The sequence below is a fragment of the Nocardia flavorosea genome (genome assembly GCF_015477805.1).
Taxonomy (GTDB): domain Bacteria; phylum Actinomycetota; class Actinomycetes; order Mycobacteriales; family Mycobacteriaceae; genus Nocardia; species Nocardia flavorosea_A.
Genome location: NZ_JADLQL010000002.1, coordinates 1149269 through 1264611 on the forward strand (window position 1 = coordinate 1149269; position 115343 = coordinate 1264611).

Below are 115343 nucleotides of genomic sequence, written 5' to 3' on the forward strand. Positions count from 1 at the left end.
ACACCAGGTGTTCTTCTTCCTGCGGTCCGTCGGCTCCATGCCGCTGGCTTTCAAGCAGTACCCGAAGGAAGTATGGCGGCTGCTGTCCGACGTCACCTGGGGTAACGGGAACCTCATCGTCGGTGGTGGAACCATCGGCGTGGTACTCATCCTGAGTGCCTTCGGCGGTATCACGGTCGGTCTGCAGGGTTACACCTCACTCGACCTGCTCGGCTTGAGCCCGCTGACCGGCGCGATCTCCGCATTCGGCACCACCCGCGAATTGGGACCGCTGCTCGCCGCACTGGCTTTCGCCGCCCAAGCCGGCTGCCGATTCACCGCGCAACTCGGTGCGATGCGTATCTCCGAGGAGATCGACGCGCTCGAATCGATCGCGATCCGGCCGCTCCCCTACCTGGTGAGTACGCGGATGATCGCCGCGATGATCACCATTCTCCCGCTGTACTGCCTCGGTCTCGCGATGGCCTACATCTCGTGCAGGCTCACGGTGCAGGTGATCGGCGATACCGCCAGCGGAACCTATCAGCACTATTTCTATCAGTTCCTGATTCCGACCGACGTCCTGTATTCGCTGCTCAAAGCGATACTCTTCGTCGCGATCACCACGTTCATCCAGTGCTACTACGGCTTTTTCGCCTCCGGCGGCCCGGAGGGCGTAGGCGTGGCGGCCGGTCGCGCAATCAAGATGTGCATCATCGTGGTCGTTTTCGTCGACCTCTTCATGACCTTGGCCATCTGGGGTGTCGACCCCGGCATCAGGATCTCGGGGTAGCGCAATGATCATCGATCCCAGTGGGCGCGGGCCCACGATGAAGCAGTTGCTCATCGCAGGGGCGTGCGGCCTGGTCGTCTTCGTCGTGGTGCTCGGTTTCCTGATGGCCCGCTACCAGGGCTATTTCGTGGAAAAGGTGCGGGTGACGGCGAACCTGACCACCACCGGCGACGGCCTGCCGCAGAAAGCGGATGTGAAGTTCCGCGGCGTGCTGGTGGGGGCGGTCGAAACGGTGTCGGTGGCCGCACAAGGCGAACTGCAGCAGGTGAACATCGAGCTGAAGCCCGAATTCGTCGAGCAGATCCCGGCCAACGTCACCGCCCGGGTCGTGCCCAGCAACCTGTTCGCGGTCACGTCCGTGGAGTTGCTCTACAACGGTCCCACCGAAGCCCACCTCGAGGAGGGCTCGGAGATCCCGGAGGACAAGAGCCAGGGCACCATCGCCCTGCAGGACACATTGACCACGGTCCAGAACATTCTCGACCGGATCGATCCGATGCAGTTCGGCCGGGTCCTGGGCACTCTCTCCTACGCCCTCGACGGCAGTGGCCGGGCGCCCGGATCGACCATCGAACGGATCGACCACTGGCTGACCTCGGTGGACGAATCGATACCGGACCTCGGCGTCTTCCTCCAGGATTTCGCGGATTCGGCGCACGCGCTCAACGAGTCGGCGCCGGAACTGATGGACGTCCTCGCCTCGTCGGTGCAGACGGCGAGCACCATCGCCGACCGGCGCGAGCAGTTGGTCGACCTGATCAGTGGTGCAGGTAGCACGGTCGACGAGGTCAACGAGCTGTTCGCGCGGAACCCGAATACCGGTAAAGAGCTCACCGTCGGACTGAACCAGACCTTCGGTGCGCTGGCCGCCAACCCGGCCTCGATCACCAATGCGATCAGCAATCTGAATACTTCGGCGCGTAACCTGCGCACGACGTTCACCTGGGGTCCGCAGCAGCAGATGGTCTGGAACGCCGGGGTTTCGTTCACTCCGTTCAATCCGAACACCGTTGCGGACTGCCCCCGGTACGGCGACCTGGCCGGACCGAGCTGTTTCACCGCGCCGGCCGTGGCCGATCCCGGCTACCTGCCCGAGCAGATGAAACCGCGCCGGCTCGCCGCCGCCGACGGCCTGCCGGTACTGCCGCCGATCCCCGGCCTGCCGCCGATTCCCGGCGTCACCACCGAGGTCGGAGCCCCGGCCCCGGCCGCGCCGCCGGTGAACAACCCGTTCGCCGGTACGCCGCTGGAGGGTTTGTTCCCGGAGGGGCTGCCGCAGCTTCCCGGGCTGCCCGGTGCGCCGGCTCCCGCGCCGGCCGCCCAGCCCGGTGACCAGCCGCCGGCCCCGCCGGCCGAACCGGGTGCGGCCGCACCGGCGGCGGACAGCGGCAACGGCGACGCCCCGGCCGCCCGGCCGATCGCCGCCTATGAGGGCGATGCGGCGGTGGCGGCCCTGCTCGGCCGGAAGCCGACCTCGATGGAGTACCTGATGTTGAGTTCGATTCTCGAAGGCGGAACCTTGCGAGTAACCGAGGAGGCGTCCGCGTGAAGGGGGTCCGGAAACCGCTGATCGGCTTCGGCCTGTTCGCGCTGGTATCCGTGCTGGTCACTGTGCTGGTGTGGAATACCTTGTCCCGCACTGTGGACGGTGGGACGAAATCGTATTCCGCGGTCTTCACCGATGTGCTGGGTTTGCGCGAGGGCGACGATGTCCGGATGGCGGGTGTGCGCGTCGGCAAGGTCGAGAAGATCGAGCTGACCGGGGAGTCGAATGCGAAGGTCAGCTTCATCGTTCAGGACGATCAGACCTTGTTCGGCAACACCAAAGCGCTGGTGCGGTACCAGAACCTGATCGGCCAGCGCTATGTGGCGCTGGCCCCGGGTTCCGGCGGCGATGCGACCCAGTTGCCGGAGGACGCCACCATCCCCGTCGAGCGCACCGAGCCGTCCTTCGATATCTCGGCACTGCTCAACGGTTTCCAGCCGCTGTTCGAGGTGCTCGAACCCGAGCAGGTGAATCGGCTCTCGGAAACCTTCATCCTCGCCCTGCAAGGCGACCGGGTCTCGTTGAGTTCTTTCATCACTCAGGCCGCCACCATGGCCACCGATTTCCAGCGGCGCGATGCCATTCTCAGCGATGTGATCACCAACCTCAGCGGCGTGATGGCAGGTCTGGCCAAACGAGGGGGCGAATTGGAGACGCTGATAACCCAGACGCGGGCGCTGATCGGCGGCCTGTACGAGCAGGGCCAGTCGCTGCTCACCTCGACCGAGCAGATCGCCGGCGCCACCACCGCACTCGTGGGGATGGTGGGCAATATCCAGCCCAAGCTGGCGGCCGTCCAGAATTCGACACGTGACGCTTTGACCTTGTTCCTGGCCAACGGCGCCAAACTGGATCAGGCCGCTATCGACCTGCCCGCAATTCTCGCCGACGCGGGACGTTTCACCTCCGAAGGCGCCTACGCGAACGCGTATATCTGCCGGTTGGATGTCTCGCTGTACGGAGTCCTGTTCCCCCGCGGTCTGTTCTCGCAGATCGGCGGCAATTCGCAATCGGCGGTGTGCCGGCCATGATGACCAAATTCAAGACCTGGTTCAACAACAATCGCTACTTCGGGCTCGGCATCATCGGCGTCATCGTCGTCGCCGCGCTGGTCCTGGTGTCGAGCGGCTTCCGGAACCTCGGTATCGGCGAACAGTCGATCAAGGCCGAATTCGTCCAGTCCGCGGGTATATCCGTCGGCGACCGGGTCAATGTGGCCGGCGTGCCGATGGGCCGGGTGGCGGCCGCCGAACTCGAAGGCGACCACGTCCTGCTCACCCTGCAGGTATCCAACGATGTGGAACTCGGCCCCGACGCCCGGGCGGCCATCAAGATGGCCACCCTGCTCGGCGCCCGCTACGTCGATCTCGACCCCGGTGACGGTACGGGCCTGCCCGACAACCGTATCCCGAAGACCAACACCGCGGTCCCCTACGATCTCGCCGACGTGGTGGACAAGGGCACCCCGGAATTCCAGGAACTCGACCCCGGCAAACTCGCCGAATCGCTGAATCTGTTCAACGAGCAGTTGCAGGGCTCCCCGGAACTGGTCGCCCAGTCGCTCGACAGCATCGGCGCCCTGGCCAAGGTGATCGACAGCCGCAAGGACGATGTCGAGCAGCTGCTCAAGGACCTGGACCGGGTGACCACCATCCTGGCAGAGAACCGCAACAGTGCTCTGCTGATCATCACCCAGGGCGAGGCCATCGCCTCGCGAGTGGTGGAACGCCAGCAGCTGCTGCGGACCCTGCTCGACAATGTCGCGACCTTGACCGCGCAGCTACAGGCGATCGGCGCGCAGAACAACAATCAGTTCAGCACCACACTCGATCAGCTGAACACCATGGCCGCGGGCCTGCAGAAGAACAAGGACAACCTCGATCGGTTGCTGTCGATCATGCCGCCGTCGGTTCGCTACCTGGCCAACGCCTGGGGTAACGGCAACTACGCCGAGGTCGGTATCCCGTGGCTGTTCCCGGACAACTGGTTGTGCTTCGCCCAAGTCGTCGAGGGGTGCCAGGGATGAATCCGTTGAACATCGACCGCGTGAAGAACACCGCGAAGGCACTGGTCATCGGTGCGTCCGCGTTGGCGCTGGGCAGCTGTTCGATGGTGAACAGCGTGGTCGGCGGAGATATGAAGATCACCGCCGATTTCGAGAACATCGCCGGCATGTACGAGGGCAACCCGATCACGGTGCTCGGGCTCGAGGTCGGCAAGGTCGACAAGATCATTCCGCACGGTGATCTGGTGGAAGTCCATATGAGCATCGACGGCGATGTGGAGATCCCGAAATCCGCCATGGCCGTGGTGGTCTCCCCGTCGATCGTCACCAACCGCCATATCGAGTTCACCCCCCGCTATACCGAGGGCGAAACGCTCGAAGACGGTGATCACCTGCCGCTGGAGAAGACCGATGTGCCGGTGGAGCTGGACACGATGCTCAAAACCATCGACCAGTTCGCCGAGGCGCTGAAACCGCAGGAGGGTCAGGAGGGGGTCGGTCCGCTGTCGGGCCGGGTGCTCTACCCGATGCTCAACGGGCAGGGCGAGAAGATGCGCGACACCCTCAACGCGCTGTCCAGCGCCCTGAAGCTCGGCGTCGACAACAAGGGCGCCATCGCCAACATCATCACCAGGCTCAACGAGCTGACCACGATGCTGGCCGAGAACGACCAGGCCGTCCGCGATTTCAGCAACCAGGCCACCCAGATGACGACCATGCTGGCCGAGCAGGCGCCCGGCCTGCAGGCCACGCTGCAGCAGCTCTACGACTTCCTGAACAACACCAGTTCGGTATTCGGACAGCATCAGGATCAGCTGGTGGACACGCTGACCCGGATGAATACGGTGATCGACCAGTTGCGGCAGAACGCGCACGGCGTCACCGAGGTAGTGGACGTCGCCCCGATGCTGCTGCAGAACATCCACCGCTCGATGAACTACGAGCAGGGCTACGTCCGGTTGCACGCGCTGATCGGCACCAACCTCGCCGGCGGTGAACTCGTGAGCCTGTTCTGCGAACGGATTCAGATGCGATCCGACGGCTGCCGGACCGGCCGGCCCGAAGATTTCGGACCGGACTTCGGACTCACCGCCGCACTGCTGGGACTGACGAAATGATGCGAACAATCCGACGTGCCCGCCGCACCGTAACCGCCCTGGTAGCGGCGGGTACGGTGGCGCTGGCCTCCGGTTGCGGGCTGACGGTGGAGGATATTCCGCTGCCGAAACCGGGCGCCAGCGGTGAAACCATCAGCCTGCGCGCGATTTTCGACAATGCGCTGAACCTGCCCGATCAGGCCAAGGTGAAGGTCGGCGGGTCCGATGTCGGTGTGGTCACCAACATCGATACAAAGAATTTCCAGGCCATCGTGGACATGGAGATTCGCAAGGACATCGAACTCCCGGTCGGGACCACCGCCGAACTGCGCCAGGCGACCCCACTCGGCGATGTCTTCATCGCCGTATCCAAACCGCAGACCGAACCCGGGACGGCCCTGCTCGAGGACGGCGCCACCTTGCCGATCGAGCAGACCTCCGCCGGCGCCACGGTGGAGGAACTGCTGCTGTCGGTATCGCTGATGTTCAACGGCGGCGGAATCGCCCACCTCACCCGGTTGGGCACCGAACTCGATTCCATCGTCGGCGGGCGCAGCGATCAGGTGGTGCATCTGGTCAACGAGATCACCGGCGTGGTCTCCAGTATCAATGCCAACTCCGCGCGGATCGACAGTGTGCTCGGCGAATTCAGTGTGCTGGCCGGCACGCTCGAAAGCCGGCGAACCGAACTGGGCCAGGTCGCCGATACGCTGCCGGATATGATCGGCGCGGTCGCCGAGAACAATCGGGCGCTGGGTGATCTGCTGAGCAAGATCTCCACCACGAGCGCCGCACTCGGGGACTACGCGAATACCACCGGTGGCGATCTGGCCGGCACTCTCGACAATCTGAACAACCTGATGGCGGCACTCGCGGCCACCGGGGACAAGTTCGGTGCGCTGCTGGACATCCTGCACGAACTGCGCGGCCCCGTCGATGCCACCTTCCGCGGCAGCAGCCTCGCCGCCCAGGTGAATGTGACCAATCTCGATATCGCGATGCTCACCGCACCCGGTACCAGCCACTTCTACGACGTGCGCGACCTACAGGATTTCGCGGGCAGTCTGATCCAGATCCTGCAGGTCGTCCAGCAGCGCGTGGGAGGCCAGTGATGTTGAAGAACAAGATTCTGTGGTCGAACCTCGGTATCGTCCTGGCACTGCTGGTCGGCGGAACCTATCTGATGGTCAACGTCATGCGGGTGAACCCGCTGCGCAGCACCTACACCGTCACCGTGAACCTGGACCGCTCCGGCGGCCTGCAAGAAGGTAACGATGTCACGTTGCGGGGTTACCGCATCGGCGAGGTGAGCAGCCTCGAACTCGTCGACAACGGCGCCGGAGTCCAGGCCGAGGCCGAGATCGAATCCAAATGGGATATCCCGGTCGATACCCAGGTCGCCGTGCAGGCTCTGTCCGGTGCCGGCGAGCAGTACATCGATTTCCGGCCCGCCGGGAACCAGGGGCCGTTCCTGACCGACGGTTCGGAGATCACCTTCGATCCCGAGCGGGTCAGCACCCCGGTCCCGATCTCCGCGGTTTTGGAGAATTCCAGCGATCTGATCGCGCAGGTGAATCCGGAGCATTTCGCGGTGATCCTGAACGAACTCGATATCGCGCTCAGCGGTGGGCCCGATCAGCTGCGTTCGCTGATCGAAGGCGTCAGCCTGGTCTCGGCCGGCCTGGAGAATCTGCTGCCGCAGACCACGAACCTGATCGCGAATCTGCGCACCATCGCCGCGACCACCGCCCAGGCCCAGCCGGACCTGGGCACGCTGACCGCGAATTCGCAGGTGCTGTTCGACCAGTTCAACAAGGCGAATGCCGAACTGGTGAAGGTGCTGGATCAGGCGCCCGGACAGTTCGCGAGCGTTACCGCCACGCTGGACGCCACCAACGATCCGATCACCGCGCTGGTGAACAATTTCGTCGCCGTCACCCGTGCGGCGCAATTGCGGCAGCCGGCGCTGGCGGCGCTGTTCCCCGCGCTCGAACTCGGCGGCGCGGCGCTGGGTGTACCCGCCCACGACAACGAGTTCCACGCCATGCTCGATATCTGGTTCCGGCCCTACTGCCAGTACCAGTCCACTCCGGTGAAAACCCAGATCGTCCAGGACGGCACCCTGCCGAAGTGGAACTACTGCGACAACCCGCCGCCCGGCCAGCAGATCCGCGGCGCGGTCAACGCTCCACGCCCGAACGTGCCGAACAACGGCGCGCATATCCCACCGGGTGTGGACCCGAACGAACGTACGCTGCCGCCGGTGCGGTAGCAGGAGACCGGTCGTCCGGTGCCGGGTGCGACGGTGCATACTCTCGCAGAGATGCCCGCCACACCCGGCGGTCGTTTTCCGGCCGGAAGATTACGGCGCGTCCGCCGATGCGCCGGGAAGGTGTGAACAGTACTGATGTCCTCGAAAAATCCCAGCTCCGACCCCGTGGAGCCGGAAGGCACCGGTGTGCCCGCGGACGACGCGGCTGAGCACACCACCGCCGGAAGTTCGTCGGCCGACAGCGCCGCGGGGACCGCGGAGCCGACCGGTGCGGGCGAATCCGCGGACAAGGCGTCCGGGGCGTCCGCCGAGTCGGATACCACGGCGAAAGTCGAAAAATCCGATTCCGATGCGACGGCGAAGGCCGGGCTATCCGCCGCGTCCGACGCCGCGGGGAAGTCCGGCGACCTCGACGCTACGGCGAAGTCCGAAGCACCCGCCGACCCCGATGCCACGGTGAAGGTCGAGAAACCGACCGATCCCGACGCTACGGTGAAGGTCGACAAAACCGCCGACGCGGATGCCACGGTGAAGGTCGAGAGACCGACCGATCCCGATGCCACGGTGAAGGTCGACAAAACCGCCGACGCGGATGCCACGGCGAAGAACGACCGTCCCGACTCGGCGGGCAGCGGAGAGAAAGAACCGGCCGACCCCGACGAGACGGTGGTGCTGGGCAAGGAGTCGCCCGCCGGGGAAGCAACGGTCGCGCTCGGAAAATCCGGGTCCGGAAAGCCGGCCGGGCCGGGGAGCGACGACACGGAAAAACTGGAGCGATCCGGTGCCTCGGGAACCGGTGCCGCGGCGAAGAAATCCTGCGGTCGCCGTTCGCGGTTCCCGCTGCCCGTCCTGGCTGCGGCGGCCGTATTGCTGATCGCGGCGGTGGTCGCGGTCGGTGTGTTCTTCTATCTCGCCAACGATCGCCAGGGCGAACTGGACCGGCGTGCCGCGGCCACCAAGGCTGCCTGCGATTTCGGGAACAGTTTCGCCACCTATACCGGCGACAAGGCCGATGACTACGTATCACGGCTGGATCAGAACGCGACCGGCGAATGGAAGAAACTGGTTTCGCAGATCGGCCCCGATCTGAAGGCGCGTTTCGCCGAGACCCAGGTCAACTCCACCGCCGCCGAGGTGCAATGCGGGTACGAGTCCGGTGATGGTGACAAGGCGCGCGTGGTGCTGGTGATCGACCAGCAGTTCACCACGGCCGGCGGTCCGCAGCAGCAGGCGCCGGGCCGGGTCAAGGTAGCGGCCAATGTCGATATGGAGAAGGTCGACGGTCGCTGGATGGTGGCGAATTTCGATACGCCGATGATGCAGCAGTAGCTCCCGGCCGCGTGACGAACCAGAAGTTAGGACTCGAAGCTATGGCGAAGAACGAGACCGCGGCAGCGCAGGATATCGACGGTAAATCCGGGCTGCTCCCGGTGGTGATCGCATTCGTCACCGGCGTGGTGTTGGTGGCGCTGATCGCCGCCGGTGTGGTGTATTTCCGTGCTTATCAGCAGAACAACGGCGAACTGGCCGCGCAGGACGAATCCACGCGCGCAGCATGCGATTTCGCCCGCTCCACCAACACCTACGATTTCGAGGGCGATCTCGACGGTTTCCTGCAGGCTATGAAGGACGGCGCCACCGACGATGTGGTGGGTTCGTTGGAGCAGAACTGGGATGTGCTGCGCCAGTTGCTCACCGAATCCAAGGTGAAATCCTGGGTGGACGAGGCGACCTGCGGTTTCCAGTCCGGCGACGAGGAGAACGCCAAGGTCCTGGTCAATATCGGCCTGATGAAGACCAACGCCGTGACACCCGAACCGAAGCGGCAGGATATTGCGGTCGTCGCGGGCCTGGAGAAGGACGGCGACCGCTGGATCGTCAACCAGTGGGATCTGGCCATGCTGGCGGGCGCGGGCGGCGCTCCGGCCCAGCCGGCCGACCCGGGCGCTCCGGCACCGGCGGCACCGGAAGGACAGCCGGCTCCGGGTAACTGATCCGGGCGCCCCGGCAGTGGGTCGAGCCACCACCGGGGCTGCTGGTCAGAACGATTTTTAGGCCTTGCTGGTGGTCGAGGCCCGCGATTGGTGCCGGAGCAGTTAGCCCGGTTCCGCGAAGGTTTGCCGGTGACGGTGCCGGCGTGGTGGTTGGATGGTCACAGCGCGCACGGAGCCGGGTTCGTCGGGGTGGTGACGGCCGACCGGAAGCGCCGAACGCCGGTGTACACGGTGACGCCCAAGCGATACCGTGACCGCGGCGACGGACCGCTGGCGGACGTAGTAGCACCCGATATGCCCTGGTCCAAGGACTGATTCGGTTACCGTCACCCTGTGCCCAAGAACCGTTGGCTGACCGACAACGAAATCGACCGGTCGAAGTCGCTCACCCGAAACAATCCCCAGCGCACACGCTGCCACCACTACGTTCCCCAGATGTATCTACGGCGTTGGGCCGGGGATGATGGTGTCCGGTTCGTCGAGGTCGCGACCGGTGAGAGCGATATCAAGGACCCGGAAGAGATCGCGAACGACGAGTTTTTCTACCAGATCGAAGCGCCGGATATCGACCCGGATGAGATTCCAGACCTGTGGTTCGAAACCCATATGAGCCGGATTGAGGATGGCGCCGCGCGGTGGCTACGGGCTCTCGACGGAGCCCCCGACGGGCGGCTGAAGAACACGAATCTGTGCGAGAATCTCGCGGTTTTTGTGGCTCTACAGAGCCAACGTACGCCCCGAGCGCGTGCTGCCGAGCTCGACATTGAGGCCGGGATAGCGCGTTTCGGTGCCAGGAATGTCATCGACGACCGTCGTATTCTCCCAATCCTCTGCTGGGTGCAAAACATTCCGTACCACCCTTTGCTTCACAACCAGATCGTGAATCGGTTTCTTCGTCAGCCGCTAATCAGCGCGAGTGCCAAGCCGAAGGCGATCGAGAGCGCCATTGGGGTATGGCGGAACACCATCGCACCCCACCTGGAGGGCCGTTCGTGGTGGCTGGTTAGCACTCCGGAGCCGATTATGACCAGTGATGAGCCAGTGGTTCTCATCGGTCCGGGACAACCGCGGGAAAACCGCCCGCGGCTCTTCAACTCGCCACTTGTGCTGTTCCCTTTCAGTCCGCACAGGCTCCTGGTGCTGGCGTACCCCGATAACCGGCTGTTCCCGCCTTTCACGCTCGACACGGATGAGACGCGCGCGGTCAATCTGGAAATCATGGCAAGCTGCCACGAGTATGTCTATGAGCACCCGGACAGCGACATCGCCGCGCACATTTCGGTGCCGGAGCTCCCCTCATTCGATCCGGCAGCCGCGGCTACATTCTGGGAATCAATGATGGTCCCGACCCGCTGGCACGGAGTTGCAGACCCTCCGGATTGGCCATTGCAGCGCTGGATGGCTGCCGAATAATGCCATTCTGTCGTCATAGTGACGTGCCGAGCCAGGAGGCGAATCCGACCAAACCTTCGCTCTGCCGCCGCTGTGCCGCCGCGATCCCGTGAACCGTCTCCCGTACCGAAGGATGCAGTCGGGTTTGCTGCGGTGCCGCCAACCGCGCCTTGTTCAACGCGACCAGTGCCTTATCCGGCTTTCCGGACATCAGCCAGGCTCGCGCGTTGTCCTGCCAGTGATGCGCGATCCGGGTCGGCGGTGCATCCGCCGGGTAGGTGAGTTTCGCGCCGTCGACCGCGGCCCGGTTCGGGTCGCCGGCTTCCATCTCGATTGCATGCTGATGGATGTCGACGTTCAGCGGACCGAACGCCGTCATGTAATCGTCTGTCTCACCGGTCCTGCCGGCCATCTCCCGAGCGGCCTCGATGTGGTCGGCAGCTCCGGAGTAGTTCAGTTTCCGGGCCTCATTCACGGCACCAGCGAGATGGGAATATCCGCCGAGGATCAACCCGCGGCGCGATTCATCGGCCAACGATATCGCTGACTCGATGAGCTGGCCAGCCACCTCGGATTCCCCGTAGTGCGTGAGCACTCGGGCGCGAGCGAGGATGGAGAACGCGGCCCAGTTCGTATCATCGGCCATGGGCGCGTAGGTGTCGGCCAGGTCCAGCGCGGGCAGCGTCAGTAGTAGATGGCCGGTCCGGCGGGCCGACCATTCCGCAAGCACGTAGGCCGCACTCAACAGCGTGTAGGCGTGCGCCTTGTTGTCCCCGGACAGTTCCCGTGTGGCGCCGTGCAATCGGCGGATGATTCCCGGCAATACCTCGATGGTCTGGCGTGTCCGATCGCGGCGGTACAGCTGCTGCGCGGCGTAAAGGTCGGCCTTGAGCTGTGCCAGCGTCCCCGGCTCCTCGGGGCGGGCGTAGCGGCCCTCGGTCAACAGCACAGAGAGTTCGTTCACGGCATCCGACAGCGGGCGGCCGTCGTCGTACGGCGCGCCGGTCAGCTGCTCCGGAGTAATTCGCAGGACCCGCGCAACTGCGGAGATGAAGCCGGGGGAGGCCGGCTCTCGTCCTTGCTCCACGGCCTTGACCATGGACAGGCTGTAGGACGCCCGCGCGGCGAGTGCCCGCTGGCTGAGTCCGGCCAGTTTGCGTTCCGATGCGACCCGTTGGCCCACGTTCTCGCCCATGCCCCGAGGGTAGATCGATACGGTGCCGCTGTCCCCCTCATCCGGCGTTGCTGTCCCCTCGCTGACCCTCCGCGCCCTTGCCGAACGCGAATCTGTCTGGCATGCCTCGCCGCCGGGTTGACTCCCCGACTGCCCCGGCGGCGAGTGCATTCCACACTGCGGCAGTTCGGGGGCACAAGGGGTGTGCAGTGGTCGGGGAATGGCTGACAGATTCGCGGACATTACGTCGCGTAGCAGCGGGATTGCGACGTCTGGAGATCTATCCGGCGGCATGCAGGTGGAAAGACCCGCTGCGCGGCTGTTCTCACGCCCATCACGTCATGGCGACTCACGCGGGCCACAATTGTCCGCGGTACTCCTTGGCCGCCGAATACCTCGAGGTGGTGAAGTGGTCATGACCGAGCTGCAGCGAGCGGTCGCGTTGATCCGCCGGGGCGTCCAGGAGGACGGGGTAGATGTTCACCAAGTCGCTGAGCATCACGGATTCCGGATAGTGCACACGATCTACCTGGATACCGGACCGGTGGTGTCGGCAATGATCGTTGCCGGTGCGGTCGCGGAGCATGATGCGGAGGCCGTCGTAGTTCCGTCGTTCGAACACGCCGATTCGGTCCGGCACTCAATCACCGAGCGTGCCGCGCTCGCTACGCCAATGTGCCTCTACCCGAAGGGGCACCTGTGGCCGGTGGTTGGGCTGTGATCGCGAATATCGCCCTGGTCGCGCTCGCCCTCGGGCTGGCCGGTCTCACGTTCGCGCTGTTCCGGGAGTGAGTCGCGGTCCTCATGACCGCCGATCATTTTGTCAGCGCCAGCAAAATGACCCCGCTCGGCTTCCTCGCAGATCGCCGAAACTGCCGGGTGCGCGCGGTTTGGTCGTCTGCCGTGGGGCACATTTTGGGCGCAACCTGCGGTGAGATCGGCTGATTTCGGGTGATATATGGTGATGTAATTTCAAGCATAACCACTGGTAGATGCCTATAAATCTAGGTCCGGGCGCCTCCGGCGGTGGGTCGAGCCACCACCGCCGGAGGCTATTCGGGTGGTATCCGAATATCCGTGCTACTACGACGACAACAGCGCGGGTGCCGCACCTGATTCAGAACAGGCGCAGTGCCTGCGCTGTTGTCGCGTAGTCGGCGGCCGGGCCGGCCGCCGGTTCCGCAGCCTTCCCTGCTGCCGCGGAGGTCTCGAGTGCCGGGCGCGCAACGGCCGGGTCGCCGGCGGTTGTGCTCACGGTGGTTTTCTCGGTGATGGCCGGGCGCGCGCCGGTTGCGGTGCGGTGGTCGCGTGGGGCGGTGGCCGCTGCCTTGCGGGCGGCAGCGCCGGCCAGTGCGTCGGCCTGTTCGTTGAAGTAGTTGCCGACATGGCCGCGGACCCAGCGGAACCGGACCGGGCCGGGCCGGGCGGCGATGGCGTGGTCGATATCGCGGATGAGTTCGACATTTTTCACCGCGCCGCCGGTGGAGGTGCGCCAGCCGTTGTTACGCCAGTTGGGCAGCCATTCGGAGGCGCATTTGATCGCGTAGAGCGAATCGCTCTCGATCAGCAGCGGGTCGGCGCCGGGGTGGGAGCGGATGGCTTCGAGGACGGCGCGTAACTCGGCGATCTGATTGGTACCCGTTGCGGCGCCGCCACTTTCTGCGCCGCCCGCATGATCTACCCATGCCCAGCCGATGGCCCCGCCGGGGTTTCGCAGGCATGAACCGTCGGTACTCACGATGATCATGGCAGTACCCTACGCAAGTCGGCCGACAAGATCTGTACCGTGCAATTCTTCGATGGCTGCGCGCAATCGCGATTCGCTGCGGCGCAGTGCGCTGCGCAACAGCGCCTTGCGTGGCCGGTCGCGCAAGGCGGCGACGAAACCGCGCGAACCGGTGTAGTCGAGCTCGGAGGTGAGTACGGATCTGCCGCGGCCGAGTGGATCGAAACGCAGTGTCAGACAGGCGGTCAGCAGTCCGCCGGCCAGCGTGTAGCCGATCACCGCGTCCTGGCGATGCTCGGTGACCTCGCAGTTCAGCACCGGCCGCCACAGCCCGAATCGGAGCCGGATGCGATACCGGGCCCCGAGCCCGCGGTCGGTTTCGCCGTGCGGCGAAACGTGTTCGGCCCCTGACAGCCACTCCGTCATGGACCGCGGATTGTCTGCATAAGCGAACGCCACGGTGATCGGCGCCGTCACATCGCTTGCGTACTTGATGAAGCCCACGGGCCCTCCCTCCACGGCTGCCCGACAAAAATACTATAGCCTTCCTCTTTATTTCCGGCAGTCCCGGGAATCGATAGCCGTGCGGCGCATATGTGATGTACGGCCGAATAGTGCCGAAATCGTATCAGAGCAGTTGGACATCGAAGCTGCTGTGACGAGGGAGCGATAGCCGGAGACCGGCATCACAGTGGCATGCCGGTCGTCCGGTTCGGCGGCCGGCCCCGGCGCAGGTTTTCGCGGACGGTGTCGGGGGTACATAACAGCAGCCGGCGAGCGCCGTACTCGACTGCCGCGCGCAGGCACCCGGCCAACGATGTCCGGCTGCGCCCGACCCTGGTCCGGCGCTCGCCGGCCCCGGTCAAGCGAACATGCCGGCCTTCCGGCCCTCGCCCGGCGGCCCGGCGAAGGCTTGGGCGATGGGCAGCCACCTTCCGGCCTCGCTGCCTGTGGTCTGCAGCGCCAGATCGTCCGGATGGCGCCGTTGGGTAACCAGCAGGCAGAAATCGAGTGCCGGTCCGGTGACCCGTTGCTGCGCGTCCGGTGGGCCCCAGGACCACAGTGCGCCCGACGGTGCGGTGAGCTCGACCCGGAATTCCGCCGCCGGAACCGGCAGCTCCCGTACGGCGTAGGCGAAATCCCGGGTGCGCACACCGATATGTGCCACTGCGTGTAGTCGATCGGTCGGTGTGCGGTGGACACCGAGAGCGTCGGCGATATCTTGACCGTGCGCCCACGTTTCCATGAGTCGTGCCGTGGCCATCGACCCCGGTCGCATGGGCGGCCCGAACCAGGCGACCTTGGCTTCGCCGGGGACGTCGCGTAACGCCGCGGCGAGGGCCTTCCGGCCGTTTCGCCAGCGTTCCAGCAGGTCAGGGACCGGCATACCGGCGGCTTCGGCCGCGGCGTCGTCGACGAAGGTCGTAATCCGCGCGGCGGCCTCGGTCAGCAGTTCGGTGAAGTGCGTGTCTCCGGTGCGGGCATCCCTGGCAGACAGGCCGGCGACCTCGTCGGTCCAGGCGAGATGGCCGATCTGATGGGCGATGGTCCAGCCGGCGGCCGGGGTGGGCCGTGCCCACTGCGCAGGTGGCAGCGGTGCGACCAGGGTTTCCAGTTCGGCGCTCTCGGCGGCCAGGTCGTCGAGCAGGGTGTTCAGATCGGCCATCGGTTGGTTCGCTTTCCTACGGCACCGGCGGGTGCGTCGCTCGACCGGCGTGGTGGTGCGTCCGTCGAGCCGGGTCGGTATGGCTTGCCCGGCCGGTCCCGTGTGCGGTCCGGTGGCGGTGCCGTCTCGGTACGCCGGTGCCGGGGTGTGTTCGGTGCGGGCGCTGCTGTCCGGCCCCAGCATTCCAGTGGACTGCGCCAGATACAAGCAAGCGTGCTTGTTTTCTGTCGGCGCTACCAGCCGAAGATCAGCAGATGGGTGGCGCCCACGAACAACCCGAGTACCGCACCGTGCAGATACAGCAACCAGGCGTCCTGCTCTACGGAGGCATAGAACATCTCCATGAACTCGCCGGGAGTCAGCAGTTGGAGTTTGCGGGCGGCGAACTCATCGATCTTCTCGGCCTGCTCCCGGATGAAATCGGCATCCTCGACCAGCGCCGGCGCCAGCCCCACGGCCGCCCCGGCCGCACCCACCTTCAAATTGTCGAACTGCCGGCGGCCGAACGCGGCCCGCACCACCGAGGTCGTGCGCCCGAGTTGCCGGTGGATCTCATCGGAAATGAGTTGTTCGAGCAGGAGCCGAGTCTTGTCGCCGTTGGGTCCGTTCAGCAGTTCGTTGGACAGGTTCGGCAGGGTCAATACCTGATAGGCGAGAATATGCGCCAGATCCACGGCGGCCTGCGGTTGCCGTTTGGCCAGCAGGGCCTGTTTCCACAAATACTTGTAGCGCGGTTGCGGATCGCCCGGAGTGAACACCACCCGGACGGCGATGATATTCACCACCACACCGATGAGCGCAGTCACCAGCGCGACGATCACCCACGCCGGCACCCAGCCCCATACGGGGATGTCCTGGTGAATATGCAGGTACAACGCGAGCAGCAATCCGAACGGTGCGCCGAGCAAACCGATCCGGGTCATGAATTTCAGTTCGGGAGCCGCGATGGTGGTGGTGAGGTCCTTGAGGATATGCGGGTTGTCCTGCAGATAGCGAATGACGAAACCCTTGATATCGATCAGCTGATCGACATTGTCGCCGAGCGAGGTGAACGCCTTCGCGCACAACTCCGGCATCTGCCGCTGGACCCGCTGGTAGATGAGCTGGCGCATCGGCCGCGGCAGGTTCTGCCACAGGTCCGGGTTCTCCCGGTTCATCACCTCGTCGACGATGGGCTTCACCTGTTTACCGGCGAGAGCGGCGACATAGTCGGCGATACCGTCGAGGTCGAGTTCGTGAATGAAATCCCGCGGACTGCCGATTCGCATCAATGCTTTGTCGACGCAGATACTGGCCATTTTCTCGGCTCGCGCCGGAATGAAGCCCTGGAAGCCGAGCCGGGAACCGTCTTCGGAAAAGGTGGGCAGCACCTGCACCCGGCGCGGGAGATACGGATAGAGCACGGCGAGTCCCGGAATCCGGACCCCGCGGAACATCAGCGGCCAGAACAGCATCACCACACCGGTCCAGTTGGTGAACCAGCCGGCCGCCGCGCTGAATATCGGAAAACTGATCAGGTCGACCACGAATTTGGTCTGCCCGGTGAGTTCCTCCCAATCGATCAACACTCCGGACGAGAGTGTGATCATCGCGCGCTCCCCTTGGGCCGGATTGTGGATTCGATGCTCACATTGTCACCGGGCCGTCCCGGGTGTCAATCAGCGCCCCCGGCTCCGCCGGCGCTGGGCGTACGGACCCGGGGTGGGCATCCGCGGCCCCACCGCCGTGAAACGGAAATGGGTCCTTCGCCGGACACTGATCGCCGGTGGGCTCAGAGACCGGGACGCAGGCGGCCGGCCGGCTCGCACACCCATGGCTGCCGTCCCGCGGACAAGGGTGCTGTCAGTCGCAGCGACCGACAGCACCTCATCGCCGGGTCCCCGCGGACGAGCGACCACTGCCCCTGGCCGACCACCGCACCCGTGTCATGCTGGATCACCATGTCCGTCCGCGACAGAGTGTCGGATACTCATTTCACGCGCTGCCCCGCGGCGCGCAACATTCTCATCGAGCTCTCCGCGGCCAGCGGCCCATCACTCAGCAGAACCGTTTCCTGCGCCGTCGGGCTGCCGATCTCGGACCGCCCGAACCACTCGCGCAGCCATGCCTCGAAATTCGCGGAGGCACCTTCCTCCGTGAAGCTGTCCGGGGCGAGGAGTGCCGCACCCACCCCCCGGCCCGGCAAGGCGTGTGCGGTATATCCGGTACCGGAAATATCGGCCCCACCGCACAGCACTCCGGGTACGCCCAGCGTGCGCAGTTTCCGGACCAGTGGAGTGTGCGCCTCGGTGACCGCCTCGGCCGGCAGGCCGAGTGTCTCGGGTTCCCACACCACAACCCGGGTGGCACCTGCCGCAACGTACTGCGTGATCAGTTCGGCGAGCAGATCTCCGCAGTCCAGGACATCGGCCACGACTTCACCGGGCCCGCGTGTCAGAGCCTCGGCCATGCCCACCGGGCCGGTGAGCGATGCCGCGACCGCGCGGCCGGGGTACAAGGCCGTGAGCACCCGGGTCAGCTCCACGTAGTCACCGACGGGCGGGCCGGCAGCCAGCACGATATCGATCAGGTCGGTCTCGTTACCGGCCGCCCGTACCCGGTCGGCTTCGGCACCTGGGTGGTGATGGGTCACCACCCAGTCCGGCCGCACGAGTGCTACGGCGTCACGCAGCCGGTATGCCTGCCGGACCGGGTCGGCGCACTGGCCGGGCGGTACACCGGCCATCCGAGCGGCCACATCCTGCAAAACCGGCGCGAAGATCATCGCTGCTGCTCCTCCATGATCTTGTCGTCCCAGTCCCACGTACCGAGAAAGCGCAGGTGCTCGGGGGGCGAATCCGCGCGCCACGACGCGACGAACTCGTCGTAGGAACGACCCCTGCGCAGCCGGTCCGCACGTTCACGTTCTCTGGCTTCGCGTGTCGCGTCGTGGTCGGCAACCATTCGTTCGCTGTCCCACACCACCTTGTAGAGCGCACTGGCCACCTCGGGGCTGATGAGGTTACGGCGCAGGTCCACCATTACCGCTTCCGGGGCGCGTTCGAGCGGATCACCGTAACCACCGCCGCCACCGACTCGCTGTATCCAGATATCACCTTCCACGATGGGGTCCGCGGCAAGCATCGGGTTGGTGACCGTGTACTCGCCGGGGATCGACCGGGCGGCGACGGTGCTCGCACCGTCGTAGGTGAGGCCTTTCCCGCCCTCGGCCAGCCAGCGGCGCACAGCCTCCACGCCGCCCTCGGGACGGATCCGGGCCAATGGTGTGCACGGCCCGCCGTAACCGCCGAACATGCCGCCGGTTACGGGGAATCGGCCACCCATACTGGTGATGCCGAAGGCGAACATCTGACTTCCGTACAGCATGTACGACCATTCGACAGAAGACCCGCCGCGGAACCTGCCGAAACCGTGATTGTCGGGCGGGATGTGCCGCCACAGGCCGAGCACCGGTAGTTCTGCCTCACGCAGTTCCATTTCGCCCCAGTCGGAGACGGGCGCGAATACGGGGCCGGCGGCGTGCTCGCCGTCGCGATCGCACAGCGCCCCACCGCCGGCGGCGTTCATTTCCGTCGAGACGTTCGCGGTCACCTGCATATGCTGGTTCAGGCCGCCGTATTGCAGAGTGGGGACCATGGCGTACCAGGGTGCCATCGGCTTGGCCACCCCCGGCGCCGCAAACATTGCTTTCGTCACCGCCTGATGCAGCGCGGCGTTGAAGCTGAACATGGTCAGCAGCGACAGCGAACTCGGCTGTTCCGGGCCGGCGGTGACGATGGATCCCGGTTCCAGCTCGAAATCGAGCGCGGAGATGAACCCCGCGGTGCGTGGTAGATCGCCGTACAGGAAATTCATGAACAGGTTGCCCACCATGGCCCGGGTGAAATGCGCCTGGGTGTTCAGCGCGCGGTCGATGGAAGGCGCGCTGCCGCTGGTGCGCACGGTGAGCTGGTCGCCGCGCTTCTCCAGCTCTACGCACAGCTTGAACAGTCGCTCTTCGATGAGTGTGCTGTCGGCGAAGTGCACGCCGCGGTAGATGCCGTCGGGCCAGGACGCGATACGCCGGCGTACCTCGGCCTCGGTGGTCTCGAGCACGGAGCGCATGGTGGCGATGAGTAGTTCCGGGGAACGTTCGCCCATGAATTCGTGCATCCGGCGTTCCACCGTGCGGGCTGCAGCGAGTTTGGCGCGGATATCGGTGAGCCACAGCATCGGGTCGCGGACCTGGTTCTGGAACAGGTTCACCACATCGCGCCGAACGATGTAGTCCTCACCGATCTTCATCGGCGGAATACGGATGCCTTCGCCGTATTTAGTGGTCGCGCGGACACAGAAGCCGCCTTGATCGATCGCGGCGCCGTTCTCACCCTCGTGGATGATCGCGCCGATCCAGGCGACATGCTCGCCTTCCCAGAACAGCGGAATCAACAGGGTGTGATCCGGATTGTGGGTGCCGCCGTAGTTGGCGTCGTTGTGATAGAAGACGTCACCTTCGGCGACGCCCACCGTCGGCTCATCGGCCCAGTAGCGTGCGATGAACTTCGGCACCGAGGAAGTTGTTGCCGAGAAGATGTTCACCCCGCTGGAAGTGGCGATCGCGAAATCACCCTCCCGGGTGTATATTCCGACGATCAAGTCGCCCCATTTGGCCGCGGCCGACGCACTGATCTGCTGGAGCATCTCCATCGAGGATTCCAGTACGGCTTCCACCCGGCTGAGCCCGACCGCCAGATCGGTGGGATCGGTGATCGTACCCAGGGCCTCGTCTTCGCGCCTGGTGCGCGGACGCAGGCGGTACTCGCCGGTTATCTCCGGGTCCGGCCCGTACATCACGGGCTGATTGTTCAGCAGGTTCGCGAGGAACTCTTCCGCGCTTGCGTCGGTCGTGCTCATGAGCGGGCCTCCTGCCGCATGGTGAAGAATCCATAGCCGTCCATCTCGCCCCGCCAACCCGGTTCGATCAGGATGATGGTGTCGTCGGCCTCGACGATCGCGGGGCCGGCCAGCCGGTGTCCGGCGCTCAGCGCCGCGTAGTTGTAGACTTCGGTCTCCACCGGCCGGTCCGCGGTGCCCCACCAGCAGGCGCGGGTTCCTTTGTAGGCGGTGCTGACCGGATCACCCGTCGCGGGGCGCTCCACCTGCCGGGGTGCCGGTCTCGGGATCCAGGCGCGTACCCGGATCGCGTCGATGGAGATACCGATTTCCTTGGTCAGTGCCAGATCGCCGAAGCGATCGCTGTACTCGTCGAAGTACGCCTTGATGACGTCGGCGAGATCGCTGCGGGTCTCCAACCGGCGCACCGGACTGGCGATCGTGATGACGTAGAGCTGTCCGGTGGAGCGCATGTCGAGTTCTACGACGGTCTCGATCTCGTCGATCCCGAAGCCTTGCCCGTCGAAATCCGCGACCGCCCGGGCATGGAACTCGTCCACAATGGCATTGAATCCGGCGAAATCGTCGAAAAGCTGCTTGGTCAGCGGGTTGAACAACACCATCCAGACCGACCGCTCATAGATATGCAACCGTTCGAGCCCGGCCGCGCCGGACGCGGAGAACACCGAGCTGTGCGGAGGCACCACCACTTCGTTCACATCGAGCGCCCGTGCGTAGCCACAGGCGTGCATCGGGCCGCCGCCACCGAAGGAGAACACGGTGAACTCGCGGGGGTCGTATCCCTTGACGGTGATGCTTTTGAAGATTTCCGCGCCCATGGTCTCGTCCACCACCCTGCGGATCTGCCGCGCCGCCTCCGGAATCGAGATACCCAGCGGTTCGGCCACCCGGCGGGCGATCGCCCGCTCGGCGCGCCGAACCTCCAGCCGGAGTTTGCCACCGTGGTAGTTGTCGGGATCGAGATACCCGAGCACGAGATTGGCATCGGTGACAGTGGGCTCGGTACCGCCCTGGCCGTAACAGGCGGGGCCGGGGTCGGAGCCCGCCGACGCCGGCCCCACCGCGATGCCGGAGATGGGATCGACCCGTGCGATCGAGCCGCCACCCGCTCCGATCGCTGAGATGTCCATCATCGGGATCTGCACCCGCCACCGATCGATAACCGGGTTGAACTCGTAGAACCGGACCGATCCACGGACCACGATGCCGACATCGAAAGAGGTCCCGCCCATATCGGTGGTGACGACTTTGTCGTAACCTCGCGCGAGCGCCAGATGCCGAGACCCGTAGAGGCCGGATACCGGACCGGCGTGCACGGTTTGGATCGGCGTGGTGCCCGCGAGGCTGCCCATACCGCCACTGTTGTGCACCAGCAGCAGTTCGCCGCGGTAGCCGCGGGTGCGTAGTTCGTCGCGCAGCGCGGACAGCCGGTCCGCGGTGAACCGGTGCAGGTAAGCGTCGATCGTGGCTGTCATCGTCCGCGCGTACTCACCTGCTCGGCCGGACACTTCGTGGGACAGAATGGTTGGGAACCGGCCGAGATAGTAGTTCGGGTACTCCTGCTCGACGATCGTGCGCACCATCCGCTCGTGCGCCGGGTTGAGGTGACTGTTGAGCAAGCAGACGACGAACCCGCGAACTCCTCGGTCGACGAGGTCGAGGACGCGATCACGTACCTCGTCCGGGTCCAGCGGGAGCACCACCCGGCCGGAGGAATCCACGCGTTCGGTGAGTGCGGCGATCTGTTCGGATTCGATCAGCGGTATGGGACGCTGCGCGCGGGAGAGGTCCCGGGTAGCGGTGGCGGGCAATCCGTCCGCCCACTGCCGGCAGCGGCCGATCGGAACGGTGTCCTCGTGGCCCCGTGTGGTGAGCAGTCCCAGCCGCGGCCCGTTGCGTTCGATCAGGGCGTTGGTACCCAATGTGGTCGCGTAGCGGATGGTCGTGGTCTCGCGCAGCAGCGTGTCGGTGTCCGAACCGGATTCGGCGGCGATATCGGCTACCGCGCGCAGGAATCCCAGGGATAGATCGTGGTGGGTTGTCAGCGCCTTCGCTGTCGTGACCCGGCCGTCCGCGGCCGTGGCGAGACAGTCTGTGAAGGTTCCGCCGATATCGACGTTGATTTCCATCAGTTGGCCGGCCTTTCCGTGCGGTTTCCGGTGCCGCTCAGCAGGGCGTCGATATCGATCTGGATGTCGTGGGCGAGGGGGTGGCCCGGCGGAAGGTATTCGGTCTCCATCTGGACACCACAGCCCGGGCAGTAGTACTCCACGATGCGGCACCACGTGGGGTCGGGAGCGAAGCTGTGCGCGCCTTCGAAACGTGCCGGATAGATGGTCCGCGGATCGCGGTCGTACAGTTTCAGCCCGTGTTTGTAGTTCTCGTGCGCCGAACCGATGACGTGGCTGCAGCGTACGCAGTTCCAGGTCACGTTCGTCAGGTCCAGTTCGAGGTATTCGGTGATCCGAACAGTGTCAGTACTCATCGTTGTCACTCCTTGTCGATGCGCTGAGCCGGAGGGTGCCGAGTGCATCCATGACGACCGACCATCCCGGCGGCACGGCACAGGTGGTCTCCGGCGCGTCGACGAGCGCCGGGCCGGCCAGTGTTTCCTCCACCCGCAATCGCGCGCGCTCTACGACCACGGTGTCCAGCTCGCCGTGGCCCGGCCAGCGGACCGGCTCGGATACCTGTGCCGATATCGCGGCGGCGGCCGGGGGTTCGATCCGGGCAAGATCCAGATGCGGCAGTGTGTGATTTGCTTCCACGGCTATCCAGCCGACACCGTCGCGCTCGAACCGGTCGACGGTGAGTTCGACGTCCCCGGCATCGACGCCTTCCCCGCGCATATCCCGCAATGCTCTGGTCGAGAGGTCGTCCTCGGTAGCCGACTGCGCTCGGGCCTCGTGCCGGTAGCGAATGTCCACCGTGGACGCACCGAAAGCGGAGAACACCGGTGCAAACGGTAAGATCAGCAGATTATCGATACCCGCGGCCGCCGCGATCGCGGCGCCGTGGGTCGCCCCGTTACCACCGAATCCTAGGGCTGTGACCGTCTTCGGGTCGATTCCGCGAGCGCGCAGCTCCGCCGCGAGCCGCTCCCCGGAGTCCCGGTGGACCCTGGCGAGTACCTGCTCGGCGGCCTCGACCACTCCGACGCCCAACGCCTCGGCCAGCGGCTCGAATGCCTGTGCGGCGGCGGATACGCTGATCTCCATATTCCCGCCGAGAAACGCGTCGGGCCGCAGGACCCCGACCACCACATCGGCATCGGTGACGGTGGGCGCGTCACCCCCGAAACCGAAGCAGGCCGGTCCCGGGGTGGCGCCCGCACTGCGCGGCCCGACTCGCAGGTCGGCACCGTCGAGCCACGCGATCGATCCGCCGCCGACGCCCAGCGGGACCAGGTCGGGGAGAGAGAAGGCGATCTCGATGTCCTCGATCTGCCCGTGCCGGCGCATCGGCACCTCGCCGTTGCGTACGATGCCCACGTCCAGGCTGGTCCCGCCCATATCGAGAGTCACCAGATCACCCAGCCCGTAGTGCGCCGCTACGGCCCGGGCGCCGAGCAGCCCCGCCATCGGACCCGAGTTGTAGGTCTTTGCCGCGACGGTTCGGGCGACTCGTGCCGCGCCGCCGTCGTTGTGCACGATCCGTAACGGCCGGTGGTAGCCCTGCGCACGCAGATAGTCCTCGGCCCGGTACAGGAAGTCGGCGACCTCCGGATGGACGTAGGCGTTGAACAAGGCGGTCGCGATCCGCCGGTGCTGATCCGGATCGGCGCAGATCTCACCGGTACGCAACAGTGGCACGGAATCCAGGCAATGCTTGGGATAGTGCTCGGCGAACGTATCGGCGAGAGAATCTTCACCACTGGGGTCATTCGTCCCGGCGGCCTCGGAACACGCCACCACCAACCCTCGCGCGCCGTCGCGCAGCAGCGTCCGGACCGCGGACAGCGATTCCGTCCGGGCCTGCGCGTCGCCGCCCGCGGGGACGGTCGCCACCATCTCCGGGGCTACGAACAGCCCGATACCGCTGCGTACGCTCGCTGATACCGTTTCACGGTCGGTGAGCAGACCGAGGCGCGGCCCGCGGCGCTGCAGCACAGTATTGGTGCCTACGGTGGTGGCGTAGCGCACCGATACGGTGTCCCGCAGCATGTCCGCCACCGTGGTGCCCAGTTCGTCGGCCGCGCCCTCGATGACATTGCGGAAGCACACAGCGAGGTCATGGGGTGTGGTCAGTGTTTTGACCGTGCGCGCGACCCCATCGCGCACGACGAAGCTGTCGGTGAAAGTACCCCCGGTATCGATATCGATCGTGATGACCGCCATGTCTCTCCTCTCCGAACGCACCGCGCAGGTCCGTGGTGGACGTCACAACTACCCTGGCGGGCCCAAATACGGCACTCAATGGGCTCTGCGGACACCTTCCGGTGGCGTCCGCGGACAACGATGCGAAGCGTGCGCGACCGAAGAGATTCGCTGCGGGAACGAGCAGGTGCTGCCACCGGAACGCGGCTACGGTCCGGGGCATGGGCAGCGCAACAGCAACGACGATCGAGGATTCCGGCGTGGGCATCGTGCCGACGACTCCCTTGCACTGGCTCGTCCACTGGCTCGGCAACGAGCACGACGAGCTACTCGACGCCCTGGTGGAAAGCGCGATCAGTGCCGTCCCGGAGCTCGCTGTTGCGCGCGATGAACCGCTCACACAGGTCAGGAGTGCGATCCAGGTCCATCTGCAGGCATTGACCGAATGCGCCGGAGAGTCCCGGCAGGACGGCCGGATGGCCGTACCGACATTCGTCGACCGGTACACCAGAGCGATCGCCCGCCACGAGATGCTGCGGCTGCCCGTGCTGTTGCGGGCCTTCGAGGAGATCCACGCGACATTGTGGCGGCGGCTCGTCGCGGCCATGCGTGACGGGCGCTATGAGCTCCCGCCTGTGCAGCGGGCCGATGTGCTCGAACACGTATCGGCCCACCTGTTCTCCTATTTCCGGATAGCGAGCTCCGTGACAGCCACGGCGTACACCACCGAGCGGGCATTGCTGGCCCGGCGTTCGTCCACGCACCGTACAGAGGTGGTCACCGGACTGCTGGCCGGCACGGTGAGCCAGGCCGACGCCGAACGCGAATTGGGCTACGAAATGAACAGCACGCATATCGGCTATGTGGCCTGGGTGGAACAGCTTTCCGAACTGGACCGGCTCGAGGGTGTGCTGACCACGCTCACCGAACGGTTGCGCCCCCGCCGGCATCTCTGGGTGCCGACCGGGGAGAACAGCGTGTTCGGCTGGATCAGTAGTCGGGACGACAACTGGTGCCGACTCGTGCGGGAGACTGCATTGCCTCCGGGAACCCGCTGTGCGTGGGGATCTCTGCACGCCGGAATGGGCGGGTTCCGCGCCACCCATCTCGACGCGTTGGAGGCGCGTCGAGTGGGGGAAGCAACGGGCAGTGCCGGTGAAGGCACGCCCGTACTCTACGACGACGTCGCGGTGGCGGCGCTGGCCTCCCGCGATGTCGCCGCGGCAAGCATGTTCGTGCGCAGGCAACTGGGCCGACTCGCCGACGGCAGCGAGGCGACGGTCCGGTTACTGCAGACGCTGCGGATCTATCTCGACGAATTGGCGAGCCCGACCAGAACCGCGCGTCGCCTGCATGTGCATCCCAACACCGTGGTGAAACGACTCGAACGCATCGAGACGCTACTCGGACGGCGTGTCGATCCCGCCAGTCTCCCGCTTCGGGTAGCGGTGGAGTTGGCGCCCCTCGTCACCGACTCCACCCGGGCCGGCTGAGCGGGGACCGCTCAGGTGCAGTCCACGATCCCGCCGTCCAGCGGAATAACCGCCCCGGTCAGATAAGCACCCGCACGCGAGGACAAGAACTGCACAGCTCCGGCGATATCCGCGGCTTCTCCGGTGCGGCCGAGGGGAATCGACTCGTCGATTGCGCGTTTGGCCTCCGGATCGTCGAAGACGAAAGCACTCATGCGGCTCGCGAAATAGCCGGGGGCGATCGCATTGACATTCACCTGCTCGCCGGCAAGACGCCGGGCGAGATGCCGGGTGAGCATATGCACGGCGGCTTTCGTCGCACTGTACGGATAGTTCTCGAGTTCTGTCACCCGGATGCCGGCGATGGAGCCGATGGTGATCACGCGCGCGGGATCACCGGGAGCGGCCGCGGCCCGCAGCGCGTCCAGCAACGCAACGGTGAGCCGGAACACCCCGGTCAGGTTGAGGTTCACCAACTTGCCCCACGCCGCGTCCGGGAATTCCTCGAGCGGGGCGCCCCAGGTGGCGCCGGCATTGTTGACCAGGATGTCGAGTCGCCCATCGAACACCTCGGTAACCGCCTGTTTCACCGCGCCGACCCCGGCCGGGGTGGAGACGTCCGCGGGCGTGGCGTGGCAACGGCCGAACCGGGCCAGGTCGGCGGCGGCGGCCGCGCAGGTATCCGGCTTGCGCGAAACCACCATGACATGCGCGCCCGCCCGAACGAGTCCCGCGGCGATCATCGAACCGATACCGCTGGTTCCCCCCGTGACCACCGCCGTCTTACCCGCCACCCCGAACATGTCGGCGGTGAACTCGCTGCCCGAAGCGGTGGACGCCCCCCCGGCAACGGCGGTCACATCGTCACCGAGTAGCCACCGTTGACCGGGATGGTCTGCCCGGTGATCCATGCCCCCGCGGCGGACGCCAGGAATGTCACCATGCCGGAGGCATCGGCGGGATCACCGATACGCCGCACCATGTACTGCGACAGGATCCGTTTGCGTTGTTCGGGGTCGGCCAAAATGTCCTCGGTGGCAGGGGTGCGGGTGGCGCCGAGTGCGACGCTGTTGGCCGTCACCTGGTGCTTGCCGCCGAGCCGGGCCAAGGATCGCGTCAAGCCGGATGCTCCGGCTTTGGCAGCCGAATATGCTTCCAGGCCGCCGATTTCACCCACTCGGCCAGCATCGGATATCACGGTGACGATACGCCCGCCCGATCCATCGGCGACCATCTGCGCCAGGGCATGGCGTGAACAGTTGAAGACTCCGTTCAGATTCACTTCGAGGGAGGGCACCCACTGGGCTGGCCCCTGCTCCCAGAACGGGGCCGACGGTGGTGCCGCACCACTGCCACCTTGGTTGCCGGCATTGTTCACCAGCACACCGACCGGACCGAATGCCTCCCGCGCCTTCGCGAACATCGCTTCCACTCCGTCGAAGTCCACGACATCACATTGGACTCCTATCGCCGGTACCCCCCGGCGCCTGATCTCGTCCGCTACGGTGCCGGCACGCTCGGCGTCGAAGTCGTTGACCACCACTGCCGCGGCCCCGTGCAGGGCGAGGTCGAGGGCGATCCGGCGACCGACTCCACGGCCCGCCCCGGTGACCAGGGCCACGCGATTTTCCATGTCGAGAAGGCTTTTCGTCTCCGGCACGTCAGCGTCCTTTCCATACGGGCCGGCGCTTCTCGGCGAATGCGTTCAGCCCTTCGAGGTAATCGTCAGAGTTCAATACCTGGTCGACGAACGGTTGCTGGTTGACCCAGCTCTCCGCGTCCGTCCACGCACCGCTGTCGCGCACGACGGCTTTGCTCGCGCGTACCGCCACCGGGCCGGCCGCCGCGATCGTTGCCGCGAGTTCGCGGGCCTCGGCCAGGGCCGCCCCGGGTTCGGTGATGCGGTTGACCAGTCCCAGCTCGTAGAAGCGAGAGGCCGGCCACGTCGTCCCGGTGATCGCAATTTCCATCGCGATGGCGTACGGCACCCGCTTCGGCAGCCGGAACAACCCGCCGCCCATCGCGGGCAAGCCGCGTTTGGCTTCCGGCAGGCCGAGCTGTGCCGTCCGGGAGGCCACGATGAGATCGCAGGCCAAGCACACTTCCAGGCCCCCGCCCACCGCGAAACCTTCCACGGCGGCGATGATCGGCTTCTCCGGCGGCTGCTTCATGATCCCACCGCCGCCGCGCCGCTCGGTGGTACCGATTTCTCCGAGGCCCGCCGCGATGATGTCCTGCCCGGCGCAGAATACATCGCCGGTTCCGGTCAGCACCGCCACGCGGAGGTCGTCGTCGGCATCGAACCGGTCGATGGCCGCCTCCATCGCGTAGGCGGTGGCCCGATCGAACGCGTTCTTGCGTTTCGGCCTGTTGATCGTGATGATCGCTGTGTTGCCAGCGCGCTCGAACAACACCGGCCCGGCCGTCGATTCGGTCATGCCGCCGCCTTCCGGTACATGGTCACCACTGCGGCAGTGCCGAGTCCGACATTGTGTGCCAGGGCCACGCGTGCTCCGTCGACCTGCCGTCCGCCGGCGAGACCACGCAACTGCCAATTCAGTTCGGCGCACTGCGCCAGCCCGGTCGCGCCGAGCGGATGCCCCTTGGAAATCAGCCCACCGGACGGATTGACCACCCATTTGCCCCCGTAGGTGGTGTCCCCGGCATCGATCAGTGTCGCGCCCTCGCCCTCTCCGCAGAGCCCCAGCGCTTCGTAGGTGAGGATTTCGTTGATCGAGAAGCAGTCGTGCAACTCGATCACGTCGACATCCTCGGGGCCGAGTTGGGCCTGCTCGTAGGTGGCCCGCGCGGCGCGTGCACCGGTGCCTTGTCCGACGATGTCGAATGCGGTGTCGTAGGCGTCGGCGGTATCGCTGGTCATGGCCTGGCCGATGATCTCGATCGCTTGGTCCGCGAGACCGTGCCGGGCCACGAATTCCTCGGATACGACGATCGCCGCCGCTGAGCCGTCGGAGGTGGGCGAGCACTGCAGTTTGGTCAGCGGATCACAGACCAGGGTCGAGGACAAGATCTCGTCGAGCGAGTACACATCTCGGAACTGGGCGTTTGGGTTGGCCGCCGAATGCCGGTGGTTCTTCACGGCGACTCTGGCGAAGTGCTCGGCCGTAGTTCCGTAACGCCTCATATGCTCGAGCCCCGCGGCGCGGAACATCTCGAGCACGACCGGAGCGCCGGTGGGCTCGCGTAACCGGGCGGATGCCTCGATGAACTTCTCCACCGGGTTGGTCGATTGCGGATAGGTGGGCGTTCCGAGCGATCCGCGCTGCATCTTTTCGAAACCGAGCGCCAGCACGCAGTCGGCGAGACCGCCGGCCACGAGCTGGCGTGCATAGTAGAGAGCCGAAGACCCACTCGCGCAGTTGTTGTTCAGGTTCATCACCGGAATACCGGTCATACCCAGCTCGTAGACGGCCCGCTGCCCCGCGGTGGAATCGGCGTGCACGAACCCGACGCAGGCATGCTCGATCTCGGTGAAGCCGATGCCCGCATCGGCCAGCGCGGCTGTCGCGGCCTCCAGGGCCATTTCGGGATAGTTCGGGGTCGGCATGCCGGGCTTGACGAACTTGGTCATACCGACGCCGACAGTGAATACACGTTTCATGGCGATGATTCGCTCCTTACTGTGTAGTGCCGGGGCCGTACTGGTCCCGCACCACCCGGCGCAGCACCTTGCCCACCGGTGTTCTGGGTAGTTCCGCGTCGAACCGGACGTGCGTGACGCGTTTGACCGGCCCCAGACGGTCCCTGGTCCACGAAATGAGCTCGTCCTCGGACGCACTCGCCCCGGGGGCGAGCACAACCAACGCCATCGGGGTCTCGCCCCACTTGGGGTCCGGGATGCCGACAACCGAGGCTTCCTGCACCGCGGGATGGGCTACCAGGGCGTTCTCCAGTTCGGCCGGCCAGATATTGAAGCCTCCGGAGATGATCAGGTCTTCCTTGCGGTCAGTGAGGAAGAGATAACCTTCCTCGTCGAGGTAACCCATATCCCGAGTGAGTATCGAGCCGTCCGGCAACTTGCGCGCACAGGTGGCCTCGGGATCACCCCAGACTTCGGTGAAGGCACCTGGCGTGGCGGCGGCGACCTCCCCGATCTGCCCCTGCGGCAGTTCGGCGCCCGATTCATCGACGATCGTTATCCGGGTATTCGAGGTCGCCCGCCCCGCAGACCGCGCCCACCGGCCGTCCTGGGCGGTGTGCTCCTCGGGCAGCAGGACGCTCACCGGAGCCACCTCACTCTGCCCGTACATCTGCAGCATGATGTCGCCGAACACTTCACGCGCCTCGGCGAGCGCGGTCTCGGTCATCGGTGCGCCGCCGTAGACAAAGACCCGCAAGCTGCTGAGATCGGTGGTCAGCGCGGCCGGGTGCCTGGCCACCAGTTCGACCATCGTCGGCACACCGAAGGCCACCGTACAGCGATGACGTTGCACCGCCGCAAGGAATTGGCCGGGGTCGAAAGCGCGCAGCACCACCACCGCGCCACCGGCGGCCAGCACGGCGAATACCGGCATGATCGTCGCGTGTGAGAGTGGGCCGGCTGCGAGGTAGGAATCCTGACAGGTCAGCTCGGGCAGAACTGTCGCCATTTCGCTGCCCATCCCGGTCCAGGCACGCACCGAGTGAGTGATGCATTTCGGTTTGCCGGTGGTGCCTGCCGAAAACCGGATCGTTTGGGGTGTCTCTTCCGCCACCTCGACCCCTGGGTCGTCGGCCGAGGCACCGGCCAGTAACTCCTCGTAATCGAGGGCATCGGCCGGCGCAGGTCCTTCGAGCACCAGCACATGCCGCACGGTTCCCGCCGCTTTCAGCTGAGGCGCGATGATGTCGTAGTGCCGATGCTGAACGATCAGGACCGTCGCGCCGATGGTATCGAGCAGGTAGCGGTTGGTTTCCGCGCTGTTGTGGGTGTACAGCGAGGCGCGCACACAACCGGCCAGCGCAATGCCCAGTATCAACTCCAGCGCTTCCGGGCTGTTGTCGGTGAGGGTCGCTACCCGATCGCCGGGTTCGATTCCGAGCCCAGCCAGCGCGTTGCCCAACCGGCAGGAGCGCTTGTAGACCTCCGCGTAGCTGTAGACCGTATCCGCACAGATCAGCGCGGGGCGCTCGGCATAGCGCTCGGCTCCATGTCGGATCAAGTTCGCTATTTCCATAGCGGTCCTTCCGTGAAATGCCCGGTAGACCGATGTGTTCGGGCCGTTGCTCGGGCTCGGACTTCACGTTAGGAACGCTTCCGGCACCGAACAATGGACCCACCCCACACCGAGCGGTGGCAGCTCGGCACAGCGACGCAGCTGGGCGAATATGGCACCACCAGCGAACTGCTGGGTTAGGCTTCAATCACCTGCAGTCATGCGATACAGAGGGATCGACCCGTGTTCGAAACCGTGTTCGTCACCGAGAAGGCATCGACTCACGGGCTGTCGGCGCAGGAGTCACAGGAAGAGTGGCGCCGCATGACCACCAGGTACCAATGCGATATGCAGTGCGATTTTTCCGCGGACCAGCAACTGGTGGGTGCGCTGACAACCACACGGACCCGGATGCATCAGCTCCTGACCTGGCAGTCCTCCTCGGTCCGCTACCGGCGGACACCAAAGCATATACGGCGCGACGGTATCGACTCCTATATGTTGCTGCTGCCCGGCACGGGCACAGCGAATGTCGACCGCGGTGCCGTCGAATTCGAGGTGTCTCCGGGCCGCGCCGCTATGCTGAGCGCGACCGAGCCCTTCGAGGTCACCCATTCACCGGGGGCGGAGCTGCGAGTGCTCACCATCGATCGGCAGTCGATCGAGCATCGGATGAATCGGCGCTTCGATCTCGCGGCACCCCTTGATCTGGCCACCGGCCTCGGTCTCGTGGTGCAGGACCTCATACAGAGCATTCTGCGTTCCCTCGATCAGCTGTCTGCTGACCAGTTCGACGCTGCGGTCAGTCGACTGATCGAGCTGCTGTGCGTGCTGATCGGCGAGAACATCGTCCAAGCCGGTGATCACTTCGGCGAGATCGAAGCAGCGATTCGGCGGTACGTGCGTGACCACGCCCACGAGCCCGACCTGAATGCGGCGGTGATCGCCGGTGCGCTCGGATGGTCAGTGCGGCAGATCCAGCTGTCGATGCAGCGAGCGGGTACCACCGCACGAGATCTGATCCGCGAGGAGCGGCTCTCGCTTGCCCACGAGCGCCTGACCGGGCCCGCCTTCCGTGGCACTTCCATCACCGATGTTGCCCACCAATGTGGTTTCACCTCGGCGACGACCTTCAGTACGGCGTTCCGGCAACGGTTCGGGATCACCCCGCGAGAACTCCGTGGAATTCACCTCCATCCGCTCAGCCGGACGAGTGGATCTACCGAAAATTGAGCGGTGGGCTTTTCGGAAAGACGACGGGAAGCGATACCAGCGCCCGGTGGAACGGGCCCGGCCGCCATTCGAGCCGGTCGGCCGGCACCGCCAGCTCCATCTCGGGCAGCGCATCCAGTAGCTGGTCGATGGCGTCCTGCACTATCAGCAAGGCCACCGTCCGGGCGGGGCAACTGTGTGAGCCCGTGCTGAAAGCCAGATGTGACCGGTTGTTGTGCAGGGCATCGCCAGTGCGGACGGCAGGGTCGTTGTTGCATGCGGCCATGCTGATGAGCACCGGCTGATGCGCGGGCAACCAGGCCCCTTCGATCAGGATCGGCTGACGTGGGTAGCTGATGCAGTAATTGGCCAACGGCGGATCGTTGAACAGGACCTCGTCCAGCGCGTCGCGGGTGGAGAGGCTTCCGCCGAGCATATCGCCCGCGAACCGGTCGTCGGTGAGCATCAACCGCAGAGTATTGATTATCAGGTTCTGCTGCGTTTCGATACCTGCGGCGTAAAGAGTTGCCAGTTGATGCATCACGCCCTCGTCGTCCAGGTTCACCGGGTGCTGCACCAGCCGGCTCGTGATATCCGGACCGGGATCGGCCCGCTTGGTCCGCGCCAGTTCGAGCAGGGTCTCGGTCAGCGCCCGGTTTCCGGCAGCGGCGTCCACGGTGTCGAATATGGCGGCCATGCTGGTCGCCGCGCGCCGACTGATTTCGGGCGAGCAGCCGAACAACGTGTTCAGGGTTGAGAGAATCAGCGGATAGGCATACTGGCCGGCGACATCACAGGCCCCGTCTTCGCAGAAGGAGTTGATGAGCGGAATCGCGGCCTGCTCGACAGTAGCGTGCAGGAGGTGCATATCCACTCGGCCGAGCGCCGCCGCCGTAGCGGTCCGGTAGTGGATATGCTCGCTACCCGAACTGCGCAGCGAGTTGGGTCGCCACTCCATCATCGGCAGGACCGGGCAGTCCGCGGAGATATCGCGTTGCCACACTCGGGGGTCCGCCGGGAAATGTTCATGGTCGTTCAGGACCCGCAACGCGGTGTGGTAACCGATCACCAGGGTGGCGGGCACGCCCGGCGCCAGCTCGACCGGAGCCAGGGACCCGTACAGTTGCCGCATCTCCCGGTACATCCGATGCGGATCGACTGCAAACTCTTTCGAGTACAGGGGAAAGCGGGGGCCATCGAAATCCATCGGTGTCGTATGCGGCGGGGTCTCACTGTCGATATTCAACTCTGCTGATTCCTCGACTGTAGGCAGGGCGAGTTTCGGCTCGGACGGTAGCCGCTCGACCGAAAAGTGTAGGGGCACACCGCATCGGTCAGTCGACAACCTGCGTCATCGGTGCGACCGCCGGTAAGGGGTCCTGGACGAATCCCGAGTGTGGATCACATCCTGCCTCTCGATGGGGGTACAGGACGATCCGGACTCTGGTTCCGGACGATAAACCGCCACAAATTGGATGGGCGGGTCGGAACTCCTTGCCCGGAACCCCGGAGGCCGATGCCCTGCGGCGCATATGAGGCCGCAGGGCATAGCCGACAGGTCAGCGCGTACGCGGATCCTGCAGCGACGCCATCGCTTCCATGAGCGAGGAATGAATGGCGGTCAATTCCGGGGTGGCGAACGACTCCCAGGACTGCTCGTCCGCGCCGTTCTCGGTGGGATCGGCCTGCCCCCAGTCGCCTTCGCCGGTTCCGTCCGCCGATCCTTCATCCCAGGACGCGCTACCCGGATTGTGCTTGTACACCCACCACAGGTGGCCGAACGGGTCGGCGAACCGGGAGAGCACATCGCCCCAGAAATCCGTCGGCTCGGTGACGATCCGCGCACCACGCGCGGCGGCTCGTTTCAGCGTGGCGGCCGGATCGTCGACGTAGACGCGGACGAAGGACGGCATATACGGCCAGTCCGGTTTGCGGTCGGCGATCGTGAGCGTCGAGCGGAAGCCGCCATGAGCGCCATGGCCCAGATCGTCCAGGTCCTTCCCGTCCGGATCCGCCGCCGGATCGACAGTCTCCGGACCGTCGCGACCCCCTCCGGTGATGGATACAACCGGGCCGGGATCGACGATGTCACCGCATTGACCACTCTCGCTCTTGCCTGCCGGGACGCCGATACCGTCTCGTTCTCCTACCGCGGCAGCGACGCGGCCACGTCGCATCGCACCGCCCAACCGCATCAGATCGTCAATGTCGAAAGCCGCCTCTACCTGGTGGCCTGGGATCTCGATCGCACCGACTGGCGCACCTTCCGAATCGACCGGGTCGCGCAACCCCGCCGTACCGGCGCGCGATTCGCACCACGCCGCCTGCCCGGTGGCGATCCGGTGGAGTACGTCCACGACCGGATCGGGTCGATGCCCTCCAGGTACCGGGTACACGCCACCATCCAGGCTTCCGCCGAACGGGTCAGAGCCGAGATCGTCCACTACGGCACCGTCACCGCCGTCGACTCCGGCTCGTGCGAGGTCCAGATCGCCGCCGAGTCCCTGGGCTGGGCCGCCTTCTGCCTCGTCTCGATCGGAGCACCGTTCATCGTGCACGGGCCACCCGAAGCGACCGACCTCGTGAAGGACTGGGGAACCAGGCTTCTCGCCGCCACGCGAGCGACCGGGAGCGGACCCGGTTGCGATAGTTCGATCAGTCGTCTTCCTTCGCCCTCGGATCGCGGGCTGTGGCCAGGGTCGGCATCGCCACGCTGATCGCCGCCACTATTCGCGCCGGGCCGTCGAGATGTCATGGCAGAAACGATTCGTCACCCGTTTCGACTGACGTTGCGCTCGCCGCACCAACCTGCTTGGTGCTTCTTCTTCTTCTTCTTCGCTCTGGGCGAACACGGGCGTTGGTTGGAACAACCGGGACTCCGGTGAAGTTGAGTCGGGATAGCTCAACTATTGGAGGTTGTGTTCGTGACTACACCACTGAATCTTCCGGTGCTGTTCCTGACCGATCCCATCGTGCTGCCGGGCATGGTCGTCCCGATCGAGCTGGACGAATCCGCGCAGGCCGCGATCGATGCCGCGCAGGCCGCGAAGACCGGGACCGTACTGCTCGCCCCCCGCTTGACCGAGGGCTACGCCGCCTACGGTGTGCTCGCCACCATCGAGCAGATCGGGCGCATGCGCGGCGGAACCCCCGCCGCGGTGCTCAAGGCCGAACGCCGCGCGAAGATCGGCCACGGGGTCACCGGGCCGGGGGCCGCGCTGTGGGTGGAGGCCGAACCGGTCGAGACTCCCGCCGCCGACGGCCGCACGCGGGAACTGGCCGACGAGTACAAGAAGCTGGTGGTCTCGGTACTGCAGCGCCGAGAGGCGTGGCAGGTGATCGACGCCGTCAACCAGCTCACCGACCCCTCGGCCATCGCCGATACCGCCGGCTATGCCGCCTATCTCACCGCCGAACAGAAACGGGAACTGCTCGAAACCCCGGATGTCGCGGCCCGGCTGAACCGGCTCATCGAATGGACCCGGGCGCATATCGCCGAGGCCGAGGTCACCGAGAAGATCGGTGACGAGGTCCGCGAGAACATGGAGAAGAGCCAGCGCGAATTCCTGTTGCGCCAGCAACTCAACGCCATCCGCAAGGAACTCGGCGAGGACGAACCGGACGGCGCCGACGACTACCGCACCAGGGTCGAGCAGGCCGATCTGCCCGAATCCGTGCGGGAAGCCGCCTTGCGCGAGGTGTCCCGGCTGGAACGGTCCAGCGACCAGAGCCCGGAAACCGGCTGGATCCGCACCTGGCTCGACACCGTGCTGGAACTGCCGTGGCAGGTGAAGACCACCGACTCCACCGATGTGGCCGCCGCGCGGGCCGTGCTCGACGCCGACCATCACGGCCTCGACGAGGTGAAGGACCGGATGGTCGAGTACCTCGCGGTCCGGGCCCGGCGGGCCCAGCGTGGGCTCGAGGTCGTCGGCGGTCGCGGGTCCGGTGCGGTGCTGGTACTCGCCGGTCCGCCCGGAGTGGGTAAGACCTCGCTCGGCGAATCGGTGGCCCGGGCACTGGGCCGCAAGTTCGTTCGGGTCGCGCTCGGCGGTGTGCGCGACGAGGCCGAGATCCGTGGCCACCGGCGCACCTACGTCGGTGCGATGCCCGGCCGGATCGTGCGGGCGATCAAGGAAGCCGGTTCGATGAACCCGGTCGTCCTGCTCGACGAGGTGGACAAGCTGGGCGCCGATTTCCGCGGCGACCCCGCCTCGGCCCTGCTCGAGGTGCTCGACCCCGCCCAGAACCACACCTTCCGGGACCACTACCTGGATATGGACCTCGACCTCTCCGATGTGCTGTTCCTGGCGACCGCGAACGTGATGGAAACCATCCCCGGCCCGCTGCTGGACCGGATGGAAGTGATCACCGTTGACGGCTACACCGAGGACGACAAGGTGGCCATCGCCCGCGATTTCCTGCTGCCCCGCCAGCTGGAACGCAATGCGCTGACCGCCGAGGAAGTCCAGGTCACCGATGCGGCACTGCGGGAGATCGCGGCCGACTACACCCGGGAGGCCGGGGTCCGGCAGATGGAACGGCTCATCGCCAAGGTGCTGCGCAAGGCCGCTACCCGGTTGTCCGAAACGGCCGGACCCGGCTTCGACGCCGATGCATCGGGTGTCGACCACGCAGGTGTCGACGATGGCAACCGCGCCGACGCGGCGAGCAACGGGCAAGCCGACGTCGGCAGCGGTGAGCGGGTAACGCGGGAACTGGGCTACGACCCCGAACTGGGCTACGACCCCGCCGGTGAGCTCCGCGGCGACGTCGCGTCCGGCGCCGGCGGGTCCGGCGAAATCCTGCGCATCGACGTCGCCGATCTGAAGGACTATCTGGGCCGTCCCCGGTTCACCCCGGATTCGGCGGAACGTACGGCCGTGCCGGGCGTGGCGACCGGGCTCGCGGTCACCGGACTGGGCGGGGACGTCCTCTATATCGAGGCGAATACCGCCGAAGGCGAACGGTCGTTGACCTTGACCGGGCAGTTGGGCGATGTGATGAAGGAATCGGCGCAGATCGCGCTGACCTACGTGCGCTCGCACCTCGGCGAAATCGGTATCGAGCCCGGTGTCCTCGAACGCAGCCTGCACCTGCACGTCCCCGCCGGAGCCGTGCCCAAGGACGGCCCGTCCGCCGGGGTCACCATGGTGACCGCGCTGGTATCGCTGGCGCTCGGGCGGCCGGTGCGTTCGGATGTGGGTATGACCGGTGAGGTCACGCTGAACGGCCGGGTGCTGCCGATCGGCGGGGTGAAGCAGAAACTGCTCGCCGCGCAGCGTGCGGGGCTGAAGACGGTGTTCATCCCGGCGCGTAACGAGCCGGATCTGGACGACGTCCCCGCCGATGTGCTGGCCGAACTGGATGTCCGTCCGGTGGCCGATGTGGCCGAGATCCTGGCCCACGCCATCGAGCCGATCCAGGAACCGGCCTACGAGGATCGGCCGCTGGCGGCCTCCGCCTGACCTGTACCCGACCCTGCGGGCCGTGGTAGCCATCACCGGCTACCACGGCTCGCTGTCGTTTCCCGAAGTGGTTCCCATCCGCCCGGCCGGTCCACCCGAACCCCGTTCAGCAATGTTCGCGGTACGACCGGCAACGCGGTCGTCCTGGCCGAAAGCGATGGAAATTCATGAAAAGCAGGCAGCGCGTTGTGCTTCTGGCCGCGGTGGTTTCGGCCACCGCACTCTTGGGAGCGACAGCATGTTCCGGGGATGCGGAGTCCGGGGAAACCGCGGCTGCGGCGAGCAGCGCTCCCGCGTCGTCCACGGCGACCGCGGCCACCGGTGATCCCGCGGCCGCGCTCGTCGGCCCCGGCTGCGCCGACTACGCGGCGCAGGTGCCCGACGGCGCGGGATCGGTCGACGGGATGGCGCAGGACCCGGTCGCGGTCGCGGCCTCGAACAACCCGATGCTGAAGACCCTCACGCAGGCCGTATCGGGTGGCTTGAATCCCGAGGTGAACCTCGTCGATACGCTCAACGGCGGCGAATTCACCGTGTTCGCTCCGGTCGATTCGGCCTTCGCGAAGATCGATCCGGCAACGCTGGAAACCCTGAAGACGGATTCCGCCACGTTGACCGATATTCTCACCTACCACGTGATACCCGGACAGATCGTGCCCGAAGATATCGCCGGGGATCATGCGACCGTCCAGGGCGACACCGTCTCGGTGACCCGTGACGGCGAGACGATCGAGGCCGGGACAGCGTCGGTGATCTGCGGCGGTGTGCAGACCGCGAACGCGACCGTCTACATGATCGACGAGGTCCTCATGCCGCCCGCGTGACCGGTTTTCCCGCGCTGCGGGGCCGAGTGGCAGAGACTGGGGCCATGATGCTTCACGGCGCTGAGCGTGAACTGCGTTACAGCATCAGTACGATGTCCATCCTCGGTGTCGCGGGTGGCGAACACCTTCCCATGCAGTCGAGGGCACGATCATGACGAAGCGGCCGGATTCCGGTTCGGGCGCGGTCCGGCTCCGGGTCGTCGGTGCGCAGGACAGCGGTACCGAGGCCGGGGCGGCGTGCCCGGCCCGCCGCGCCGGCCAGGACGACAGCGCAACCCAGCGCCGGCTCGCCGATCTGCTACAGGCGGCCGGGAACGGTGATCGGGAATCGTTCACCCTTTTCTACCGGGAGACCAGTTCCCGGGTGTTCGGGCTGACGCGGCGGATCCTGCGCAGCCCGGCCGCGGCCGAGGAAGCCACCCAGGAGGTGTACCTGCAGGTCTGGTCGGCCGCCGCCCGCTACGACCCGGCGCGGGCAAGCGCGGTCGGCTGGTTGATGATGATCGCCCACCGGCGAGCTGTCGACCGGGTGCGCGCCGAGGAATCGGCCGCGGCCCGCGATATCGTCTACGGCCACACCCATCTGGGACGCGACCACGACATCGTCTCCGAAACGGTGCACCAGCAGTTCGACGAGCAGGCTGTGCGTGACTGCCTCGACGTGCTCACCGCCACGCAACGAGAAGCGGTCGCACTCGCCTATTACAGCGGGCGCACCTACCGCGAGGTCGCCGACCAGCTCGAATCCCCACTGCCCACCATCAAGAGCCGCATCCGTGACGGTCTGAAACGGCTCCAGAACTGCCTGTCAGGGGTTGTCTCCGATGCCTGATATCTCACCGCCCGACTCGCCGGCCAACCACGGTGACCTAGTGGACCTGGCGTTTCCCTACGCCCTCGACGCGGTCTCGGCCGCCGAGAGCGCCGATATCGAACAACGATTACGTGCCGCCGATCGAGAAACTGCCCGGGCCTTCGACAGTGTGGTACGCGACGTGCGGGAGGCGATGGGGGCCTTGTCCGTCCTCGACGCCCAGGAGCCGCCCGCCCGGGTGGAGGCGCGCATACTCGCCGCCCTCGGCTCCCGGCCCGGCGCACGTTCGGATGTGCACACCGGTGCCGGGAGATCCGATCCCGGTGCGCAGTCGCCATCTGTGGCCGGACCACCGGATCCACAGGCGGATACGCCGGTAGCCGGCACACCGGCCGATGAACTCGCCCGAGCCCGTCGGCGCCGGCGTCGGCTGTCAGGACTCGCTGCCGCGGCCGCGGTGGTGGTGGCCATCGGGATCGGTTACGGAGTCCTCGCCCGGCAGACCGGTCACGAACCGGGCGCAGCCGTTACCGCACAGCAGATTCTCGAGCACCCCGATGCCCGTACGGCCACCACCCCGATCGGTGCGGACGGAACCCTCACGGTGCACGTTTCCGCCGAACTCGGCGCGGCCACCGTCGCTTTCGACGCCGTACCCGCCCCGCCGGCCGGTAGCGACTACCAGCTGTGGTTGATCGATGCGTCCGGTGTTCCACAATCGGCCGGGGTGCTGGCCGAACTGCCGGCGGCGAACACGCCCTACATCACCGAGTTCACCGGTTCCGGACAACTCGCGGTAACGCTCGAACCCGACGGCGGATCGCCCGCGCCGACCAGCACGCCGCTCGGTGCGGTCGCGCTGGGGTGAGTCATACCGGCCTGCTCCGGGCGAGTCAGGGCAGCCGGCCGAGCTGTTCGTGATGGACCCGGCTCTCGCGGTGAGCAATCGCGTCCGCGTACGAACCACCGGATTCGCGGGGGGTGTATCGGCCGGGTCGGCACTCAGCCCGGGGAGCAGTGGGAGGCGTTTTCCCGGTCCGCCGCTCGGCTCCTTCCGGTGTCCGGCCGGTTACGGCATGGTCATCGTCGCTCGGGAAGTTCTGACATTTCGGTGACGCTGTGCCCGGACACCTTCCCGAAGCGTGCTCGTAATGACACCATCCGCAGCTGGGGAGTAGGACGAACACCGGGGCAGGCGGGCCCCGGCCCGATGGCGGAACGAGGGTGCTGATGCAGGACATACCGGACTCGCCCGGAATAGCGCGACGAACCCCGGAACCGGCGGGCGAACCCAATGCCGCCGCGGCGGGTCTGTGCGGACTCGTCGCCGCCGCACTGGTGCTCGGTATCGCCGAACTGTTCGCCGGGCTGATCGATCCGGACGCCTCACCCTTCGTATCGACCGGTGCCACAGTGGTCGACCACACGCCGAAAGCGTTACGCGAGTTCGCCATCGACCAGTTCGGCACTGCCGACAAGGCCGTGCTGTTCGTCTCCATGGGCGCGGTGATGACGGTGCTCGCCGTCGTGGTGGGTCTGCTCGAGCGGCGGCGGCCTTACGGCAGTGCGCTGCTGATCGCCCTCGGGCTGGTCGTTTGCGTGGCCGTTCTGGGCCGGCCCACCGCGACTCCCGTGTTCGCGATTCCGATCCTGCTCGGTATCGCGGCGGGCGTTGTGACGCTCCGCTTCCTGATAGCGCGCGCTCCGGGGCCGAAAGCCGCGGACGAGGTAGGGGAGACCGATCCGTCCCGCCGCCGGTTCCTGATGCTGGTGGCCGGTGCCGCCGCGGTGGCGGCCGGAAGCGCGGCCGCCGGACGCTGGGTCGGTGCGCGAATGCGGGCCGTAACCGCCGATCTGGAGCGTTTCGTGCTGCCGCGCCCCGTGACCGGGGCCGCTGCGCCGCCACCCGGCACCGATCCGCCGGTCCCCGGGATCACCGAATTCGTCACCCCCAACGATGCGTTCTACCGGATCGACACCGCCCTGCGAATCCCGGCGGTGACCAGCGAGGACTGGCGGCTACGCATCCACGGAATGGTGGATCGCGAAATCGAACTGACCATGGACGATCTGCGCCGCCGGCCCGCGGTGGAGAAAATGATCACCCTGACCTGCGTATCCAACGAGGTCGGCGGTGACCTGGCCGGCAACGCCCGCTGGATCGGATACCCGCTGGCAGACCTGCTCGCCGAGGCCGGCGTACGACCCGGCGCGGATATGGTCCTGTCCACCAGCGCCGACGGATTCACCGCGGGAACACCGGTGGCAGCCCTCACCGATGGGCGCGACGCGCTGCTTGCCGTCGGGATGAACGGCGACCCGCTACCGGTCGAGCACGGTTATCCGGCCCGGCTGGTGGTCCCCGGTCTCTACGGCTACGTGAGCGCGACCAAATGGGTCGTCGACCTGGAGCTCACCAGATTCGACAGGGCCCAGGCGTACTGGACCCGCCGCGGCTGGTCCGCGCGCGGCCCGATCAAGACCGCTTCCCGTATCGACGTCCCCGCCCCGTTCGCAAAGATCCCGCCCGGCCCGACCGTCGTCGCGGGCGTGGCCTGGGCACAGCGGCGCGGTATCACCGCCGTCGAAGTCCAGGTCGACGACGGCCCATGGCAGCCGGCCGAGCTCGCGCCGGAATACTCCTCGGACACCTGGCGGCAATGGACCTGGCGTTGGGACGCGGTCCCCGGCGACCACACCCTGCGAGTCCGCGCCACCGACGGCGAAGGCCGGGTACAAACCGAACAGCGAGCCGATCCGGTACCCGACGGCGCCACCGGTTGGCACACCCGGACCTTCCGCGTCGAGTGAGCATCGTGCCCTGGCCGATCCGACTCACGATCCAGCACAGCGGTGTTGCCGGGTTGTGGTGCAGACGCCCGAGTCTCCAGAGATCGGTCGCGGCGACCATTTCATCGCCGAAATGCGATAGGCCCCGCCGGTTTCGGGGGGCTATCGAACTGGCAGCAGGTGCTGTCGCTGCGAGGTCGGGCGGCGCGGTTCTACTCTTTGATCTTCTCGATCGGATACCCGGCGATGGAGAAGACGATGATCGAGTAGACGGCGATGCCGATCAAGACCGGCAGCGGTATACGACGTTCGGGGGCGAGGGCGATGTAGATCCCGTAGGCGATAGGTGGGAGGCAGAGGATCGCTGCCGCGGTTTCCCAATATGCGACCATATTGTTCGCCTTCTTCCGACGCCCGGGATCCGTCAGAGTTGTGTCCGGTATCTCATCGCCCCACCCTTCGCTGTGGCTGGTTGCGACTCCTCGATAACCCTTGGCAGCGGAGTACATGCAAAATAGCGATACGACCGAAAAAATCAGAGCAACAATAAACGCTTGCATTCCGGGCCCCTGACCGGTCGATATCGTATGGCTGACGCTGCTGTGGCCCTACCGTAGTTGTACCGGATATGGGGCCGGGTGGATCGGTCACCAGCCGCCGAGGGCCCGGCGTGGCGCCGGGCCCTCGGCGGCTGAGCGTGGTGCGACTTCAGGCGGCGGCCGGTTCGGGTTCGCCGGCGAATTGGGTGCGGTAGAGCTCGGCGTAGCGGCCGTTCGCCGCGAGTAGTTCCGGATGGGTTCCGCGCTCGACGATATGTCCGGCTTCCACCACCAGGATCTGGTCCGCGGCGCGTACGGTGGAGAGACGATGCGCGATCACCAGCGCGGTGCGATCCTGCAGTGCCTCGTTCAGAGCCGCTTGCACGGCCGCTTCGGAGGTGGAATCCAATGAGGCGGTGGCCTCGTCGAGGATTACCACGCGCGGCTGTTTGAGCAGCAGCCGGGCGATGGTGAGACGCTGGCGTTCGCCGCCGGAGAGCCGGTAGCCGCGTTCGCCGACCACGGTGTCCAGGCCGTCGGGCAGGGAGGCGATCAGGTCGCGTAACCGGGCTCGGCTCAGCGCATCCCACAGTTGCGCCTCGTCCGCTTCGGGCGCGGCCAGCAGCAGGTTGGCGCGGATGGTGTCGTGGAAGAGGTGCCCGTCCTGGGTTACCAGGCCCACCGTTTCCCGGATCGAGGCGGTGCTCAACTCGCGAACATCGGTGCCGCCGAGCCGGACCGAACCCGAATCGACATCGTAGAGCCGGGAAACCAGCTGGGCGACGGTGGATTTACCGGCGCCGGAGGAACCCACCAGGGCGATGAGTTCGCCGGGTTCGGCGCGCAGGCTGATTCCGTGCAGCACCTCCTCGCCGCCCCGCGTGTCCAGGGTCGCCACTTCCTCCAGCGATGCCAGCGAAACCTTGTCCGCCGCGGGATAGCCGAAGCGCACCTCGTCGAATTCCACCGCGACACCACCCGCCGGGACCGGCCGCGCGTCCGGTGCATCCTCGATCAGCGGTTTCAGGTCGAGAACCTCGAAGACGCGCTCGAAACTGACCAGTGCCGACATCACTTCCATCCGGGCGCTCGCGAGCGCGGTGAGCGGCGAGTACAGCCTGGTCAGCAGCAACGACAGCGCCACGACGGCCCCGGCGTCGAGTTGGCCGCGCAGCGCGTACCAGCCGCCCAGGCCGTACACCAGCGCCACGGCCAGTGCCGAGACCAGCGTCAACGCTGTGACGAACACGGTTTGCAGCATGGCGGTGCGGACCCCGATATCGCGGACCCGGCGGGCGCGCAGCGCGAATTCGCCGGACTCCTGGTCGGGCCGGCCGAACAGTTTCACCAGGGTCGCGCCCGGGGCCGAGAAACGCTCCGTCATCTGGGTGCTCATCGCCGCGTTCAGCCCGGCGGCTTCGCGCTGGATATCGGCCAGCCGATCGCCCATCCGGCGGGCCGGGATCACGAAGACCGGCAGCAACAGCAGAGCGAGCAGAGTGATCTGCCAGGACAGCTGGAGCATCACCACCAGGGTGAGCACGACGGTCACGAGATTGGCGACCACGCCGGACAGGGTGTCGCTGAAGGCTCGCTGCGCCCCGATCACATCATTGTTCAGGCGGCTGACCAGGGCGCCGGTCCGGGTTCGGGTGAAGAACGCGATCGGCATCCGCTGGACGTGATCGAACACGGCGGTGCGCAGATCCAGGATCAATCCCTCGCCGATCCGGGCCGACAGCCAGCGGATCGCCAACCCCAGCCCGGCGTCGAGAACAGCGAGACCCGCAATGGCGAGTGCCAGCATGATCACCGTCCGGGCAGCGGATCCGTCGATGATCTCGTCGACCACCCGGCCGGCCAGCAGCGGTGTAGCCACCGCGAGCACCGCCGCGACGACGCTGAGCGCCAGGAACGCGCCCATCCGGCGCCGGTGCGACCGCGCGAACCCCAGGATGCGCCGGGCCGTGGCGAGGCTGAACGCCCGCTGTTCCTCGGGGGCGTGCATTCGCCGATACATCTGGTCCCAGGCAACCGATTCCATGCTCATCCGACATGTCCTTCCGCTCCGGAGCCCGATTCAACTCCAGTGCACCGACACTAAAAGCTCAACCATCGTTCAGGTCAAGCTTTCGGGACAGGTGCCAGCTCGAGCCGTACACCGAGCAGCCGGGTCGGGCGGTCCAGTGGAAACCGGTCCAGAATGCGTAATGCGGTATCGACGATGGTGGGAACGTCCGTTGTCGGTTCGGCCAGTTTCGACTGTTTACTGCGCGTATAGAAGGTGCTGGTCCGCACCGTCACCGCCACCCGGACGGCGATCCGGCCCGCCGCGGCGATCTCCGCGGTGACCTCGGTTGCCAGCCGGGCGACCTGCTCGCGGATATCGTCGCGTTCGGTGAGATCGCGCGGGAAGGTCTCCGATTTGCTGCGCCCCACCGGCGGCGGTGGTCGGGTCACCACCTCGGTATCGCCGGCCCCGCGAGCCATCACCCACAGATACGGGCCGTTGGTGGGCCCGAACTCGGCAGCCAGCACGGCCCGGTCCGCCGCCATCAGATCGCCGATCGTGTGGATATCCAGCTCGGCCAGGCGGGCGGCGATCCGGTTACCGATTCCCCACAGCGCGTTCGTCGGCCGATGTGCCATCACCTGCGACCAATTCGCCGCCGTCAGCCGGAACATGCCGGTATGGGCGCCCGGCTGCTCGGCCGGCGTATCGGCGGACTTGCCGACCGATTTGGCGAAGCCGGTGGCCAGTTTGGCGGTGAGTTTGTTGTCCCCGATGCCGACCGCGCAGGTCAAACCGAGTTCGGCGACGCCCGAGCGGATGGCGGCCGCCAGGCTTTCCGGATCCTCGGTTTCGGCCGCCACGAACGCCTCGTCCCAGCCCCACACTTCCACCTGGTCGGTGAAGGTCCGTAGCAGCGCCATGACCTGCTCGGAAGCCTCGTCGTAGCTGAGTGGGTCCAGCGGCAGGAAAACCGCCTCGCGACATTTGCGCGCCGCCGTGCGCAGCGGCATCCCGGCTCGGACACCGTAGGCCCGAGCCGGGTAGGAAGCACAGGTCACGACCTTGCGGGGTTCCTCTGGGTCCCCGTTCCCGCCCACGATCACCGGCTGCCCGCGCAGTTCGGGGTGCCGCCGGAATTCCACCGCGGCCTGGAATTGGTCGAGGTCGACATGCAACAGCCATCTGGCCACATCTGCAGTCTTACTCCTCCGGGGTGACAATCAGGTTGATATCGGCCGGAGTGGGCGATGCCATTCCGCGGTCCTCCGGGGTGGTGCCGGCAGGCTCTGTATAACGGGCCGCAGATTCCCGAGTGATGTGCAGCCCGGCAGGGGACAACGTTGTCCACGAGTGGCGGGCGGGCAACCCGCACAGCGTGGTGAGGTGGATCGTGCCGAGCGGGGTCATGGGCAGGTCCGCCGGACGGCAGACTGGAGTCGCACCGCCCGGCTCGGGCGCGAACCTACCGGGTGGCGCGTTCGCAGACCTCCGCGGTGCGCTCGCTCACCGACCGAAAGGCGAAGATGTCCGATTCAGCCCCGCTCGATTCCGACCTGGCCGCAAAAGTGCTGGCCGCCCAGCCGTTCGCGAATCTGGTCGGCACCGAGCTCGTCGCCTTCGAAACCGGTTCCGCCACTCTGGTCGTGCCCATCCGTCCGGAACTAGCCCAGCAGTTCGGCTATGTCCACGGCGGGGTGCTGTCCTACCTGGCCGATAATGCGATCACTTTCGCCGCCGGCACCGTACTCGGCGCGAATGTGCTGACCGGTGGTTTCTCGGTCACCTACCTTCGTCCTGCCCGCGGCGAACGCCTGTGTGCCGTCGCCACGGTCACCGGGGCGACCCGGCGCCAGGCCGTGGTCAATTGTGTGATCACCGCCGAATCCGACGGCTCCGACCCCGTGCAGTGCGCACTCGCCCAGGGAACTGTCCGCTCGGTCGAACGAAACCTCGGCGACTCCTGATTCGCGCCGCGTCCGCTGTCGGGACCCGGCCGACCGAACTACCCCCGTTCCCGGGCGTTACTCCGAACGGCAGCCGCTGCCGGCGATCCGACAAAGCCCAGATCGCCTACGCAGAATCCCGGCGAGGCTCCGATGGGCTCGCACGTAGAACCGCGTCGCGGCGGCTCACGAGCTGATGGATCGGCCGGCGCCACGTGTGCTGCGCCGACGTGCCGATCGACGGCTCCCGACATTCCGGCGGGAACTGGGAAGTGCCCGGTGTAGGCACCTGCTACAGGTTTCGTTCCGGTCGCAACCCCGCGATGGGCTGCCGCGCCCGCGCGGCGCGCGCACGCACGCTGGTTCGGCTGGTGACGGCGTGTGCGCTGGGACGCGGTGATGCGCATCCGTCATCTCGGCGGCGCGCGTGGTCGCGAGCACGGCGTATACCGGCGTCGGCTGCGTGCGGCCTGTCCCGTCGCATTCCGGTGGCGACGAGCGGATTCCCCGAACCGGCCGCATCTCGGATGGGCGGGTACGAGGCGCCCGCGTATCGACGCGCACATCCGGAGCAGAGCCGGAGATGCGCCTAGGCTGGTCGGCGTGACCGACCACGACAGGCGGCGGGATGCGCTCGCGCGGGAGTTGCGTGCCCGGATCGGTGCGGACGCGGTGGATATCTCCCGGCGCCGCCGGATCGAGTATTCCTCCGATGCGTCGAACTACCGGGTGCTGCCGGAGATAGTCGTGTTTCCCCGGAGGGACAGCGATGTGGCGGCCGTGCTGGAACTCGCCCGTTCCGAAGGTGTACCCCTGACGCCGCGTGGCGGTGGCACTTCCGTAGCCGGTAATGCGGTGGGCCCCGGTATCGTCTGCGATTTCAGCAGGCATATGAACGGTATTGCCGATATCGATCCGCAACGCCGCACCGCGCGGGTGCAGCCCGGTGTCGTGCTGGCCGAGCTGCAGCGCCGGGCTCGTGCGCACGGGCTGCGGTTCGGCCCGGACCCGTCCACGCAGGATCGCTGCACCCTCGGCGGGATGATAGGCAACAACGCCTGCGGACCGCACGCCATCGCCTGGGGCCGCACCTCCGACCGGGTCCGGGAATTGCGGATTCTCGACGGCACCGGTACCGAACGCCGGCTTGCCGACGATCTGGCCGCGGTGCCCGGACTACCCGAATTCACCGGCGCCTCACTCGCGGTCCTGCGTACCGATTTGGGCCGGTTCGATCGCCAGGCCTCCGGCTACGGCCTGGAGTACCTGCTGCCGGAGCGGGGAAGTTCGGTCGCCGGCGCGTTCACCGGCACCGAGGGCACCTGCGGTGTGCTGCTGGAAGCCGAAGTGGAGCTGGTGCCGATCCCCGCGGCGACCTTGCTCGTCGTACTCGGTTACGCCGATCTGGCGGCCGCGGCCGACGATATCGCCGCGGTGGTCTCGGTGGCGCCGGTCGCGGTGGAGGGTATCGATGCGCGCCTGGTCGAAATGGTGCGCGCCCACGGCCGGCGGGTACCGGATCTGCCACGCGGCCACGGCTGGTTGTTCGTCGAACTGGCGGGTGAGAGCCCGGCGGCCGCCCGGGCGGCGGCCGACCGCTTGTGCCGGACGGCCGGTGCCCTCGACGCCCGAGTGATCGACGACCCCGGCGCGGCGGCGGCACTGTGGCGGATCCGCGCCGACGGCGCCGGGCTGGCCGGGCGTACCCGGGACGGGGAGCCTGCCTGGCCGGGCTGGGAGGATGCCGCCGTCCCGCCTGCTCGCCTCGGTGCCTACCTGCGGGATTTCGAAGAGCTGACCCGGGAACACAAGGTCGACGGGTTGCTCTACGGACATATCGGCGACGGCTGTATGCATGTGCGGCTGGACCTGCCGATCGCCGGCGCGCCCGGCCGTTTCCGCGCTTTCTTGACCGATGCGGCCCATCTGGTGGTGCGGCACGGTGGTTCGCTCAGCGGTGAGCACGGCGATGGGCGGGCCCGTTCGGAACTACTGGAGATCATGTACACGCCCGAGGTCCGCGCCGTTTTCGCCGGCTACAAGGCGCTGTTCGATCCGGCGGGTGTACTCAACCCGGGCGTATCGGTGCAGCCCCGGCCCCTGGATGCCGATCTCCGGTTGCGCGGGCTGGGCCCGCTGGCGCCGGCCGGTGGTTTCGCGCTCGACCGCGACGGCGGGGACTTGTCCACCGCGGTGCATCGCTGCGTGGGGGTGGGTAAATGCCGGGCCGATACGCGCGCGGCCGGTGGTTTCATGTGCCCGTCTTATCTCGCGACGGCCGATGAGAAGGACACCACCCGGGGCCGGGCGCGAGTACTACAGGAGGTGGTCCGGGGAGAACTCGACTGGTCCGACCCCGCGGTGGCCGAATCCCTGGATCTGTGCCTGTCCTGCCGGGCCTGCGGTACCGACTGCCCGGCCGGGGTCGATATGGCGACCTACAAATCCGAGACCCTGTACCGCCGCTATCGGCGGCGTATCCGGCCGCGCGACCACTACGCCCTGGGCATGCTTCCGCGCTGGCTGGCCGGCGCGACCCGCCTGCCCCGCGTGGTGAACGCCGCGGCGCGGGTGGCGCCGTTGCGCCGGTGGGGTATGCGCGCGGCGGGCGCCGATCCGCGGCGGGCGGTTCCGGAACTGGCGATTCGCCCGTTCCGGCGGATCTGGCGAACGGAATCGGCGAAACAGCAGGTGCGGACCCCGGAGGCGGGAACCGTGATGCTCTGGGTCGATACCTTCACCAATGCGTTCGACCCGGAGATCGCGCAGGCGGCGGTGACGTTGCTGAACTCGCTGGGGTACCGGATCGTACTGCCCGAGCGGCAGGTGTGCTGCGGGCTCACCTGGATCAGCACCGGGCAGCTGGACGGGGCGCGGGCCCGGCTCCGGCGAACCCTCGACCAGCTCGACGCCCATGTCCGCGCCGGTGGGCTCGTCATCGGCCTCGAACCGTCGTGTACGGCCGCGCTGCGCGCCGACCTTCCGGAGTTGCTCCCCGACGACGCCCGTGCCCGCCCGGTCGCCGCGGCGGTGCGGACGCTGGCCGAGTTCCTGCTTGCGCAACCCGATTGGAGTCCGCCCAGCCGCCCCGACCGCTCGATTGTGGTGCAACCGCACTGTCATCACCATTCCGTTCTGGGTTTCGAGTCCGATCGCCGGATATTTGCCCGAATGGGTATGAATGTGACAGAAATCGCAGGATGCTGTGGTCTTGCCGGTAACTTCGGAATGCAGCGGGGGCACTACGAAATATCGGTGTCGGTGGCCGGAAACGGACTGTTGCCGGCTCTGGCCGGCGCTGCCCCCGATGCAGTTTTCGTGGCCGACGGTTTCTCGTGCCGCACCCAGGCCGCGCAGCTGGCTGCCGGACGTGGCCGGCATCTGGCGCAGATCATCTTGGACAACTGGTGATTTCAGTGTACGGCGAAAGGCTGCCGAGCGGGTGAGCGGCCCCGCCCGATCACCCGCTGCCGGGAATCAGCTCCCGGACGGCAAAGTGCCCGGCTGGATTTCGTAACCGGAACTACCGGCGAAAACGCTGCCCCACAGATCGAGCAGCCAATTGAGCGCCTCGGTGATCATGAAACCCTCCAATCATGGCAACAACCACATATTTGCTGAACTCGGTCGATATCGTCCCGCAAACCGTCGTCGTTACCGGGTAAGGAAACGACCGCGTCGGGTCTTTGCGGGCACAATGGCGGGGTGCCCCTTCGCTCCACAGGTTCTCCGGCCGAGTACACCCGTGTGCTGACAGCCGGTGGTCCCGTCCAGCTCGCGCACACCCTGGCGCCACTACGCCGCGGGCCCGGCGACCCCTGTCACCGGATCGACCGTGATGGTGCGCACTGGGGCGTTTCGCGAATGCCGGCCGGACCCGTGACCTACCGGCTGCTGCAGACCGCAGCCGATACCGTCACCGCGGTCGCCTGGGGCCCGGGCGCCATGGAATTTCTCGACCAGCTCGGCTCCATGTTGTGCCTGGACGAGAATGTGGATGATTTCGTGCCCATCCATCCCACGATCGCCGCCGCACACCAGCGGAATCCGGGCCTGCGAATGCTGCGCACCGGACGAGTGTTGGAAGCGCTCGTCCCGGCGATTCTGGAGCAGAAGGTCACCATCGTGTCGGCGCATGCCGCGTGGCGGAACCTGGTGCATCGTTTCGGCGAGCCGGCGCCGGGCCCGGCTCCGGACGGTATGCGGGTTCCACCGGACGCCGCGACCTGGGCGCGCATCCCCTCGTGGAGCTATCACCGCGCCAACGTGGGTCCGCAGCGCTGGCAGACCATCGTGCGGGCCGCGCGGGTGGCCGATTCGCTGGAGCGCACGGCGGCACTCCCACCGGCGGAAGCGGCCCGGAGATTGCGGACCATCCCGGGTATAGGGGAGTGGACGGCCGCGGAAACCGCGCAACGCGCGTTCGGTGATGCCGACGCCCTGTCGGTCGGCGATTACCACCTGGCCTCGGTGGTGGGCTGGACCCTGCTGGGCCGGGATATCGACGATGCCGAGATGGTCGAGTTCCTCGAACCGGCGCGTCCGCACCGCTATCGGACGATCCGGTTGCTGGAGGTCAGCGGTCAGGCCCGTAAACCGCGGTTCGGTCCGCGTGCACCCATCACCGATCACAGCCGACGCTGAGCTGTATTCATTGCGCCGCCTGCGGCGGTGCGGGTTCGGGGCCCTCTTTCAGGGGCACGGCGATCTATTGGAGTGCGCGATTATCCAGTACGCAGCGGCCCGACTCCACCAGTGTCGACCGGGCCCGGCGGCGTACCCGGCACATATCCACGGTGCAGTCCAGGTGCAGTTGCATCGCCGAATGCGCTTGTTCGGCGGTCATGTACCCCGGGTCGTCCCCACAGTCGAGCAGGGTGGGGATCTGGGTACTCAGATTCATCCGCATCACACACAACCTCCTTGTGAACCCGCGGCGATCCTGTTGTCCGCGGTGGGTTTCCGGGTGTGCACATACGACCAACAGCTCACCATAGGCCGAGAACCACCCGGAACGGGTGACATTCGGTGGTTTTGCCCGCATCGAATTCGCATTGCACCGGTACGCCACCGATATCCGGCCCGCGGTTACCGTCCGTGCGCGTAGCATCGCGCTCGGCGCCGATGGCGCGTGGCGTGCCTTGCGCTGTGGTCCGAACCCCGGGAGGGGCCGGTGCGGGGCGGCGCCGCCTCTCGACGGAACATATTGCGGCTGATGGAGGAGAACCCGAATGAGCGTCGACAACGGTACGAATGTCGATCTTTCCGGCGCCGAATGGCTGAGCAGCCCGCCGGACGGTGCGCCCGGTTCGCACAGTGTCGAGATCGCCATGCTCGCCGGCGGTCATGTGGGTATGCGGGACGGAAAGGATCCCGACGGCCCGGTGCTGATCTTCACCCCGGGGGAATGGGCGGCTTTCACGGCCGGCGTCCGGGACGGCGAATTCGATCGTCCGTGACCTCGCCCGGCGCCTGTGATCAGCCGATCCGGGCCGGTCGCCGCGGGTTTACCAGGTCGTATAACGGGTAGACAACAATATGTGGACCGAGGGATCAAGAATTCCCATCCTCGGCTGCGCAAGTTGGGGCCCAGCGACGGTGTGGCGTGGCTGATCGTCGGGCTGCTCTTCGCGGCGGCTGCGGTGGGGGTGTTCGTACTCACCGGATCGGTGCTTTCGGCACTGTTCGTCGGTGTACTCGTGGCGTTGGTCGCCACGGGTGTGGTCACGATGCTGTGACCACACCCGCGCGGCCCTGACCGCGGCCGCCGGGCTCAGCGGCGGAACAATTTGTTGCCGAGCCAGACGATCGGATCGTACTTACGGTCGGCCACCCGCTCTTTCATCGGGATCAACGCATTGTCGGTGATCTTGATGTGTTCCGGGCACACCTCGGTACAGCATTTGGTGATATTGCAGTAGCCGAGGCCGTGCTCGTCCTGAGCCTGGTCGCGGCGGTCGGCCACATCGAGTGGATGCATCTCCAGTTCCGCGATACGCATCAGATACCGCGGACCGGCGAACGCTTCCTTGTTCTCGTCGTGGTCACGAACCACATGGCAGGTGTTCTGGCAGAGGAAGCATTCGATGCATTTGCGGAATTCCTGTGAGCGCTCGACATCCACCTGCTGCATCCGGTACTCGCCCGGCTTCAGATCCGCCGGCGGCGTGAAAGACGGGATCTGCCGCGCCTTTTCATAGTTGTAGGACACATCGGTCACCAGATCGCGGATCACCGGGAAGGTTCGCAACGGTGTCACAGTGACGACGTCTTCGGGGGTGAAGGTGGACATCCGGGTCATGCACAGCAGGCGCGGCCGGCCGTTCACTTCAGCCGAACACGACCCGCATTTCCCGGCCTTACAGTTCCACCGGACAGCCAGATCGGGTGCCTGGGTCGCCTGCAGCCGATGGATGATGTCGAGGACCACCTCACCCTCGTTCACCGGCACCGTGAAATCCCGGAGTTCCCCGGTCTCGGAATCGCCGCGCCATACGCGGAAGTGGGCGTCGTAACTCATCGCCTCACGCCTCCTCGGTCTTCGCTTCGCGACCCGGTGCGGCCGAACCGCCCTGGGCCGCCGGATGTCCGGCGAGTTCGGCGGGGGTGTAATACTTCTCCAGCTCCCCTAGTTCGAACAGGGCCAGAAGTTCGGATCGCATCGGCGTTTGTTCCCGTACGGTCACCGAGACATCGGGGACGCCGGATTCGGCCGATTCCCCGTCGATCGCGCAGACCAGCAGTTTGTTGCGCCACTGCGGGTCCATCCCGGGATGGTCGTCGCGGGTATGGCCGCCGCGGCTCTCGGTGCGCAGTAGCGCGGCCTGCGCTACACACTGGCTGACCAGCAGCATATTGCGCATATCGAGGGCGAGATGCCAGCCCGGATTGAACTGGCGGTGTCCTTCGATGGTGACGTGCGCGAACCGTTCACGCAGTCCGTCGAGCCGGGTGATCGCCTCGCGGACCTCCTGTTCCTTGCGGATGATGCCGACCAGATCGTTCATGGTCTGCTGCAGATCGGTGTGCAGGGTGTAGGGGTTCTCACCCGAGCCGCCTTCCGGCGGATCGAACGGGGCGAGTGCGATATCCGCCGCCGCCGCGATGTCGGTGTCCGCGACCGCGGGCCGGCCATCCAATTGCCGGACGTACTCGGCCGCACCGAGCCCCGCCCGGCGACCGAAGACCAGCAGATCCGATAGCGAGTTCCCGCCGAGCCGGTTGGAGCCGTGCATCCCTCCGGAGCATTCCCCGGCGGCGAACAGTCCGGGGACGTGCGCGGCACCGGTATCCGGGTCGACCTCGATACCGCCCATGACGTAGTGGCAGGTGGGGCCGACCTCCATGGGTTCCTTCGTGATGTCCACGTCCGCCAGTTCCTTGAACTGGTGATGCATGGACGGCAGTCGGCGGGTGATTTCCTCGGGGGTCAGCCGGGAGGCGATATCGAGGTAGACGCCGCCGTGCGGGGTGCCCCGGCCGGCCTTCACCTCTTCGTTGATCGCCCGCGCCACTTCGTCACGGGGAAGCAGGTCGGGGGTGCGACGAGCGGAATCGTTGTCGCGCAGCCACTGATCGGCCTCTTCCTCGGTCTCGGCGTACTGGCCTTTGAAAACCGCGGGAATGTAGTCGAACATGAAGCGTTTGCCCTCGGTGTTCTTCAGCACCCCGCCGTCACCGCGCACCCCCTCGGTGACCAGAATGCCCTTCACGCTGGGCGGCCAGACCATCCCGGTGGGATGGAACTGCAGGAACTCCATGTTGATCAGCCGTGCCCCGGCGCGCAGGGCCAGTGCATGTCCGTCACCGGTGTACTCCCAGGAGTTCGAGGTGACCTTGTAGGACTTGCCGATACCGCCCGTTGCCAGGACCACGGCCGGTGTTTCGAACAGGATGAACCGCCCGGATTCGCGCCAGTAGCCGAAAGCGCCGCTGATCCGGTCGCCGTCCTTCAGCAGATCGGTGACGGTGCATTCGGCGAATACTTTGATCCGCGCCTCGTAGTCACCGGTTTCGGCGTAATCCTCCTGTTGCAGCGAAACGATTTTCTGCTGCATGGTGCGGATCAGTTCGAGACCTGTCCGGTCGCCGACGTGGGCCAGCCGCGGATAGGTGTGGCCACCGAAATTGCGCTGACTGATCCGGCCGTCGGGTGTCCGGTCGAACAGGGCGCCGTAGGTTTCCAGCTCCCAGACGCGGTCCGGCGCTTCCAACGCGTGTAGTTCGGCCATCCGCCAGTTGTTCAGGAATTTCCCACCGCGCATGGTGTCGCGGAAATGGGTTTGCCAGCTGTCCTTTTCATTGGCGTTCCCCATGGCTGCGGCGCAGCCGCCCTCGGCCATTACGGTATGTGCTTTGCCGAACAGCGATTTGCATACGACCGCCACCGAGAGGCCGTGTTCGCGGGCCTCGATCACAGCGCGTAGTCCGGCACCTCCGGCACCGATCACGACCACGTCGTAGGTGTGCCGTTCCACTTCGGGCATAGCCGTCCAAACTCCTCAGTCGATGATGCGAAGATCAGAAATCGTGCCGCTCGCCACCAGCATCACGTAGAAGTCGGTGAGCACGAGGGTGCCGAGCGTCGTCCAGGCCAGCGCCATATGCCTGGTGTTGAGCTTGGAGACCTGGGTCCAGAACCAGTAGCGCACGGGGTGGGCGGAGAAATGTTTCAACCGGCCGCCCGCGATATGCCGGCAGGAATGGCAGGACAGGGTGTAGGCCCACAGCAGGATCACGTTCCCGGTGAGGATCAGGCTGCCCAGCCCCATACCGAAACCACCGGATTCGCCGTGGAAGGCGCCTATCGCGTCGTAGGTGTTGATCACCGAGATGAGCACCGCGGCATAGAAGAAATAGCGGTGGGCGTTCTGGATGATCAGTGGCAGCCGGGTCTCACCGGTGTATTTCGCGTGCGGTTCGGCAACCGCGCAGGCCGGGGGTGAGAACCACACCGACCGGTAGTAGGCCTTGCGGTAGTAGTAGCAGGTGAGCCGGAACCCGAGCAGGAACGGCAGCACCAGGAACCCGAGCGGAATGAACATCGGCAGATCGCCGAACGGCGTGCCGAAATGGCTCGCACCCTCGACACAAGAAGTGCTCAGGCAGGGCGAGTAGAACGGCGTCAGATAGTGGTAGTCGGGCACCCAGTAGGCGGTCCGCACGAATGACCTGATGGTCGCGTAGATGACGAATGCGGCGAGCCCGATCACGGTGATCAGGGGTGGTAGCCACCATCGATCCGTGCGTAGGGTGCGGGCGTTGATCCGGGCCCGGGTCCGGCTGAAAACACCGGTTCCCGTTTCGGGAGCGGTCGTGGTTGTTGCGGCACTCACTGGTCGATGCCTCACTGATCGGCGGTGCGGAAGGCCGGAAGACCTCCGCGATCGAATGTGATGCTGAGCACCATACGACAGGGTTGCTATCGGTCGAGCAGGGTCCGCGCAATCTCGAGGGCTCTCGAGCATAGTGATTTGCGACACATTTACTGTCGATCTTGTCCGGTGAATACACCGCAAACACGAGCGACCGGCCGCCTCTCCGGCGACCGGCCGCTCTCGACATCCCGGCCTGCGGCGCGGGACGTGAGGTTCAGTTATCCGGTGGTGAACCCGGTGGCGTTATTGGGTGCGTGGCCGCGAATGGAAGCCGAGTCCCTCGTCCTGGGCACCCATCCACGCCGACTCGTCGGATTTGCTGTCGGGTACGTAGATGGTGTCCTGGGCGCGCCGGGCCACCGGTGGCGGCGGGCTCTTCTCGAACTCGTCGGCATCGATGCAGAGTCGCTCCAGGTCGTTCTCCAGGCGGCGGATCGTGCCCGCGTCCCCGTAGTGGGCGCGCAACACTCCGATGGACTGCCGGAGTTGGTTTACGGCGTACCGGAGTTCCGCGAAGTCGCTACGTGTCATGGATACCTCCTGATTTGCTCACCGGTCGCGGGTGGGTGACGCCGCGTGGGCTGCACTGGCCATCCGGCGTAGCTTGTGACCGACCACACAAGGTGATCTACAACACAGTACGGCAAAAACTCGATTCCGGCTCGTCGGATGGTCAAGATCAGATTTCGGTTGGGAGCCGATGTGTACAACTGTCGAGGGGGAAGTTCGGTGCGGCGGGATGCCGGCGAGCGGTGGGGTGGAGCGGTCGAAACGTTTCTGGTGGAAACTACGGTTCCCGCTAGAGCGGGGAAGAAAGGCCGATGGGGTTCGAGTGATCAGCACAGTATCGCGCTCTCTGTGACGATCGCTAGATATCGTTAGAAATCCCGATCGCCGTCCTGTGGAGTGGTCGCCCAGAGGTAGTCGGTCCGTGGAGCGCACCATCTGCGTCGATGTGGCCGATCGCAGTGGGTGTGAATCGACCGGCGCGTCTCGGAACTGCGCCGACGCGGCGCCCTGGGGGCCACCGGTGCTCGATCGCAATTTCTAGCAATATCTACCATTTGCGGTAGTTGTCGGAATAGAACTGTGACGTGGCACGAACACGTGAGCAACGCGTGACACCGTCGCGTATCCGCAGCACGGTCGGTTGCAGGCTGTAGCCGTTGTAGAGGCTACGGACGGTCGTTGCGGGGGCGGTGGAATCGCCGCTCGACGGCTGTCCCGGAACTGGTGCCGGCCGGCCGGACCCGAGGTGACGAGTCAGGTGGTCACACTGCGCAGATAACGCCCGAAATGAGGCACCGTGAAACCGATCGTTCCCCGCTCGGCGGAGTAGATGAGTCCCTTTTTGATCAGCCCGTCTCGCGCCGGGGACAGAGATGCGGGTTTGCGGCCCAGTTCCGCCGCCACCGCCGCCGTCGCAACCGGGCCGTCGTCGCCGGAGAGATCCGCCATCGCGCGCATGTACTCCCGCTCGGCGGGGGTCGCGCGTTCGTAGCGGGAACCGAAGAACCCGACGGCCAGTTCTTCCTCGGCCGTCGGAGCGGCGACCTCCACGTCCTCCGCGGTGATCGGGCTGCCGGGTGCCTGGTCCCAGGTCGCCTTACCGTAGGCCTGGACGAAGTAGGGGTACCCGTCGGCCTTGCGGTACAGCGCCGCCAGCGCCTCGTCGGAGAACTTCACGTCCTCGCGTTCGGCCGGGGCGATGAGTGCCCGGTCGGCGGACTCCCGGTCCAGCCGGTCGATCCGGTGGTAACTGAACAGCCGTTCGGAGTAGCTCTTCGAGGCCGACAGCACGGCCGGTAGATGCGGCAGGCCGGCGCCCACCACGATCAGCGGCGCGGCGTCCTGGCTCAGCTCGTGGCAGGCGCCGCAGATGGCCGAGATGTCCGCCGGCGCGAGGTCCTGCATCTCGTCGATGAAGACGGCGATACCCACTCCGATATCCGCGGCCAGGCCGGCGGCTTCGGTCAGCAGTTCCACCAGATCGATTTCGATATCGCCGGAGTCGGCCCGGCCGGTGACGGCCGGAACGTCGATACCCGGTTGCCAGCGTTCCCGCATACCTTTGTCCGCGGTGGCGCGCAGCGCGAATGCCTTGAGTATGCCGAGGAAATCGTCGACACGTTCACTGTTGCTGTGGGTTTTGGCGATGGCCCGCGCTGCCATGTGCAACGCCGAGGACAGCGGCCGCCGCAGTTCCTGATCCGGTCGCGCCTCGATCTTCCCGGTGCCCCAGCCGCGGGCGCCGGCGGCCGAACGCAGCTGGTTGAGCAGGACGGTCTTGCCGACGCCGCGCAGCCCGGTGAGCATCACGCTGCGTTCGGGCCGGCCCCGCGCAATACGTTCGCAGACTATGTCGAAGGCGTCGAGTTGCTTTCCGCGCCCGGCGAGTTCGGGTGGACGCTGGCCGGCGCCGGGTGCATACGGGTTCCGCACGGGGTCCATAACTCTCCTACCGTAGCGGGCGCATTCCTATATATGGGCGAATCTATGCCGTGTCCTAGACGTGGCTATCGGAGGATAGTCGCGACATCGATTCACAACAGTGGGAAGGTCCGCAGCGGATCGACACGCCCGCCGATACCTTGCCGTGACCTATCGACGGGCCGAGAATCCCTTCGCGCACAGGGCTTTACACCTGTACTCCCAGCTCGCGCGAAAACCGCACCCGTTCGGCTGGACAACACTGGGCAGGCATCGTAACCTCTTTGTGACTTAGTGGAGTCGAGTCGTTTCGTCAGTGAGGCGGCGCCACGGGTCGCCGCCATCGTAGGCCGCCGCGATATGCGTAGGACGCGCGTCCGATGATGGTGGGAGAGCACGAAGATCGGAGACGGAGCTCGGTGGGTAAGCACAGCTTGCAGCGAGAATCCAAGCTGCCAAATTCTGTCAAGGGCGCGCTCGTCATGGGCACTCTCGCCGCGACCACGGGCACGATGCCCGCCATCGCCTCGGCCGCGACCACCACGATCGACGTTCCCGGCGTCGGCAAATTCGATGTCGAGGTCCCGGATCAGTTCGCAGCCCAGGCAGACCAGCTCAACCAGCAGCTGAACCAGGCGCTCTCGGGTGCTCAGCAGGCGATGCCGGCAGCACCCGCGCTGCCGAATTTCGCCCCGCCCGCACCGATGCAGCAGCAGACGGTCGGTGATGTCGCCCTCGACGCCGCCAAGACGAAGGTCGGCGCCATGTACTCGTGGGGCGCCGCGGGCCCCTACAACTTCGACTGCTCCGGCCTGGTGCAGTGGGCGTTCAAGCAGGCCGGCGTCGAACTGCCGCGCACCAGCTTCGAACAGTCGCATGTGGGCGCGCCGGTGGCATTCCAGAATCTGAAGCCCGGCGATATCGTCATCACCAACGGTGGCGGACACGTCGGCCTGTACGCCGGCGACGGCAAGCTCCTGAACGCGGTGCAATCCGGTGAGCCGGTGTCCTACACCAACCTTTCGCCCGACGAAGTGGTTACCGCGCGTCGTATCGTCTAAGGGGTGAGTCCAGCTCCCTCTGCTCCGGACAACGGTCCGGCCCAGGCCCGGGTCGACTCCTGGATATGGGCCGTGCGGTTGTTCAAGACACGATCGGCTGCCGCGGCCGCATGTCGCGGCGGTCATGTCCGTGTCAACGGTGCGACCGCCAAACCGGCTCAGCCGGTGCGGCCGGGTGATGAGGTCCGTATCCGTAGTTCGGGTATCGAGCGGATCGTCATCGTGGAACGGGTGATCACCAAAAGGGTCGGTGCTCCGATCGCCGCCCAATGCCTGATCGACCGCAGTCCACCTCCGCCGCCGCGGGAAGTCCTCGCCTCCCTCCCGCAACGTGACCGCGGGTCCGGCCGCCCCACCAAACGGGATCGCCGCGAAACCGACCGCCTTCTGGGCCGAACCGACCGCTGATCCGCTGGATATTCGAATATCTGCGGACCGGCGAACACTCTTGCGCAACCGCTGCGGCGCTTGTTCCCTGACCCATGTGCTCGGGCCGGGACCTGCCGAGCGAGCGCAGGCTGAGTTCGCGCCGTTGGGACGCCGCCGACTGCCCGCCGCCGACTCCGGCGGACCCGAACCGAACGGCCGCGCGTACGCTGCCGACCACATCCGGCCCTCGAATCGAGGGGCGGCAGCGCACCGCAGCCCCGGCATCGCGAACGTGGGGTAGGCCGGCGTCCCGGTCGTTCAAGACGATGAATCAGGTCCCGGCATATCGACTGTGGTGAGTGGGTTCAGCAGGGCCTCCCGGAGATCCGCGTTACCGGCGAACGGTGTCGAGAACACGGCGAAGAAGGCCACCGGGTCTGCGGCGGTGAGTTCGATGAGATTGGCCGCGGCCGGCGAGATACGCGCGAACCGCCGCGCGAGCCGCCCGGCGTCCAGCGCCGACTCCGGCGATTCGGGGCAGACCTGCCCGGCGGAACCGGTTGCGGTATTCGCGGAGAGTGCGGCGACCACGGTGTCCTCGAAAACTTGGGCCGCGTGGACCACGCCACGAATAGTGCAACCCGATTCGCGGATATCGCGCAGCGCATTGTCGAGATCATGGCGGTCCGCGGTATCGCAGCGCACCACCACGACCCGGTCCTCGAACCCGTCGAGCAGCGGGGGCACCGGACGCGGTGAACGGGTGGGCACCAGAACATCGCGGGCACCGGACACCAGTAGGCGGCGGACCACGACCGAGCCGAGCGCGCCGAGTCCGCCACTGACCACATAGGTGCCGGCGGTGTCGATCCGCATCGGCGGATCCAGTGCGACCTGGGCTGTCAGGAAGCGGATAGCCCTGTTGGCGTCGACTATTCGAGTCCATGCGATGATATCTGTGGGTGGGAGGTTATCGGTGAGCCGTATCGAAGCCAGCGTTCCGGCGCCCGTGACCTCCGCCCGCATATCTCCGCCGGCCGGGCCGATTCCCGTGTTTTCCGGATACTGCTGATCCCTGCTCCTCGTCCGGCTGCGCTCCCGTGTATTCGCTGCCCCGATTGCCGGCGGAGTGTCTGTGGCGGAATCGCTTCCGTGCTGTCCGCCGATCGGCGACCGGCCGTTGGCGGTGGCCGAGAGTTCGCCGCGACCGGCAACGCCGGCATCTCCCCGGGATTTACCGGCCCGGTGTGATGCGGTGGCCCGGGTCGCCTGCACTTGGGCCAGGCAGGTGAGGAAGGTGGTTCCCTCGTCGTCGCGGCGGGCGGTGGGGTAGGTCGTATGGGTGAATCGCGGGAGGTCGCGCACCACATCGCAGAGCAGCGGGTGCGGGGCGACCTCCAGCACGATGGTCGTTTCCGGGGCCGCAGCCAGCTCGAGTGCGGTCTCGAGCTGTACCGGTTCGGTGAAGTTCTCGATCCAATATGGGCCGGTAGCGATCGGTGCGTCGATAACCGCACCGCGGCGGGCGGTGGAGTACATCGGGATATCCGGGGTCGCGGGGTGCAGCGGGCCGAGGGTGGTGACGGCTTCGGCCGCCACCACGGTGGCCGAGCGGCCGAATGCTGCAGCGAACACATCGCAACGTCGCGCCGCGATATCGCGGCGTCCGGCCCGGCGTACCACGGCGTCGATATAGCGCGCCGGCCCGGAGACCAGTACCGAGCGCGGTCCGTGCACGGCGGCGAGCCTGACCTGCTCGCGTACCGGATCCAGCAGGCGCCGGACCTCCGGCACCGAGGCTCGCAGTTCGGCCACGACATCGGTATGCGCGATCCGGCTCGTGGCATGCCCACGGGCGAGCGCGACGCGGGCGGCATCGGTCAGGGAGAGGGCTCCGGCGGTCACCGCGGCCGCTACTTCGCCGATACCGTGCCCGATCACCGCGTCGGGACGCACACCCCACGAGATCAGCAGTGCCGCCGTGGCCACCTGGTAGGTGAACAGGGCGGCCTGGGTGAACACCGGATCGCGTTGCCGCCGGTCCGGCCACTGCGCGGTGCCCGGGTGGCGGAAACCGTGGCGCGGCGTCCATACCCGCGGACCACCCGCCGCCACCACGGCATCGCTGGTGTCCAGCACCGCCGCGGCGAAGGCGGGGTACCGGCCCGCCAGGGTGCGCCCCATCCGCGCATGTTCGCCACCTTCCGGCGAGAACAGGAAAACCACGCCGCCCGCGGAAACGGTCATCGGCACGGTGACGGGTACGACGGGATGCGGCTACGGCCGTGGCGAGCGGTGCGCAAACGCCACCGGCTACTCGGCGAGCCGTGAATCCAGCACAGCAGCTGCGTGTCCCGCCTCACGCCACGATTATGCCGGAAGAATCCGAGATGCCGGACCAGGCCGGTTGCGGCGAAACCCGCTGTTGTCCGGAGAGATTCGGCGCAACCATCCGGCAAACACAGGCGCCGGTCCCGGTCCGAGTCGGGTGGGCCGTCGCGCGCTCGCGGACCCCGTCGGCAGCTGCCGGATCGTCGCGCGTCGATTCCTCTGCTCCGGCTGTGCGACGCCACAGGAGTTACGGCCTGCCGCCGGCCGCGGACATGGCGAATTCGTTCCCGGCTGCCCCGCGCGAAAGCGGGTGGTTCCGAGGTGTCGATATGTGTGACGACGTGTGAGCGGCCGCCGGACGGTCCGGGACCGACGGTGTGGAACTCGCCTTCGCTGGCCGAGAATTCCGCCCGGCCGACGCGCTGGATCCGGCGGCGGTCCGCCCCCCACGTCGCCGAGCGGCCGGTACCGTTGTGGCGTGGCTGCATCCGTCGATGGGCGAACTCCGACCATCCCCACGCTGTTGCGTTGTTGCGCCGCCCTGGCTGCCACGCCGGGGCGGCTGCTGCGGCCCCGTGAGCCCGACGCTCTACTGTTGTCCCGGCTGGAATCGGTGCCCCCGGCGCCGGCCCGGGCGAGTGTGGAGTTGACCGTGCTGTTGCAGGGCCGGATGAAGGCGCCGACCACCATCGTGGCCGAGGGGGTACGCAGCCTCGGGCATCTTCCGATGGCGATGGGGGCGTATCTGGTCGAACATCCGAAGGCGCGATTCCTCATCGATCCCGCACTCTGCGCCCATGTTCATCGGCGGGTGCTTCCGGACCTGCCGTTTCCGGTGCCCTTGCTGGTCGCGCCGGACAAACCGGTGCTCGGACTGGCCGATGCGCTCGCCGCCCGCGATATCGACCCCGCCGGCATCGATTTCGTATTGCCGACCCACCTGCACTGGGACCATATCTCCGGCCTGCTCGAACTGCCCGAATCGGTGACGGTACGACTGCCCGCGACCGAGTTGAGCTGGGCGCTGGACGGCCCACACGCGCCGGCCGGCGTGGTGCGGGCGCCGCTGCGGGGCCGGCCGCTGGATCCGCTCGAGCTGGACGGGCCGCCGGTGCTCACCTTCGAGCGCAGTCTGGATCTGTTCGGCGACGGATCGGTGCTGCTGGTGGACCTGGCCGGGCACACTCCGGGCAGTATCGGCGTGCTACTGGCCACCGCCGACGGTAGCCGGGTACTCCTGGCCGGGGATGCGGTATGGAATCGGCTGCAGATCGGCCTCATCCGGGAGAAAGCGCCGATGCCGGGGCAATTGTTCGACGCCGATCGGGACAAGGCATTCGAGACCATTCACCGCTTACACGCGCTACCGGCCGATATCGAGGTGGTAGCAGCGCACGATTACGAGGCCGTCGCCGCGCTGGCGGGGCGCTGATCGCTACGCACCACGGTGCGCACGGACACCGCCGCGGCAGTGGGAACGTGTCGCCGGCCGGTACTCGGGGACATTCGCGGGCGCGCGGCCGTACGAGGTCCCAGGTGTGGTGGCGCGGTGGCAAAGTGCGGGAAGCCGACTACTACGAGAGGCTTCCCGCACTCGGCGCCGGATCGATCGCCATAACTTCCGGCGCGGCTCAGGGGATCACGCTCAGGCCGAAACGAACCGGGCCAGCCGGGCATTGATCAGCTCTTCGGCTTCCGAGACCATGCGGCCGATCAGTTCGGCGCAGGTCGGGATGTCCTCGATCAGGCCCTGGCACAGACCGACCGACCAGATCCCGGCATCCAGATCGCCTTCCTCGAACACGCGCCGGCCGCGAGCGCCGGAGACGAGTTCGCGGACATCTTCGAACTTGCCGCCGGCCCTCTCGATCTCGACGACCCTGCGGCTGATCTCGTTATCGGCGACACGTGCCGTGTTGTGCATGGTGCGGAAGATCAGCTGGGTATCGCGCTCGGAGTTGGCGACGATCTGCTCCTTGACCTGCTGGTCGATGGAGGATTCCTGGGTGCACAGGAACCGGGTGCCCATATTCACGCCGTCGGCGCCCAGCGCCAGCGCCGCGACCAGGCCGCGAGCGTCGGCGATACCGCCGGAGGCGATGATCGGGATGGTCAGCGCGCGGGCGGCGGCCGGAATCAGCACCAGGCCGGGTACATCGTCCTCACCCGGATGCCCCGCGCATTCGAAACCGTCGATGCTGACGGCGTCCACGCCGATCTTCTGGGCCTTGAGCGCGTGCCGGACGCTGGTGCACTTGTGCACCACCTTGATCCCGGCTTCGCGGTAGGCCGGCAGGAACGGTTCCGGGTTGCTGCCCGCGGTTTCCACGATCTTGATACCGCTGTCGACGATCGCGCGTACATACTCCTCGTACGGCGGCGGGTTGATCGACGGCAGGATGGTCAGGTTCACCCCGAACGGCTTATCGGTGAGTTCGCGCGTCCGCTCGATCTCGCGCCGGAGATCGTCGGGAGTCGGCTGGGTGAGCGCGGTGATGAAACCGAGCCCGCCGGCATTGGCCACGGCGGCGACGAGTTCGGCCCGGCCGACCCACATCATCCCGCCCTGCACGATCGGATGTTCGATACCGAAAGTCTCGGTGAACCTGGTCCGCAGCATCGCCTGCTCTCCTCACTTTCCGCGGATAATCCGCGCATGCTGCATGGTGCCATGCGGATCATGACCCGATCAACCCCGGAAGTGAGTCGTGATTCGCATATGTGACCGGATTTGACGGTAGCTGGCAGGGGTGCCGATGCGCCGGTATCGTCGCAAATACACGCGTCAACGCGCGTGAACCTGTTCCACGGTCCGGTTCCTCGGAATTAACGGCTATTCGGCTCCGAATTCCTTGCCGGTGCCGATGTGAATTGTTATTCTGCCGTCACGTTCACACCGCGTGTGGCGCCGGACACTCCGGTGGGTCACGCGGTACCGAGAGGAGTACGTGGGATGACCACCGGTGCGCAGGCCCTCGACGAGCCGATCCGTTCGCGTCGCAACCACTGGAACAACCAGATCGCCGCGCATGCGGTGATGCGGCCCGACGAGGTCGCGATCCGTTTTCGCGGTGCCGACACCACCTGGCGACAGCTGCACGAACGGTCGCAGAAATTCGCCGACGCGCTCGCCCGCCGCGGCGTCGGCTTCGGCGACCGGGTACTCCTCCTGGCCCTCAACTACCCCGAATACCTGGAAGCCGTGTTCGGGATCAACGCGCTCGGCGCGATCGCGGTGCCGGTGAACTTCCGGCTCACCCCGCCCGAGGTCGCCTATATCGTCGGCGACAGCGGTGCCAAGGCCGTGGTCACCGATACGGTGCTGCAGCCGCTGGCGACCGCGGTGCAGGCACAGGCCACCGGGCTCGACCACTGCTTCGTGATCGGCGGAAGCAGCGGTGAGGGTGTTATCGGCTACGACGACGCCATCGCCGAAGAGGGCGCCGCGCACACTCCGCTCGATATTCCCGAAGACACCCCGTGCCTCATCATGTACACCTCCGGGACCACCGGTAGCCCCAAGGGCGCGGTCCTGTCCTACGGCAATATGAACGCGCAGGCGCTCACCTGTATCCGGGCGCTGGCGATCGAGCCGGAGTCGGTGGGTTTCTGCACGTCCCCGCTGTTCCATATCGCCGGCCTCGGCAGCCTCGCGCCGGCGTTCATGCTGGGTTCCAAAACGGTGCTGCATCCGCTGGGCGCCTTCAGCGCCACCGAATTCCTCGACGCCGTCGAGGCCGAGCAGGCCACCACGGCGTTCTGCGTACCGGCCCAATGGCAGCTGATCTGCGACGACCCGACGGTGAAACAGCGCAAACTGGCGTTGAAGGCGCTGAGCTGGGGTGCCGCTCCCGCGTCCGACACCGTGCTGAAGGCCATGGCCGATGCGTTCCCCGACGCGTTCAACGTGGCGGTGTTCGGACAGACCGAGATGTCGCCGATCACCTGCGTCCTCGAAGGTAAGGACGCCATCCGCAAGCTCGGTTCGGTCGGCAAGGTCATCCCCACCATCCAGGCCCGGATCGTCGACGACGAGATGAACGATGTGGCGCCCGGCGAGGTCGGCGAGATCGTCTACCGCGGCCCCACCATGATGTCGGGCTACTGGAACAAGCCCGAGGCCACCGCGGACGCCTTCGCCGGCGGCTGGTTCCACTCCGGCGACCTGGTGCGCCAGGACGAAGAAGGCTTCGTCTACGTCGTGGACCGCAAGAAGGACATGATCATCTCCGGCGGGGAGAACATCTACTGCGCGGAGGTCGAGAACGTCCTGTTCGCCCACCCGAAGATCCGGGAGGCCGCGGTAATCGGCCGGGCGCACGAGAAATGGGGTGAGGTCCCGGTGGCCGTGGTCGCACTCGAAGATACCGACGGCACCCTCACTCTCGAGGAACTGGAACCGTTCCTCAACGAGAACCTGGCCCGCTACAAGCATCCGAAGGAACTGGTGGTCGTCGCGGAGCTGCCGCGCAACGCCAGCGGCAAGGTCGTGAAGGTGGAGCTGCGCAAGGACAACGCGTAGTCGGCACCGCACTCGAGCACACACCGGATCGGCCGGTTCCGAACCGGCCGATCCGGCATCGCTTACGGGCGCCCGGAGATATTTTTCCGACCCGCTGTACGGCGCGATCGTCCATAGTCGAGGATCTACGGCATGCCGGATCAAAACGCTGCTGTCCTCGCCCTGCACTGGCAGGTGAATGTCATTCGGCCGGAAGGTTTCTTCGGCCCGATGCTCGCCGAACCGGTGGCCGCCAGCGGAGTCGTGCAACGCGCCGCCGACTTCCACAAACAGGCCGCGGAACTGGGGTTACCGATCGTCTTCACCCGGTTCACCGTCCCCGAGGGCGAGGGCCGGCTGGTACGCAATACCGGGTTCATGGAATCGGTCGGCGCGGCACAGCACGATTTCCGGCCGGATGCCCCCGGCAGCCGCCTGATCGAGGAGATGGCCGATCAGGCCGACCATATCGTCGACAACCAGAAGCTTTCCGGTCTGGCCGGTAACGATCTACCCCGCTGGCTGGTGGAAAACGATATCGACACCCTGTTCCTCACCGGTGTCGCGACCAACCTCACGGTCGAGCAGACCGCGCGCCACGGCACCGACCTCGGTTTCACCGTCTACACGGTCGCAGATTGTGTAGCCGCAGCCGACCACCAGGTACACACCGCCTCGCTGGCCAATATCGCACTGGTCAGCGCGGGCCTGCGCACCACAGCAGACGCCTTCGGAAACAACTGACCCCCTGTCCCGCCCCAGTAACTCCCTGCGCCCCACCCGATGGCGCCCCTCCCAATCCAAGGGGGCCCGAACCCGCGCCGCCGGAGGCGGCGCAATATACACAGCTCAGATCATGTTCTTGTCGGTCATCCAGCGCATTACCTGCCAGCCGCAGAACACCGGGATCCAGCAGGTGAGTACCCGGTAGAGCAGAACCGACGGCACCGCGACCTCGGCGGGTAGGCCGAACGCGGCCAAGCCGCCGATCAGCGCCGCCTCGACCGCGCCGACACCACCGGGTGTGGGCGCGGCCGAGGCCAGGGTGCCGCCGATCATCGTCACGATGGTGACGGTGACGAATGTCGTGCCACCACCGAACGCCTGCACACTCGCCCACAGCGCCAACGCTTGGCCCAGCGTCAGCGCCGCGCAGCCGAGCACGATGACCGCGCAGCGTTTCGGGTCGCGGGCCAGCCGGGCCAGCTCCCCGATGACCTCCTGCAACTGGGGTAACACCGAGGTGTTCAACCAGCGGCGTAGTTTCGGCACGAACATGAACGTGCCGATGATGCCGACCCCCACGCCGCCGATCAGGTAGAGCACGGTGGGTGAGGGCACGAAATGCGAGAGGTTCGCCGAGGTTCCGGCTGCCACACTGAACAGCACCAGCAGCCCGATATGGGTCGACACCTGAACGGCCTGCTGTAATGCCACCGCCGCGGTGGCGCGGACCGCGCCGACGCCGCCCTTCTGAAGGAATCGCACACTCAACGCCAAACCGCCGACCCGCGCCGGTGTGGTGGTGGCTGCGAAGGTGTTCGCGATCTGCATGAGTACCAGCGGCCAATACTTCACCACGCCGGAGGCGCAGGCCCACAGCGCGGCCGCGGTGCCGAGGTAGGTCAGCGAGGACAGTGCCAAACCGCCCAGCGCCCACCACCAGTTGGCCTCCCGGAGCTGCGTGAAGAAGGTCGGTACTGCGCTGATGAACGGGTAGGCGACGTAGACCAGGCCGATCAGCAGTACCAGCTGGAGCAGGCTCTTGCGGTTGAACCGGGTGATCTGTTCGGCCTCGATCCGGTCCTGGCCCGTTTGGGTCCGCACTTCGTCGCGGGCCGCCGTAACCGCCGATTTCCATTCGGGGATCGAGACGCGGATGCCGCGCGGCATGGCGAATTTGGTGAGCCGACGCGAAGCGGTGAGCACGGTCTCCTCGCCGAGGACCTCGATCGCCGACCGGACCGCTTCCGCCGGGCCGAACACCGCGGTCATCGAGACCAGCAGCTGGGCGATATCGGATTGCAGCTGCGCATCCGAGGCGCACAATTCGGCCGCCGTGAAACCGCCGAATACCGCGCCCCGCTCGCTCACCCGGATCTCGGCGGGCCGTAGTTCGCCGTGCGCGATTCCGCGTTCCCGCAGAACCGTGAGCGCCTGCCAGACCGCACGCAACGCGGCGGTATCGGAGGGGTCCTGTTCGATCGAGCGCCCGGCGGGCAGGGTGTGGGCGTAGAGCATCCAGCCACGGGGCAACCCCGCCACCGCCACCGGCCGGTGCGCGGCCACCCCCAGTTCGTCCAGCGCGATCGCCATCAGCGCCCGGTGCTCCACGGCGCGGTGCATGGAGCCGTGCAGGGGTGCGGTCTCGGTAGAACGGAAGGTGAGCCGGCGCCACAGTTGGCGCACCGCGCTGAGTGTGCGCTGATTCTTTCCGTACAGCTCGACCACCAGCGCCCGCTCGCGCTCCTCGATCGTCGCCGACAGCATCAGCGCGCCGGGACCGGCCGGACGGACAACAGTGAGCCGGTTGACGGTGTAGCCACGGCGGGCCAGTTGGCGGACAGCCGCGTCCAGCGGAACCTCCAGCGCCGGCGTTCCCACCAGGAGCACGATCACCGCACCCACCAGCCAGCCGACGGCCAGACCGAACATGGCCCGTGCCGGGACGACGGTGCTGACCACCAGATGCATCGGCGCGAAAGCCAGGATCAGTGCCCACAGCCAGCGCCGCGGCCGTACCGGCAGCCACGGGCTGGAAACCGTGAGCACCGCGGCGAGCATGGCTATCCAGCGGGGATCGTCCAGGAATTGCTGGAGGAAGGTTTTGTCGGCCAGATTCTCCGGCACCTGCAGATGCCACTGCGGAGCCGACAGACCGTTCGGCGTGATGGACAACAGCAGGCCCGCCACCAGGCCCGCGGTGGCGTATCCGGTGAGCAGTTTCCACTGCCCGCCCCACACCAGTTCCACCAGGATCGCGAAGGGCAGGATCAGGATGGCGATCCCGTACAGCAGGTAGACGAGGTTCGATTGGTCCGGATTGAGGAATCCGACGATATTGGACACCGAACGTTCGAGCGCCAGCCATTCCGGCCGGGTGATCAGCGACCCGGCGACGACCACGGCCACGCCGGCGATCGCGAAGACGACACGCAGAATATCGCTGGTCCGCCTGGTGAGCGGTTGTAGCAGGCTGCCCGTTACCGGGATCTCCCGCCCATCGACTCGCATGTCGTATCGGTACTTTCGGATCGAGGTGAAGCCGGTCGGCCGCCCGTACACACCAGATCGTGAGTATGCAGGGGGCCGAGCCGGACGATACACACCAACACGCTGCCAGAATCTGCGGGTGAACAATGACCTACGCATCTGTTTCGTCGGAGATTCCCTCGTCGCCGGGGTAGGGGATACCGAGGCGCTGGGCTGGAGCGGGAGACTGACGGTCGACGCGTACACCGCCGGCTTGGCGCCGACCGCCTACAACCTGGGTGTCCGGCGGCAGACCTCGACCGATATCGCCTGCCGCTGGCAGGCGGAATGCCGGCAGCGCCTGCCCCGCGAGGTTGCGGGCCGGGTGGTGTTCTCGTTCGGGGTCAACGACACGATGCTGATCGAGGGCCGCACCAGAGTGGACGCCGGCACGTCGGTGGCGAATCTGCGCGAGATGCTCGCGGGCGCGCACGCGGAATCCTGGCCTGTCCTCGTGGTGGGCCCACCGCCGGTGGACGATGTGCAGCACAACCGCCGCACCGCCGGACTCGACGAACGATTCGGCCGGGTCTGTGCCGAACACGACGTTCCCTATGTCAGCAGTTGTCACCGACTGGCGGCCGATCCGGTGTGGACGGCGCAGGTGCGGGCAGGGGACGGAGCACATCCCGGAGCGGCCGGATATGCCGTGTTCGCGGAACTGGTGCTGCCGGTATGGCGGGAATGGCTTGGGTACTGACCCCGGCGGCCGATGCCCAGGGCAGCGTTTCCGGGAGGCCGGTTCCGCGTCGGCGAACGTCCCAGACGGCGCGGTTTGGTCACCGCCACCATGTCCCCGTGACTCAACCCGCGGGGACACCCGAGACGGAACCGCCCCGCACCCCGGCGAAGACCGCACCGAGTTCGGGTACCGCCCGCACCAGCTCGGCACCGTAATCACATTCGCATTCCAGCTGGCTCAATGTCCCGACCATGGTGAGCGAGGCACGGGCGAACGGTGTGCAGTCGGGCGGCAGGGTCAGTTCCCGCATCACATTGGTCAGCCGCAGACTCGTGGTGCGCAGCACCTGCTTACGCAACCAGGGCGTGGTCAGCCGGAAGCGTTCGTGCCGGACCGGCTCACCACATGCCGAAAGCGCCGATTCCAGCGCGACCGCGTCGAACTCCCGGCCCGGTAGCGCGAAGCCGTGGGTACGCACCGCCGTTTCCAGCGCTGCCGGCCCGCCGTTGAAAATCGCATCGCACATCTGCACGGCCAAATCGATGAACCCGGGATGCGGCCAGGGCGCACAGGCGCCGAAATCCGCCACGCCCAGCCGGCCGTCGGGCAGCAGCCACAGATTGCCCGGATGCGGATCGCAGTACAACAACCCGTGCCGATCCCAACCGGTGAGGACGAACCGCATCATCAACTCACCGACCCGGTCACGCTGCTCCCGGGTGCCCGAACCGATGATCCGTGTCGCCGGCGTGCCCCGCACCCACTCCGAAATGAGGACATCGCCACGCTGTTCCAGCACTTCCGGAACATAGAACTCGGCACTGTCGCGGTAACTGGCCGCGAACGTGCGCTGATTCTCGGCCTCGCCCGCGTAGTCCAGTTCCGCCCGCACGCTCTCGCACAATGCCTCGGTCACCGATTTCACATCCGCGCCCGGCAACAGCACCGAGGCCAGGATCGAAATCCGCCGCAACTGCAGCAGATCCGATTCCACCGCGGTCCGTGCGCCCGGGTACATCACCTTCACCGCGACCTCGCGCCCGTCGTGCCACACCCCCCGGTGCACCTGGCCGATCGAGGCCGCCGCGGCCCGGCGATCGTCGAATTCGCGGAACAGCTCGCGCCATTGTGGGCCGAACGTAGCGGCCATCACCCCGTGCACGGTCGCCGGCAGCATCACCGGCGCCGAATCCTGCAGCCGGGCCAGCGCCGCCTGGTACGGCGCCGCGATATCGCGCGGCAGCGCGAGCTGATAGATCGCGAGCAACTGCCCGAGCTTGGCGGCGCAGCCCTTCAATTCGCCCAGCACCGCGAACATATGCTCGGCGGTGCGGCTCTGGATATCCCGGTTCACCTCCTGCGCGGGCCGCCCGAGCGCCCGGCGGCCCGCCCCCGCCGCCTGCCGGCCCGCATAGGCGACCGGCAGTGCCATGAGCTTGGCGCTGCGCAGCGCCGGGCGTACCGGTGGCGCGCCCGAATCGCGTCGACTGCTCATATCCCCAATCCCGAACCGAATCGCTTGTTCTCCTGTGCAGTCTGGCATATTTGTGCATAGACTGTCTGGGACGTAACAACTGCCGAGAGAGGTGTATCCATGGGGTCCCGCACGGTGGTCGCCGACGTCGCCGACGAACTGGCCCGGCGGGTCGCCGCAGGGGAATACCAGCCGGGTGAGCTGATGCCCTCGGTCCGCCAGGTCGCCGACGAGTTCGAAATGAACCGGGCCACCGCGCAGCTCACGCTCGGCCGGCTGGAATCCTACGGTTTCGTGGAAGCCCGGCGCGGTAAGGGCTTCACCATCCGCGAGGTGCGTTCGGCCGGCGGGCTGGACGTCTACCGGCACCTCTTCCGTTTCTCCATCCCGATGCCCGATGTCGCGATCGAGATGTTCCGGGATATCGTCGAGGTCGAGCGCGGGATCGTCATGGAAGCGCTGCTCGCCTACACCGGCGCCGCGCCGGGTGGCCCTGTCGCCGCCGGTTTCGATCTGGCCGAGCTCAAGGCCGAAGTCGATGCGCTGGAAGCCCTGGCCCGCACCGACGTACCCGATCACCGCCGCATCCTGGCCATCGAGATCGGTATCGTGCGACGGTTGCTCGTCGCCCTCGAATCGAGCCTGCAGCGCGCAATCCTGAACTCGATCGGCGAGATGGTCCTCGAGGTACCGGAGGCCGTCGAGGCATATTTCGCCGGCGCGGCCGATCTGCACGTCCTGGTCTGGCGCGCGCTGATCGCGGTATGGGAATCGGAATCCGGCCCGTCCCCCGCGCAACTGGCCCTGTTCGAAGACCTGTTCGGGATCTACCACCACAAGGTGATCAACCGCTTCGAGGAACTCCTCGGCACGCAAGGGCAGCCGGAGATCCACGCTGTCACAGCCTGAGCTGCGCTCCAGCGCTCATCCGGCGCAGGTACGGCACGTCTGTGCCGCAATCCGGCACATACGTCCGCTGCATCCCGGATGGAAGTACGCCGTGGGCCGAATCTTTCAGGAAATCGCTGGGACTCGGCATCCGCCGACGAGTTTCCTGCGGCTCTTGCCCGGAGACGCTCACCGGACTCGGTAGCAGTTGCCGCGTACCGGTTCGTGCGGTGGATGGGTTGTCGCTATCGGCGTGGATCAAAGAACGAATCTGCACAATACGACCTTCCGGCCCGCGGTTGCGGGCCGTGGCCGTGCGCGATTCTCGGCGCCGAGTTCAGCGCGGCCCTCGAAGGGTCGCACGACGCCTGGGGGCCTCGACCCCCGGTGCCGAAGGCGCCGAAATTACCCGGCGTCGTTGAGTTTGTTCAGGCGCTCGCAGGCGTTGACGTAATCCTCGATGAGGCGGTTCATCACGTCGGCCGAACGTTCGGTCTTGTTCATCATGCCGACGATCTGGCCCACCGGGTTGAAGTTCACGTCCTTGGCGGCCTCCGGGTAACGGTGGCCGCGTTTCACACCGTCCAGCGCGACCATCATCTGCAGCGGCATGGGCAGCGGATCCGGGTTGTCGGCCGACTCCCAGGCATCGGTCCAGTCGTTGCGCAGCATCCGGGCCGGTTTACCGGTCCAGGAGCGGGAGCGGATGGTGTCGTGGCTGGAGGCGTCGATCAGGGTCTGCATCTGGGCGGGCGGCACATTGGCCTCTTCCACGGTGAGCCAGATGGAACCGGTCCAGGCGCCGGCAGCGCCCATCGCCATGGCGGCCGCGACCTGGCGGCCGTCGCCGATACCGCCCGCCGCCAGCACCGGCAGATCGCCAACGGCGTCGATGACCTGCGGCCACAGCACCAGTGAGGACACTTCACCGCAGTGCCCGCCGCCTTCGGTGCCCTGGCAGACCACGAAGTCCAGGCCCGCGTCCTTGTGGTTCAGCGCATGCTTCACCGAACCGCACAGCGCGCCGATGAGGCGGCCGGACTCCTGGATCTGGGAGACGAACTCCGGGGGTGGTGTGCCCAGGGCATTGGCGACCAGTTTCGCCTTCGGATGCCTCAGGATCACCTCGACCTGCGGCGCCGCGGTGGTGGCCGTCCAGCCGAGCAGCTGCGGGTGCACTTCCTCTTCGGGAAGTTTCGGCACACCGTGATCGGACAGGATCTTCTCGGCGAAATCGCGATGGCCCTGCGGGACGTGCTTGGCAAGTTCGGCCTCGAGCTCCTCGGGGGAAAGCCCGTCGATGCCCTTGCCCTCGTACTTGGACGGGATCACCAGGTCGACACCGTAGGGGTTGTCGCCGACGTGTTCGTCGAGCCAGGCCAGTTCGACCTCGAGCTGTTCGGCCGTGAATCCGACCGCCCCGAGTACGCCGAGACCACCGGCGTTGCTGACCGCGGCCGCCACATCGCGGCAGTGGGTGAAGGCGAATATGGGGAACTCGATCCCCAGCCGGTCGCAGATATCGGTACGCATGGCGCTGCTGGTCTCCCTATGCCTGGAACAAGTTACATAACGGCATGAGCGAGTCAGGCCCGGAGGCGGTAGCGAAGCGTAACCACGCAGGGCCCTCGCTCATGCTCAATGGTTGTTGCCGCGCGGCGGCTGATCCGGCCGCTGTCACCTCGCACACCCGAATGCGCCGCGTGCCAGGGGTACGGGCGGTGCGTGCGCACGGATCCGACAGGTGCCATGCCTAGAATGTAACACGTTCTAGTTTTATTGGAACCGATTCGCCGGTGCGATCGCCGGCCCGGGTTCGCCCCCGGCCACCGGCGCCTCGGCCGGTACCGCCCGCTCGCGGTGTTTGCGCGGCGGAACCTTCAGGAACAAGACGAACAGGAACACCAGCAGCGTGGCCCGGCCCCATACCCCGAAGCGCACCACCGCTTCCATCACCTCGACCGAACGCCCCGTGCCCATCGCGTAGAAATAGCGGAAAACGCCCACCCCGATCGCGATATCGGCGACGAGATAACTCCACACCACTGGCCACGGCACGGCCAGCACGACCAGGAACGGAATCAACCACAGCGTGTACTGCGGGGAATGCACCTTGTGGAACAGCAGGAATCCACACAGCATCGCCGCGCTGACACCGATCCACGGATACACGCCCGTTTCGAGATATCGGCGGCGCCCGATCCACAACGCCGCCACGAACGAGGCGACGATCAACATCGGCGACGCGATCGCCACGGTATCGGCGAATGCCGCCATACCGACCCGATCGGTGCCGAACAACGGCCGCAGCCCCCAGAACCAGATCGAGTTCGTGGTGATATCGGCCTGGCGCTGCTGCTGGAATTCGATCGACGCTCGCCAACCGTCGTATCCGGCGATCGCAAAGGGCAGATTGACCACCAGTACGGTGGCCGCCGCGGCAGCACCGGTCCACAGCGCGCCCCGGATATCGAGGCGGGTTCGGCCGTTTTCCGCGGGCCCCCGGTCGCCGCCGGTCAGGACATACAGCATGAGCGGAAGTACGAATATGGCCGGATAGATCTTGAAACAGAAGCCGAGCCCGAGCAGTATCGCCGCGAATATCGCCCGCGACCGCACCGGCCACCGGTTCGGCGCCATCACCGCCATCGCCGCCACGGTCGTGCACACCACCGGCAGTTCCCAATTGTGGAATGCGTAGAGCACCAGCGGCGGCCCCACCGCCCACAGCAGCGCGGCCCGCCCGGCGATCCGGCCCAGCAGCCACGCCGTCACCAGGGCGAACGGAGCCAGCAGCAATGCCGAATGCAGTAGGAACACGGCATCGTTGTGGGCGCCCAGCGCACCGAGCCACATCAGCAGTCCGCTGAGCACCGGGTATTCCACGGCCCCGCCGATCAGCGAACCGTCGGCAGTGATACCGCCGTGGACATACGGAAAAATATGCTGATCGATATCGCGCCCCAGCCAGAGGAACTGGATATCGGAGTAGCAGACGCGGGAATCCTTCACGTAGTCGAACGCGATACTGCGGCCGTCGGAACGGAAAGGCGCTCCGGCACAACGTGCCTTGTTGAGAAACGCCACCGTCAGTGTCATCGCGCACAGCCCGACCGCCGCAATCGCCGCCGTGTGCCGGGAAACGCGATCGGCCACGAACGTGCGCGCGGCCGCTCCGATCGACATACCGATCACCTTAGTGGTCGCCGGTGCGGGAAAGAGCGGCCGAGAACCGGCCCCGGGACCCGCGGCACGGGCAGTGAACCTGGTCGAGCCCGGCCCTACCGGCCGGGGAATTCCACTTCTTTCCCGGTACCGGGAAATCGCCTTCCACGGCGTCCGGAGTACCGCTGCACAGTCCGCCGGATCGATTTCGTGGTGACCGGTCCCCTCAGGTACTCTTGCCCGGTTGCTGACGCGACGACCTCCTGCCACGGACCGTCCGTGGCCGAATCCAGACCACAGGAGGTGATTGGTTCGTGCGTCATTACGAAGTGATGGTCATCCTCGATCCGAGCATGGACGAGCGCACCGTCGGGCCGTCCCTGGAAAATATGCTCAACGTTGTCCGCACCGAGGGCGGGAAAATCGACAAGGTCGATATCTGGGGCCGTAAGCGTCTCGCCTACGAGATCCGCAAACAGGCCGAAGGCATCTACGCGGTCATCGATCTGACCGCCGAGCCCGCCACGGTGAGCGAACTCGACCGCCAGCTGGGCCTCAACGAGCAGGTGCTGCGCACCAAGGTTCTGCGCAACGAAAAGTAGTTCCGGCGGTACCGCGGTTTCGTCGGAGTCTGTCTCTAGGCTCTAGCGCAAACAGCGAGTGCACTCGGACTGCACACCGAGCAGGAGGAACCCACCATGGCAGCAGGCGATACCGTCATCACGGTCATCGGAAATCTGACGGCCGATCCCGAGCTTCGATTCACGCCCGCGGGCGCGGCAGTGGCGAATTTCACCGTCGCCTCCACGCCCCGCATCTTCGACCGGAACACCAACGAGTGGAAAGACGGCGAGGCACTGTTCCTGCGGTGCAATATCTGGCGCGACGCGGCGGAGAATGTCGCCGAAAGTCTGACCAGAGGCTCCCGGGTGATCGTCAGCGGACGGCTCAAGCAGCGCTCCTACGAAACCCGCGAGGGTGAGAAGCGTACGGTCGTCGAGCTCGAGGTCGACGAGGTCGGCCCCTCGCTGAAATACGCCACGGCCAAGGTCAACAAGACCAGCCGCGGCGGTGGCGGTGGTGGATTCGGTTCCAACAGCGGTGGTGGTGGAAACTACAACGCCGGCAACAGCGGCGGTGGACGGTCCGATCAGGGCGCAGCGGAAGACCCGTGGGGTAGCGCGCCCGCGGCCGGCTCCTTCGGGGGCGGCGGCCGGATGGACGATGAACCGCCGTTCTGAGACGGCCCGCATCGACCCGCGTCGGCGGGTCACCAAGAAAACGGAGTGAACGAAAATGGCCAAGGCACCGGCGCGCGAAAAGGTGCTCAAGAAGAAGGCTTGCACTTTCTGCAAAGAAAGCAAGACCGGTACCGTCAATATCGACTACAAGGATGCGCCGCTGCTGCGCAAGTACGTCAGTGAGCGCGGCAAGATCCGTGCCCGCCGGGTTACCGGCAACTGCGTGCAGCATCAGCGCGATATCGCCATCGCGGTGAAGAACTCGCGTGAGATGGCGCTGCTGCCCTACGTTTCGACGGCTCGCTGAGAAAGGTCGGTCAAGCATATGAAGCTCATCCTGACTGCCGACGTCGACAATCTCGGCGTTCCCGGCGACACTGTCGAGGTCAAGGACGGCTACGGCCGTAACTACCTGCTGCCCCGTGGGCTGGCGATCGTCGCCACCCGTGGTGCCCAGAAGCAGGTCGACGGAATCCGCCGGGCCCAGGAGGCCCGCCGGGTGCGTGACCTCGGCCATGCCGGCGAACTGAAGCAGGCGATCGAGAACCTCGAGTCGGTTTCCCTGTCGGTCAAGACCGCCGGCACCGGCAAACTGTTCGGTTCGGTCACTCAGTCCGATGTCGCCGCGGCGATCAAATCGGCCGGCGGGCCGGTGCTGGACAAGCGCAGCATCGAACTGCCGAAGTCGCATATCAAGGCCACCGGTAAGCATCAGGTCACGGTGCACCTGCACCCTGATGTCGCCGCGAAGTTCGTCTTGGAGGTCGTGGCCGCGGGCTGACCGCGGTTATCGACACGCTCTGACCGGGGACCACGCAGTCGCGTGGTCTCCGGTCGGTGTCTCTTTTCGGGGGAGATAGCCAGCTGTTTGCTGAATCTGTTGGCGGATAGCCGCCGACGGCCGCGTCGTCGCGGTCCCTCTTCGGTGTGTCCGCGTTATCCACAGGGTGTGGATCCTGTGGATCAATGACAAAACCAACCGGACGTATTGTGACCCAGCTCATAACTGTTCGTCTGTCTGTCAACTCAACACGCCCGGATGTTCAACAACCCCGACACGCCGAGGCTTTGTTTATCCACACAGTGTTGATGGCGGAAACCCTGGTCTAGCTGGGTATTTTCCCGTTCTGACCTGCGTTTTCCCCAGGTTGTCCACAGGTAGTACACAACAATGGGTGAACTATCCCCAGGTTATCCACAGTTCTATCCACAGGGCTGTTTGGCATGTGGATAGAACCTCGCCTAGGTTCATCGCAGCACCCCGTCGACGCTTCCGCCGGAAGCCTGCGGAACGGATCTATCCGGGCGATAGCTGGGATGTCTGGGCACTGGTCATAGACGCTTCCCGCCCCGGCGGAACTGTCGGACCCGTGCGGTAGAACCATTCGGGCACGAGGGTGCGTCCGGTCTGGAGGAGAGGACGGTCGAGTCTGATGGCAGTCGTCGATGACCGCGGGCACACGGATTTCCCACCCGAGCCGCCCGGCGAGGATTTCGGGCGCCAGCCACCGCACGATATGGCCGCCGAACAGTCGGTCCTGGGCGGCATGCTGCTCAGCAAGGACGCCATCGCCGATGTCGTCGAGGTATTGCGCTCCGGCGATTTCTACCGGCCGGCTCATCAGGCGATCTACGATGCGATCCTCGATCTCTACGGTCGGGGCGAACCGGCCGACCCGGTCACCGTCGCCGCCGGGCTGGATCGCAGTGGCGAGCTGAAGCGTATCGGCGGCGCACCCTATCTGGTCACGCTCACCCAGACCGTTCCCACCGCCGCGAACGCCGGCTACTACGCCGAGATCGTCGCCGAGAAAGCCATCCTGCGCCGCCTGGTCGAAGCCGGGACCCGCATCGTCCAATACGGCTATGCCGGCGCCGACGGTCAGGATGTCGCCGAAGTCGTCGACCGCGCCCAGGCCGAGGTCTACGAGGTCACCGAACGTCGGACCTCCGAAGATTTCCTCCCGCTGGAAGACCTCCTCCAGCCCACCATGGACGAAATCGACTCCATCGCCTCCCGCGGCGGTATCTCCCTCGGCGTCCCCACCGGCTTCTCCGAACTCGACGAGCTCACCAACGGCCTGCATCCCGGGCAGATGATCATCGTCGCGGCCAGGCCGGGTGTGGGTAAGGCGCTGGCGCTGGACACGCCCCTGCCGACCCCGACGGGCTGGACCACCATGGGCGAGATTCAGGCGGGGGACGAACTCATCGACGCTGAAGGCCGGCCCACCCGGGTTGTCGCGGCGACCGAAGTGATGGTCGATCGGCCCTGCTACGAGGTCGAGTTCTCCGATGGCACCGTGATCGTTGCCGACGAACAGCATCTGTGGCTGACCGAAACGCGAGCGTCGCGACGTTGCGCACAACAGGCGGCCGACGGTCGCAACCGACAACGTAACCAGCGCACTTTCGCAGAGGTCCGGACCACCGGCGAGATCGCGGCCACACTCCGATGCGCAACGGCCGACCGCAGACTGAACCACTCGGTGACCAACTCCGAGCCATTGCAGCTACCCGAGCGGGATTTCCTCGTCCCGCCGTACACACTCGGTGCCTGGCTGGGGGACGGTACGACAGCTGCCGCGCAGATCACCTCTGCCGATCCTGAGATCATTGCCCGTATAGAGGGGGAAGGAATCGTTGCGGTGCCGTCCCCCACGGCGAAAATCCGCTATCAATTGCGTCTGCCGGACGACGAGCCGATATCTGAGCGAGTCTGCATCGTATGCGGCACGTCCTTCGTACCGTTCACCAGCGAGGTCTGGACCTGCGGCCGTTCGTGCGGTGGCCGAGTACGGTTCGTTTCCGCGCCGGTGGCTGCGCCGACCTGCCCTCGCTGTGGCGGCCCGTCGATAGGTCTGCGGATGTGCCAGGAGTGCCGCAACCGAGTGGGCAGCCTTCAAGCGCGTCTTCGTACGATCGGCGTACTCGGCTCCAAACACATCCCCATGGAGTATCAGCGGTCATCGGAAGCCCAGCGCCGCGCTCTGCTGGCCGGGCTGCTCGATACGGACGGGACGGTGACCCAGAGTGGTTGCGTTCAGTTTTCCGTCACCGACGAGCGGTTGTTCTTCGACGTTCGCGAGCTCGTGGTCGGCCTCGGCTACAGTTGTGGCGTTTCGACAAAATCTGTCGCCGGCCGAAATCCGCAGCGGTCTATTGCGTACACACTCACTTTTTCCACCGACGATGTCGTATTCGGGCTTTATCGGAAGGCAGCACTGCACAAGGAACGGTGTGCGGGCCGCGAGTCGCGAGCTGACTCGAGGTTCATCGTCGATGTCCGCCGGGTCGATTCGGTTCCGGTCCGATGTGTCGAGGTGGACAACGGTGCACACATGTACCTGGCCGGACGATCCATGATCCCGACCCACAATTCGACGCTGGGAATGGACTTCATGCGCAGTTGCTCGATTCGGCACGGGCTGGCGAGTGTGATCTTCTCGCTGGAGATGAGCCGGACCGAGATCGTTATGCGTCTGCTCTCGGCGGAGGCGAAGATCAAGCTCGGGGATATGCGGTCCGGGCGGATGAGCGACGACGACTGGACGAAGCTGGCGCGGCGGATGAGTGAGATCAGTGAGGCGCCGCTGTTCGTGGATGATTCACCGAACCTGACGATGATGGAGATCCGGGCGAAGGCGCGGCGGCTCAAACAGCGGCACGATCTGAAGCTCGTTGTGGTGGATTACCTCCAGTTGATGACGTCCGGTAAGAAGGTCGAATCGCGGCAACAAGAAGTTTCCGAGTTCTCGCGACATCTCAAACTTCTGGCCAAAGAACTCGAAGTTCCGGTAGTCGCGATCAGCCAGTTGAACCGCGGGCCCGAACAGCGCACGGATAAGCGTCCACAGGTGTCTGACCTGCGCGAAAGTGGTTCGCTCGAGCAGGATGCGGACATGGTTATCCTGTTGCACCGGCCGGACGCTTTCGAACGCGACGACCCGCGCGGCGGCGAAGCCGACCTCATCCTCGGCAAACACCGTAACGGGCCGACTGCGACCATCACCGTCGCACACCAGCTCCACCTGTCCAGGTTCGTCGATATGGCACGGGGCTGACGGGCTCGCGTGGGTCAATCGCCATGGCCTCGGCAGGCACTGTCGAGGCCGGCCGCGCGTAGCTGTTGTTGCAGTTCGCGATCGTTCAAGGTGGCGAGATAGGCGTTGTAGCGGGTGGTTGCGTGGTCGGTTTCCGGGATCGTGCTGATGCGAGCGGGGAGCAGCCCGGGCGGCAGTTCCCGGTTCGCCAGGGTTTCGAGACGAGCAGCCGTGGTGTGTGCGGATCCGGTAGCTGCTCGTGTAAGTCGTCGCCAGGTCAGGCCGGCGACGAACAGGAATGCGCCGAATACCGGCCACAGCAGCACGTAGCCGGCGTTGTGGTCGATACCGACGGAGCTCTCGAGTCGGGACCACTGCCACCCGCCTATCGCAACGCACCCGATCGCTGCCGAGGTCAGGGCGCCCCACAGCGCCACCGCTGCTGCTGAGGGACGTTTCGCCACCTCTCCTTTTTACTACAACCTGTAGCAGGTCGGTGCTTGCGCCGGCTGTGTCGCCTCGGGGGCCCGGGCCGCTTGTCCGCCGTTTGCATACCTAACGGGGGTATTGTATCTATGGAAGAGTCCCTCCCGCGGGCGGTCGTCACGAGTTCGGACGGCTCCGCGGGATTCAACAGATCGACAGGAAACGATATGAGTACCTCGATCATCACCGTCACCGGAATGACCTGTGGCGGTTGCGCTTCCAAAGTAAAGAAGGAGGTCGGCGCCCTCGCCGGTGTGACCGGAGTCGACGCCGATCCGGCGACCGGCCGGGTCACCGTCGAGGCAGAGGGCGCGGTCGGCAGCGATGCCATCAGGAACGCTGTGGAAGCTGCCGGTTACCGAGTCGTCGCCTGAGCAAGCCCTCAGCTGAGCTCCTCCACGCCTCGACCGAGACGTCGGGGCCGGAACGCCTCCGGTATGTGGCGCCGAGCGGTCGCCGCGTACCGGAGGTGCACTTCCCATGGCCGGTGCGTCCGGTTGGCCTGGTCACAGGTTGGCGGGTCAGGATGGGGGTGGCGAGTAGGTTGTTTTGCGGCCGTTGCGGTTTACTACGCCGATACGGCCTCGCCGCGAGAAACATTCGGGCGAAGAGAAGGAGGTGGTGCGGTGGCAACCGGGATATTCGTACACGTCGATGGACAGCGTGAACGTGACGATCACGTCCGGTATCGCAGCGCACTGTTTCTGGACGGTGATGCACCGACTCGGGGCCCTCGCTGCCCGGATCCGAGTGCTCCGCGGTGAATATTCACGCTCGGCTGCGCCGTGTATCGGTGGCACTGACGATGGCGGTACTGCTCATCGCCCCGATCTTCGACTGCACCTTTCACCTGGCAGACGAGCACAGCGGTCCGGTTGCCGCGGCGGCTGCGCCGGCCGTCGGGAGCGCCTACACAGGGCACCTGCACGGTATGAGCGGTCACTTCGATCACTGTGATCAGCACATGATCCACTGCGTCGAGAAATCGGTGCTGCCCTCCGGTGGCGCGACCGTCCAGCAGTTGCTGTTGATGGCGCTGATCGGGATAGCCACCGTCGCCGCGGTCTCCCCGGCCGCCATCGGTACGCGCGGGATCCGCGGTCCGCCGGGCGGCTTACCCGTGTTGAACGGGCAAGCGATTCTCACGAATTTCTGTATCTCCCGACGCTGATCGGCCAGCGCCAGGCCGAGACATCCTGTCGTCGGCCGGTGTCCGCTGCCCGCTCATCGTCTCGACCGCCTTGTGTGGCGGTGCGGATACAGAAAGCGATAAATCGTGAACGACACCGTGTTCGGCAAGTCGGCCGAACCTGCTTCGATTGTGCTCACCCCGCCTGCTCCGGCGCGGGAGTCGAGTTCGCTTGTCGGCAATACCCCTGTTCTGTGGGTGGGGGAGCCGTTGGCACCCGCCGGCCGCGGCTTCTGGGCGAAACTCGAAGGTTTCAACCCCGGCGGGATGAAGGACCGGCCCGCCCTGCACATGGTCCGCCGGGCGAAAGAACGCGGAGATCTGGCACCGGGTTCCCGCATCATCGAATCCACGAGTGGCACTCTCGGGTTGGGGTTGGCGCTGGCGGGGGCCGTGTACCACCACCCCGTCACCGTGGTCACCGATCCGGGGCTCGAACCGATCGTGGACCGCCTGCTCGCCTCCTACGGTGCGCGGGTCGAACTGGTGGCCGAACCGCATCCCAGCGGCGGCTGGCAACAGGCACGCCGTGAGCGGGTCGCCGAACTCATGGCGGCCGAGCCCGGGGCCTGGTGCCCCGACCAGTACAGCAATCCGGACAATATCGACGGATACGAATCACTCGGGCGGGAGCTGATACAGCAGCTGGGCGTGGTCGATGTGCTGGTGTGCGCCGTCGGCACCGGCGGTCACTCCGCGGGTGTCGCGCGGGTGCTGCGCCGAGCGAACCCGGACCTGCAGCTGATCGGCGTGGACACGGTCGCCTCCACGATCTTCGGCCAGCCCGCCGGACCGCGGATCATGCGCGGGCTCGGGTCCAGCATCTTCCCGCGTAACGTCGATTACTCGGCCTTTCGTGAAGTGCACTGGGTGGCACCGGCCGAAGCCGTCTGGGCGTGCCGGGCGCTGGCCGGTACGCATTATGCGAGCGGTGGCTGGAGTGTGGGGGCCGTGGCGTTGGTCGCGGGATGGGTCGCACGTACCCGGCCGGCCGGCACCCGGATAGCGGCGGTGTTCCCGGACGGGCCGCAGCGCTACTTCGACACCGTCTACAACGACGACTACTGCCGCGAGCACGGCCTACTCGATACCGATCCGCCGATCGAACCCGACGTTATCGCGCAACCGGGACAGCGTGTGGTGCACTCGTGGACCCGCTGCACGACCGTCGTCGACCCGTACGCCACCGACCGGGCAGGAGGAGCCGTATCGTGACCGTACTGAGGAGCTTCCGCAGCTTCGACCTGGCCGCGCGGCTGCTGATGATCAACCAGTTCGGTATCAACCTCGGCTTCTACATGTTGATGCCGTATCTGGCCGGCTATCTCGCGGGACCGCTGGGTTTGGCGGCCTGGGCGGTCGGCCTGGTACTCGGTGTACGGAACTTCTCCCAGCAGGGCATGTTCCTCATCGGTGGCACTCTCGCCGACCGGCTCGGATACAAACCCTTGATCGTCGCGGGATGTCTGTTACGTACCGGAGGGTTCGCCCTTCTGGTGTTCGCCACCTCGCTGCCCGGGGTGCTCATTGCCTCCGCCGCAACAGGTTTCGCCGGGGCACTGTTCAACCCGGCAGTCCGCGCCTATCTGGCGGCCGATACCGGGGAGCGGCGGGTAGAAGCGTTCGCAGTGTTCAATATCTTCTACCAAGCCGGTATCCTGGCCGGTCCGCTGGTGGGCCTGGCATTGATGTTCCTGGATTTCCGGGTGACCGCGGCGGCCGCGGCGGCCGTGTTCGCCGTCTTGACCGTCGCCCAACTGTCCGCGCTGCCGGCGCGCCGCGAACAGAAGATCACCGAACAGACCTCGGTCCTGCAGGACTGGCGCACGGTGGCGGCCAACCGCCGCTTCCTGCTCTTCTCGCTGACGATGATCGGCTCGTATGTGCTGTCGTTCCAGGTGTATCTGGCCTTACCGCTGCAGGCCGAATATCTGACCGGTGCACAATCGCAGGTGCTCGTATCGGCGCTGTTCGTGGTCTCCGGTGTGGTCGCTGTGGCCGGCCAGTTGCGGATCACCGGATGGTTCCGGGCGCGCTGGGGAACCGGGCGCAGCCTCGCGGTCGGTATGGGGATATCGGCCGCGGCGTTCCTGCCGTTGCTGCTGGTGCCAGGGCCAGGAAGATTCGGCGTCCCCGCCGCGGTCGTCGCATTACTGATTTCCACGGCGCTGCTCGCGGTCGGAACCGCCGCGGTGTTCCCCTTCGAAATGGATACCGTCGTGTCGCTCGCGGACGGAAAACTGGTGGCCACCCATTACGGCTTCTACAACACGATCGTGGGAATCGGCATTCTGGCCGGCAACCTCGCAACCGGGGCGATCGTCGGGGCCGCACGTGCCGCCGGTGCGGATTGGGCGGTATGGGCCGGGCTCGGCCTCATCGGGGCGCTGGCGGCCTGGGCGTTGTATCGGCTCGACCGGCCGCAGCCTGCACAGATTGCCCGCGACGGCGTGCCCGTTGGTATCGACCGGCAGGGCAGCGAACCGGCAGGTCCGATACGCCGCTGAACCCGGCGGCCGAGTTGGTCGCGGCCCGCCCGGCCGGGCGGGCCGCGGTGTCGGCGGGCTCGGGTTTTGCCGCGGTGTCGGCGGGCTCGGGTTTTGCCGCGGTGTCGGCGGGCTCGGGTTTTGCCGCGGTGTCGGCGGGCTCGGGTTTTGCCGCGGTGTCGGCGGGCTCCGGTATCGATTTCGGCCGGTGCGGACCGGGACCGAGTGGGCAGGCCGGGCGCCCGGAACCATCGGTGACCACGGCGAACCGGCCGGATAGGCCGCTTGCGTTGCCGGGCCGTGGCAGCGCGGTCGGCGCGCCTTCCGGGCAGCGGTGATCTGCCGGCCGGAGTCGAGAGGAGGATGAATGGAGAGGACAGGCAGGCTCCGGTCGAACAGTCAGGAGGCTTCTCGATGTCGCATCCCGAGCGCAGGCGTATCGACTCCGCCGGACACGATCGCGGTGTATCCGCACCGAATCCGGCCCCGGATATTTCGGGCCGCCGCACCGCCCGGCCCGGGCATGATGGTTCTGCCGGACACGACGTTGCGCCGGATTACGACTCCGCTTCTGGATCTGACGTCCTTTCCGGGCACAGCGGCCGCCCAGGGCACGGTGGTCACCCCGAGAGCGGTGGGCATGATCAGCACGCGGGGCACGGGGCGCACGGGGAGATGTTCCGGCGCCGGTTCTGGGTCAGCCTGATCCTGTCGGTGCCGGTCGTCGGATTCAGCCATATGGTCGCCGATTTGCTGGGATACCACCTGCCGGATTTTCCGGGGGTCTCGTGGATTCCGCCGCTCCTGGGGACGGTGATCTTCGTCTACGGTGGGATGCCCTTCCTCACCGGCGGCTGGACCGAACTGCGTTCCCGCCGGCCCGGGATGATGTTGTTGATCGGGATGGCGATCACGGTCGCGTTCGTCGCCTCCTGGATCACCACGCTGGGGCTCGGCGGGTTCGAGTTGGATTTCTGGTGGGAACTGGCCCTGCTGATCGTCATCATGCTGCTGGGGCACTGGCTGGAGATGCGGGCGCTGGGTTCGGCCTCCGGCGCACTCGACGCCTTGGCCGCGATGCTGCCCGATACCGCGGAGAAAATCACCGGCGACGGGCTCGTGGCGGTCCCGTTGAGCGAGCTGTCTCGCGATGACCTGGTGCTGGTGCGTGCGGGGGCGCGGGTACCCGCCGACGGCACGGTTACCGACGGCCGCGCCGAAGTCGACGAATCCATGATCACCGGTGAGTCGAAGACCGTCACCCGCGATATCGGCGAGACCGTGGTCGCCGGTACGGTCGCCACCGACAGCGCCCTGCGCGTGCGGATCACCGCGGTCGGCGAGGACACCGCGCTGGCCGGGATCCAGCGCATGGTCGCCGACGCCCAGGCTTCCTCTTCCCGTGCCCAGGCGCTGGCGGATAAAGCCGCCGCGTTCCTGTTCTATTTCGCCGCCGGTACCGGCGTGCTGACCTTCGCGATCTGGGCGCTGCTCGGCAATCTCGACGAGGCGGTGGTGCGTACGGTGACTGTCCTGGTCATCGCCTGTCCGCACGCCCTGGGGTTGGCGATACCGCTGGTCATCGCGATCTCCACCGAACGCGCGGCGCAGGCCGGGGTGCTGGTCAAAGACCGGCTCGCGCTCGAACACATGCGCACCGTCGACGTGGTGCTGTTCGACAAAACCGGCACCTTGACCCAGGGACGGCACCAGCTCACCGGGGTCACCGCCACCGCCGGCATCAGCGAAGAACATCTGCTCGCGCTCGCCGCGGCTGTCGAAGCCGATAGCGAACACCCGCTCGCACGAGCCATCGTCGCCGCCGCCGAAACGCGTGTTCCCGAGTCGGAACGGCGCACGGCCACCGACTTCCGCTCGCTACCCGGCCGCGGGGTCCGCGCCCGCGTCGACGGTACCGAGGTCACCGTCGGTGGCCCGGCCATGCTCGCCGATTCCGGTTTGCCGGTACCCGAGGACGTCGCCGCCGTCACCCGCGGCTGGGTGCGACGCGGCGCCTCGGTGCTGCATATCGTCCGCGGTGAGCGCGTACTCGGCGCTGTCGCACTGGAAGACGCCGTCCGCGAGGAATCCCGCCGGGCCGTCGACGCCTTGCACGACCGCGGCGTGACCGTCGCGATGATCACCGGCGACGCCCGTCAGGTCGCCGATGCCGTCGCCGCCGATCTGGGTATCGACGAGGTGTTCGCCGAAGTGCTGCCCGAACACAAGGACGCGAAGGTCGCCGAACTGCACGATCGCGGGCACAAGGTGGCGATGGTGGGGGACGGGGTCAACGACGCTCCCGCTCTGGCCCGCGCCGATGTCGGCGTGGCGATCGGTGCCGGTACCGATGTCGCCATCGAATCCGCCGGGGTCGTACTCGCTGCGAACGACCCGCGCGCGGTGCTGTCGATTATCGAACTGTCCCACGCGAGTTACCGGAAGATGTGGCAGAACCTGCTTTGGGCCACCGGATACAACGTTATCGCCGTCCCGCTGGCCGCGGGTGTGCTGGCGTTCGCCGGTATCGCGATCTCGCCCGCGGTCGCCGCCGTGCTCATGTCGATTTCCACCATTGTCGTCGCGTTGAACGCCCAACTGCTGCGTCGACTCGATCTCGACCCTGCTCGCCTGGCCGGCCCGCGCAATCGGAACGCACCGGCCGGGGTGGAGGCTCGGTGAAAAGAGAGCGGGAGCGGACCGTATGGTCCGCTCCCGCGTCTGTCGTTCGGTTTCCGGTCAGGCGACCGGAGTGGGCTCCGAGGTGAGGGGTTTCTCCGATTCGCCTTCCTTGCGGTTGCGGCGGATGCTGGAGATCACCGCGGCGCCGATGAAGGCGATACCGACCAGGCCGGTGATGAGCTCGTTGACGTGCACACCGATCGAGACGATCAGGATCAGTGCCAGGGCGCCGATGGCCCAGTGCGCGCCGTGCTCGAGGAACACGAACTCGCTGAGGGTGCCCTTGCGCACGAGGTAGACGGTGATCGACCGGACGAACATGGCGCCGATCAGGCCCAGACCCAGCGCGATGATGATCGGGTCGGAGGTGATGGCGAACGCGCCGATCACACCGTCGAAGGAGAACGACGCGTCGAGGACCTCGAGGTAGAGGAACAGGAAGAACCCGGCCTTACCGGTGGCCTTGGCCAGCCCGGACGGGCCGCCGGCGGCTTCCTCGGCATGCTCCTCGGCGTGGAACATGGACCCGAGTCCGTCGACGGCGATGTAGATGATCATGCCGAGCAGGCCGCCCAGCAGCACGGTGGAGCGATCGTCGTCGGCGGCGAGGAATTCCGCGGCCAGGACCAGGCCGGTGCCGGCGACGACCACGGCCGCCATATCCAGTTTGCCGACCTTGGCCAGCGGGCGCTCCAGCCAGGACAGCCAGGTCAGTTCGCGATCGGCGAAGATGAAGTTCAGGAACAGCATCGCCAGGAACATGCCGCCGAACGAGGCGATCTGCGGGTGGGCGTCGGTGAGCAGGGTTTCGTAGCTGGGGCTGCCGTCGGGGAAGTACGGGGCGTCGTCCGCGGGCGGGTTCAACGCGAGATCGAAGGCCTGGACCGGGTTGAGTCCGGCGGTGATCCACACGATGGCCAGCGGGAAGACCAGCCGCATACCGAAAACGGCGATCAGGATGCCGATGGTGAGGAAGATCTTCTGCCAGAACTCACTCATCTTCTCCAAGATGGTGGCGTTGATCACGGCGTTGTCGAACGATAGCGACACTTCCATGATGCCGAGGATGATGCAGAGCGCCAAAGCGGTCGGGCCGCCGTACAGGAACGCCACTACCAGTGATAAGAGTGTGACGACTATGGAAAAACCGAATATGCGCAGCACCACGCAAGACCTTTCGTGTGCGGTGGCCGGACTGCGGTCGGTTCCCGGCCCAAAACGAGAAACCTGATCGGCGGTACGGACCACCATTGGTCACCAGCGTTGCCGCCGACCGCCTATTTGTCCAATTTGTCCCCTCCGCTTCGCTGGGAAGGCCGAAAACGAGGGGGCCCGTAACCGGACCCCCTCACGCTACCCGGAGGCGCGGGTCGTCAGACGTTGACGCCGTAGTCGCGGGCGATACCGGCCAGGCCGGAGGCGTAGCCCTGGCCGATGGCGCGGAACTTCCATTCGGCGCCGTTGCGGTACAGCTCACCGAACACCATGGCGGTTTCGGTGGAGGCGTCCTCGGACAGGTCGTAGCGGGCCAGCTCTTCGTTGTTGGCCTGGTTCACGACGCGGATGTAGGCGTTGCGGACCTGGCCGAAGGACTGCGACCGGCTGTCGGCTTCGTAGATCGAGACCGGGAAGAAGATGCTTTCGATGGTGGGCGGGGTGTTCGCCAGGTCGACGTTGATGACCTCGTCGTCGCCCTCGCCCTCACCGGTGGTGTTGTCGCCGATGTGCTCGATGCTGCCCTCGGGGGACTTCAGGTTGTTGAAGAACACGAAGTGCTTATCGGACACGACCTTCTTGTCGGCTCCGGTGGCGATCGCGCTGGCGTCGAGGTCGAAGTCCGTGCCCGTGGTGGTGCGCACATCCCAGCCCAGGCCGACGGCGACCGCGGTGAGCCCCGGAGCCGCTTTGCTCAGCGAGACGTTGCCGCCCTTGGACAAACTGACACCCATGCGGGATTCCCTTTCGTAGTTGTCTGCGATTCCCAGCATGTCCGAAATCGCCGGGTACGGAAACGACAGTAGTGGGTTTCGGCGGAGTTGCGTAGCGTCATGCGCCCATCCGGACCCGGAAGCCCTCTTGCACCTGCGGTATCGGCCGTCGGCACGCCCCCGGCCCCGATCTCATACCATCGGGTCTGTGGCAGGCCGTAGGCGTGGATGGTTTCGGTCGGGGGAGGATCCGTGGTTCGAACAGGCACGGTCCGCGCTGACGGCGGCATTCCTGGATCTGGACCGCCGGCAATCGGCCGCGGATGCGGCCACCATCGCCTCCGAGGAGATCTTTCCGGAACGAGAACTCGGCCGGCGCTGGGCGCCGGTGCGGCAGCAGTGCTACGCCGCCGGTGAGGCATATCTCGCGCTGACCGACGAGATCGGCCGGTCCGAGCAGTCCGGCGCCGGGATTCCGGGGCGGCAGGAGCGGCTGGACACCGTGGTGCGGCAGCTGCACGCGGCGGCACGGGAAGTGGACCGGTTCTATCACGGTGAACGCACCCGGCTCGACGAGGCCGTCGCGGTGCGCGGTGCGGTGCCGGACCTGGTCGCGCACGTCACCACCGAGGCGGCCCGGGTACGCGGGCAGGCGGCCGAATCGGAGTACGCCGGCTATCCGTCGGTGCGGGCCGCGGCCGCTCGGATCGATGAGGCGATGGTCACACTCGAGGCCGTTCCGGCGGAAGCGCGGGGCCGGGTGCGGGCCGCGGCGAACCAGTTGGACGCCGTAACGGCGGAGTTGTCGGAAGCTTTGGCCCAAGCGCCATCTCGGGTCGGCGCGGCGCGTAACGCGATCGCCTCGGTCACCACCCGGATCGCGGCGGTGCGCACCCGCGCCGAACGGCTCGGGCCCGCGTATTCTGCGCTGTTGCGCGAGTTCAATGCTGCGAGTTCGGCTGATCTGGCCGACAATGAGCGCGCAAGTGAGCGTCATATCACCGCGGCTGACGATGCCCTCGCCGGCGCCCGCGCCGCCGCGGCCGAGCACAACCCGGAGCTGGCCCTTGACCTGACCACAACTGCGCGCGGTCATCTCGCCGACGCCGAACAACTCGTCGATGCCGTAACCAAACGGCTGGCCGAGTTGCGTACGGTCCGAGACGATCCGCGCCGACGCGCGGAGGCTGTGCGGTTCCGGCTCCGGGACGCGCAGATGCTGGCAGTTTCACGGGGACTGGTCGCTGAATGGGGTTCGGTTCTGGACGCCCAGGTCGAGCGGCTCGACCGGGTCACCGGATCGCTGACCGGGCCGCACCCCGATTATTGGGCGTATGTGAACGAACTCGACACCATCACCGAATTCATTGCGGGTGTGGTGGACCGAATGCGCAAACAAACTGGACAAAACGGATGAGACGGGGGCTAGATGACCGCAGCCATGGCCGTTCGGCAGGAAGTGTCCCTGCACAAACGGGTGCCGCGCCGGCATTTCCGGCAATTGCAGGGGCCCGATGCGCGGACCCTGTTCCACCGTCAGCCCGAACCGTTCGACGACCATGCCGACCGGGAGACGCTGGCGTTGGCACTGGGCGCCACCCTGTACGTTCCGGCGACCCGCGCCGACCTGACGGCCACGATCGTGCGGCGGGCCGAACGGGGGGTGTGCTCGATGGTGATCGATCTCGAGGACGCGGTCGCCGATCATGAGCTCGCCGCCGCCAAACAGCAGGCTGTGCGGACGCTCGACGAACTCGCCGGCCGCCCGGATCCGAGCCCACTGCTGTTCATCCGGGTACGCGATGCCGATACGGTCCCCGAAATCCTCGAACAGCTCGGGCCGGGCGCCGAGGTGCTCACCGGATTCGTCTTCCCCAAATTCGACAGCGCTTCGGCGCCGAAATACCTGGCCGCGCTGTCCACCGCCGCCGCCGTCCGCCCCGATCGGCCGCTCTACGGTATGCCCGTACTGGAGTCCGCGGCGCTGGTGCACCGGCAGACCCGCGATTGCGAACTGACCCAGATCGCCGCGCTGCTGGCCGAGCACCGGGAACGGATCCTCGCGGTCCGGATCGGAGCCACCGATATGTGTGCGACCTTCGGTATCCGCCGCGACCGCGACCTCACCATCTACGACGTGCGGGTGATCGCCGATGTCATCGCCGATATCGTCAACTACCTGGGGCGAACGGACGGTACCGGTTTCGTGATCACCGGACCGGTGTGGGAATACTTCGCCGACCACGAGCGGATGTTCCGGCCGCTGCTGCGTACCGCGCCGTTCGAGGAATCCGACGCGGTACCGTTCCGCAGCTACCTGGTGAGCCGCGACCTCGACGGCCTGCTGCGCGAGATAACCCTGGACCGCGCCAACGGAATCCAGGGCAAAACCGTTATCCACCCCTCGCATGTGGCGGCGGTGCACGCTCTGTCGGTGGTGACGCACGAGGAATACACCGACGCCCTCGACATCCTCCAGGTGGAGGTCGGCGGAGTCGCCGCGTCCGGATACCGGAACAAGATGAACGAGATGCGGCCACACCGCAGCTGGGCCCGGCACACCCTCGCCCGGGCCCGCGTATTCGGGGTCGCGAAGAAAGGGGTGTCCTTCGTGGACCTGCTATCCGCGCTGGTCACAGCATGAGCGAGTCAGGCCCGGAGGCGGTAGCGAAGCGTAACCACGTAGGGCCCTCGCTCATGCTCGATAGAAACAGCATGAGCGAGTCAGGCCCGGAGGCGGTAGCGAAGCGTAACCACGTAGGGCGCTCGCTCATGCTCGATAGAGACAGCATGAGCGAGTCAGGCCCGGCGGGAAGTTACTGGGCCACCCGCACACTCGGGATCGAACTGCTGCATCGCGAATGTTTTCGTCACAGCGACCGGCCGGACGCTCTCCCGGCGCGGCCGGTGATCACCGAACTGCTGCAACCGGGGTTGCGCAAAAATCCGCGGCGGGCGCATCTGCTGGTGTCCACGGTGTTGGGTAAACACTTGCCGACCGATCCGCTGGTGGTGCGGGACGCGGGCGACCGGCTCGGTGATCTGGTGCGCGGCGTGCTCGGCGAACAGGATGCGGTGGCATTGGGTTTCGCCGAGACCGCGACGGGGCTGGGGCACTGTGTGGCGACCCGGATCGACGCCGCCTGCTATCTGCATTCGACCCGCCGGGCGGTGCCGGGCGCGCGGACACTGACCGGTTTCGAGGAGGGGCATTCGCACGCCACCTCGCATCTGCTGCAACCGATGCCCGGTGATGTTTTCACCGCCGGTCTGCCGCTGGTACTGGTGGACGACGAGATCTCCACCGGCAACACCGCACTGGACGCGATAGCGGCACTGCACGAATTCGCGCCACGGACCCACTATGTGCTGGCCGCGCTGGTCGATATGCGTACCGAGGCCGACCGGTCCCGGTTCGCCCGGGTCGCGGCCGAACTGGGGGCCCGTATCGATACGGTTTGCCTCGCCACCGGTAGTGCGGTGCTGCCGGACGGGCTGGTCGGCGCGGTATTGGATCTGCCGGAAGCCGAACTCAACCCGGTCGCCGCGGCGCGGGGCGATTCCACCCGGTTGGATCTGCCCTGGCCGCAGGATGTGCCCGACGGTGGCCGGCACGGGTTCCTGCGTGCCGATCGTCCGGCGTTCGAGCAGGCCGCGGCCACTGCGGCGAAAATGCTGCGGGATCAGCTGATCACCGAATACCCGGACCGGCCGGTGGTCGTGCTGGCGCACGAAGAGCTGATGTACTTGCCGTTGTGCCTGGCGGTGACGTTGGCGGACTCCGGGATTCCGGTGCGGTACCAGACGACCACGCGTTCACCCGCCTACGTTCTGGACGAGCCAGGGTACCCGCTGCGCCGCGGGTTCCGGTTCCAGGCGCCGGAACCCGGAGAGGAGCAGCCGCGTTTTCTGTACAACGCCTGCTGGCCGGACACCCCGGCGGCCGGCGCCGACCCGGTGCTGGTGTTCGTGGTCGACACTCCGGGTGACAGTGCGCAACTCTACGCGCCCGGCGGCCTTGTGGACGTACTCACCGCGGCGGGTTCGGATGTGCTGGTTACGGTGGTGCCGGGAGCCGATCCGGTAGCCCTCGAATCGGCTCGGACCAGGGATTTCGGGGTGCAGGGTTCGGATGCATCGGCACGCCCGCAGCTTTCGGCGCGTTCCTGCGCGGAGCAGGCGACGTCTGCGCAGCCGGCTCCGGATGCGCCCGCGCGGGCGGCTGTTCGGCCGGAATCGGATGAGCCCGTGCAGCCGGAAGCGCCGATGTTTTCGCAACCGGAAGCGGGGGTGCTCGCACGACCGGAGTCGGTGGCATCCCCGCCACAGGCAGCGGGGGTCTGTTCGGGACCGGCAGCCGAGATGGCCGCACGGTCGGAGCCGGCCGGCGGACCTCGGCCGCTCTACGGTCCCGGATTCGGCTCATATGCCCGTGACGACGTGGCGTGGCTGCTGAAGGACCTGTCCGACGCCGAATTGGAGGCCGATCTCGCCTATCGCGAAAAGCGGATTCAGGCCGGCGTCGCACACTATGCCGAATCACTGCCCATCGAGTATCAGCCCGACGCCGCCTACCGTGAGTTGTTCGACCGGGTCCTGGACGACAGCGCGCAGCGGCTGGCGCTGGCGGTGGGCACGGTCGCCGAACTCGTCGTCGCCGAACGCGGTCCCGATATCGTGCTGGCCTCGCTCGCTCGCGCGGGAACCCCGGTGGGGATCCTGATCCGCCGCTGGCTCGCTGCCGGGCACGGGAACCGGCCCGGTCTGGATATCCCGCATTACGCCGTCTCGATCGTGCGCGACCGCGGAATCGACACTGTCGCGTTGGATTACCTGGCCGGACGGCACAACGCTGCCGATGTGGTGTTCGTCGACGGCTGGACAGGAAAGGGCGCGATCGCCAAGGAACTCACCGAGGCACTGGATGCCTACCATGCGGCCGGCGGCGCGCGATTCGACGCCGACCTCGCGGTACTCGCCGATCCCGGCCATTGTGTGCGCACTTTCGGCACCCGCGACGATTTCCTCATCGCCTCGGCCTGCCTCAACTCCACGGTCTCGGGCTTGGTCTCACGCACGGTGCTCAACCGGGACCTCATCGGCCCGGACGATTTCCACGGGGCGAAGTTCTATGCCGATCTGGCCGCCGACGATGTCTCCGATCGCCTGATCACCACGGTCACCCGGGCTTTCGATTCGGTTCGCGACCGGGTGACCGAGCAGGTCACACGGTTGCGGGCCGCCGACCGGACACCGACGTGGGCCGGCTGGGCCTCGGTGGAGCGGGTCCGCGCCGAATACGGCATCGGCAGCGTGAACTTCGTGAAACCGGGCGTCGGGGAGACGACTCGGGTGCTGCTGCGGCGGGTGCCGTGGCGGGTGCTGGTGCGCGAGCCCGAAGCCGCCGAACACGCGCATATCCGGTTGCTCGCGCAGGCGCGTGAGGTACCGGTGGAGGTTGTACCGGAGCTGGCTTATTCGTGTATGGGGCTGATCAAGGATGTGCGGCGCTAGATGATGTCTCCGAAACCGGTGCTGGTGGCGACCGATCTGGATCGTACGATGATCTACTCGCGTAATGCTTTCGGGGCGAGCGAACCCGAAACGGTCTGCGTGGAATATCTCGACGGCGACCCGCTGTCGTATATGACCGTTGCCGCCGCCGCCGCGATGACGGAGCTGGCGGCCGCGGCGGCCGTGCTACCCACGACCACTCGCACCATCGCGCAATTCGACCGGATCCGGTTCCCGGGTGCTCCGTGGCCGTTCGCGGTCACCAGCAATGGCGGAAACATACTGGTGGACGGGGCCCCCGATGTCCGGTGGCGCCGGTCGGTCGATACCGCGGTCCGGGCGGGCGGTGCCACTCTTTCCGAGGTCGGCACTGCGCTGCGTGATCGGATCGACGATTCGTGGGTGCTCAAATACCGCGAGGCCGATGACCTGTTCTGCTACCTGGTGGTCGATCTCGCCGCCACCCCGGCTGATTTCGTGTCCGAATGGGACAGCTGGTGTCGTCCGCGCGGCTGGTCGGCGTCGCGGCAGGGGCGCAAGATCTACACCATGCCGATGGCGGTGTGTAAGAGCCGGGCCGTGGCCGAGGTCCGCGACCGGCTCGTCGCGACCGGCCGCCTCGATCCGAGCGCGCCGACGCTGGCCGCCGGTGACGGCGCGCTGGATGCGGAGATGCTGATGGCGGCCGATCGGGGCATCCGTCCGCGGCACGGTGAACTCGAAGAACTCGGCTGGATTCATCCCGGTATCGGCGTCACCTCCGCCACGGGAATCCTGGCCGGCGAGGAGATCGTCGGCTGGTTCACCGCGGCCGTGCCGGGCCGGGTCGCCGAAACCGCCGGCTAGATCGAGGCCAGACCGGGGGCGGCCGGGCGGCGTCCGATGAATACCCGCTCGCTCCCACTGGGCCGTCCCGTTGCGTGACCGCCCCTCGGTACTGCGGCGACCGGGGTCACGGGCTGTGTGGCCGGCGAAGTATGTTCACAGCATGCGCCGGCGGGCTCGCTCCTCGGTGCGCGTCCGCCGCAGCGATACTCGTGACCAGACCACATCCTGCAGCGCCAGCGTCGCCCATCCCGCGAGGGCCATCCCGGCGAGGTTCACCACCAGCTGCAGCGTGCTGCCCCAGACGGACGACCACGCCCCGAAAGCGAGCCCCAGCGCGATGTTCCCGGCCGCGGGAACCGTCGTCACCGAAATGAAGACGCCCACCATAGCGCCGGATTTCGCCGAGGTGAGGGCAAGCACCCCGGCGGCCGCCGCGATAAGTGCCACCACGAACGACCATTTGTCCGGTGTGTAGATGAACGCGGTCTCCGGCCGCTCGCCGGTGACCACATCGAGGCTGATCCAGCCGAGCAACCGCGCGCCGAGCGCGGCCACGAAGGCGAGGAAGATGGCCGCGACGAACCCGGCCACCAGTGTGCCGACCGCGCGGCCCAGCAGAGCCGGACGCCGCCGCACCAGCGCCACACCGAGCGCGGCGATCGCGCCGAATTCCGGGCCGAGCACCATGGCTCCGATCACCAGGATCTGGGAATCGGTCACGATGGCGATTCCGGCCAGAATGGTCGCCAAGGTCATGAAACTCAGATAGGTCCAGTTGAGCTCGGTCTCTTCGTAGGACCGCTGCGTCACATCCGCCCAGACCACCGAGTCCGCGCTGTAACCGGGGGTCCGGATCTCGGCCAGATATCCCGACAGTGACATCCAGGTCTGCACCGGCTCCAATTCGATACTGCCGTGATGGTGCAGGCCGGTGGCGCGCAGCCGTTCGACGATATCGTTGGCGGCCTCCCGGGCCAGATCTGCCAGGATCACATCGCCGGCCGGGCGCACTGCGCTACCGCGCAGTACCGCCAAACCGCTGACGGCATCGTCGGATTCGAGGACGCCCAGCACGTCCTCGGTCAGGTCGGCCGGTGACATCACCCGCAGATGCAGCATGCGCCAAGTCTGCCCGGCCGGGGCCGGCTCTGCCTACGCGGACGAAACGGACACGCGGGCGTGTTGCCGGGCGCCCCCGCAGGTCAGTACCCCTGCTGACCCGCCAGTTGCTGGGCGATGACACCTTGCAACCGTTGCAGGCCGGGCACCGTGATCCCGCTCTGCAACTGGCCTTCGATGGTGCGGATCAAGGCGGCGTCGCTGAGTACCTTCTCGCTCGACTGGATCAGCACGGTTCCGGCGCCGGTGAAATCGAACTGACGTTCCTCTCCGGAGTTCACGCCGAAAGCGGCCGCGCCCGCCGCCAGGAACCCCGATACCCACCGCTGGTCGTAGTGGTGGCTCGGCGACGGGCAATCGGCCCAGCCCACCAGGGATTCCGGATCCACCCGCAGCGGCGGTTCGGCGAAGATCACCGGGCCGTTCGAGGAGGCGAGGAACTTACCGGTGCCGATTAGGGTGAGAAAACCGGGGACGATCGACTGGTTCAGCGATAACCCGGGTTCGAAGGCGAGCAGGTTCGCGGCCCGGATGGTGAGGTTGCCGTCGTCGAGATCGTAGGAGTTGATGTCGTAGCCGCGGTCGCCGATCAGCAGTTTGCCCTGCCCCTCGGCGACCACATAATCCCCGGTGAACAGCGGGGCCGAGAACTGATGCGCGACCATGTGCAGCAGCTGGCCCTGCAACCCGTGGGTGAGTGCCTGGAACCGCATCTGGCCGTAGTAGGCGATCATCGCGCCCTTGCGCATGAACCACGGCTTGTTCAGGTCGATGCAGTAGGCGTAGCTGTTCCCGGGGATGTTGTCGCTTTCCCCGAGTGTCATCGGGCTGAGGATCTCGCTCACGGCTGCACCTCGCCGGCGCTCGGCTCCGTCGTGCGCGAGGCGCGCTGTGCTGATTGTTCGCTCGCAAGCTCGTTCACAGTTTCTCCTCCGACGCCTGGACGTAGACGACGCCCTGTCCGGCGCACTGCAGCTGCATCGCTTCACCGGACCCGCGTCCCACGGCATCCCGCCAGCTCACCGCGGCTTTCAACTCGGTGTGCACATTCCCGTAGGAGGCGATGAACGCCTGCGGGTCTATCACCACCGGGTTGGGGCCGCCGATCGGCAATTCGAGATAGCCGCCGTGGGCCAGCAGTACCGCGCTACCGTGCCCGGAGAGCTGGGTGGTGAACATGCCCTGGCCCGTGAGGGCACCGGAGGCCGCGCCGCGCAATGCGCCCATGATGCCGCCACCTCCGCCACCACCGGAACTCGCGACCGACACCACCGAGGTCTGCAAACCCGCCGTATAGGCCAGCAGCCGGGACGCTTCCACCTGCAGCATCGCACCCGGCTGTAGCGGCACGACCTGGACTTCGAGCCCGGCGAAGCCGTAATGCACCTGACCGGTGCCCTGGGCGAGCATGGTGCGTTGATGTTCCCCCGCCATCATCCGGCCGGCCATCCGCACCAGGCCACCACCGCCGCCCATCCCGGCGCCGCCCGGAATCTCGTGCGGCGCGAAGGACACATCGCCGGTGTAGAACAACATCGCGCCGGCCCGGGCGACCACACCGCCCACCGCGCCGATATCGACCTTGACGACCTTCGAATTGATCTGCTCGAACATGACCTACCGTTCCGCCGGTTGGATCGAGACCACGCCCTGCCCGTCCCACCGCAGTGAGAACGCCTCGCCGCCGTCCTGGCCCACCATCGAACGCCACGACACATCGGTGACGAACGACTGGTTGAGGTTTCCGCGGGCGGCGACGAACGCATCCGGGTCCACCACGAGCGGGAACTGTGGGGAAACCTCGAGGTGGATGAGTGGTCCACCCGCCGAGAGCAGGGCGACCTGCCCCTGCCCGCTCACCGTGGTGGTGAACAGCCCCTGGCCACTGGACGCTCCGCGGACACCCGCGAAACGTACATCGGTGCGCAGATTTCCGGCGAAGGCCAGCAGTTGCTGCGATTCGACCTGCAGGGTTTCGTTGTTCAGGTTCACCACCGACACGTATTGGCCGTTGACCGCCAGGAAAACCCGCCCGTTGCCGGTGCATTCCATCAGCGACAGCTTCTCGCCTGTCGCCCGCCGCTTCATTCCGGCGAGAACGCCCTCACCGCCGCCGAACCCGGCGGATTTGAACTGCACGGCACCCTCGTAGGCGACCATCGAACCGGAGATCGCGCGGATGCCGGTGTTCGTGAGGTGAGCCTCCACCACCTTCTTCGACTGTTCGAAGAGTTGTGCCATAGAAGAATCGCCTGTCGTCGTCGCGCCTGTTCACCATGAGCGAGGCCCGGCGTATCACGCTTCGCTACCGCCTCCGGGCCTGTCTTGCACGTAGCGTGGCCCGAGCGCCGATCCCGTAGGACACCCACCCGTCGCCGCTACCCTAACGGCCCCGGTTCGATCGCGTCCATCCGTGGCGTCCGGGCAAGCTCGATCGGTCACCGATGGTCGCCCGACAGTGCGAGCCACTGTTAACGACATCGGCGCACGGCACGTATCTCGTAGAGTGGCACGTATACGCACCGACAAGCGAAGGGTCTGACTTGTCCGCAACACTCGCCAAAGGCCAGAACGGTCCGCTGGCCACTAATGACGTGGTGATTTCGATTCAATTGGCCGCCCCGGCCGATCTGTCCGCACTATTGGTCACCGAGCAGGGCAAAGTCCGGTCCGACGCCGATTTCGTGTTCTACAACCAGCCCAGCGGCCCCGGTGTGGACCTGCGTCCGGGCCCGGCCGGTCAGCCGGCCGCGCTGGCGGTGAACCTCGCCGCGGTACCCGCCGATATCGCGCAAGTGCGCGCGGTGATCACGCTCGACGATCCGAATACGAATTTCGGTCAGTTCGCGCCGCCGGTCGCCTATGTCTCCGATCAGGCCGGCGCCCAGCTTTTCGAGTACCGGATCGACGGCCTGGCCAGCGAGTCGATCGTGATCGCGCTCGAACTGTATCGCCGGCAGGGCGCCTGGAAGGTGCGTGCGGTCGGTCAAGGCTATGCCGGCGGTTTCGCCGCGCTGGTCACCGACCACGGTGTCACGGTGGACGATTCGTCCGCGCAGACCCAGGCCGCGCCTCCGCAGGCCGCGCCCGCTCCGCCCCCGCAGGCGGCGCCGGCGCCCCCGCAGGCACCGATGCCTGCGCCGCAGGCCGCCGCGCCACCGCCGCAGGCTCCGCCTTCCTACCCGGCCCAGCAGCCGCCGCCCACCGCGCCGTATCCGCCGCAGGGTGGGGGGTATCCGCCGCCGCCCGGCCCGGCGTACCAGCAGCAGCCGCCGGCGCCGCCGCAGCAACCGGCCGGTGAGATCAGCCTGAGCAAAACCGGTCCGGTGAGCCTGCAGAAGGGACAGCGGGTCAGCCTCCGCAAGGAGGACGGCGCCGCCCTCACCTTCGTGAAGATGGGCCTGGGCTGGGATCCGGTGCAGCAGCGCGGTTTGTTCGGCAGCCGCACTGTGGATATCGACCTGGATGCCTCGGTGGTGATGTTCGCCGATATGAACCCCGTCGATGTCGCCTACTACGGTCAGCTCACCTCGAAGGACGGTTCGATCCGTCATCAGGGTGACAACCTCACCGGCGAGGGCGCCGGCGACGACGAAGTGATCCTCGTCGATCTCATGCGCATACCGGCGCACGTCAACAGCCTGGTTTTCATCGTGACCTCCTACAAGGGCCACACTTTCGGCCAGGTGCAGAATGCGTTCTGCCGGTTGATCGACGGCGCGAACAATGCCGAACTGGCGCGGTATTCGCTCACCGGAGGCACTCCGACCACGGCGATGGCCATGGCCAAACTGTTCCGGATGGGCGGGGACTGGAAGATGCAGGCCATCGGCGAGGGATTCAACGCCAAACATCCGGGCGAGGCGATTCCGCAGCTGGGCCGGTTCCTGCAGGTATGAGTGATATCGGGGGACAGGATATGAAGGTTTTGCAGGCGGGACAGAACATCGCCCTCGACGGCGGTATGTCCCGCTTCCAGGTGCGGGCGGCGGTGCCGCTGACCGTTTCGGCGCTGGTGGTCGCGACGGACCTGCGGGTGGAAACGGCCGCGGATGTGTTGGTTTCCGAACGCCCCGACGGCCCGGGTGTACGGGTCGAGGAGGCCACCGCCGCGGTAGTGGTCGATCCCGCGGCGGTGCGCGCCGACGCGCAGGCGGTGCTGTTGATCGCTTCGGCGCCCGGTGCGCCGGGCACGGTGACGGCGAGCCTGTCCGCAAACGACGCGCCGGTCGCCGAATTCGTGATCACCCCGCAGGCCGGGGAAACCGCGCTGATCTGCTTCGAACTGTATCGGCGCGGTCCGGGCTGGAAACTGCGCGCGCTGGGGCAGGGTTACGCGGGCGGTCTCGCCGAACTTCTGCGTGCCCACGGCGCCGGCGACTACATGACACCGGTATCACCGGCGGCTGCCGCCGTCACGGTTGTCGACGGCGCGGTCGCCGCCGGTTCCACACCCTCGCCGGCCGCGCCCGCCGAAACGGCCCCGTTGGAGGTCGGGCACGGACTGGAACGGTTGTGGATGATCTTCGAGGACGCCGCCCGGTCGGCCGCCGCCCTCGAATCGGCCCGCGACTACGCCGCGCAACGACTCGATCAGGAACTGTCCGCGGCGGTTTCGGACCCGGCGACCCGCAACACTCCCGCCGCCGACGCCGCCCGCACGGCCGCCCAGCACCGCTACGACGAACTCACCGCTACCGCCGAGAGCAGCCACCAGCGCGACAGTGCACAACTGCAACGCGAACTCGCCGAGGCGGACGCGGTGCTCCCCGCAGCGCTGGCCTCGTGGAATTCCCCGGCTTGGGATCGCCCAGCGGCCCCCGCAGACGGGATCCGCCTCGGCGAACTCTACGCACTGGACCGCGGTGCCCTGCGGATACCGTACTGCGTGCCGGTCCCGCTGAACCGGCCGTTGTGGGTGGATACCGAATCGTCGGCCGCGGTGGCCCCGGTGATCGGCGCCCTACTGGCCCGCTTGTTGCGTGCCGCACCGGGACGCCGCACGATCGTCGACATCATCGACCTCACCGGAGCGTTCTCCGGTTTCACCGGAATGCTGGCGCCGGTGCTGTCCGGGCCACCGATCACCGATCACGCCGATATCTCGCCACGGCTGCAACAGCTCGTGGACGCCGCCGAACTCGCGGAAATGGCGTACAACTCGGGGCAGGCGGTACCGCCGGCCGAACATCGCATCCTGCTGGCGGCGGATTTCCCGCACGGCTACCAGTCGGCGGACGCCCAGCGCCTCGCCGCCCTGCTGGCGCGCGGCGATCTGATCGGACTGTCCACCGTGATCGTCGGCGGCAACGAAACCGACTCCCACGACAACCTGGTGGCCACGTTGTCCCGGGCCTGCCGGCATCTGCCGACCGCCACCGGAACCCCGCTGTTCGACCCGTGGACGAACAACGCCTGGGAACTGGACCTGGATCTGCTGCCGCACGAACCGGAACAGCAGGCACGGATCCTGCGCGCCTGAGCCTGCGGAGTGCAGGGCCGGGACAGTCCGGTCAACCGAGGCGCGCGGGCGGGCGGGTCTCGAGGGGACGGGCGGGGGGCACCGGCCGAGGTTGAACGGCCGGTTTCTCCCGGGTGGTTCGCTGAGCCGCGGCGACTGCGCCGGTCCAGTGGGTGTCCACGGAGATACGGGGGCGCAGGAACTCCGGGAGCCAGGGCAGCAGGGGGTCGGAGGTTCGGTCCACCACGCCGCCGGCAGGATCGTCCAGATAGTCGCGACGTACCAGATCCTCGTCCGGGCGGTAGATCTGGCGGATGATCAGCACGCACAATCCGAGCACCGCGAGATCACGCAGCAGGACGGTGCCGGTGAACCACTGTTCGGGCAGGCCCTTCCGGTCGATACCGAGGTAGTAGAACATGCGCGGCACCCAGACCAGGGCGTCGATCGTCATCCAGGTCAGCAGCAGGCGCCGATGAGGGAGGGCCAGCACGGCGATCGGCACCAGCCACAACGAGTACTGCGGGCTCCACACCTTGTTGGTCAGCAGGAACGCCGCGATCACCAGAAAACACAGCTGAGCCAGGCGGGGACGGCGAGGTGCGGTGAGGCCGATATAGGCGATACCCAGACAGGCGGTCGCGAAGAGCAGTAACGACACCATGTTCAGGATGGTCGGTGCTTCACCGTGGCGCAGCGCACCGTCGAAACCGTTCCAGTCGGTGAACGACATCACCACGTTGTAGAGTGAATCCGGGTCGGCGTGCCGGGTGGTGTTGAGCCGGAAGAATTCCCGCCAGCCGTCCGGGTACAGCCACGCGATCGGCAGGTTCACCAGACCCCAGGTCGCCAGCGCGCCGCCGGCGGTCAAACCGGCCGCACCCAGCGGCCGGGTACCCAGCAATCGAGTCCGGGCCGGTAGTTCGGCCAGCCAGGTCCGCAGAGATTCCATATCGCGCACATCGCGCAACCGCATCGACAGCTGACCACGTGGGATGCGCTGCATCGGGTCGGCGCGCAGGCACAGCACCAGGATCGGCCCCAACAGCAGCAGCGGATACAGTTTCGCGGCGCCGCCCAAACCCAGTAGGACACCCGCCAGCAGGGGCCGCCGCCGCGCCCACGCCAGCAGACCGCCGGCGGCGAACGCCGTCGCGAGGAAGTCGAAATTGGTGAACGCGTGCACGATCACCAAGGGCGAACACGCCATCAGCGCGACATCCCAGATCCGGCGTCCGGCGAGTAGCGCGGTCGCCCAGATGGTCGCCAGCCACGCCATCGACAAACCCAGCGCCACCACGTTGAAGTACAGCACCACCTGCAATGCGCCGGGCAGCGGGCTCGCGTCCCAGGTTTTGGCCACCAGCATCGAAACATACTGGTACAGCCCGGAAAGCACCGGATACTCCATATGCCGGATCTCGGTGCCACCGCCCGGGGCCTCCTCCACCCAGTACTTCTTGTACGGGAAGGCGCCCTCGTTGAGGCGTTCGGCGCCGTAGAGCGGGACGGTGTCGGAGTAGCACATGGCGGTGTACTGGCGACCGTCGTTCCAATCGAGGGACAGTCCGCCGCCGGGGGTTGCGCTCTGCTGGATACAGCCCGCTTTGGCGAACCAGCCGAAGGCCAGGAAGATCACCGTGAACGCCAGCAGCACCCGCATCGGAGTCCAGAACCGGGCACGGCCGATGAGCGCGTGGTCGCCGACGGGGCCGCCGACCACGGTGCACAGCTGGGCGGTCATCGAATCGTTGCGGCTCGGTTTATCGCGCGCATCGGCCGACCGCAGATCGGGGGCGAGCGGCGCGGGCGAATCGTACCGAGCGCCGGTATCGCGGCGGACGTGTCCGTTCCCGGGCTTCGGCCCGTCGTCCGGCCCACCCACCAGTCGCTGCTCGCTCACGGCACCCGAGGTTACCTGTTACCGGGGTCCGGTCCGGACCGAGCCGGACCCCGGAGCGTGGCGAACCGGCCGTCAGCCGCCGGTATCGCCGCTGTCGGCGCCACCCGGATCGGTGCCGGAATCACCGCCGGTATCGCCACCGGAATCGGTATCGCCGCCGGTATCGCCGTCGGTCCCCGCGCTCGGCGCCTGGGTGCCGGTCGGCGCGGACCCTTCGGGGCCGGCGGTCGGCTGTCCGGGCATCGGACCGGCGCCGTTGTCGCCCTGCGGCTGTCCTTGCGGTTGCGTCTGGCTACGCGGATTGGGCTGCAGACCGGGCACCGGGATGGTGATACCGGGCAGGATCTCGACCTGGCTCGGCTGGATCACCACCGGGGGTTCGAAACTCGGCATCGTCGTGGACGGCGCGGTGTACGGGGCCGTCCACTTCGGGACGCCCGCCTGCCCCTTGATCGGCGCGGGTTTCGGGAACTTCTCGTTGGGCGTGCCCTCGAGGGCGCCGTCCATCGTGTCCTTCCAGATATCCGAGGGCAGGCTCGAACCATAGATCATCGCGCCGCCGTAGTTGCGCAGCGGTGAGTTGTCGGTGGTGCCTACCCAGACCGCCGTGGACAGCGACGGTGTGTAGCCCACCATCCACGCGTCCTTGTTCTCCCCGGTATCGCCCAGCTGAGCGGTACCGGTCTTGGCCGCCGAGGGCCGGCCACCGGCGAGCCCGTGGTTGCGCGAGTACGCGGCGATCGGTTCCATGGCCGCGGTCACGTTGTCGGCGACCGCTTCCGAAACCCGGCGTTCTCCGGCCACATCGCCGCGGTCCAGCAGCACCTGCCCGTCGGCGGTGACGACCTTGGTCACGAAATGCGGTTTGTGATACATGCCGGACGCGGCCAGGGTCGCGTAGACGGAGGCCATATCCAGCGGCCGGGCCTGGTACTGACCGAGCACGATACCGTTGTTCGGGCCGGCGCCGCCGGGTTCGGTCAGCGTCTCGCCCACGCCCGGAAGCTCTTCCGGAATGCCCAGCTTGTGGCCCATATCGGCGATCTTCTGGGGGCCGTTCTGCATTTCCAGCTGCATCCGGTAGAAGCTGGTGTTCAGCGAACGCTTCAGTGCTTCGGCGATGGTGCACATACCGCACTGTTCGCCCTCGACGTTGGTGATCTCGATACCGTTCACAGTGAGGGGACCGCTGTCGTACATCTGCGACAGCGGGATGCCCAGTTCGAGGTTCTGGGCCAGGCCGACCACTTTGAACGAGGAACCGGTTTGCAGTGGGGCATTGGCGAAGTCGTAGCCGTAGCCGTCCTCACCGCCGTAGTAGGCGCGTACCGCACCGGATCGCGGGTCGATCGAGGCTACGGCGGTCCGCAGTTTGTCGGGTTCGCCTTCCATATTCGTGTGCACGGCGTCCAGGGCGGCTTGCTGTGCCTGGGCGTCGATCGTGGTGGTGATCTGCAGGCCCGCGGTGTTCAGTTGCTGTTCGCTGATACCCGCCTCGGAGAGTTCGCGCAGCACCTGCGTTTTGATATGGCCCTCCGGTCCCGAGGAATCGGTTCTCTGGCCGGCCGCCACCGACGACGACACCACCTCGGGATAGGCCATACCCGCACGTTCGTTCGGGTCCAGGTTGCCGCCGGCGACCATACCGTCGAGCACATAATTCCAGCGGGCCTTGGCCCCATCCGGATTCGATTCCGGATCCAGCAGCGACGGCAACTGGATGGTGGCCGCCAGAACAGCGCCCTGGGCGACGTCCAACTCCTGCACCGGCTTACCGAAATATGCCTTGGCGGCCGCGTCGATACCGTAGGCGCCGCGCCCGAAGTAGATGGTGTTCAGGTAGGCGGTGAGAATTTCGTCCTTGCTCCACTGCCGGGCCATCTTCGCCGAGATGACCAACTCGTGGAGTTTACGGGTGTAACTGCGTTCGTCACCGACCAGCGCGTTCTTCACATACTGCTGGGTGATCGTCGAACCACCGCCGGCGCTTTCGCGGCCGAGCAGGTTATCGCGCGCGGCGCGGGCGAAACCGGAGATCGAGAATCCCGGGTTGCTGTAGAAGTCGCGGTCCTCGGCGGCGATCACGGCGTTGCGCACATGCGGCGGGATCTGATCGATCGTCACATCGGTGCGGTTGCCCTGCGGGGGAACGACGCGGGTGATCTCGGTTTCCCCGTCGTTCGCCAGGATCGTCGCGACCTGGTTGGTCTTGAGGTCGCCGGGTTCGGGGACCGACACCGTGGAATAGGCGATCAGGAATGCCGTGCTCGGCACCACGATGGCCAGTGCCACCAGGACATAGGCGATCCGGCGGGCGATCTTCCAGCGGTTCTTGCGTTTCTGGCCGGGGCCCCGGCCCTCCGGGCCGCCGGGCCCACCGGAGCGGTTGCCGCCCGGCCGCCGTGGCGGGCCGCCACCGGGGCCCGAGCGGTTGCCGGCGCGGCTGTCGCCGCCGGCGGCCCGCCGCTCTCCGGTGTTCGGGCCGGGACGTGTGGCAGCGGCCGGTCCGGTCGCGGTTCGTTCGCGCCGGGTGGCTTCCGCGGACCCGGCGGGATTCTGCATCTTCACGGTGCCCTGTTCACCGCGCTGCGCCCCCGGCTCGCCCGGCCGGCCCATCCGCTGCGTCGGCTGATTGGGCGGTTGCGGGCGACCCTGGGGCGGACGTCCGGGCGGGGGCCCCGGCCGCTGCGGCGGCTGGGGGCCCCGGGCACCCGGGGGCATCCCGCCTGGGTTCGGCCCCGGACGGCGGCCGTCGGGGCCGGGGCGCGGACCGGGGACAGCCGGACGGGGGCCGCTGCCGGCGGGTGGCCGGGGACCGGCCTGGCCCGGGCGGGGACCGTTGACGGCGGGGCGAGGACCGGTCGCGGGGCCGGGACGTGGACCGGGGCGCGGGCCACCCGGACCGGGCGGCCGCCCGCCGGGCCCGGGGCGGGGACCGTTCGCGTTCGGCGCCGGATTGCGGTTCGGTGACCCCGGCCGCTGCTGCGGTTCCCGGCCCGGCAGCGGCCCACGGGGGCCGCGGCCACCGCGCGGGTCATCGCCGGATGGGGTCTCGTAGGGCGAAGTCACTGACAAGGTCTCCAAAGCTCGTATCGGTCTGCTGGGCCCGTGCCCCGGTGCCCGATGGCACTCGGCGCGGGCACCATCATCGGGCCGGGCGGGCTCATTCCGCGGCGGTGCGCCGGTTCACCCGGGAACGCGACCGCCGCTGCGGCGTCTTCCCGAGTACATAGGACTGCACCAGATGATTCCAGCTGCAGGTCCGGCACACCTCGACGACATGAACCGAGAACTCTTCTCTGGACTCGGCCAGGCGCGCCAGCTCTTCCGGACTGCGCGCGGAACCCGCGATCGGCCCCAGGCCGTCGCCGTAGACCCAGGATACGAGAGTGAGTTGTTCCTTCCGGCAGATAGGGCATGTGACCTCGCTCCCCCGGCCGTGGAATTTGGCCGCACGCAGCAGGTAGGGATTGGCGTCACATACTTCGGCGACATCGACACGGCCCGCATAGACGTCAGCCAGCAGCGACTTGCGCCGGAGCGCGTAGTCCACGACTTGCCGCTGAATTCGCACGCCCCCAGAGTAGCCGTGTTGTATTGCTGCCGCCCGCGCCCGGATTGGATCCGGGTTCCATCGGTGGCCGATACGGCTGGGGCTTCCCGCGCCGGCCCAATGGTGGCCGTCGCCACAACCGGGAATCGAGGCGGCCCCGAGAAGCGCTGCGCAACGTAGGATTCGCTGGTGTCGACAGCAGTTCCCGGCCGGATGCGAGCACGCGATATCGATCGCGCCCATACCGCCGGAAAGTTGGACGCGGCCTATGCCGAAGGCCAGCTGGGCGCTGCCGAATACCACGATCGCATCGACCGGATCCGCCGCGCGCGAACACTCGGTGAGCTGTCCGAACTGGTAGCCGATCTGCAGCAGGCCACCGACGGGCCGTCCATCGTGGTCCCGGCGCCACCGGACTCCGGGTATCCGCCGGGCACGCGAGCGCGGACCGCCGACCGCCGGGCCGCCCGCGACCTGCTGGACCGTGCCTACGGCGAGGGTCAGCTGACCGAGGACGAGTACCGTGCGGCCACGGAACTGCTCGCCGAGGCGACCACACTGGGCGATCTCGCCGATATCACCGCCGACCTCCAGGGCCCGCGGCACACCCCGGTCGCGCCCCGCTCGCCCGATTCCGGACGCTCGGGTCGTTATTTCGCCGTTCTCACCGCCGCGGCCTCGGCCGTGGCATTCGGTGCTTTCGCGTTCACCAGCCGCGACACGGATTCCGCGGCGAGTACATCGCCGCCGGCGGCCGTGGCGCCGATGCCCGAGGAACCGGCACCCGCGACAGCGGAGCCCGAGCCGCTGATTTTCGCCCCGCCGAACCTGGTGACCGGTGCTGGGATCGCGCAGTTCGTCGCCGAGTATCGTGAGCGCTTCGGCGATACCGTGGCCGACGAGATCTGGCTGCACCCGGACCACGGAGATGTCGAACGCGCAGTGCCCGGGCAGCCGAACCGCCTGGTGAGCTACGACTACCGGGGCGGATTCAACCAATCCGACGATCTGACCACCCGCCCGGTCGATACCCCGACCGTGGACCTCGGCGCACTCGATACCGATGCGATCGGCCGTGTGCTGATCGATGCCCCCGCGCTGGCCCGGGTTCCCGACGGTGTGGTCACTCATATGAGCTTGGCGATTCACAGGTTCCCGCCGTACGACGGGATGCCGGCGGTCAGCATCTACGTCTCCAATTCGTTCGACGAGAGCGGATGGCTGCTGGTGGATCCGGCCGGCGATGTCCTGCGGGTCCGGCCGTTCGAGGGATGAGTAACGGGTAATGGCGAAAAAAGAAGAGGTCAGGGCGCGTGACCGCGATCGGGTGGAGATTTGCGCGATACTCGACGCGGCGTTGGCCGACGGGCAGTTGAGTGCCGACGAACATGCCACCCGCACCCGTTCGGCGATGCGGGCGAAATTCACGGCCGGCCTGGACGGGCTCGTCCACGACCTGCAGGTGCCCGGCGAACTGGCCGGCGCCGCGATCCTGAGTGGTGACGGTCCGGCGCGGCGCCGGTGGATGCCGATCGCGGTGCTGGCCGTCGCGGCCGTGCTCGGTGCCGGGGCCGGATTCGTAGCGCGGGACGAGCCGGTGTCCGGCGTCGCCGCGGTGGCGGAGGCCGAACCCGAATCCGCGCCGCTGCCGAATCTGCTCACCGCCGACGGGCTGCGGTTCTTCATCGACGCCTATCGGCGGGAGTTCGGGGATACGGTGATCGACACGGCGACCGTCTACCCGGATTTCCTCCTGGTCCAGCGGCTGGAAGGAGGCAGTACCCGCAATTTCCGCTTCGCCGAGGGAGGCTTCGACGAAGTGGGTATCGCGGTACCCAGCAACGCCGCCGGCCGGCCCATCGAACTGGCCGATATCGACCTGACGACATTGGCCGCCGTCCTGGCGGGCGCCCCGGCCTCGGTCCGGCTGGAGCGGGGGTCGGTCGAACATCTCGGAATCGGCTTCGAACCGATCGCGCCGGCCGACGCCGGGCCGGTGATCCAGATCTTCGTCGACGGTCCCGCCGGAGAGAGCGGCCATCTGTCGGTCTCGTTCGCCGGTGCGCCGCTGGAAGTGTTTCCCGCGCGCTGAGCCCGGGGTACCGCGCTCGAGCGGAGCGCACACGGAGATCCACGCGGATACCCGGGGTATCGATTGCGCGTAACGACCGCGCGCTCTCCGCTGACCGGGCGGCTGCGGGTGACCCTGCGGCGGTGCTCTGGGGGAGGGCCGGGACGCTGCTGCGGCGGCGGGCCCGCAACCCCGGTGGCATACCGTCGGCGTTCGGTTCCGGCTGTCGGGGCCGGGCCGCGAAACGGTTCGGTGCGTGGGCCCCCGGATCGGGTGGGCGTCCGCTGTGGATGCTCGCCGATTCGCCTACTCGGCTGTTCGCGGCATAACCGGCCGGACCGGCCGGCTATCCGTTTCGCCCAATCGGTCGCCCCGGCCGGATGGCTGGGTCTGCCCCGCTGCGCCGCCTGGCGACGGCCGGTGATGCAGACCGCTCGCTACCTGTGATGTAGCGGACCGAACTATGCATGGTTATATCGCTCCGATATAGTTGGTAATCGCATCCATTGGTTAGGTCTGTACGGAAGTCAGGGGGTGAAGCCCGGTGCTCGAACTGGCAATCCTCGGGCTGCTCCTGGAAGCGCCCATGCACGGCTACGAGCTGAAGAAACGGCTCACCGGCCTGCTCGGGGCGTTTCGGGCCTTCTCCTACGGATCGCTGTATCCGACCTTGAAACGTATGCAGGCGGACGGGCTGATCGCGGAGGAGGTGCCCGACGGCATGGTGACGACCCGTCGGGCCCGGCGGGTGTACCAGCTGACACCGGCGGGCCGGGAGCGGTTCGGCGAGCTCCTGGCCGATACCGGTCCGCAGAACTACACCGATGACGGCTTCGGCGTGCACTTGGCCTTCTTCAGCCGCACTCCCGCGGAAGCGCGGATGCGGATTCTGGAGGGCAGGCGACGCCAGGTCGAGGAGCGCCGAGAGGGGCTGCGGGAGGCGATCAAGAAGGCGAGCGGATCGCTGGATCGCTACACCCGCCAGCTCCATCAACTCGGACTCGAATCAAGCGAGCGCGAAGTGCGCTGGCTCAACGAGTTGATTGCGGCGGAGCAATCGACGAAGGCGGCACCACAGAAAGAGGGAAATACCGGCCATGAGTAGTGGAGACACCAATAAGTCCAGTGTTCGCGTCGCCATCGTAGGTGTGGGCAACTGCGCCTCCTCGCTCGTGCAGGGCGTGCAGTACTACCGGGATGCCGACGATTCCGCGACGGTGCCCGGCCTGATGCACGTGCGGTTCGGCCAGTACCACGTCCGGGACGTGCAGTTCGTGGCCGCCTTCGACGTGGACGCCAAAAAAGTCGGCTTCGACCTGTCCGAGGCGATCTTCGCCAGCGAGAACAACACCATCAAGATCTCCGATGTCCCGCCGCTCGGTGTCACCGTGCAGCGCGGCCCGACCCTCGACGGCATCGGCAAGTACTACGCCGAAACCATCGAACTGGCCGAAACCGATCCGGTCGACGTAGTCCAGACGCTGAAGGACGCCGAGGTCGACGTGCTGGTCTCGTACCTGCCCGTCGGTTCCGAGGAAGCGGACAAGTTCTACGCCCAGTGCGCGATCGACGCCGGTGTGGCCTTCGTCAACGCACTGCCCGTGTTCATCGCCTCGGATCCGGAATGGGCCGAGAAGTTCCGCGCCGCGGGTGTGCCGATCGTCGGCGACGACATCAAGAGCCAGGTCGGTGCCACCATCACCCACCGGGTCATGGCGAAACTGTTCGAGGATCGCGGTGTGCAGCTCGACCGCACCATGCAGCTGAACGTCGGCGGCAATATGGACTTCAAGAACATGCTCGAGCGTGAGCGCCTGGAGTCCAAGAAGATCTCCAAGACGCAGGCCGTCACCAGCAACCTGCAGAAGGAGATGGGCGCCAATGATGTGCATATCGGCCCGTCCGATCACGTCGGCTGGCTCGACGACCGTAAGTGGGCCTATGTCCGGTTGGAGGGCCGCGCGTTCGGCGATGTGCCGCTGAACCTGGAGTACAAGCTCGAGGTGTGGGACTCCCCGAACTCCGCGGGCATCATCATCGATGCGGTCCGCGCCGCCAAGATCGCCAAGGACCGCGGTATCGGCGGTCCCGTGCTGCCGGCGTCGGCGTACCTGATGAAGTCCCCGCCGCAGCAGATGGCCGACGATGTGGCCCGCGCCGAACTGGAAACCTTCATCATCGGCTGATTTCCGGGCGCGCGGGGTGCCGGCCCCGCGCGCCGCTGGTACTCAGTCCAGGGATACGTAGACCTCCACCGAGGTGGGACCTGTGTAGCGTTCGAGTTCGGCGGTGTGGGAACGGGTTATCGTGCCCGCCTTCTCCGCTTCCCGGACGCGGGCCCAGGCCGTGCGCAGCAGGTCGTAGGGTTTTTCGGTGACCACGAATTTCGCGTAGCGACCGGCCGGGACCCGGGTGAGCACATCACCGGCGTCGAGATCGGCCAAGCCGGTGACCTCGTAGCCGAGCACCGCCACCGCGTGATCGTCCTGGCCGATGTAGGCGGCGACCCGGGGCACTTCCTTCTCCCGGCTCAGGTAGCGATCCCAGGTGAAGTTGACCAGGTCCAGATCGCGCGCCGTTACCTCGCGGCCGGCCAGCGGAACGGTGAGCCCGGCGACCATGCTCTCGCCGAGGGTGACAATCTCGAAATCCACAGCTTCCTACCTGCCCGCCGAATCGTCTTCTGCCATTGCCACGAAAACCTCCACCGTGTTCTCGTCCGGGTACCGTTCGTGATCCCCGGTGTAGGAGCGCACGAGACGGCCGGCGGCTTCGGCGTCCCAGATGGCGCGCCACAGGGTCACGATGGTTTCGCCCAGGTCCGCACCGCTGAGGGAGAACCGCGCGTACCGTCCGGCCGGGATCCGGGCGAGCACATCCCCCGGTAGTAGATCGTCGAGACTGCGGCAGCGATAGCCGATGATATGGGTCAGGTACGAATTGATCTCCGGGGCGTGATCGACGAACGCGCTGGCGGGCGGCCCGGGTAACGCCCGGGCCAGGTTACGTTTCCAGGCCTGTTCCACTTTGGTGCGGCGCGGCCCTTCCACAGCGAGTGCTGGGCTGCGAAGCACCATTCCCGCCACCAGCGTTTCCGGGCGGTCAACGACATTGAATTCCACCGGCGTAGCCCCTATGTCTCGTCATCCGTCGTCGCTCCAGCGCATATCCTCCCGCACGCCCGTCCCGGCACGGGCGTGGGCCCGGTGCCGGTCGGGCGGATGGGCGACATCTCACTCTGGCCAACGATGCTGCCATGCCGACCGTTCCTTCGTCGGTATCCCGAGCGGAAATCCGTGGATCACGGCACCGGAACGGTAACGCCGGGCAGTATTTCGACCACCCGGGGTGGCGGCGGAGGGGGCGGCGGTGGCGGCGCGATGATCGGCGGGGCGGGGGCGGGCGGTTCGGGCTGGGGTGGGGGTACCGGTTCGGGTTGGTACTCCGGTTCGGGTACATACGGTTCGGAGGCCGGTGGGATCACGATGAACGGCTGCTGCTGTTGCTGCGGCTCCGGCTCCGGCTGCTGCGGCGGATTGAGGATGTCGTACGGGTTACCCTGCGGCTGCGGCTGCGGCTGCGGCCGCGGGTTCGTGGCCGGTGCCGGCGGTGCGGGGGGCGGGTTGCCGAGCTGCTCCACGGGCGTTCCGTCGAGTGCACCGTCCATGGTCTGCTTCCAGATATCGGAGGGGAGCCCGGAACCGTAGACCCGGCCGCCGCCGGCCGTCCTGATCGGCAGATTGCTTTCGGTGCCGACCCATACCGCGGTCGACAGCGAGGGGGTGAAACCGACCATCCAGGCGTCCTTGTTCTCGCCGGTGTCGCCCAGCTGGGTGGTGCCGGTTTTGGCGGCCGACGGGCGCCCGTTCAAACCGTGCCGATTGGAATAGTCGGCGATCGGCAGCATGGCCGTGGCGGTCCGGGCCGCGATATCCGGGGAGATGCGCTGTTCGGAGGGTGCCGGTTGTTCTCCGGTCTGCTGCTCCGGATCGCTGCTGCGGTCCAGCAGCACCCGGCCGTCGCCGCGAACGACCCGCTGGACGAAGTACGGCTCGTGATAGCGGCCCCCGCCGGCGATGGTCGCATAGGCCGATGCCATATCCAGCGGGCGGACCAGATAGGTGCCCAGCACGATCGACGGCATGGTGGCGCCGCCCATCTCGGTCAGCGACTTCCCCGGCACGCCGGGAATATCATGCGGTATTCCGGCCTGGTGCGCGGCAT

Annotated in this window: 98 protein-coding genes (2 of these 98 running past the window's edge); 51 read left to right on the forward strand and 47 right to left on the reverse strand. The window is 66.7% G+C overall.

What is annotated here, in order from left to right:
- The 11 genes from IU448_RS14120 to IU448_RS14170 all read left to right on the forward strand — a co-directional run.
- A protein-coding gene (locus IU448_RS14120) for an ABC transporter permease (RefSeq protein WP_195055955.1) crosses the window boundary here: on the forward strand, positions 1 to 772 show its 3' portion. 92 nt of this gene lie to the left of the window's left edge; 772 of the gene's 864 nt are visible here — the last part of the coding sequence; its start codon lies beyond the left edge, outside the window; the stop codon is at positions 770 to 772.
- 4 nt (positions 773 to 776) lie between these two features.
- Positions 777 to 2321 (forward strand): MlaD family protein, encoded by a 1545-nt coding sequence (locus IU448_RS14125; RefSeq protein WP_195055956.1) that lies wholly within the window; start codon positions 777 to 779, stop codon positions 2319 to 2321.
- Positions 2318 to 3349, forward strand: coding sequence for an MCE family protein (locus IU448_RS14130; protein ID WP_195055957.1), 1032 nt, complete (start codon positions 2318 to 2320; stop codon positions 3347 to 3349). The genes IU448_RS14125 and IU448_RS14130 overlap by 4 nt, the downstream gene beginning before the upstream one ends.
- Positions 3346 to 4344 (forward strand): MCE family protein, encoded by a 999-nt coding sequence (locus tag IU448_RS14135; protein ID WP_228812694.1) that lies wholly within the window; start codon positions 3346 to 3348, stop codon positions 4342 to 4344. The genes IU448_RS14130 and IU448_RS14135 overlap by 4 nt, the downstream gene beginning before the upstream one ends.
- Positions 4341 to 5441 (forward strand): MCE family protein, encoded by a 1101-nt coding sequence (locus IU448_RS14140; protein ID WP_195055958.1) that lies wholly within the window; start codon positions 4341 to 4343, stop codon positions 5439 to 5441. Before IU448_RS14135 ends, IU448_RS14140 begins: the two co-directional genes overlap by 4 nt.
- Complete coding sequence (locus IU448_RS14145; RefSeq protein WP_195055959.1) at positions 5438 to 6532, forward strand: MCE family protein; 1095 nt, start codon at positions 5438 to 5440, stop codon at positions 6530 to 6532. Before IU448_RS14140 ends, IU448_RS14145 begins: the two co-directional genes overlap by 4 nt.
- Positions 6532 to 7692, forward strand: a complete 1161-nt coding sequence (locus IU448_RS14150) for an MlaD family protein (RefSeq protein ID WP_195055960.1) — start codon at positions 6532 to 6534, stop codon at positions 7690 to 7692. Before IU448_RS14145 ends, IU448_RS14150 begins: the two co-directional genes overlap by 1 nt.
- Positions 7693 to 7827: 135 nt before the next feature.
- Complete coding sequence (locus tag IU448_RS14155; RefSeq protein ID WP_195055961.1) at positions 7828 to 9021, forward strand: hypothetical protein; 1194 nt, start codon at positions 7828 to 7830, stop codon at positions 9019 to 9021.
- Between the two features lie 41 nt (positions 9022 to 9062).
- Positions 9063 to 9686 (forward strand): hypothetical protein, encoded by a 624-nt coding sequence (locus IU448_RS14160; RefSeq protein WP_195055962.1) that lies wholly within the window; start codon positions 9063 to 9065, stop codon positions 9684 to 9686.
- A 129-nt stretch (positions 9687 to 9815) separates the two neighbouring features.
- The gene (locus IU448_RS14165) at positions 9816 to 10001 is read left to right on the forward strand and encodes a hypothetical protein (RefSeq protein ID WP_195055963.1); all 186 of its coding nucleotides are present in this window, start codon (positions 9816 to 9818) and stop codon (positions 9999 to 10001) included.
- A gap of 18 nt (positions 10002 to 10019) precedes the next feature.
- A complete protein-coding gene (locus tag IU448_RS14170; protein ID WP_195055964.1) occupies positions 10020 to 11099 on the forward strand; it encodes a DUF4238 domain-containing protein in 1080 nt (359 codons plus the stop codon).
- Positions 11100 to 11112: 13 nt separating this feature from the next.
- Here IU448_RS14170 and IU448_RS14175 read toward each other — a convergent pair whose 3' ends face one another.
- From IU448_RS14175 to IU448_RS14225, 11 genes are all read right to left on the reverse strand, one after another.
- Complete coding sequence (locus tag IU448_RS14175; RefSeq protein WP_195055965.1) at positions 11113 to 12273, reverse strand: helix-turn-helix domain-containing protein; 1161 nt, start codon at positions 12271 to 12273, stop codon at positions 11113 to 11115.
- A 328-nt stretch (positions 12274 to 12601) separates the two neighbouring features.
- Positions 12602 to 12874, reverse strand: a complete 273-nt coding sequence (locus IU448_RS14180; RefSeq protein WP_195055966.1) for a hypothetical protein — start codon at positions 12872 to 12874, stop codon at positions 12602 to 12604.
- Between the two features lie 495 nt (positions 12875 to 13369).
- Positions 13370 to 13999 (reverse strand): ribonuclease H family protein, encoded by a 630-nt coding sequence (locus IU448_RS14185; RefSeq protein WP_195055967.1) that lies wholly within the window; start codon positions 13997 to 13999, stop codon positions 13370 to 13372.
- A gap of 9 nt (positions 14000 to 14008) precedes the next feature.
- Positions 14009 to 14482: an SRPBCC family protein gene (locus IU448_RS14190; RefSeq protein ID WP_195055968.1), complete on the reverse strand. Its 474-nt coding sequence runs from the start codon at positions 14480 to 14482 to the stop codon at positions 14009 to 14011.
- Positions 14483 to 14840: 358 nt separating this feature from the next.
- Entirely contained in the window at positions 14841 to 15644 is an 804-nt protein-coding gene (locus IU448_RS14195; protein WP_195055969.1) for a TIGR03084 family metal-binding protein, read from the reverse strand.
- Positions 15645 to 15877: 233 nt separating this feature from the next.
- The gene (locus IU448_RS14200; protein WP_195055970.1) at positions 15878 to 17233 is read right to left on the reverse strand and encodes a hypothetical protein; all 1356 of its coding nucleotides are present in this window, start codon (positions 17231 to 17233) and stop codon (positions 15878 to 15880) included.
- Between the two features lie 380 nt (positions 17234 to 17613).
- Positions 17614 to 18408, reverse strand: a complete 795-nt coding sequence (locus tag IU448_RS14205) for a hypothetical protein (RefSeq protein WP_195055971.1) — start codon at positions 18406 to 18408, stop codon at positions 17614 to 17616.
- The gene (locus tag IU448_RS14210) at positions 18405 to 20537 is read right to left on the reverse strand and encodes a hydantoinase B/oxoprolinase family protein (protein ID WP_195055972.1); all 2133 of its coding nucleotides are present in this window, start codon (positions 20535 to 20537) and stop codon (positions 18405 to 18407) included. The genes IU448_RS14205 and IU448_RS14210 overlap by 4 nt, the downstream gene beginning before the upstream one ends.
- Positions 20534 to 22666 (reverse strand): hydantoinase/oxoprolinase family protein, encoded by a 2133-nt coding sequence (locus tag IU448_RS14215; protein WP_228812696.1) that lies wholly within the window; start codon positions 22664 to 22666, stop codon positions 20534 to 20536. The genes IU448_RS14210 and IU448_RS14215 overlap by 4 nt, the downstream gene beginning before the upstream one ends.
- Positions 22666 to 23022 (reverse strand): acetone carboxylase subunit gamma, encoded by a 357-nt coding sequence (locus IU448_RS14220; protein WP_195055973.1) that lies wholly within the window; start codon positions 23020 to 23022, stop codon positions 22666 to 22668. Before IU448_RS14220 ends, IU448_RS14215 begins: the two co-directional genes overlap by 1 nt.
- On the reverse strand, positions 23012 to 24874 hold the full coding sequence (locus IU448_RS14225) for a hydantoinase/oxoprolinase family protein (RefSeq protein WP_195055974.1): 1863 nt from the start codon (positions 24872 to 24874) through the stop codon (positions 23012 to 23014). The genes IU448_RS14220 and IU448_RS14225 overlap by 11 nt, the downstream gene beginning before the upstream one ends.
- Positions 24875 to 25074: 200 nt before the next feature.
- On the opposite strand from IU448_RS14225, the gene IU448_RS14230 reads away from it, so the two are divergent.
- Positions 25075 to 26346 (forward strand): PucR family transcriptional regulator, encoded by a 1272-nt coding sequence (locus IU448_RS14230; RefSeq protein ID WP_195055975.1) that lies wholly within the window; start codon positions 25075 to 25077, stop codon positions 26344 to 26346.
- 11 nt (positions 26347 to 26357) lie between these two features.
- Here IU448_RS14230 and IU448_RS14235 read toward each other — a convergent pair whose 3' ends face one another.
- From IU448_RS14235 to IU448_RS14255, 5 genes are read right to left on the reverse strand one after another with little or no spacing between them, the layout of a single operon-like run.
- Entirely contained in the window at positions 26358 to 27128 is a 771-nt protein-coding gene (locus IU448_RS14235) for an SDR family oxidoreductase (protein ID WP_195056322.1), read from the reverse strand.
- Positions 27129 to 27181: 53 nt separating this feature from the next.
- Complete coding sequence (locus tag IU448_RS14240; protein WP_195055976.1) at positions 27182 to 27958, reverse strand: SDR family NAD(P)-dependent oxidoreductase; 777 nt, start codon at positions 27956 to 27958, stop codon at positions 27182 to 27184.
- Between the two features lie 28 nt (positions 27959 to 27986).
- Positions 27987 to 28763, reverse strand: a complete 777-nt coding sequence (locus tag IU448_RS14245) for a crotonase/enoyl-CoA hydratase family protein (RefSeq protein WP_195055977.1) — start codon at positions 28761 to 28763, stop codon at positions 27987 to 27989.
- Positions 28760 to 29947, reverse strand: coding sequence for a thiolase C-terminal domain-containing protein (locus IU448_RS14250; RefSeq protein WP_195055978.1), 1188 nt, complete (start codon positions 29945 to 29947; stop codon positions 28760 to 28762). The genes IU448_RS14245 and IU448_RS14250 overlap by 4 nt, the downstream gene beginning before the upstream one ends.
- A 16-nt stretch (positions 29948 to 29963) precedes the next feature.
- Positions 29964 to 31502, reverse strand: coding sequence for an AMP-binding protein (locus IU448_RS14255; protein ID WP_195055979.1), 1539 nt, complete (start codon positions 31500 to 31502; stop codon positions 29964 to 29966).
- 222 nt (positions 31503 to 31724) lie between these two features.
- On the opposite strand from IU448_RS14255, the gene IU448_RS14260 reads away from it, so the two are divergent.
- A complete protein-coding gene (locus tag IU448_RS14260; RefSeq protein ID WP_195055980.1) occupies positions 31725 to 32714 on the forward strand; it encodes a helix-turn-helix domain-containing protein in 990 nt (329 codons plus the stop codon).
- Here IU448_RS14260 and IU448_RS14265 read toward each other — a convergent pair.
- Complete coding sequence (locus tag IU448_RS14265; RefSeq protein ID WP_195056323.1) at positions 32701 to 33900, reverse strand: cytochrome P450; 1200 nt, start codon at positions 33898 to 33900, stop codon at positions 32701 to 32703. The genes IU448_RS14260 and IU448_RS14265 overlap by 14 nt on opposite strands.
- 352 nt (positions 33901 to 34252) lie before the next feature.
- Entirely contained in the window at positions 34253 to 34780 is a 528-nt protein-coding gene (locus tag IU448_RS14270) for a VOC family protein (protein WP_324188613.1), read from the reverse strand.
- On the opposite strand from IU448_RS14270, the gene IU448_RS14275 reads away from it, so the two are divergent.
- The 6 genes from IU448_RS14275 to IU448_RS14300 all read left to right on the forward strand — a co-directional run bounded on the left by IU448_RS14275 (position 34661) and on the right by IU448_RS14300 (position 42610).
- On the forward strand, positions 34661 to 35410 hold the full coding sequence (locus tag IU448_RS14275) for a helix-turn-helix transcriptional regulator (protein ID WP_195055982.1): 750 nt from the start codon (positions 34661 to 34663) through the stop codon (positions 35408 to 35410). The genes IU448_RS14270 and IU448_RS14275 overlap by 120 nt on opposite strands.
- Before the next feature lie 207 nt (positions 35411 to 35617).
- On the forward strand, positions 35618 to 38161 hold the full coding sequence (gene lon / locus IU448_RS14280; protein ID WP_195055983.1) for an endopeptidase La: 2544 nt from the start codon (positions 35618 to 35620) through the stop codon (positions 38159 to 38161).
- Positions 38162 to 38328: 167 nt separating this feature from the next.
- Complete coding sequence (locus tag IU448_RS14285; protein WP_195055984.1) at positions 38329 to 38985, forward strand: fasciclin domain-containing protein; 657 nt, start codon at positions 38329 to 38331, stop codon at positions 38983 to 38985.
- A 151-nt stretch (positions 38986 to 39136) separates the two neighbouring features.
- Entirely contained in the window at positions 39137 to 39817 is a 681-nt protein-coding gene (gene sigK / locus IU448_RS14290) for an ECF RNA polymerase sigma factor SigK (protein ID WP_195055985.1), read from the forward strand.
- Positions 39810 to 40667, forward strand: coding sequence for an anti-sigma factor (locus tag IU448_RS14295; protein ID WP_195055986.1), 858 nt, complete (start codon positions 39810 to 39812; stop codon positions 40665 to 40667). The genes sigK and IU448_RS14295 overlap by 8 nt, the downstream gene beginning before the upstream one ends.
- A gap of 362 nt (positions 40668 to 41029) precedes the next feature.
- Positions 41030 to 42610 (forward strand): molybdopterin-dependent oxidoreductase, encoded by a 1581-nt coding sequence (locus IU448_RS14300; protein WP_195055987.1) that lies wholly within the window; start codon positions 41030 to 41032, stop codon positions 42608 to 42610.
- A 191-nt stretch (positions 42611 to 42801) separates the two neighbouring features.
- Here IU448_RS14300 and IU448_RS14305 read toward each other — a convergent pair whose 3' ends face one another.
- From IU448_RS14305 to IU448_RS14320, 4 genes are all read right to left on the reverse strand, one after another.
- Positions 42802 to 42981 (reverse strand): hypothetical protein, encoded by a 180-nt coding sequence (locus IU448_RS14305; protein WP_195055988.1) that lies wholly within the window; start codon positions 42979 to 42981, stop codon positions 42802 to 42804.
- A 316-nt stretch (positions 42982 to 43297) separates the two neighbouring features.
- The gene (locus tag IU448_RS14310; protein ID WP_195055989.1) at positions 43298 to 45178 is read right to left on the reverse strand and encodes an ABC transporter ATP-binding protein; all 1881 of its coding nucleotides are present in this window, start codon (positions 45176 to 45178) and stop codon (positions 43298 to 43300) included.
- 74 nt (positions 45179 to 45252) lie between these two features.
- On the reverse strand, positions 45253 to 46332 hold the full coding sequence (locus tag IU448_RS14315; protein ID WP_195055990.1) for a DNA polymerase IV: 1080 nt from the start codon (positions 46330 to 46332) through the stop codon (positions 45253 to 45255).
- A gap of 10 nt (positions 46333 to 46342) precedes the next feature.
- Positions 46343 to 46549 (reverse strand): hypothetical protein, encoded by a 207-nt coding sequence (locus IU448_RS14320; RefSeq protein ID WP_195055991.1) that lies wholly within the window; start codon positions 46547 to 46549, stop codon positions 46343 to 46345.
- A gap of 116 nt (positions 46550 to 46665) precedes the next feature.
- On the opposite strand from IU448_RS14320, the gene IU448_RS14325 reads away from it, so the two are divergent.
- From IU448_RS14325 to IU448_RS14335, 3 genes are all read left to right on the forward strand, one after another.
- On the forward strand, positions 46666 to 47106 hold the full coding sequence (locus IU448_RS14325; RefSeq protein WP_195055992.1) for a PaaI family thioesterase: 441 nt from the start codon (positions 46666 to 46668) through the stop codon (positions 47104 to 47106).
- Positions 47107 to 47688: 582 nt separating this feature from the next.
- Positions 47689 to 50496 carry an FAD-binding and (Fe-S)-binding domain-containing protein gene (locus IU448_RS14330; RefSeq protein ID WP_324188593.1) on the forward strand — a complete coding sequence of 936 codons (2808 nt, stop codon included), beginning with the start codon at positions 47689 to 47691 and terminating at the stop codon, positions 50494 to 50496.
- A gap of 336 nt (positions 50497 to 50832) precedes the next feature.
- Positions 50833 to 51729 (forward strand): DNA-3-methyladenine glycosylase 2 family protein, encoded by an 897-nt coding sequence (locus IU448_RS14335; RefSeq protein ID WP_324188594.1) that lies wholly within the window; start codon positions 50833 to 50835, stop codon positions 51727 to 51729.
- Between the two features lie 64 nt (positions 51730 to 51793).
- Here the strand turns inward: IU448_RS14335 and IU448_RS14340 are convergent, their stop codons facing one another.
- Complete coding sequence (locus IU448_RS14340; RefSeq protein ID WP_228813171.1) at positions 51794 to 51994, reverse strand: hypothetical protein; 201 nt, start codon at positions 51992 to 51994, stop codon at positions 51794 to 51796.
- 322 nt (positions 51995 to 52316) lie between these two features.
- Between IU448_RS14340 and IU448_RS14345 the strand changes: the two genes are divergently transcribed.
- Positions 52317 to 52544: a DUF397 domain-containing protein gene (locus IU448_RS14345; protein WP_195055994.1), complete on the forward strand. Its 228-nt coding sequence runs from the start codon at positions 52317 to 52319 to the stop codon at positions 52542 to 52544.
- 81 nt (positions 52545 to 52625) lie between these two features.
- Positions 52626 to 52823: a hypothetical protein gene (locus IU448_RS14350; protein WP_033246590.1), complete on the forward strand. Its 198-nt coding sequence runs from the start codon at positions 52626 to 52628 to the stop codon at positions 52821 to 52823.
- 35 nt (positions 52824 to 52858) lie between these two features.
- Here IU448_RS14350 and IU448_RS14355 read toward each other — a convergent pair whose 3' ends face one another.
- The 5 genes from IU448_RS14355 to IU448_RS14375 form a co-directional block, all read right to left on the reverse strand.
- Positions 52859 to 53605 carry a succinate dehydrogenase/fumarate reductase iron-sulfur subunit gene (locus IU448_RS14355; RefSeq protein WP_195055995.1) on the reverse strand — a complete coding sequence of 249 codons (747 nt, stop codon included), beginning with the start codon at positions 53603 to 53605 and terminating at the stop codon, positions 52859 to 52861.
- 4 nt (positions 53606 to 53609) lie between these two features.
- Positions 53610 to 55571, reverse strand: a complete 1962-nt coding sequence (locus IU448_RS14360) for a fumarate reductase/succinate dehydrogenase flavoprotein subunit (RefSeq protein WP_195055996.1) — start codon at positions 55569 to 55571, stop codon at positions 53610 to 53612.
- A 15-nt stretch (positions 55572 to 55586) separates the two neighbouring features.
- The gene (locus IU448_RS14365) at positions 55587 to 56420 is read right to left on the reverse strand and encodes a hypothetical protein (protein ID WP_195055997.1); all 834 of its coding nucleotides are present in this window, start codon (positions 56418 to 56420) and stop codon (positions 55587 to 55589) included.
- Between the two features lie 285 nt (positions 56421 to 56705).
- Positions 56706 to 56993: a hypothetical protein gene (locus IU448_RS14370; RefSeq protein ID WP_195055998.1), complete on the reverse strand. Its 288-nt coding sequence runs from the start codon at positions 56991 to 56993 to the stop codon at positions 56706 to 56708.
- 732 nt (positions 56994 to 57725) lie between these two features.
- A complete protein-coding gene (locus IU448_RS14375) occupies positions 57726 to 58913 on the reverse strand; it encodes an ATP-binding protein (protein WP_195055999.1) in 1188 nt (395 codons plus the stop codon).
- Positions 58914 to 59374: 461 nt separating this feature from the next.
- On the opposite strand from IU448_RS14375, the gene IU448_RS14380 reads away from it, so the two are divergent.
- Positions 59375 to 59953 (forward strand): C40 family peptidase, encoded by a 579-nt coding sequence (locus IU448_RS14380; protein ID WP_195056325.1) that lies wholly within the window; start codon positions 59375 to 59377, stop codon positions 59951 to 59953.
- A gap of 3 nt (positions 59954 to 59956) precedes the next feature.
- A complete protein-coding gene (locus IU448_RS14385) occupies positions 59957 to 60361 on the forward strand; it encodes an RNA-binding S4 domain-containing protein (protein WP_195056000.1) in 405 nt (134 codons plus the stop codon).
- 279 nt (positions 60362 to 60640) lie between these two features.
- Here IU448_RS14385 and IU448_RS14390 read toward each other — a convergent pair whose 3' ends face one another.
- Positions 60641 to 62569 carry an acyltransferase domain-containing protein gene (locus tag IU448_RS14390; protein WP_195056001.1) on the reverse strand — a complete coding sequence of 643 codons (1929 nt, stop codon included), beginning with the start codon at positions 62567 to 62569 and terminating at the stop codon, positions 60641 to 60643.
- Between the two features lie 562 nt (positions 62570 to 63131).
- On the opposite strand from IU448_RS14390, the gene IU448_RS14395 reads away from it, so the two are divergent.
- Complete coding sequence (locus IU448_RS14395; protein WP_195056002.1) at positions 63132 to 64085, forward strand: MBL fold metallo-hydrolase; 954 nt, start codon at positions 63132 to 63134, stop codon at positions 64083 to 64085.
- Positions 64086 to 64298: 213 nt separating this feature from the next.
- On the opposite strand, the gene IU448_RS14400 is transcribed toward IU448_RS14395, so the two are convergent.
- Positions 64299 to 65273: an NAD(P)H-dependent flavin oxidoreductase gene (locus tag IU448_RS14400; protein ID WP_195056003.1), complete on the reverse strand. Its 975-nt coding sequence runs from the start codon at positions 65271 to 65273 to the stop codon at positions 64299 to 64301.
- A 333-nt stretch (positions 65274 to 65606) separates the two neighbouring features.
- On the opposite strand from IU448_RS14400, the gene fadD5 reads away from it, so the two are divergent.
- Both fadD5 and IU448_RS14410 read left to right on the forward strand, forming a co-directional pair.
- Entirely contained in the window at positions 65607 to 67175 is a 1569-nt protein-coding gene (gene fadD5, locus IU448_RS14405) for a fatty-acid--CoA ligase FadD5 (RefSeq protein ID WP_195056004.1), read from the forward strand.
- 132 nt (positions 67176 to 67307) lie between these two features.
- Positions 67308 to 67898 carry a cysteine hydrolase gene (locus tag IU448_RS14410; protein WP_195056005.1) on the forward strand — a complete coding sequence of 197 codons (591 nt, stop codon included), beginning with the start codon at positions 67308 to 67310 and terminating at the stop codon, positions 67896 to 67898.
- 105 nt (positions 67899 to 68003) lie between these two features.
- On the opposite strand, the gene IU448_RS14415 is transcribed toward IU448_RS14410, so the two are convergent.
- On the reverse strand, positions 68004 to 70388 hold the full coding sequence (locus IU448_RS14415) for a lysylphosphatidylglycerol synthase transmembrane domain-containing protein (RefSeq protein ID WP_195056006.1): 2385 nt from the start codon (positions 70386 to 70388) through the stop codon (positions 68004 to 68006).
- Between the two features lie 118 nt (positions 70389 to 70506).
- Between IU448_RS14415 and IU448_RS14420 the strand changes: the two genes are divergently transcribed.
- Entirely contained in the window at positions 70507 to 71106 is a 600-nt protein-coding gene (locus tag IU448_RS14420) for a GDSL-type esterase/lipase family protein (protein WP_195056007.1), read from the forward strand.
- A 103-nt stretch (positions 71107 to 71209) separates the two neighbouring features.
- On the opposite strand, the gene IU448_RS14425 is transcribed toward IU448_RS14420, so the two are convergent.
- Positions 71210 to 72583, reverse strand: coding sequence for an ABC1 kinase family protein (locus IU448_RS14425; protein WP_195056008.1), 1374 nt, complete (start codon positions 72581 to 72583; stop codon positions 71210 to 71212).
- A 99-nt stretch (positions 72584 to 72682) separates the two neighbouring features.
- Here IU448_RS14425 and IU448_RS14430 point away from each other — a divergent pair, with 99 nt between their 5' ends.
- Positions 72683 to 73471 carry a GntR family transcriptional regulator gene (locus IU448_RS14430; RefSeq protein ID WP_195056009.1) on the forward strand — a complete coding sequence of 263 codons (789 nt, stop codon included), beginning with the start codon at positions 72683 to 72685 and terminating at the stop codon, positions 73469 to 73471.
- Positions 73472 to 73855: 384 nt separating this feature from the next.
- On the opposite strand, the gene IU448_RS14435 is transcribed toward IU448_RS14430, so the two are convergent.
- Positions 73856 to 74983: a nitronate monooxygenase gene (locus tag IU448_RS14435; RefSeq protein ID WP_195056010.1), complete on the reverse strand. Its 1128-nt coding sequence runs from the start codon at positions 74981 to 74983 to the stop codon at positions 73856 to 73858.
- A gap of 243 nt (positions 74984 to 75226) precedes the next feature.
- Positions 75227 to 76636, reverse strand: a complete 1410-nt coding sequence (locus IU448_RS14440) for a glycosyltransferase family 87 protein (RefSeq protein ID WP_195056011.1) — start codon at positions 76634 to 76636, stop codon at positions 75227 to 75229.
- Positions 76637 to 76929: 293 nt separating this feature from the next.
- Here IU448_RS14440 and rpsF point away from each other — a divergent pair, with 293 nt between their 5' ends.
- The 5 genes from rpsF (at position 76930) to dnaB (ending at position 81920) form a co-directional block, all read left to right on the forward strand.
- Positions 76930 to 77217 carry a 30S ribosomal protein S6 gene (rpsF, locus tag IU448_RS14445; protein ID WP_195056012.1) on the forward strand — a complete coding sequence of 96 codons (288 nt, stop codon included), beginning with the start codon at positions 76930 to 76932 and terminating at the stop codon, positions 77215 to 77217.
- Positions 77218 to 77313: 96 nt separating this feature from the next.
- Positions 77314 to 77856, forward strand: a complete 543-nt coding sequence (locus IU448_RS14450; protein WP_195056013.1) for a single-stranded DNA-binding protein — start codon at positions 77314 to 77316, stop codon at positions 77854 to 77856.
- A 55-nt stretch (positions 77857 to 77911) separates the two neighbouring features.
- Complete coding sequence (gene rpsR / locus IU448_RS14455) at positions 77912 to 78163, forward strand: 30S ribosomal protein S18 (protein WP_195056014.1); 252 nt, start codon at positions 77912 to 77914, stop codon at positions 78161 to 78163.
- 18 nt (positions 78164 to 78181) lie between these two features.
- On the forward strand, positions 78182 to 78637 hold the full coding sequence (gene rplI, locus IU448_RS14460) for a 50S ribosomal protein L9 (protein WP_195056015.1): 456 nt from the start codon (positions 78182 to 78184) through the stop codon (positions 78635 to 78637).
- Positions 78638 to 79289: 652 nt separating this feature from the next.
- Entirely contained in the window at positions 79290 to 81920 is a 2631-nt protein-coding gene (gene dnaB / locus IU448_RS14465; protein ID WP_195056016.1) for a replicative DNA helicase, read from the forward strand.
- 14 nt (positions 81921 to 81934) lie between these two features.
- Here dnaB and IU448_RS14470 read toward each other — a convergent pair whose 3' ends face one another.
- On the reverse strand, positions 81935 to 82363 hold the full coding sequence (locus IU448_RS14470) for a transcriptional regulator (RefSeq protein ID WP_195056017.1): 429 nt from the start codon (positions 82361 to 82363) through the stop codon (positions 81935 to 81937).
- A gap of 189 nt (positions 82364 to 82552) precedes the next feature.
- Here IU448_RS14470 and IU448_RS14475 point away from each other — a divergent pair, with 189 nt between their 5' ends.
- From IU448_RS14475 to IU448_RS14495, 5 genes are all read left to right on the forward strand, one after another.
- Positions 82553 to 82759: a heavy-metal-associated domain-containing protein gene (locus IU448_RS14475; RefSeq protein WP_195056018.1), complete on the forward strand. Its 207-nt coding sequence runs from the start codon at positions 82553 to 82555 to the stop codon at positions 82757 to 82759.
- Between the two features lie 419 nt (positions 82760 to 83178).
- Positions 83179 to 83556, forward strand: a complete 378-nt coding sequence (locus IU448_RS14480) for a hypothetical protein (protein ID WP_195056019.1) — start codon at positions 83179 to 83181, stop codon at positions 83554 to 83556.
- Positions 83557 to 83661: 105 nt separating this feature from the next.
- A complete protein-coding gene (locus tag IU448_RS14485) occupies positions 83662 to 84789 on the forward strand; it encodes a PLP-dependent cysteine synthase family protein (protein WP_195056020.1) in 1128 nt (375 codons plus the stop codon).
- A complete protein-coding gene (locus tag IU448_RS14490; RefSeq protein WP_416382993.1) occupies positions 84786 to 86081 on the forward strand; it encodes an MFS transporter in 1296 nt (431 codons plus the stop codon). Before IU448_RS14485 ends, IU448_RS14490 begins: the two co-directional genes overlap by 4 nt.
- 654 nt (positions 86082 to 86735) lie before the next feature.
- Positions 86736 to 88742 (forward strand): copper-translocating P-type ATPase, encoded by a 2007-nt coding sequence (locus IU448_RS14495; protein ID WP_195056021.1) that lies wholly within the window; start codon positions 86736 to 86738, stop codon positions 88740 to 88742.
- A gap of 57 nt (positions 88743 to 88799) precedes the next feature.
- On the opposite strand, the gene IU448_RS14500 is transcribed toward IU448_RS14495, so the two are convergent.
- Both IU448_RS14500 and IU448_RS14505 read right to left on the reverse strand, forming a co-directional pair.
- The gene (locus tag IU448_RS14500) at positions 88800 to 89909 is read right to left on the reverse strand and encodes a DUF475 domain-containing protein (RefSeq protein WP_195056022.1); all 1110 of its coding nucleotides are present in this window, start codon (positions 89907 to 89909) and stop codon (positions 88800 to 88802) included.
- Between the two features lie 206 nt (positions 89910 to 90115).
- Positions 90116 to 90691: a TerD family protein gene (locus IU448_RS14505; protein WP_195056023.1), complete on the reverse strand. Its 576-nt coding sequence runs from the start codon at positions 90689 to 90691 to the stop codon at positions 90116 to 90118.
- Positions 90692 to 90878: 187 nt separating this feature from the next.
- Here IU448_RS14505 and IU448_RS14510 point away from each other — a divergent pair, with 187 nt between their 5' ends.
- The 4 genes from IU448_RS14510 (at position 90879) to IU448_RS14525 (ending at position 97030) form a co-directional block, all read left to right on the forward strand.
- Entirely contained in the window at positions 90879 to 92087 is a 1209-nt protein-coding gene (locus tag IU448_RS14510; protein ID WP_195056024.1) for a hypothetical protein, read from the forward strand.
- A 12-nt stretch (positions 92088 to 92099) separates the two neighbouring features.
- Entirely contained in the window at positions 92100 to 93314 is a 1215-nt protein-coding gene (locus tag IU448_RS14515; RefSeq protein WP_195056025.1) for an HpcH/HpaI aldolase/citrate lyase family protein, read from the forward strand.
- 146 nt (positions 93315 to 93460) lie between these two features.
- On the forward strand, positions 93461 to 96184 hold the full coding sequence (locus IU448_RS14520; protein ID WP_195056026.1) for a phosphoribosyltransferase: 2724 nt from the start codon (positions 93461 to 93463) through the stop codon (positions 96182 to 96184).
- Positions 96185 to 97030, forward strand: coding sequence for an HAD family hydrolase (locus IU448_RS14525; RefSeq protein ID WP_195056027.1), 846 nt, complete (start codon positions 96185 to 96187; stop codon positions 97028 to 97030).
- 135 nt (positions 97031 to 97165) lie between these two features.
- Here IU448_RS14525 and IU448_RS14530 read toward each other — a convergent pair whose 3' ends face one another.
- The 4 genes from IU448_RS14530 to IU448_RS14545 form a co-directional block, all read right to left on the reverse strand.
- The gene (locus tag IU448_RS14530) at positions 97166 to 98131 is read right to left on the reverse strand and encodes a DUF389 domain-containing protein (protein WP_195056028.1); all 966 of its coding nucleotides are present in this window, start codon (positions 98129 to 98131) and stop codon (positions 97166 to 97168) included.
- Between the two features lie 83 nt (positions 98132 to 98214).
- Positions 98215 to 98955 carry an AIM24 family protein gene (locus IU448_RS14535; RefSeq protein ID WP_228813195.1) on the reverse strand — a complete coding sequence of 247 codons (741 nt, stop codon included), beginning with the start codon at positions 98953 to 98955 and terminating at the stop codon, positions 98215 to 98217.
- A gap of 94 nt (positions 98956 to 99049) precedes the next feature.
- Entirely contained in the window at positions 99050 to 99745 is a 696-nt protein-coding gene (locus IU448_RS14540; RefSeq protein ID WP_195056030.1) for an AIM24 family protein, read from the reverse strand.
- Positions 99746 to 99748: 3 nt separating this feature from the next.
- Positions 99749 to 100372: an AIM24 family protein gene (locus tag IU448_RS14545; protein ID WP_195056031.1), complete on the reverse strand. Its 624-nt coding sequence runs from the start codon at positions 100370 to 100372 to the stop codon at positions 99749 to 99751.
- Positions 100373 to 100674: 302 nt separating this feature from the next.
- On the opposite strand from IU448_RS14545, the gene IU448_RS14550 reads away from it, so the two are divergent.
- Positions 100675 to 102030, forward strand: coding sequence for a TerD family protein (locus IU448_RS14550; protein WP_195056032.1), 1356 nt, complete (start codon positions 100675 to 100677; stop codon positions 102028 to 102030).
- A complete protein-coding gene (locus tag IU448_RS14555) occupies positions 102027 to 103613 on the forward strand; it encodes a TerD family protein (protein WP_228812698.1) in 1587 nt (528 codons plus the stop codon). Before IU448_RS14550 ends, IU448_RS14555 begins: the two co-directional genes overlap by 4 nt.
- A gap of 31 nt (positions 103614 to 103644) precedes the next feature.
- Here IU448_RS14555 and IU448_RS14560 read toward each other — a convergent pair whose 3' ends face one another.
- The 3 genes from IU448_RS14560 to IU448_RS14570 form a co-directional block, all read right to left on the reverse strand.
- Positions 103645 to 105381, reverse strand: a complete 1737-nt coding sequence (locus IU448_RS14560) for a glycosyltransferase family 87 protein (protein WP_228813200.1) — start codon at positions 105379 to 105381, stop codon at positions 103645 to 103647.
- Between the two features lie 186 nt (positions 105382 to 105567).
- Positions 105568 to 108057 carry a transglycosylase domain-containing protein gene (locus IU448_RS14565; RefSeq protein WP_228813202.1) on the reverse strand — a complete coding sequence of 830 codons (2490 nt, stop codon included), beginning with the start codon at positions 108055 to 108057 and terminating at the stop codon, positions 105568 to 105570.
- 601 nt (positions 108058 to 108658) lie between these two features.
- A complete protein-coding gene (locus tag IU448_RS14570) occupies positions 108659 to 109069 on the reverse strand; it encodes a DUF5318 domain-containing protein (protein WP_195056033.1) in 411 nt (136 codons plus the stop codon).
- Between the two features lie 168 nt (positions 109070 to 109237).
- On the opposite strand from IU448_RS14570, the gene IU448_RS14575 reads away from it, so the two are divergent.
- The 4 genes from IU448_RS14575 to IU448_RS14590 all read left to right on the forward strand — a co-directional run bounded on the left by IU448_RS14575 (position 109238) and on the right by IU448_RS14590 (position 113305).
- Positions 109238 to 110323 carry a DUF1707 SHOCT-like domain-containing protein gene (locus tag IU448_RS14575; protein ID WP_195056034.1) on the forward strand — a complete coding sequence of 362 codons (1086 nt, stop codon included), beginning with the start codon at positions 109238 to 109240 and terminating at the stop codon, positions 110321 to 110323.
- A gap of 10 nt (positions 110324 to 110333) precedes the next feature.
- Positions 110334 to 111140 carry a DUF1707 SHOCT-like domain-containing protein gene (locus tag IU448_RS14580; RefSeq protein WP_195056035.1) on the forward strand — a complete coding sequence of 269 codons (807 nt, stop codon included), beginning with the start codon at positions 110334 to 110336 and terminating at the stop codon, positions 111138 to 111140.
- Positions 111141 to 111663: 523 nt separating this feature from the next.
- Complete coding sequence (locus tag IU448_RS14585; protein WP_195056036.1) at positions 111664 to 112224, forward strand: PadR family transcriptional regulator; 561 nt, start codon at positions 111664 to 111666, stop codon at positions 112222 to 112224.
- The gene (locus IU448_RS14590; protein ID WP_195056037.1) at positions 112217 to 113305 is read left to right on the forward strand and encodes an inositol-3-phosphate synthase; all 1089 of its coding nucleotides are present in this window, start codon (positions 112217 to 112219) and stop codon (positions 113303 to 113305) included. Before IU448_RS14585 ends, IU448_RS14590 begins: the two co-directional genes overlap by 8 nt.
- 42 nt (positions 113306 to 113347) lie before the next feature.
- On the opposite strand, the gene IU448_RS14595 is transcribed toward IU448_RS14590, so the two are convergent.
- The 3 genes from IU448_RS14595 to IU448_RS14605 all read right to left on the reverse strand — a co-directional run.
- On the reverse strand, positions 113348 to 113773 hold the full coding sequence (locus IU448_RS14595; RefSeq protein ID WP_195056038.1) for a GyrI-like domain-containing protein: 426 nt from the start codon (positions 113771 to 113773) through the stop codon (positions 113348 to 113350).
- Between the two features lie 6 nt (positions 113774 to 113779).
- Positions 113780 to 114241: a GyrI-like domain-containing protein gene (locus tag IU448_RS14600; protein ID WP_195056039.1), complete on the reverse strand. Its 462-nt coding sequence runs from the start codon at positions 114239 to 114241 to the stop codon at positions 113780 to 113782.
- A 179-nt stretch (positions 114242 to 114420) separates the two neighbouring features.
- On the reverse strand, positions 114421 to 115343 hold the 3' portion of the coding sequence (locus tag IU448_RS14605) for a transglycosylase domain-containing protein (RefSeq protein WP_195056040.1). It continues 1435 nt past the right edge of the window; the window shows 923 of its 2358 coding nt (coding positions 1436-2358); the start codon falls outside the window, past its right edge — the gene reads right to left on this strand; the stop codon is at positions 114421 to 114423.

Excerpts from the sequence above, each read along its gene's own strand:
- IU448_RS14185 (WP_195055967.1), bottom strand. The coding sequence starts at position 13,999 with ATGATCATCGTGAGTACCGACGGTTCATGCCTGCGAAACCCCGGCGGG.
- IU448_RS14555 (WP_228812698.1), top strand. The coding sequence starts at position 102,027 with ATGAGTGATATCGGGGGACAGGATATGAAGGTTTTGCAGGCGGGACAG.
- IU448_RS14295 (WP_195055986.1), top strand. The coding sequence starts at position 39,810 with ATGCCTGATATCTCACCGCCCGACTCGCCGGCCAACCACGGTGACCTA.
- IU448_RS14210 (WP_195055972.1), bottom strand. The coding sequence starts at position 20,537 with ATGAGCACGACCGACGCAAGCGCGGAAGAGTTCCTCGCGAACCTGCTG.
- IU448_RS14305 (WP_195055988.1), bottom strand. The coding sequence starts at position 42,981 with ATGGTCGCATATTGGGAAACCGCGGCAGCGATCCTCTGCCTCCCACCT.
- IU448_RS14250 (WP_195055978.1), bottom strand. The coding sequence starts at position 29,947 with ATGAAACGTGTATTCACTGTCGGCGTCGGTATGACCAAGTTCGTCAAG.
- IU448_RS14230 (WP_195055975.1), top strand. The coding sequence starts at position 25,075 with ATGGGCAGCGCAACAGCAACGACGATCGAGGATTCCGGCGTGGGCATC.
- IU448_RS14520 (WP_195056026.1), top strand. The coding sequence starts at position 93,461 with ATGAGCGAGTCAGGCCCGGCGGGAAGTTACTGGGCCACCCGCACACTC.
- IU448_RS14435 (WP_195056010.1), bottom strand. The coding sequence starts at position 74,983 with ATGCGTACCGATATCTGCGACCGGCTGGGGATCGAGTTCCCCATATTC.
- IU448_RS14195 (WP_195055969.1), bottom strand. The coding sequence starts at position 15,644 with ATGGCCGATCTGAACACCCTGCTCGACGACCTGGCCGCCGAGAGCGCC.
- IU448_RS14225 (WP_195055974.1), bottom strand. The coding sequence starts at position 24,874 with ATGGCGGTCATCACGATCGATATCGATACCGGGGGTACTTTCACCGAC.
- IU448_RS14580 (WP_195056035.1), top strand. The coding sequence starts at position 110,334 with ATGGCGAAAAAAGAAGAGGTCAGGGCGCGTGACCGCGATCGGGTGGAG.
- IU448_RS14565 (WP_228813202.1), bottom strand. The coding sequence starts at position 108,057 with ATGCAGAATCCCGCCGGGTCCGCGGAAGCCACCCGGCGCGAACGAACC.
- IU448_RS14310 (WP_195055989.1), bottom strand. The coding sequence starts at position 45,178 with ATGAGCATGGAATCGGTTGCCTGGGACCAGATGTATCGGCGAATGCAC.
- IU448_RS14155 (WP_195055961.1), top strand. The coding sequence starts at position 7,828 with ATGTCCTCGAAAAATCCCAGCTCCGACCCCGTGGAGCCGGAAGGCACC.
- IU448_RS14160 (WP_195055962.1), top strand. The coding sequence starts at position 9,063 with ATGGCGAAGAACGAGACCGCGGCAGCGCAGGATATCGACGGTAAATCC.
- IU448_RS14340 (WP_228813171.1), bottom strand. The coding sequence starts at position 51,994 with ATGCGGATGAATCTGAGTACCCAGATCCCCACCCTGCTCGACTGTGGG.
- IU448_RS14495 (WP_195056021.1), top strand. The coding sequence starts at position 86,736 with ATGTTCCGGCGCCGGTTCTGGGTCAGCCTGATCCTGTCGGTGCCGGTC.
- IU448_RS14125 (WP_195055956.1), top strand. The coding sequence starts at position 777 with ATGATCATCGATCCCAGTGGGCGCGGGCCCACGATGAAGCAGTTGCTC.
- IU448_RS14255 (WP_195055979.1), bottom strand. The coding sequence starts at position 31,502 with ATGGAAATAGCGAACTTGATCCGACATGGAGCCGAGCGCTATGCCGAG.
- IU448_RS14515 (WP_195056025.1), top strand. The coding sequence starts at position 92,100 with ATGACCGCAGCCATGGCCGTTCGGCAGGAAGTGTCCCTGCACAAACGG.
- IU448_RS14410 (WP_195056005.1), top strand. The coding sequence starts at position 67,308 with ATGCCGGATCAAAACGCTGCTGTCCTCGCCCTGCACTGGCAGGTGAAT.
- IU448_RS14425 (WP_195056008.1), bottom strand. The coding sequence starts at position 72,583 with ATGAGCAGTCGACGCGATTCGGGCGCGCCACCGGTACGCCCGGCGCTG.
- IU448_RS14530 (WP_195056028.1), bottom strand. The coding sequence starts at position 98,131 with ATGCTGCATCTGCGGGTGATGTCACCGGCCGACCTGACCGAGGACGTG.
- IU448_RS14300 (WP_195055987.1), top strand. The coding sequence starts at position 41,030 with ATGCAGGACATACCGGACTCGCCCGGAATAGCGCGACGAACCCCGGAA.
- IU448_RS14175 (WP_195055965.1), bottom strand. The coding sequence starts at position 12,273 with ATGGGCGAGAACGTGGGCCAACGGGTCGCATCGGAACGCAAACTGGCC.
- IU448_RS14370 (WP_195055998.1), bottom strand. The coding sequence starts at position 56,993 with ATGACACGTAGCGACTTCGCGGAACTCCGGTACGCCGTAAACCAACTC.
- IU448_RS14415 (WP_195056006.1), bottom strand. The coding sequence starts at position 70,388 with ATGCGAGTCGATGGGCGGGAGATCCCGGTAACGGGCAGCCTGCTACAA.
- IU448_RS14540 (WP_195056030.1), bottom strand. The coding sequence starts at position 99,745 with ATGTTCGAGCAGATCAATTCGAAGGTCGTCAAGGTCGATATCGGCGCG.
- IU448_RS14525 (WP_195056027.1), top strand. The coding sequence starts at position 96,185 with ATGATGTCTCCGAAACCGGTGCTGGTGGCGACCGATCTGGATCGTACG.
- IU448_RS14545 (WP_195056031.1), bottom strand. The coding sequence starts at position 100,372 with ATGGCACAACTCTTCGAACAGTCGAAGAAGGTGGTGGAGGCTCACCTC.
- IU448_RS14450 (WP_195056013.1), top strand. The coding sequence starts at position 77,314 with ATGGCAGCAGGCGATACCGTCATCACGGTCATCGGAAATCTGACGGCC.
- IU448_RS14245 (WP_195055977.1), bottom strand. The coding sequence starts at position 28,763 with ATGACCGAATCGACGGCCGGGCCGGTGTTGTTCGAGCGCGCTGGCAAC.
- IU448_RS14430 (WP_195056009.1), top strand. The coding sequence starts at position 72,683 with ATGGGGTCCCGCACGGTGGTCGCCGACGTCGCCGACGAACTGGCCCGG.
- IU448_RS14220 (WP_195055973.1), bottom strand. The coding sequence starts at position 23,022 with ATGAGTACTGACACTGTTCGGATCACCGAATACCTCGAACTGGACCTG.
- IU448_RS14150 (WP_195055960.1), top strand. The coding sequence starts at position 6,532 with ATGTTGAAGAACAAGATTCTGTGGTCGAACCTCGGTATCGTCCTGGCA.
- IU448_RS14380 (WP_195056325.1), top strand. The coding sequence starts at position 59,375 with ATGGGCACTCTCGCCGCGACCACGGGCACGATGCCCGCCATCGCCTCG.
- IU448_RS14390 (WP_195056001.1), bottom strand. The coding sequence starts at position 62,569 with ATGACCGTTTCCGCGGGCGGCGTGGTTTTCCTGTTCTCGCCGGAAGGT.
- IU448_RS14320 (WP_195055991.1), bottom strand. The coding sequence starts at position 46,549 with ATGACCCCGCTCGGCACGATCCACCTCACCACGCTGTGCGGGTTGCCC.
- IU448_RS14360 (WP_195055996.1), bottom strand. The coding sequence starts at position 55,571 with ATGCCCGAAGTGGAACGGCACACCTACGACGTGGTCGTGATCGGTGCC.
- rplI (WP_195056015.1), top strand. The coding sequence starts at position 78,182 with ATGAAGCTCATCCTGACTGCCGACGTCGACAATCTCGGCGTTCCCGGC.
- sigK (WP_195055985.1), top strand. The coding sequence starts at position 39,137 with ATGACGAAGCGGCCGGATTCCGGTTCGGGCGCGGTCCGGCTCCGGGTC.
- IU448_RS14345 (WP_195055994.1), top strand. The coding sequence starts at position 52,317 with ATGAGCGTCGACAACGGTACGAATGTCGATCTTTCCGGCGCCGAATGG.
- IU448_RS14535 (WP_228813195.1), bottom strand. The coding sequence starts at position 98,955 with ATGACACTCGGGGAAAGCGACAACATCCCCGGGAACAGCTACGCCTAC.
- fadD5 (WP_195056004.1), top strand. The coding sequence starts at position 65,607 with ATGACCACCGGTGCGCAGGCCCTCGACGAGCCGATCCGTTCGCGTCGC.
- IU448_RS14475 (WP_195056018.1), top strand. The coding sequence starts at position 82,553 with ATGAGTACCTCGATCATCACCGTCACCGGAATGACCTGTGGCGGTTGC.
- IU448_RS14265 (WP_195056323.1), bottom strand. The coding sequence starts at position 33,900 with ATGGATTTCGATGGCCCCCGCTTTCCCCTGTACTCGAAAGAGTTTGCA.
- IU448_RS14400 (WP_195056003.1), bottom strand. The coding sequence starts at position 65,273 with ATGCTGCGGACCAGGTTCACCGAGACTTTCGGTATCGAACATCCGATC.
- IU448_RS14505 (WP_195056023.1), bottom strand. The coding sequence starts at position 90,691 with ATGGGTGTCAGTTTGTCCAAGGGCGGCAACGTCTCGCTGAGCAAAGCG.
- IU448_RS14200 (WP_195055970.1), bottom strand. The coding sequence starts at position 17,233 with ATGATCACACTCTCGTCCGGAGTGTTGATCGATTGGGAGGAACTCACC.
- dnaB (WP_195056016.1), top strand. The coding sequence starts at position 79,290 with ATGGCAGTCGTCGATGACCGCGGGCACACGGATTTCCCACCCGAGCCG.
- IU448_RS14325 (WP_195055992.1), top strand. The coding sequence starts at position 46,666 with ATGTCCGATTCAGCCCCGCTCGATTCCGACCTGGCCGCAAAAGTGCTG.
- IU448_RS14275 (WP_195055982.1), top strand. The coding sequence starts at position 34,661 with ATGAGCGCCATGGCCCAGATCGTCCAGGTCCTTCCCGTCCGGATCCGC.
- IU448_RS14285 (WP_195055984.1), top strand. The coding sequence starts at position 38,329 with ATGAAAAGCAGGCAGCGCGTTGTGCTTCTGGCCGCGGTGGTTTCGGCC.
- IU448_RS14145 (WP_195055959.1), top strand. The coding sequence starts at position 5,438 with ATGATGCGAACAATCCGACGTGCCCGCCGCACCGTAACCGCCCTGGTA.
- IU448_RS14140 (WP_195055958.1), top strand. The coding sequence starts at position 4,341 with ATGAATCCGTTGAACATCGACCGCGTGAAGAACACCGCGAAGGCACTG.
- IU448_RS14240 (WP_195055976.1), bottom strand. The coding sequence starts at position 27,958 with ATGGAAAATCGCGTGGCCCTGGTCACCGGGGCGGGCCGTGGAGTCGGT.
- rpsR (WP_195056014.1), top strand. The coding sequence starts at position 77,912 with ATGGCCAAGGCACCGGCGCGCGAAAAGGTGCTCAAGAAGAAGGCTTGC.
- IU448_RS14590 (WP_195056037.1), top strand. The coding sequence starts at position 112,217 with ATGAGTAGTGGAGACACCAATAAGTCCAGTGTTCGCGTCGCCATCGTA.
- IU448_RS14135 (WP_228812694.1), top strand. The coding sequence starts at position 3,346 with ATGATGACCAAATTCAAGACCTGGTTCAACAACAATCGCTACTTCGGG.
- IU448_RS14205 (WP_195055971.1), bottom strand. The coding sequence starts at position 18,408 with ATGATCTTCGCGCCGGTTTTGCAGGATGTGGCCGCTCGGATGGCCGGT.
- IU448_RS14235 (WP_195056322.1), bottom strand. The coding sequence starts at position 27,128 with ATGTTCGGGGTGGCGGGTAAGACGGCGGTGGTCACGGGGGGAACCAGC.
- IU448_RS14440 (WP_195056011.1), bottom strand. The coding sequence starts at position 76,636 with ATGTCGATCGGAGCGGCCGCGCGCACGTTCGTGGCCGATCGCGTTTCC.
- IU448_RS14355 (WP_195055995.1), bottom strand. The coding sequence starts at position 53,605 with ATGAGTTACGACGCCCACTTCCGCGTATGGCGCGGCGATTCCGAGACC.
- IU448_RS14375 (WP_195055999.1), bottom strand. The coding sequence starts at position 58,913 with ATGGACCCCGTGCGGAACCCGTATGCACCCGGCGCCGGCCAGCGTCCA.
- IU448_RS14215 (WP_228812696.1), bottom strand. The coding sequence starts at position 22,666 with ATGGAAATCAACGTCGATATCGGCGGAACCTTCACAGACTGTCTCGCC.